Source organism: Streptomyces sp. NPDC102437 (genome assembly GCF_044765565.1).
Lineage (GTDB): Bacteria > Actinomycetota > Actinomycetes > Streptomycetales > Streptomycetaceae > Streptomyces.
In genome coordinates this window covers 1-115,343 of record NZ_JBIWKI010000016.1, presented here as the reverse complement: position 1 = coordinate 115,343, position 115,343 = coordinate 1, and the positions used below count along the sequence as shown (strand labels likewise).

Below are 115,343 nucleotides of genomic sequence, written 5' to 3'. Positions count from 1 at the left end.
GCCCTCGATCACCTCCCTGCCGTCGAGCAGCGACTGGAGCAGGTCGGTCTGCTGCGGGGTGCGGGCCGTCGCCGCGAAGGCGCGCGCCCAGGCCAGCTGGTGGTCGCTGCCCGGCTCCGCCGCGCGCAGGTGCGCGAGGGTGGCCTCGGTCCACTGCGTCAGCCCGGCCTCGCGCCACTCCGGCGCCGCGTACAGGTCCAGCGCCAGCTTCACCTGGCGGTGCAGCGACTGGACGACGCCGATGTCCGACTCCTTGCCGATGCCGGAGAGCACCAGGGCCAGGTAGTCGCGGGTCGCCAGCTCGCCGTCGCGGGTCATGTCCCAGGCGGAGGCCCAGCACAGGGCGCGGGGGAGCGACTCGGTGAAGTCGCCGAGGTGCTCGGTGACGACGCGCAGCGACTCCTCGTCGAGCCGGACCTTCGCGTACGAGAGGTCGTCGTCGTTGAGCAGGATCACGGCGGGGCGGGCGGTACCGGCCGGGAACGGCACGGCCGTGCGCGCGCCGTCGACGTCCAGCTCGATGCGGTCGGTACGGACCAGCTTTCCGGAGCCGTCGAGCTCGTAGCAGCCGATGGCGATGCGGTGCGGCCGCAGCGTCGGCTCGCCCTTCGCGCCGGCGGGCAGGGCCGGGGCCTCCTGGAGCACGGTGAACGAGGTGACGTGGCCGTTCTCGTCCGTGGTGAGCTCGGGGCGCAGGACGTTGATGCCAGCCGTCTCCAGCCATGCCTTCGACCAGGTCTTCAGGTCGCGGCCGGAGGTCTCCTCCAGGGCGCCCAGCAGGTCGGGGAGCCGGGTGTTGCCGAACGCGTGCGCCTTGAAGTACGCCTGGACGCCCTTGAAGAACTCGTCCATGCCGACGTACGCCACCAGCTGCTTCAGGACCGAGGCGCCCTTGGCGTAGGTGATCCCGTCGAAGTTGACCAGGACGTCGTCCAGGTCACGGATGTCCGCCATGATCGGGTGCGTGGAGGGCAGCTGGTCCTGGCGGTAGGCCCAGGTCTTCTCGGTGTTGGCGAACGTGGTCCAGGAGTTCGGCCACTTCGAGCCCTCGGCGTACGCCTGGCAGGCGACCGAGGTGTACGTGGCGAACGACTCGTTCAGCCACAGGTCGTTCCACCACTCCATGGTGACGAGGTCGCCGAACCACATGTGCGCCAGCTCGTGCAGGATGGTCTCCGCACGCCGCTCGTACGCCGCGTCCGTCACCTTCGACCGGAACACGTACTGGTCGCGGATGGTGACCGCGCCCGCGTTCTCCATCGCACCGGCGTTGAACTCCGGGACGAACAGCTGGTCGTACTTGGCGAACGGGTAGTCGTAGTCGAACTTCTCCTGGAACCAGTCGAAGCCCTGCCGCGTGACGTCGAAGATCTCGTCCGCGTCGAGGTACTCGGCCAGCGACGGACGGCAGTAGATGCCGAGCGGGACGGACTGGCCGTCCTTCTCGTAGCTGCTGTGCACCGAGTGGTACGGGCCGGCGATCAGCGCGGTGATGTACGACGAGATGCGCGGCGTCGGCTCGAAGGACCAGACGTCGTCCTTCGGCTCGGGCGTCGGCGAGTTAGAGATGACCGTCCAGCCCTGCGGCGCCTTCACGGTGAACCGGAACGTCGCCTTCAGGTCCGGCTGCTCGAAGCTCGCGAAGACACGACGGGCGTCCGGCACCTCGAACTGGGTGTAGAGGTACGCCTGCTGGTCGACCGGGTCGACGAAGCGGTGCAGGCCCTCGCCCGTGTTGGTGTACGCGCAGTCGGCGACGACCTTCAGCTCGTTGGAGCCCGCGACCAGGTGCGGCAGTGCGATGCGCGAGTCGCGGAACACGGCCGCGACGTCCAGCGACTTGCCGTTCAGCTCGACCTCGTGCACGGCCGGGGCGACCAGGTCGATGAAGGTCTCCGCACCGGCTTCGGCGGAGTCGAAGCGCACGGTGGTAACGGACCGGTAGGTGCCGCCCTCCTGCGCTCCGGAGAGGTCGAGATCGATCTCGTACGCGTCCACGGTCAGCAGGCGCGCCCGCTCCTGTGCCTCTTCGCGGGTCAGATTGGTGCCAGGCACGCGGTCATCTCCTTGGTGTGTGACGTTTCCGGACATCCTTCCACGTCGCGCGCCGGAACGGAGTAGCTATGCGAATGCTACTGCGGTAGCATCAATGGTATGAAGATCAGCGTGAGCCTGCCGCAGGAGGACGTCGCCTTCCTCGACGAGTACGCCACGAAGACCGAGGCGGACTCCCGGTCCGCGGTGATCCACGCCGCGATCGAGCTGCTGCGTGCCTCGAATCTGGAGGCCGACTACGAGGCGGCGTTCGCGGAATGGGACGCGAGCGAGGACGCCGCGTTCTGGGACCAGTTCTCGGGCGATGGGCTGACCGATGAGGCGCGGTGACATCTACCTGGTCGACTACGAGCCGGTGCGCGGCAGCAAGGCCAACAAGGCCCGCCCGTCGGTGGTCATCTCGAACGACGGCGCCAACGCAGTGGTGACACGGACGGGGCGCGGCGTGATCACCGTGGTGCCGCTGACGTCGAACACCTCCCGGGTCTATCCCTTCCAGGTGCTGCTCCAGGCGGCGGAGTGCGGCCTGCCGAAGGACTCCAAGGTGCAGTGCGAGCAGGTACGAGCGATGGCTCATGAGCGGTTCCTGAAACGGGTCGGCACCGTCCCCCGCCCGCGCATGGCCGAGATCGACGCAGCCCTGCGACGCCACCTCGCCCTCTGAGCACACCCGGACGAACGCATGCGAAAGGGCGGCCACCGGGTGCGGTGGCCGCCCTTTCGTACGTGTCCGTCCGGCGTCAGCCGTTCAGCTCCGCCGCGACCAGCTCCGCGATCTGTACCGCGTTCAGCGCCGCGCCCTTGCGCAGGTTGTCGTTGGAGACGAAGAGCGCGAGGCCGTTCTCCACGGTCTCGTCGACCCGGATCCGGCCGACGAACGAGGCGTCCTTGCCGGCCGCCTGGAGCGGGGTGGGGATCTCGGAGATCTCGACGCCCGGCGCGTCCTTGAGCAGCTCGTACGCGCGCTCCACGCTGATCGGGCGGGCGAAGCGGGCGTTGACCTGGAGCGAGTGACCGGAGAAGACCGGGACCCGGACGCAGGTGCCGGAGACCTTCAGCTCCGGGATCTCCAGGATCTTGCGGGACTCGTTGCGGAGCTTCTGCTCCTCGTCGGTCTCGAACGAGCCGTCGTCCACGATCGAACCGGCCAGCGGCAGCACGTTGAAGGCGATCGGGCGCTTGTAGACGTCCGGCTCGGGGAACTCGACGGCCGCGCCGTCGTGGGTGAGCTTGTCGGCCTCGGCGACGACCTTGGACGCCTGGCCGTGCAGCTCGGCGACACCGGCCAGACCGGAGCCGGACACCGCCTGGTAGGTGGCGACGGTCAGCGTCTGGAGACCGGCCGCGTCGTGCAGCGGGCGCAGCACGGGCATGGCGGCCATCGTGGTGCAGTTCGGATTGGCGATGATGCCCTTGGGCCGGTCGGCGATCGCGTGCGCGTTGACCTCGGAGACGACCAGCGGGACCTCGGGGTCCTTGCGCCAGGCGGAGGAGTTGTCGATCACGACGGCGCCCTGCGAGGCGACCTTCTCGGCGAGCGCCTTCGAGGTCGCGCCACCGGCCGAGAACAGCACGATGTCCAGCCCGGTGTAGTCGGCCGTCGAGGCGTCCTCGACGGTGATCTCCCGGCCCTGCCACTCGATCGTCGAGCCCGCGGAGCGCGCGGAGGCGAACAGCCGCAGTTCGTCGGCCGGGAACTTCCGCTCGGCCAGGATGCTGCGCATGACAGTGCCGACCTGACCGGTGGCGCCGACGATTCCGACCTTCACGGGGACTCCTTCGAACGTACGAACTGGCACGGTTGCCGCTCCATGATGCGTATGTCCACGGCTTCCTTGTCCAATCCATTGTCCGAGGGACGGACAGTGCCCGCCCGGCGGGCACACGGCAGTGGGGCGGGAGCTCCATCGAGCGCCCGCCCCACTGCCGTACATGTCGTACGGATCACACGGTGACCGTTACGGCGTGACCTTCTCGATCACGACGCTGCCGGTGCCCGCGGCGGTGCCGCGGCTGTTCACCAGGTGGACCTCGCCGAAGAACTGCCGGCCCTCGGGGGCCGCGCCGGCGACCGAGACCTCGGCACCGATCTGCGCCGAGGCGCCGTTGGCCAGGTTCACGGCCTTCGACTCGTCGACCTTGATCGTGCCGAGCGACGGTGCGTAGTACACGTCGCGGTAGTCGTACGTGGTGGTCCCGGCCGGGACGTCGTAGCCGTCGATCACGACGGTGTACGTACCGGCGGCCGGCTTCGCCAGGCTGACGGCCTCCTCGGAGCCCGCCGTGGTGGACTTGCCGACCACGGTGCTGCCCTTGTAGACGTACAGGTCCAGGTCGGCATTGGCGTCCGCCGTGCCGCCGATGGCGACGTCCAGCTTCTCGACGCCCTCACCGATGGTGACCGTGTATTTCTGCTTGTCGCCCGTCTTGATCGACGGCTTGTCGACCTTGGCCGAGCCGAGCGAGCCGCCCTTGAGCTTGCCCTGAAGATCGCCCGCGTTGTTGGTGACCTTCCAGTCCACCGCGGCGGGCGTGCCGACCTTCGCCTCGGCGATGGTCTGCACCGCCGGGTCGAAGGTGGCACCGAGCAGCGAGACATCCAGCTTGTACGGGTTGTCCAGCAGCGGCGACGTACGCCGTGCCTCGACCTCGATCTCCCAGACGCCCGGCTGCGGGTCCTTGTACGAGCGCACGTCGGGGCGGCAGGTGTTGGCCGGGTTCTCGTAGTTCGGGTAGCAGAAGATCGTGGAGCTGTCCTCCATCTGCACCCCGTACGGGTGGAGCGAGATGAAGCGGGTCTGGCTGCCCGAGCGCAGCGCGCTCATCGCGACCTCAAGGGTCTTGGCGCCCTCCGGCACGGTCAGGAAGTACGACGTGGTGCTGTTGCGCTGCACCGAGCCGGACGCCTTGAACGCGTAGGAAGGCTTCACGAGCTTCGTGGAGACGACCACCGTGGTGAGGATCTGCTGGTCCACACCGACGGTCTTGGCGTCGTCCACCTTCAGGATCGCGCTGTGCACGCCCGCGTTGCCCGGCTTCGCCTGGACCTTGACGGTGACCGGCTCGCCCAGCGGCAGCGAGACGGTGCTCGGACCGGTCAGCTTGAAGGTGCCGTCGTTGTTCTTCCACGACAGCTTGTGCTTGACGGCCTTGTCCGGGCCCGTGGTGCGGGTGACCGTGACGTCGTACGACTTGGTCTGGCCGGCCTTCAGGCCGCTCTCGCGGTCGTACAGGCCGGTGCCGAAGCCCGGGGTCTTCAGCGCGAAGTCGATCGCGGTGTCGACCGGGGCCTTCACCGAGTACTCGTGCGCCGGGGCGCCCTGCTTCTCGATCTGCTTCCAGGCGCCGACGATGTCGATCAGACCGGAGCCCTGGGCGTGCGCGGGCACGTCCTTGATGTGGGTGGCGGTGCTGGTCAGCGCGGTGCGCAGGTCGGCCGGAGGCAGCTCGATGTGCTTCTGCTTCGCGGCGGACAGCAGCAGCGCGGTCGCGCCCGCGGCCTGCGGCGAGGCCATCGAGGTGCCCTGGAGCATGGAGTAGCCCGCGGGGAGCGAGTAGCCCGACTCCTTGACCGGGCCGCCGGGCAGCCAGGTCTGGGTGGTGTTGATGGACGCACCCGGGGCGGTCAGGATCGGTGCGAAGCCGCCGTCCTCGCGCGGACCGCGCGAGGAGAAGGGCAGCATGTCGTACTTCTTGGTGACGTTGGAGCCGTAGTTGGCGGCCCAGGTCTCCTTGGAGATCGACGCACCGACGGAGATCACGTGGTCGGCGAGGCCGGGGTCACCGATGGTGTTGACGCCCGGACCGTCGTTGCCGGCCGAGATGACCAGCTGGACGCCGTAGATGTCGATGAGCCGCTTGTAGAGCTCGGCGCGGGCGTTGTTGCCGTCGTTGAGCGGCGGCAGGCCACCGATCGACATGTTGACGACATCGACACCGCGGTTCACGACGAGGTCGATCATGCCCTCGGTGAGCGCGATGTTGGTGCAGCCGCCGTCCCAGGTGCAGGCACGCGAGGAGACGATCTTCGCGCCCGGCGCGGCACCGTTCATCCTGCCGCCGAACAGGCCGTTCGCGGCGGTGATGCCCGCGACATGGGTGCCGTGCTCGCTCTCGATGACACCGATGTTCACGAAGTCGGAGGTGTCACCGGCGGCGTTGTAGACGACGTTCTTGCGGGTCTCGACGACGAACGGGATGCGCTCGGCGACGTCGGTCCGCGGGTCGTCCTCGCCGAAGTAGGAGACCTGGTGCTTCTCCTTGTACGGCTTGAGAACGGCGTCGTCGGAGAAGTCCGCGTTGCTGTTCAGGTCGACACGGGTGGTGCCGGTGACCGGGTCGTAGAGCACGGCCCAGACATCGGTGGTGTCGCCGTCGCGGTTCAGGTCGCCCGCCATGTCGCCGCCCTTGGTGGCGGACTCGGCGAACAGCCTGATCCGGTAGTCACCCGCGGGCGCGTTGTAGGTGCGGCCCTCGTACGTGAACGTCGGGCCGGACACGGCGTCCGTCATCGGCAGCCAGGTGCCGTCATCGTCGCTGACCGGGTCGGTAGCGGTCACCCAGTCGACGATCTTGCGGGCGCCGGTGGTGGTCTTCTGCAGCGCCGGGTGGCCGAGGTCGACACCCGAGTCGAGGATGCCGATGGTCACTCCGCGGCCGTCGGCCTTCGGGTGCTGCTGGACGAAGTCGACCGCGCCCGTCTCGAAGGACGGGTTGTACGGGTTCTTCGCCGGGGTCTTCTTGCCGGGCGCCGGGTAGGAGCCGGTGGCCTTCGCCTTCACCCCGGCGCCGGTGGCACGGTCGCCCGCAGGCGTCGGGTCGTCCAGCTTGATCTCCTGCTTGAGATCGATGCCCTGGACGGACGACAGCTGGGACGCCGCCTTGATGGTGGCATCGGCGGTCGCGGTGGGCACGGTGGCCCGTACGTAGCCGAGCTTGTCGTACGCACGTCCCAGCACGGAGCCCTTGACGGCGTCCAGCTGCTTGGCGACCTGCTCGGTCGCACCGGGAGCGGTGGCGACCATCATCGTGATGTTCTTCTGGCCCTTGGCCTTCGCCGTGGCCAGAAGCTGCTCGTCATGGGTGCCGAGCTTGTTCGCCGCGGCGCCCTCGGCGGCCGACTTGACGGGAGCGGTGTCGGGCGCGTCGGCGGCGAAGACGGGGGCGACGCCGGTGGCGGCCAGTGCGGCCACCAGACCGGCAGCGGCCGCGACTCGGGCCACGCGTCTCGCCCCGGGTATGGAACTGGGGGATTCGGAGGTCATCAGCATCCCTGGATATGAAAGAGAGAGTCCGGAATTCGGTACCGGATGACCGCTCACCCTTTCGTAAATGACAGGGGTTTGTGGAGAGTTGGCGGCCGTGAGATGTGGACATGGCAGAATCCCGCCACTGGTACTGATGTGCCATCATGGATGAAACGGTCGATAAGTGGCACCTGTGACACGCCTGTGACCCGCTTCGTCTTTCTCAACGGGGCAGGACCACCACCTGCGCGGCCGGTTCGCGGTCGGCCGCCGCCATCAGCGCCGTACGGACCACGACCGCCTGCTGCTCGCTCGCGTCGCGGAGCTTCTTCGGCGTGAGGTGGACGACGGTGATGCCCAGCCCCTCCAGGTGCTCCCGCCGGGCGGCGTACGCGGACCACTGCACCCCGCGCTCCTCCCGATGCCGGCCGTCGCCGGCCCCGCCGAGCCGCGGCGCCCGGGTGTCCAGCTCCACGGCGACCGCCTGCTCGGGCCAGTAGGCGTCCACGCCGCCGAGCCGGGGGCCGCCGGGCAGGCGCAGCTCCACGTTCCACAGCGGTTCCGGCAGTTCGTACATCCGCACCAGGTCGTAGAGGCGGCCCTCCGCCACTGCCCGCCCCTCGGCGAGGAACGAGTCGACGGCCGCCACCACCTGGGGCCGGCCCAGCAGCTTGGCGCGGCTCAGCTCGCGTGCCACGACAGCCGGTTCGCAGTGCCCGCCGCGAACCGCCTCGATGAGCAGCCCGCGTACGGCCAAGGGGTCCTGGAGTCCGGCGATCGCGTCCGCGAGCGCCCGCTCCACAGGAGCCACGGGCAGGCCGCGCACCTGCTCGGCGCGGGCCGTTCCGGCGGAGCGCACCAGCCGCACGTACCCGACCGAGCGCAGCCGCCGGGTGCGCGGCACCAGTACGTCGATGGCGGCCGCCGGCCCGGGCGCCGGGGCGGCGGCGAACCCGTGCAGCGCGAGCGCGGCGAGCCCGGTGACCATGGCCTCCCCGTACCCGGGATCCGGCTGCGCCGGTGCGTCCCGCCCGGCCTCCGGCTGCGCCGGTACGCCCCGACGGCCGGAGGCCGGCGGCCGGCCGGCGTACAGCAGTGCGGAGACCAGTCGTTCCTCGCCGGTGGGCGGTTCCGGGTGCAGTACGTACACGCCGGGCAGCGGCTGCTGCCACGGCCCGCCGTCCCCGCAACGCGCGGCGGCCATGGACGCGGACACCCCCCGCGCCCTCAACTGTGCTGCGGACAGCACGCGTTGGCGGACGTCGCCACAGGTGCGGGGGTGACAGGGGGAGAGCGGCGTGTTCTGGGTCATGTTCCGGGGTATCCCGCAAGCCGTCGCGGCGCTAACCCCTGTTACACGCTCGTCGACAATTCAGGACAACGCCGTCCTAAAGTACGCGCGTTCGACGACCGGAAAGGCCCGGCGATTCCGTTCGGCAGCCGGACGGGCAGGGACGGGATGGGGCCGGACGCACCGGCCCCACCCCGACCCCGCCCCCGTCAGATCGCGGCCCTGGCTTCGGCCTCCGCCGCGCCCGCGTCGCACGCCTGCGCCCGCAGTGCCCGCGCCAGGTCGTCCCGCGCCTCCAGCACCAGCCTGCGCAGAGCCGGCGCCGCGTCCTCGTGGGCGGACAGCCAGGCGTCCGTCGCGGCCAGCGTCGACGGGTCGTCCTGGAGCGCCGGGAACAGGCCCTTGACCACGATCACCCCGATCTGGATCGACCGCTCGGCCCAGACCCGCTCGATCGCGTCGAAGTACTTGTCCGTGTACGGCGCCAGCAGCTCCCGCTGCGACGACGGGGCGAAGCCCGCGATCGTCGCCTCGACCAGCGCGTTGGACAGCGCGTCCGACTCCACCACGCCCGCCCACGCCTGCGCCTTCACCGCGGCGGAGGGCCGCGACGCCAGGCACCGCACTTGGTGCCGCTTGCCGGACGCCGTGTCGTCGCGGGCCAGTTCGGCATCGATGACCGACTCGTCGGCCACCCCGTGCGAGGCGAGCGGGGACAGCAGCGCCCACCGCAGCTCCTGGTCGACGTCGAGCCCGTCGATCCGGGCCGAGCCCTCCAGCAGCCCCGACAGCAGCCGGAAGTCCGCCTCCGAGTCGGCGACCGACGCGAAGAACCGCGCCCACGCCAACTGGTGCTCGCTGCCCGGATCGGCGACCCGCAGCTCCCGCAGCGCGCCCTCGGCCAGCGCCCGGCCGCCCTCCTCGCGCCACTCGTGCGTCGCGTACTGCGTGAGCGCGGTCCGGGTCCAGGCGTGCAGCATCTGGAGCACGCCGATCTCGGATTCCCGGCCGGCGAAGGCCATCACCAGGGAGACGAAGTCGCGGGCCGGCATCAGCCCGTCCCGGGTCATGCTCCACAGCGCGGACCAGCACAGCGCCCGTGCCAGGGGGTCGGTCATGTCGCCGAGGTGCGCCCTCAGCGTGGCCAGGGAAACCTCGTCGAAGCGGACCTTGCAGTACGTGAGGTCGTCGTCGTTGACCAGGATCAGCTCGGGCCGCTCGGCCCCAGCCAGCTCCCCGACCACCGTGCGCGGCCCGGCCACGTCCACCTCGGCGCGGGCGTACCGCACCAGGTCGCCGTCGGCGGCGCGCCGGTACAGGCCGACAGCGACCCGGTGCGGCCGCAGCTCCGGGTGGGACTCGGCCGCCTCCTGGAGGACCGCCAGCTCCGTGACCCGGCCCGCCGCGTCGTACGTGGCCACCGGGGTCAGCGAGTTGACGCCCGCGGTCTGCAGCCAGGAGCGCGACCAGGTGGTCATGTCGCGCCCGGACGTCTCGGCCAGCACGGACAGCAGATCGCCCAGCTGCGTGTTGCCGTAGGCGTGCTTCTTGAAGTAGCGCCGGGCGCCCTCCAGGAACGCGTCCCGCCCCACGTACGCCACCAGCTGCTTCAGCACCGAGGCGCCCTTGGCGTACGTGATGCCGTCGAAGTTCAGCTTGGCGTCCTCCAGGTCACGGATGTCGGCCGTGATCGGGTGCGTGGAGGGCAGCTGGTCGGCGCGGTACGCCCAGGACTTGCGGTTGTTGGCGAAGGTGATCCAGCCGTTCTCGAAGCGGGTCGACTCCACCATGGAGAACGCGCCCATGAAGTCGGCGAACGACTCCTTCAGCCACAGGTCGTCCCACCACTGCATGGTGACGAGGTCGCCGAACCACATGTGCGCCATCTCGTGCAGGATGACGTTGGCCCGGCTCTCGTACGAGGCCTGCGTCACCTTGCCGCGGAAGATGTACTCCTCGCGGAACGTGACACAGCCCGGGTTCTCCATCGCGCCGAGGTTGTACTCCGGCACGAACGCCTGGTCGTACTTCCCGAACGGGTACGGGTAGTCGAAGTTGTCGTGGAAGAAGTCCAGGCCCTGCTTGGTGATCAGGAAGATGTCGTCCGCGTCGAAGTGCCGGGCGAGTCCCTTGCGGCACATTGCGCCGAGCGGGATCTCCAGCGTCGTGCCGTCCTCGAAGGTGCGGCTGTAGGAGTCCGTCACGTAGTGGTACGGACCGGCGACGATCGCCGTGATGTACGTGGAGATCGGCTTCGTCCCGGCGAACCGCCAGACCCCGCCGTCCCGCGACTCCTGTGCCCCGTTGCTCCAGACCGTCCAGCTCTCGGGCGCCGTCACCTGGAAGCGGAAGGGGGCCTTCAGGTCGGGCTGCTCGAAGTTCGCGAAGACTCGCCGCGAGTCGGCCGGCTCGTACTGCGTGTAGAGGTAGACCTCGCCGTCCTCCGGGTCCACGAACCGGTGCATGCCCTCGCCGGTCCGGCTGTACGCGCACTGCGCGTCGACCACCAGGACGTTCTCGCCCTCCGGCAGCTCGTCCAGCGCCACCCGGGTGCCGTCGAAGACGGTGGCGGGGTCGAGCTGCCGCCCGTTGAGCGTCACCGTGTTCACGGCGGGCGCCACGAGGTCCGCGAAGGTCGACGCCCCCGCCCGCGCGTTGCGGAACCGGATCGTGGTCACCGAGCGGAAGGTCCGCGGGCCGGAGGCGGCGTCCCCGTCCCCGTCGGGCCCGTCGACGGCGGAACGCAGATCGAGATCGACCTCGTAGCCGTCGACGCTGAGCAGCTCGGCCCGCTCGCGGGCCTCGTCGCGGGACAGGTTCTCACCGGGCACGGGTGCACTCCTTTGTGTCACGTTCGAATACTTTGATCCTCCCATGCCGTCACTCGGCCCGGCAGGTGGGAATGAGCGGTGCGTCCGTGAACGTTCTGCGCCACAGGTGCGAACGCCCTCATGAGGAGAGACATGTCTGACAACAGCACGGCGACGACCGGAAAGACCCCCGTCGACTTCTGGTTCGACCCGCTCTGCCCCTGGGCCTGGATGACCTCCCGCTGGATGCTGGAGGTGGAGAAGGTCCGCGACGTCGAGGTCCGCTGGCACGTGATGAGCCTGTCCGTACTCAACGAGGACCGGATCGACGAGCTGCCGGAGGAGTACCGCGAGCTGCTGGAGAAGGGCTGGGGTCCGGTCCGCGTAGTCGTCGCCGCCCAGCAGAAGCACGGCGACGAGATCGTCGGCCCGCTGTACACCGCGCTCGGCACCCGCTTCCACAACCAGGACGAGGGCCCCACCCGGGAGGCGATCGAGGGCGCGCTCCAGGACGTCGGCCTGCCGGTCGAGCTGGCGGACTTCGTGGACTCGGACGCGTACGACACCGAGCTGCGCGCCTCCCACAAGGAGGGCATCGACAAGGTCGGCCAGGACGTCGGCACCCCGGTCATCGCCGTCCCCGGCGCGGACGGCGAGCAGATCGCCTTCTTCGGCCCGGTCGTCACCCCCGCCCCGAAGGGCGAGGACGCGGCGAAGCTGTGGGACGGCACGCTGCTGGTGGCGTCGATCCCCGGTTTCTACGAGATCAAGCGGACCCGTACGCAGGGCCCGATCTTCGACTGACCGCGCACCGTGCACCGCGCGGTGCGGGACCCGGCGGCGGCCGCCCGTCCCCGCATCGCCCCGCGGGGCCGGCGGATCACTCGCCGAGCAGCGCGGCCGCCGGTGACATGGGCTCCCACGCGGGGTCCAGCCCGGTCAGCCGCTCGGCGACGCGGGCCCAGGCCGTCTCGTCCGTGCCGAGCCGGGAGCGTACGAGTTCGGCGAGGCCGGTCCGGGCGGCGGCGGCCTCGGGCGGTGCGTCGGTGCGGCGGGCGGTCCCGCTCAGGTAGGCGAGGATGCGCGCGGCAGGGGCCGCCGACCGCAGCAGGTCCGCGCCGGTCAGCAGGCCCGCCGCGAGCAGGCCGTCCAGCTGGGTGGTCGGCGCGCAGTGGTACAGGCCGCCGAGCCCGTGCCGGGCCCGCTCCCGGGTCAGCCGCACGCTCCCGGACAGCCCGTCGGGATCCGGCTCGTGCAACAGCGCCGCGTGCCGCAGCCGGACCTCCTCGGGTACGTCGTCGAGGCGGACCACGTCGGACCAGTACGGGATCGGCTCCTCGGCGTGGGCGGCTTCGAGAGCCGCCCAGTCCACGGCCTCGCCCGGCGGGAGCGACCCGACGATCTCGCGCGCCTGCGCGGCGTGCGGGGCACGCCGCAGCTTCGTGACGAGCTTCCCCGGAGCCAGTTCGCGGTCGAGCCGGGCGCGGAGCACGGCGGCGGGGTCGGCGGCGGCCAGGGCCTTCGCGCACACGGTGGTGGCGGCCCGCCCCAGCAGGTCCGCGCCCGCGACGCGGGCCAGCCGGTCGGCGCCACCGTGCTCGAACAGCCGCAGACAGCCCAGGAGCTGATGGCCGAGGCCGAGCTTCGTTCCTTCCCTGACGAGCAGTTTCTCGACGAGGTCGGGCTCGGCGGAGCAGAGCCATACCGAGCCCCCGGCCGGATAGGCGGAGCCGCGGGCGCGCCAGTCGGCCAGCACCCGGCCGCCCAGCGACGTGTTCCCGGCGACGGGCCGTGAGCGGGCCACGATCCGGTGGACGAGGTGCCGTGGGTTCCAGTGCCGCAGCAGGGCGAGGTCCACGTCGGGGTCGTCGAGGTCGACGAGGCGCTCGACCGCTCCGTTCCTCTTCATCCAGCGGGACTGCGCGGCGAGGACGCGCAGTGCGTCGCGGTCGCGTCGGGCCAGCAGCCGGTCGAGGACCCGGAGCGGCGTGCGGTCGTACCGCAGCAGGTACGCGGCCAGGAGCCAGGGCCCGTCGGGGCCGAGCCGGGGCAGCACGGCGTCGACGACCTCGGCGTCGGCCAGGCAGAGCAGGGTGCCCACCGGCCACGCCCACAAGTGGTTGCCGCGCTCCAGGAGGTTGATCGCCTCGTCGGGTGTGCCCGGTCCGGGCTTCGACACGAGTGGCCCGCCGTCCGCCGCCGGGGCGGCTCCGCCGGACCGCGACTGCGCGCGCCCCAGCAACTCCGCCCAGGTCAGCCCCTCCGCGGCGGCTTCGGACGCCGTCACCGTCGCGGCCAGGCGGAGCCAGGCGTCGGGGTCGGTGCCGAGCTCGGAGCGCAGCCGCCGGGCGAGCGCGGAGGGCCATGCCGCCGCGAACGTTAGCCGCCGCCAGTCGTGGGGGAGCTGGAGCAGTCGGTGCGCGGGCAGCATGGTGAGCAGCTCGTCCGCGGGCAACACGCCCTGGCGGTAGGCGTGTTCGGTGAGGTGTGTGCTCGATCCGTACGACTCCGGGAGCTTCGCGCGTATCTCGGCGAGGCTGGGCGCGGCGTACACATAGCCGTCCTCGGACGCGGGGATGCCTTCGGCGGCGCAGGCGTCGGCGAACCAGTCCGGGGTGGCGAGGCCGGGCGCGTCGTTCCAGTCGTACACGGACAGCGCGCGCAGCACGTCGGGGGCTGTGGGCCGTGGTGCCTCGGCAGGGGCGAGGGAGTACAGCAGGTCGAGGGCGGGCAGGGCGTGGACCCGGTCGACACGGTTCAGGGGCGGCCTGGGCGACGGCGCCGCGGCCGGCATCCCGGGTTCGACGGTCTCCTCGACGGCGGCCGCGCCCGCCTCGGTGATCAACTCCGCGACGGTTCCGTCGTGTTCGGGCAGCAGGGTGTCGAGCGTCGCCCAGGCGTGCGGCCGTTCGCCCAGGTGGGCTGCGGCCAGTGCGCGGAGTTCGGCGGTGGACGCCGCGCCCAGCAGGTTCCGTTCGGCGAGCCGGGCGAGCGCGGCCACGGCGTGGATGGCGGGCCGCGCGGTGCGCACCAGCTCGATGGGGTCGAGGAGGCCCGCGACCGCCATGCCCTGCGCCCAGCGGGTGGCGCTGTCGTCGAGCGCCTCATCGGCCAGGCGCCGCGCGGGCGGGGTGCTGTTGCCCGCACGGCGTCCGCCCGCCCGCCACGGCTCGTTGAGGACGCTCAGCCGGAATGCCAGGCGCTGGGCGTCGTCCGCCGCCTCGTGGCGGGCCAGTTCCTCGCAGGCCTTCGGCATGAACGGGGTCGCGGCGTGGGCGGCGGCCAGGGCGTCGAGATCGTGCGCGTACGGCTCGGCCAGCAGATCGCGCAGGGTGCTGGTGCCCCGCGCGGTGGCCAGCAGCGCGGGCAGCCGGGCCGGGTCCTCGTACGGTTCGCACTCCGCGCGCAGCCGGCGCAGGGCGTCGCCGCCCGTGTCGCCGCCCGCCTCACCGTGCGTATTGCCGTCCGTGTCGCCGTCCGCATCGGACAGGGCGTCGGTCAGCGTGGTCACGACGGCCCGGCTCAGCCAGGCGGCGGCAGGGTCGTCGAGCAGTGCGCGTACGGCCTCCGGGCCGCTCCGCTCCCAGACCCGCAACAGCGCGTACTGCTGCGCGACCTGGCGGAACCCGACCCGCAGCGCGAGGCTCACGAGCTGCGGGTCGCCGGAGCCGAGCAGCGGCGCCAGCCAGGAGAGCGGCACATCGCCGTGCGGTGCCGTCAGCTCGGCGAGCAGCGTGTCGTCGAGGGGGACGGTGTCGGTCCGGTGCGCGATGGCGCGGCGCAGCGACGCGGTGGTGCGGGGGTTGCGGTAGACGGCGGCCGAGACCCGGGCGTCACCGATCGCGGCCAGCCGGGCGAGCACCCGGGCGTCGAGCCGGGGATGTCCGGCCAGCGCGGTACGGGAACGGCTGTCGCCGTGGTCGAGCACGGCGGCCACGAGGGCAGGCGCGGGCGGTGCCCCGCCGGCGAGCAGGTCCGCCGTCAACCGCTCGGGCAGCGCGGCCAGCGCGGCGGCGGCATCGCGGGGCTCGGCGTGCTCCAGGAGCAGCCCGAGTGTGGCGTGGACGCTGCGGGGCGCGGGCGCACGGAGTGTGTCCATGGACCCCAGGGGCGACGGCTGCTCGGCGAGCAGCGCGGTCAGCTCGCCCCGGTACCCGGGAAGCGCGTCGTACAGCCCGCGCCACCGGTCCATGTCGGCCCCGAGCCGACTTGCCGCCAACTCCCGTAGTGTTCTCGCCGCTTTACCATCGACCCCGCCGGCCGCCGAGACCTTCGCCGCCACCGTACGCGCGGGCCGCCCCCGCTCCACCGCCCGCAGAGCGGCGCCCTCTTCAGCCGGGCCCGCCCCGTCCGTACCCCGGGCGGCGTCGAGAACACCGCGCAGCATCCGCTCCGCCGCTCCCGCCTGCGCCTGTGACCTGAACGCCGTGACTGCCATGGCCGCCATGCTAGATCCGACGACTGACATGACCCGCAGCACCTTCGGCCGCGCCGGCGGCGTGGTCACCACGGGGCGAGGTGACCACTGGACAGGAGTATCCCGGGGCTACACGCCGGGGCCGTTGTACGCGCCGCGGTGCGGCTTCGTGGTCGTGGACAGGGGATTCGCCCAGTGGTCGCGGCCTCCGTTGCCACTGATCACGGAGCCGTTGTTCAGGGCGGGGGAGGTGGACCGCAGCTTGTAGCCGTCGACGGAGCCGATCGCGTCGCCCCCAGTACCCGGCTTCACGAAGAGGGGCCGCCGACGATGCCGGGGCGGCTGCGTCAGACGTTCGCGAGGAGGCGTTCCAGAGGTCGGGGTACGTGCGTGAGGTCCAGGTGTGCGATCACGGCCTGCGCGTACTGCGCCTTGCGGCCGCTGTGCGTGCCCATGAACCGGCGCAGCTGGTGTTCCACGGGGCGTTCCCGCTGGGCCGGCTGGCCCTGGAACGTGAGGAAGGGGCGCATCTCGCCCTGGTCCTCGATCACCTGCTGTACGCCATCGGCACCGAGGGCGCGGATCAGCTCGTCCTCCAGGTCGGCGACGCACACCTGGAACCCGAGGGCCTCCAGTCCGGCGCGGGTGAGGCCGGAGCCGAGCCCGACCCGTTCCAGGTGGCGCCGGAAGTGCCGCTCCTCGCCGATGTCGCAGAGCCCCGCCAGCGGGAGGCCGAGCCCCGGCGGGCCGCACACGTTCAGGAAGCGCCCGATGCTCGTCGCGCCGCCGAGCGGTACCACCGCGACGCCTTCCGCGCCGAGGTCGCGGCCGTGGCGGGCGGCCAGGGCCTCGATCGCGACCTGGTCGCTGCTTCCCTCGACGAGCACGACCGTACGCACACCACCGGCCAGTTCCTCCGCCGCCTCGGCTGCCGCGTCAGCACCCGCCCCGCCGGCCGCCCATGCGACCGCCGCCTGACGGAATCGCCTCAACTCGTCCACGAGACCTCGCTTTCCGACGCCATCCTGCACGGCCGGGATCCCGTACGCACACACGTTTTCCCGACCCGTGTCGTGCACCGGCCCGGCCCTGTCGGGCCGTGCCGTCTGCCGTGTACGACGACGTGAACCCTGAGAAGGCGACGATCAGCTCCCCCGAGTTCCCCAACCCACCTCCCGACGGCCCGCAGGGACCGAGGCTCCTGCGGGCCGTCGGCTCCGGTCAACCGCCGGGTACTACCACCGGAACCTGACGAAACACTGCTGGCAGCAGCAGCCCGGCCATCGTCTTTACGGGTTGAGCCACTCCACGACCTCGACCACGTCCCCGACGGTCAGCACGCCCTCGCACACCACCGCGTTCTTCGCGCCGAAGCTGACCCGGTTGCCGTACTCCGGTTCGCGCCGGTACGTCGACAGGGTCCGGATCGGCTCCGGGCCCGCGCGGTGGCCGGTGGCCTGGTCGACCATCGGGACGGCGCACCGGGTCGCCCGTACCGAGTGGGCGAGTTCGACGGAGCCGATGGTCATCCGGCGGACCCGGTCCTCGAAGTGGGGTTCGTCGTCGCCGGTCAGGACGATGTTGGGGCGGAAGCGGTTCATGGGGACGGGCTCGGCGTCGCCCCGGGCGGTGATGCGGGCGTTGAGGTCGTCCAAGGAGGCGGTCGAGGCGACCAGCACCGCGTGCGCGTCCGCGAAGTTGACCTTGCCGGGGGTGTCGCCCCAGCCGTCCCGGTCGAAGCCGGGAACCACCCGTACCAGGCGGGACTTCGCGCCGAGCGCGTCGGAGAACCACTCCGCGACCTCGTCGCCCTGGTCGGCGGCCACGCCGAGCGGCCGGTCGAACATGCTGACGTCACGGCGCGCGCCGTCCCGGTCGATGTCCAGGCGCAACGGCTCGACGCCCCCGGCGGTCAGGGCCAACGCCGCTCCGCCGTCCAGGACTTCCACCCCGATCGCGGCCATCGCGGGGTGCGTGCGCTGGCTGCGGAAGGCGCCGTCGGCGGCGTCCACCACCATGAACGTGCGGTCGTGTTCGAGGCCGGTGCCGAAGACCTGCGCGGAGTCGACCATGGTCCCGGCGCAGCCCTTGACGGGGTAGTACGCCAGCTCGCGGACGGTGATCGTCATGGTGTCCCCTCCGGGGCGGCCGCTTCGAGGTCGTCGACGCTGCCGGACATGATGGTGCGGATGTGGCGGGTGAGGTGGTCGGTGGGCCAGTCCCACCAGGCGACGGCGAGGAGCCGGGCGACGGTCTCCTCGTCGTAGCGGGTGCGGATGAGGCGGGCGGGGTTGCCGCCGACGATGCCGTAGTCGGGTACGTCGGAGGTGACGACGGAGCCGGCGCCGATGATCGCGCCGTGCCCGATCCGTACGCCCGGCATCACCATGGAGCCGTAGCCGAACCAGACGTCGTTGCCGACGACCGTGTCGCCACGGCCCGGCAGTCCGGTCAGCAGATCGAAGTGGTCGGTCCAGGAACCGCCCATGGAGGGGAACGGGAACGTGGACGGGCCGTCCATCCGGTGGTTGGCGCCGTTCATGATGAACCGCGTACCGGTCCCGAGCGCGCAGAACTTGCCGATGACGAGCTTCTCCGGGCCGTAGTGGTACAGCACGTTGCGGGTCTCGAACCCGGTCGCGTCGTCCGGGTCGTCGTAGTACGAGAAGTCCCCGACCTCGATCAGTTCGGACTTCACCAGGGGCTTCAGCAGTACGACGCGGGGCTGGCCGGGCATCGGGTGCAGGACGGTGGGGTCGGCAGGGACTGGGGTCATGGGGCTCATCATCGCATCCACCTCGCATGATGTAAGTTTCTTTTAGGAACTGACAAGAGTGGAGAGGGGTACGCCGTGACGCCGGCACAATGGACCGAGGTCGACGACTACTTCAACGGTCTGCTGGTGGGCCCGGACGAAGCCCTGGACGCGGCCGTGGAAGCCAGTGACGGGGCCGGGCTCCCGGCGATCCAGGTCGCCGCCAACCAGGGCAAGCTGCTGAACCTGCTGGCCAGGCTCCAGGGGGCGCGCACCGTGCTGGAGATCGGCACCCTGGGCGGCTACAGCACCATCTGGCTGGCCCGCGCGTTGCCGGAGGGCGGCAAGGTCGTGACGCTGGAGGCCGATCCGGCGTACGCGGAGGTCGCGCGGGCCAACATCGAGCGGGCCGGGCTCACGGACGTCGTCGAGATCCGGATCGGCCGCGCCCTCGACACGCTGCCGGAGCTCGCGGCGCAGGGGTACGGGCCGTTCGACGTCGTGTTCATCGACGCCGACAAGCCGAGCAACCCCGACTACCTGGCCTGGTCCCTGAAGCTGACCCGGCCCGGCAGCCTGATCGTCGCCGACAACGTCGTACGCGACGGAGACGTTGTGGACGGCGAGAGCGAAGACCCGAAGGTGCAGGGCGTGCGCCGGTTCACCGAACTCGTGGCGGCCGAGCCGACGTTGACAGCGACCGCGCTGCAGACCGTCGGGAGCAAGGGGTACGACGGGCTGATGATGGTGCTGGTCACCGGGTAGGCCCCGGGGTCGCGTTGATACGATCGCGCGTTCGACGCGCGTCGATGGTGCGAAGGCTCCCGACCCCGGCAAGGCGGTCCCCGTGCCGGAGGTCGGCGGCCCGCTGCCCGGCTGACCTGCCCCTCGTGCAACCCGGCAGAGGGTGGCGTCGGCGGGAAAAGCGTTCGACCGGTGCGGTGGGGGCGGCCATGATCGGGTGTATGAGTTTGCGTGTGAGTGACCCGGTTCGTATTGGTACCGAGCGGCTTCCGGGAGGGCGGCTGCTGGGCTGGGCCGAGTGGGGACCGGAGGACGGGGTGCCGGTGCTGTTCTCGCCCGGGGCGGCCACCAGCAGGCATCTCGGCTTCGGCGCCGATGTGCTGGACGGACTCGGGGTACGGCTGATCTCCGTCGACCGCCCCGGTCTGGGAGTCTCCTCGCCCGCGTCGGGGCGTACGTTCGGTGACTTCGTCGACGACATCCGGGCGTTCGCCGGTCTGCGCGGCCTGGGGCGGCCCCTGATGGTCGGCAATTCGCAGGGGGCGCCCTTCGCCCTGGCGTGCGCCGCCGCCGGGGCGGTCCGGGCGCTCGCGGTGGTCTCCGGTGCGGACGAGGTCGCGGAGCCGGGCTTCGCCGATGCGCTTGCGGAGGAGCTGCGGGGGCTGGTCGGCCTGGCCGTGTCCGATCCGGCCGCCGCCGAGCAGGTCTTCGCCGGGTTCACCCCGCAGGGCATGTGGGACATGGTCATGTCCGGCAGCCCGGAGTGCGACCTCGATGTGTACCGGCAGCCCGCGTTCGCCGCGGCGTACCGGCGTGCACTCGACGAAGCCTTCGCGCAGGGGGCGGCCGGATATGCCCGGGACACCGTCCTCGCCATGGGGCGCTGGGGGATCGGGCTGTCGGACATCTCCGTACCCGTCGACCTCTGGTACGGGGAGAAGGACACCGGTCACTCGCCGGACCAGGGGGTCCGGCTGGCCTCGCGCATCCCGGGCGCGGTCCGGCACCTGGTCCCGGAGGTGGGTGGGGCGGTGCTCTGGACCCACGCCGAGCAGGTGCTGAGCATGCTGCTGGAGCGCGGTGCGACCCCCTGAGTTTTTGGACGTGCCGGTAGGGTCCCCATCTGTCACGTCGGGACGAGCCCCCTGTGACCCCCTGAGTCCTCGGACATGACAGAAGGGCCCTCGCCTGTCACGTCCAGGCGAGGGCCCTCCCTTCATCCGCCTGCCCGGTGAAGGTTGAGAAGACGATCACGAGGCAGGGCGTACTTGTGGCCCCCGGTCAGGGGGCGAGCAGCAGTACGTCGGCGCGCTCCTTGGCAGCCGCGTAACGCTTCGCCACGTCCTGCCAGTTGACGACGGCCCACATCGCCTCGATGAAGTCGACCTTCTGGTTCTTGTACTGGAGGTAGAAGGCGTGCTCCCAGGCGTCGAAGACCAGGACCGGGACGGATCCCTGGCCGACATTGCCCTGGTGGTCGTAGACCTGCTCGACGATCAGCTTGTCGCTGACCGGCTCGTACGCCAGGACGCCCCAGCCGGAGCCCTGCGTGGTGGCCGCGGCCTTCGTCAGCTGGGCCTTGAAACCGGCGAACGAGCCGAACGACTCGGTGATCGCGTCCGCCAGGTCACCGACACCGTCCGCCGCGAGCGGCTCGCCGCCGCCGTCGCCGGTCATGTTGTGCCAGTAGATCGAGTGCAGGATGTGGCCGGAGAGGTGGAACGCGAGGTTCTTCTGGAGCCCGTTGATCGCTCCCCAGGCCTCCTTTTCGCGCGCCTCCGCCAGCTGCTCCAGGGTGTCGTTCGCGCCCTTCACGTACGCGGCGTGGTGTTTGTCATGGTGGAGCTCGATGATCTGCGGATTGATGACCGGTTCGAGCGCCGCGTAGTCGTACGGGAGTTCCGGAAGCGTGTACGTGGCCATGTGGTCGAACCCTCCAGCTGCTGCATTGTTGTTATTGCAACCTATGTGCAAGAGCAGGCTAACAGCAGGAGGTGGGGCGAAGTGATCAGCCTTTGGGCCTAGTACCGTCCTCGTGACAGTGGCCGGGCAGGCCCTGCCGGAGGCGCGGCCTCGTCGTTCGCGGGGGCTGGTGCGGGCCTGGGCGCCGTCCCCGGCGCCGGGTGGACCGGCGCCGGGCGGCAAGACCTCCGGGGTCGCGCGTGAGTCGTCAGGCCGAACGGAGAGCGTCCGTCGGGGACGCCTTGGCGGCGCGCAGCGCCGGGTGGATTCCGGCCAGGGCGGCCACCAGAACCGACACCAGCGGTCCGGCGACGACTGTGTAGAGCGGGATCGATGCCGGCCAGCCCTGGGCGAACGCGTAGCCGTACACGGTGAGGCCGCCCATGATCAGGCCGCCGACGCCGCCGATGAAGCCCATCAGGACGGCCTCCAGCAGGAATTGCACGGCGATCTGGCCACCTCGGGCGCCCAGCGCGCGACGCAGTCCGATCTCGCCTCGGCGTTCCATCACGCCCACCACCATGGTGTTGGCAATGCCGACGCCGCCTACGAGCAGGGCGACTCCGGCGAGGGCGAGGACCAGCCCGGTGAGGGCGTTCTTCGCCTCCGCGCGTGCCGTGTACAGGTCGGACGGGCGGCTGACCGCGACGATGCTCGGGTTGGCGGGGTCCGCGGTGGCCCCGGCCACCGCCTGCACGTCGGGGACGCGTTCCGGGTACGTCCTGAGATAGATGGTGACGGCGGTGCCGTCCGCGCCCAGGTGGGCGGTGGCTTGGGGCCAGCCGACGAGGGCGGCGGTGGCGAGCTCGGGGGAGAGTTCGTTCGGCGCCAGGATTCCGCCGACGACGAACCACCGCCCGCCCAGCCACACCCGCTCGCCCGGCCCGCTCACGCCGAGCCGTTGCGCGGCCTGCTCGCCCAGTACGGTCACCGGGAGGTTCTCGCTCGCCGGGTCCAGCCAGTGCCCGCTCTTCATGTGCATGCGCAGGGCGCTGAGCAGGTTGAGCCGAGCGGCCAACACGGTGATGCTGCCGGTCCGTTCCGCCGGAATGAGGTCGTTGCGGTAGACATGGGCCGTGGTGGCCCCGGTCGCGGTGACCTGCTGGACAGGGGCGATGTTGGCGAGCATCTTCTCGGCGGTGAGCGGCAGCGGCACCGTCTTCTGGTCGGGCCCCTTGCCGGGGGCGACGGTGAGCAGGTTGGAACCGAGCTGGTCGAGCCGTTCGAGCAGGTGGGCCTGGTTGGAGTGCGAGATGCCGGTCACCGCGATGACGGCCGCGATGCCGAGCGAGATGCCGAGCGCGGACAACGCGGAGCGCATCTTCCGGGTGCGCGGACCGATCATGCCAAGGCGCAGCAGGTCCGTCGGACGCAGCCGGGTGCGGCGCAGGGGGGACGTCACAGGGCCGCTCCCGCCGGGTGCGCGCCGCGTTCGTCGAAGCCGATGCGGCCGTCGTGGATGCCGATGCGCCGGGGGAAGGACGCGGCAAGGTCGCGGTCGTGGGTGATGACGACGACCGTGGTGCCGTCGGCGTTCAGGGTGCGCAGCAGGTCGACGACGGACGCTCCGGAGACGCTGTCGAGGGCACCGGTGGGCTCGTCGGCCAGCAGCAGTGCGGGGCGTCCGACGAGCGCGCGGGCGATGGCGACCCGCTGCTTCTCGCCGCCGGAGAGTTGGTCGGGACGGTGGCCGAGCCGGTGGCCGAGGCCCACTTCGCGGAGCGCTTCGGCGGCGCGGGCACGACGCACGGAGACGGGCGCGCCGCTGTAGAGGAGACCGGTGGCGACGTTCTCGACCGTGCTGAGCCCGGACAGCAGGAAGAACTGCTGGAAGACGAAGCCGATCCGGTGCGCGCGCAAGGCGGCCAGCTCGGGGTCCAAGAGGCTGGACAAGTCGCGCCCTTCGAATCGGAGCCGGCCGCCGGTGGGCCGGTCGAGCGAGCCGAGCAGCGCGAGAAGGGTGGACTTGCCGGAGCCGGACGGGCCGACGACGGCGAGGAGTTCGCCCGCCTCGACGGTCAGGTCGATGCCGTGCAGGATGCGCAGCGGCGGCGAGCCCGGGTACTCCTTGACGACGCCGGTGAGCTCCAGGACCGGTGCTTCGCCCGAAGGCTGAGAGGCCGTCACTTCGGGACCACCACCTGGTCGCCGGCCCGGATGCCGCCGGATATCTGCGCCTTGGCGTCGGCGACGAGCCCCAGCTGCACCTTGACCAGCCGGGCGGTGGTGGCGTCGGCTCCGTCTGCCACCTTCACGCCGTAGCCACCGCCTTCCAGTGCGAGCAGCGCGGTGACCGGCACGATGAGTGCATCACTGACGCTGTCTCCGACGACGCTGACGACCACCGAGGAGGGACCGGACTTTCTGGCCAGGCGCTGGCCGTCCAGGGCGATGGTGACCGTGGTCTTGTCCGAGCCGTCACCGCTGCCGCCGCCCGACCCGCCTTCCTCGCCCCCCGCGCCGCCACGGACCAGGGAGCGGATGCGGCCGTCGATCGTGCCGCCCTCCGTGAGCTTCACGGTCACCTTGCCGTTGGGCTTGAAACGGGAGAGCTGGTTCTCGGCGGGCTGCACCGTCGCCACCAGATCTGTGCTGGTCACGGTCAGGACCGAACCGGTCCCGACCGCCGCGCCGAGCTGCGCGCCGACTCGCTGTACGCGTGCGGTGGCCTGCGGCAGCATGACCACGCTGCCGAGCGTGACCGTGCCGGTCTGCGGCATACCGAGCGCCTTCTGCCAGCGTTTGACCGCGGTGGCGGTGCCCGGGGTGAACCTCTGGTCGGCCGCCAGGCCGAGCCCCTCGGCATGGCCGAGCTCGATCAGATTGCGCTTGAGCTGTTCGACATCGGGGCCGTCGGTCGTCCCCGGGCCGAGGTCGCGCCACATCGGCCGCTCGCCCTTGAGGAGCACCACGGGCCGGCCGTCGACCTCGTAGAGCCTGCCGCCGGTCCTGATGACGGTGCCGACGGCGGGCAGCGCGGTGAGCGTGCCCCGGCCCGTGGCGACGACGGGCGTGGGGTTGTCGAAGCCGAGTGCGCCGCCGGCCTGGATGCCGGTGGACAGCGAACCCTTCTCGACCGCGACGACGTCGTAGGCGACGGGCGCCTGCCCGGTAGTGGATTCTCCGCGTTCCCAGGGGCGGATCACAGCGAATGCTGCCGAACCGCCGAGCACGGCGATCAGGAGCAGTGGGACGACGACGTTGCGGCGGCTCCTCGGTGCCCGGGCCGGCGTGCTGTCGGCGGGGGCAGCGGTCTTGTCGGTGCGGCTCATGTCATTCGCCGATCGTGTAGCCGGGCATCGGGAGCTTGCCGCAGGCCGGCTGGATGGCTTCCCACTTGGCCGCGTCGAACGTCGCCCTGGTGAAGGTGACGACGGCCGTCCGGGGGTCGGGGTCGGGGATGTCCGGGTAACCGTTCTTGCGTGCGCATGCGACGAAGGCGCGCGCCTGCTTGGCGAGCTTTTCCTCGGTCTTCCCGGTGACCTGCTGGACACCGGGGACCTTGGCGTCGCAGACCTTGGCGGCCTTCTCGTACCCCTCGGCCGACTTGCCGTCGGCGCTGGACGCCGGGAAGGTGATGTTGCCGTCCTTGTCCTGTTCGACTTGCGTCTGCCCCTGCTTGTGCATGCAATCGACCCAGGCCTGCCGGAGTGCGGCACCGTCCTGCTGTTCGGTCTTCTTCGCGCCGTTGTCCCCGGCCACCCTGGGCGCCGAGTCGTCCGAGGAACAGGCGCTCAGCAGCAGTGCCGCCGCCATGACGGCTGACGCCAGGAGGGTCCGTCGGGTTAGACCGTGCATTTTTTGAGCTCCTTGCCGGATGTCGACGATGACGTCCGACAGTTCTATGGACCCGCGCGTTAGCCACTTGTCAGCGCCGGACTAACCGCCGGCTAACCCCCGTGGGGGCAGACTGGCGGCCACACCGCTCAGCGGGGCGAGGTGCGGCAGAACGGAGCAGAGCGGAATGCGGGTGCTGATCGTCGAGGACGAGGCCGATCTGGCCGCGATGCTGGCCGAGGGCCTGAGCGACGAGGGCATGGTCTGCGATGTCGCGCACGACGGCGCCCGCGCGCTGGAGCTGACGGCCGCGACCGACTACGACGTCCTGATCCTGGACCGGGACCTGCCCAAGCGGAGCGGTGACGCGGTCTGCCGGGCGTTGAACACGGTCGGCTACCCGGCCCGCATCCTCATGCTGACCGCCGCCGGCACCCTCTCCGACCTGGTCGACGGGCTCGGCCAGGGCGCCGACGACTACCTGGCCAAGCCGTTCTCGTACCTGGAGCTGGTGGCCCGGCTGCGCGCGCTGGGGCGGCGAGCCCCGGGCGGCAGCTCCAGCACGGTGCTGAGCAGGAACGGGGTGAGTCTGGACACCGTGCGCAGAGTCGCCGAACGAGACGGCCGGCCGCTGAAGCTCACGCCCCGGGAGCTCGGTGTCCTGGAACTGCTGCTCGCCGCGGACGGCGCCCCGGTAGCCACCGGACAGTTGCGGGATGCGCTGTGGGACACCGCGCTGGATCCGGCGACCACCGCGGTCCGGGTAACCGTGCACGCACTGCGCCGCAAGATCGGCGAACCCGCGCTGATCGTCCACGACCCCGGCTACGGGTACCGGCTGTGAAGCGCGCGGGGCTCGTCCGTCTGTCGCCGCACCGGCTGCCGCTGCGCGGCCGGCTGACGCTGGTGACGACGGCTGTCTTCGCGGTCCTCGGCTGCGGGCTGCTCCTGTTGAACTGGCTGAGCTCCCGGCAACTCCTTGAGGCGTACCGCGATCTGGTCGTGCCGGCCGCTGTCACGTCCGAGGCCGGCACGGGGGAGGCCGGCACGCCGGCGCAAGGCTCCGGCGCCGCGCGGGCCGAGGGCGCCGGGCCGCCCGAGGCGCCGGGATCGACCGACGCCGCAGCAGTCGACGCCGCGCACAACTTCGACGACTTCCAGAACAGTGTCCTCGACGGCCTCCTGCTGCGGTCCCTGCTGATGCTCGTGGCCTTCACCGTGCTCGCCGCCGTACTCGCCTGGTGGGCCGGCCGCCGCTCTCTGCGCCGGCTCAGCCAGGTCACCGCGGCGGCCCAGCGCATCAGCACCGGCAACACGCTGGACGAACGGCTCGGCCTGACCGGCCCGCACGACGAGGTCCGCGAACTCGGCGACACCTTCGACGCGATGCTCGACCGTTTGGACCGCAGCTTCACCGCGCAGCGCCGCTTCACCGCGCACGCCTCGCACGAACTGCGTACGCCGCTCACCCTCCAGCGCACCGCGTTGGAGATCCCGCTGGCGCAGGGCCGGGTTCCCGCCGACCTGAAGCCCGCTGTGCAGCGCGCGCTGGACGCCAACGCCCGTACCGAACGGCTGATCGCGGCACTGCTGACGCTCGCGCGCGGTGGGACCGAGACCTCGGTCCCACAGCCGGCCGACCTCGCGGACGCCGCCCGGGACGCCTTGGCGGACCTGGCCGAGGAGGCCCGCGCGGCCGGTATCCGGGTCACCGGCACACCGGAGCCCGCGCCGGTCGCGGGCGACCCGGCGCTGATCCGGCAGATCGCGCTGAACCTGCTGGCCAACGCGGTACGGCACAACCACCGTGACGGCACGGCGTCGGTGGTCACCGGCACCACGGACGCCGCGGCCTACATAGAGGTCGCCAACACCGGTCCCGTGCTGGCCCCGGACGAGATTCCGGCCCTGTTCGAGGCGTTCCATCGTGGCCAGGAACACCGCGGCAACGGTGCCGGGCTCGGACTCGCGGTGGTCCGGACGATCACCGTCACGCACCGCGGAAGGGTGGCCGCCGTCCCCAGGGCCGGGGGCGGCCTCACCGTGCGCGTCGAACTTCCTTGTCGCAGCGGTGAGTTCGGCGGATAGCCAGGAGATCCCGGACCAGCCACTACGAACAACGAGGCCACACCGCCACCCCCACTCGCTGCCCGTGCCGGTTCGGCCGTCATCCGAATTCCCGGATGGTGCGCGGAGGCCCGGACCGGGCACCACGGGACGTCGCGGGTGCGGTGCCCCCGGCCCTGGCGACGCTCAATCCGGGCGTTAGCGTTAGTGCCATGACGATCGAGCATGCTGCCTGCCGGTTCTCTGTCACCTCGCTGACCGCGCTTGCCGGGCTGCATGTCGCATGGGGGCTGGGCTCGGCATGGCCGCTGCCGGACCGGGAAACCTTCTCCGACGTGGTGGTCGGCCGCCCGGATCCGCCGGGCCCGGTGGCGTGTTTCGCGGTGGCGGGCGCGTTGGGGACCGCGGCACTGCTGGTCGCGGGCAGACCGCGGCGGCGCCCGGCGTTGTCCCGGCTCGGTGCGGCCGGCGTCGCGGGCGTACTCGCTCTGCGCGGTGCGGCCGGGCTGTCGGGGCGGACGGACCTGCTGGCTGCGGGATCGACCTCCCCCCGCTTCCGGCGCCTCGACCGGCTCGCCTATTCGCCGCTGTGCCTCGCGCTCGCCGCCTCGACCGCGATCGCCACCGCCCGGCGCAGCGGGTAGCCGGCTGACGGGCGGTGACGATGCCGCCGCCACGATGCGGTCCGGAGCACCGGCGTCAAGACCACGCATGAACCCGGAACTCACCGCATCCAAGCCGGGGACCAGCACAGATAAAGAGGTCCGGCCGGAGTGCCAGGGCTCGTCCATCCGGCAGGCCGATGACGGAGCGACGTGGCGCCGCTGTTGGGGCAGAGTCGAGTCGAGAGCGTCGGCGAGCTCGGAGATCGTGGGCCTGGCGGCCGGGTCGGGCCGGAGACAGTCGTCGACGGCCGTGGCCAGGTCACGGGGGAGGCGTCGGCGGGACGCGACCGGCGGCGCGGTCTCCTCCAGTTGCGGGTACCGGTCCGTCGCGTCGGTAGTGGTCTCGGTGTCGTTCGTGCCGGTCGTTCCGCCCGTGGACCGGTCGGGGGCGAACGGCGCGCCTCCGGTGGCGACTTCGTACAGCGTGACGCCGATGCCCCACACATCGGCCGCGGCCGACAGCGGCCCGCCCCGCGCCTGTTCGGGGGACAGATGGCGGAAGGTGCCGATGCCCGCGGGGGCGATGCCGGGCGGCCGGGCCGCGCTCAGGTCGAGCACCTTGGCATGCCCGCATTCGACCACCACGTTGGACGGCTTGAGGTCCAGGTGGAGCAGCCCCTGACCGTGGAGGTAATGGAGCGCGGAACACAACTGCACGCCGAGCAGCGCCAGATCCTGGGCGGACACCCGGCGCCGCAGCCGGCCGACGAGGTGCGACAGCGTCTCGCCGGTCAGCGTCTCCAGCACGACGACCGGCTCGGGCGAGTCGAAGGTCTCGTACGCGCGGACCAGATGCGGATGGGTGAAGGCCAGCAGCCAGTGGCCCTCCCGCCGCAGCCGCTCGCGCAGCCGCTGTTCGTCGCGGCGGTCGGGGCGCAGCACCTTCACCACGCACCGGCAGTCCCGCTCCTCGCTCCACGCGTCGTAGAGGTCGAGCCAGCCGGTCCGGGCCAGATGAGCCAGGACCTCGTACCCCGGCGCGGGACTCGCCTGGGGCATGAGCGGCGGGGCCGGTGGCGGGGTGGTGCGGGGGCTCATGACAGGACCTTCCGCAGTGGCGGTGGCGGGCCGGTCCCCGCACTCAGCCGGTGCAGCCGGGCGTAGGCGCCGTCGCGCAGCAGCAGCTCCTCGTGCGTGCCGCGTTCGACCACCCGGCCGCGGTCCAGCACCACCGTGGACGTGGCGTCGCGGACGGTCAGCAGATTGTGCGAGATGACGACGGTGGTGCGCCCGGCCATCAGCCGGCGCAGCGGTTCCATGATCCGGCGGCCCGACCCGGCGTCCAGCCCGGTGGTCGGCTCGTCCAGGAGCAGCACGGGCGCGTCCCTGATCATCGCGCGGGCGATCGCGAGGCGCTGGGCCTGCCCGCCGGACAGCGTCCGGCCGCGTTGGCCCACCACGGTGTCGTAGCCCTCGGGGAGCAGCCGGATGAAGCCGTCGGCGTCGGCGGCGCGGGCCGCCGCGACGATGTCCGCCTCCGTCGCGTCCGGGCGGCCGTAGGCGATGTTCTCCCGCACCGTGCCGTGCAGGACGAGCGTCTCCTGAAGCACCACCGCGACGTTCTCCCGCAGCTCGGACAGGAGCAGCTCCCTGAGATCCCTGCCGTCCAGCAGGATCGCGCCCCGGTCCGGGTCGTAGAAGCGCAGTTGCAGCTTCCCGGCCGTGGACTTGCCGGCGCCGCTCGCGCCGACCAGCGCCAGCGTCGTGCCGGGTGCCACATGGAACGACACGTCCGCCAGCGCCCACCGGGACGTACCCGGGTAGCGGAAGGAGACGCCGCGGAACTCCACCTCGCCCCGGGCACGCCCGATCCGCCGGGCTCCGGCGGCCTCGGCGACCTGGGGGCGCTGGTCGAGCAGCTCGATGATCCGCTCGGCGGAGGCGGATGCCGCGTAGAACGTACTGGCAAGACGGGACAGATCGCGGACCGGGCCGTAGAGGTTGCCCAGCAGCGCCAGGAAGACCAGCAGCCCGCCCAGGGTGAGCTGCCCCTGCGCCAGCTTCCAGGTGCCCAGGCCCATGACGGCCAGCGCACCGGCCAGCTCGATGACCTCGACGACCGGGCCGTACACGGCACGGATGCGCGCCGAGGCCATCGCCGCGTGGAACTTGCCCACGCTCTCGCGCTCGAACCGGCGCTCCTCCGTCTCCTGCCGGTTGTACGCCTGCACCAGCGCGACATTGCCGAGCGACTCCTCGGCGATCGCGCTGATCGAACCGCTGCGCCGCCGCCGCTCCCGCGACGCGGTCTTGACCAGCCGGGAGAAGTGCCGGGCCGCGTACCAGAAGAGCGGCACGATGACGAGCGCCAGAAGGGTCAGGTCCCAACGCAGGTAGAACAGCAGACCCAGGAAGACGCCCAGCCGAATCACGAAGTAGAGGCCGTCCGCCACCCCGGAGAGAAGGAACGTCTCGACCGCGTCGACATCGCCCGTGATGCGCGACAGCACGTCCCCCAGCCGGCGCCGCTCGAAGAAGCCGAGCGAGAGACCTTGGACGTGCCGGAACACATCCGAACGCAGAGCCAGCAGGAAACGCTCGCTCACCCAGGTGGACAGCACCTCGTCGGCGAACTCCAGTACACCGGAGCAGAGGATGAGCGCCGCGTACGCCGGCGCGATCCAGGCGAAGGGGCGCAGGTCGCGCGGGACGAGGACGTCGTCCACCACGATCTTGAAGAGCCAGATCTCGGCCGCGTCGACCACGGGACCGATCAGGCTGAGGGCGACGATCGGAACGAGCCGGTGCCGGCCGCCGCGCGTGTACGGCCAGAAGCGTCGGAACACCTCGCGCGGGGCGACCGCGGGCGCGGCGGCGACGACCGCGTCGGGATCGTCCGCCACCGACAGCAACCGCCGCACGAAATGGTGCGAGACACGCCTCATCGACGCGTTCCTTGTGGACCGACGGCTGAGCGGACCAGGAACAGAGGCCCGCTCAGCCGTGCCGGGTGGTGGTCACCAGTGGTGACCGTGGTGGGTGTCACGGCGACCACGGTGGCGACGGTGCCCTTCGCCGCGGTCGTCGTGCCCCGAGGTCATGTTCCTCTTTTCGTCACGGTGCTTGGCGGGGATCAGATGCTTGAAGATCGCCATGGGCTTCCCTCCTCAGAGGCTTCTGGACGGAATACGCTCCAAGGCGCTCGTGGGATTGCCGTTCCCGGGGATTTTCCGTTCCGCCGCCCGCGCCGCCGGCCTTCAGCCACGCCAGGAAGGCGAGCACGAAGAGGACTTCGGAGATCAGGCACAGGATGCCGTACGGCGGTTCCCAGCCGGATTCGCGGTAGCCCGGCAGTCCGACGGTCCGCGACAGCAGGAAACCCACGATCATCCCGATGCTGGTGGCGGCCCCGATCAGCCATGCGCCGAGCGGCCGTTGCCGGCCGAGGAGGCCCGCGGCGACGGCGAGCAGCACCACACCGCCGATCAGGAACAGGACGCCGATGTACGGCATCTCCGTCAGGTGCGAGGGAACCAGCAGGAGATGGAGCACCGCGCTCGCCAGGGCGCAGATCGCTCCGGTCGCGAGCAATGCCATGTGTGTCGTGCGGGGCGTCATCACGACTCCAAGGGTCAGAGGCGGCGTGCGCCGCCGTGCGTCGGTAGGGCGCGCCTTCATTTCCTACGGCACCGCTGGGCCGAGGGTTCATGATCGGCCCGGCCTGCCCTGCCCTGCCCGGCCTGTCTGCCCGCCCGCCCCGTCCGAACGAGAGGTCCCGGGGCGCCCGCAGCAGGAAATCCGCGCGGGCGCGTGTTACGTAAGGAGTATGCGCAGGATTGGCATCCCCCTGGAGCGGGTGCCCGACGAAGCGCTGCTGGCCGGGCTCATGACCGGCGATCCCGAGATCGCCGTGGCCTTCGTACGGCGGTTCCAGCGTCGGGTCTTCGGTGTGGCCCTCGCCGTGGTGGGCGATATCCAGCTCGCCGAGGACATCGCCCAGCAGACCTTCGAGCGCGCCTGCCGGCACGCCCAGGTCTACGACCCGCGCCGGGGATCGGTGCCCACCTGGCTGTCCGCCATCGCGCACAACCTCGCGATCGACGCGGTACGTGCCCGCAAGGCCACCCCGGTCGACCCCGCGGATCTGGAGAACATGATGGAAACCATCGCCGACACGCCGGAGCGGCACGCACTCTCCGCCGAAGCCGCGGCGGACCTGCGCCGAGCGGTCGGCCGGTTGCCACGGGAACAGGCACGTGCCCTGGTGATGGCCGGCATCTACGGGATGACGGCCCAGCAGGTCGCCGACTTCGAGCGGATACCGCTCGGTACCGCCAAGACCCGTATCAGGGCGGCCATGGGCAAGGTCCGGGCGTCCCTCGCGGCCGGGCAGGTGGAACCATGACCGGCAACGACGGGCTGAGCTGCGAGCAGCTCCGGGAGATCGGCGCGGAGCTGGCGCTCGGTGTGCTGCCCGCCAGGGAGCGGGCCGGGGCGATGGACCACCTGGAGGACTGCGCCGCCTGCCGCGAGCACGTCCACGAGCTGACCGCCGCCTCGGACGCGCTGCTGGACCTCGTCCCGGGCAGCGAACCGCCGGCCGGGTTCGAGGACCGGGTGATCGAGCGGCTCGGGCTCGCCCCGGCGCGGCGGCCGGCCGTCCGGCACCCGCGGTGGCGGCGGATCGCCCTCGCCGCCGCCGCGGCGGCAGCGGGCCTGGCACTCGGCGGCGGCGGCTGGGTGCTCGGCGCGTACACCGGCACCCCGGCCCCGGTCGCGCCCATCGCCTCCCCGGTGCAGCCGCAGCTTCTCACCGCCCGACTCACCCACGGGAACCACTCGTTCGGGCAGGTCTACCTCTACGCCGGCGCCTCGCCCTGGCTGTACATGGCGGTGGACGCCGACGGGCACTCCGGCACCGTCCACTGCCTGGTCCAGCGGGCCGACGGCACCACCGTCAAGGCCGGATCCTTCACGCTCGACGCCGAGGGCTACGGCTCCTGGGGCGGGCCCTACCCGGCCGGCACGGCGCCGGTCACCGGCGTACGCCTGACCGACGCACACGGCACCGTGCTCGCGACCGCCACCTTCGGCCGGGCCCTGCGCTGATCAGGCGCGGGCACGTGACGCCGGTCGGGCGCGGGCACGGTGACGTCGCTCAGGCGCGGGCGCGCGTACGGGCCTGAGCGAGCCGGTTCAGGTGGTCCTCGTACTCCTTCGCGTAGTACGCCGCGTGCGCCGGGTCCGGCTCGACGACCGCCGTCGGGGCCGTCCACGCGGCCGTGTCCAGCTCCGCGCCGAACCGCCGCGCCGCCGCGAGCACCGCGCCGCGCGCACCGACCTCGCCCTCCACGATCCGGAGCGGCCTGCCCAGCACCTCGGCGAACAGCCGCATCCACGCGGGGGAACGGGTGCCCCCGCCGCACAGGGCGAGGGTGCCGGTGAGCCCCGCGGCCTCCAGACAGTGCCGGGCGGCGAAGCCGATGCCCTCGCAGACGGCACGGATCAGATCGGCGGGGGTCGTCTCCAGGGACACGCCGGTGAACTCGGCACGCAGCCGGGGCTCGACGAACGGGGCGCGTTCGCCGGACGGGGCGAAGTAGGGCAGGACCCGGACCCCGTTCGCGCCGGGCGGAGTGGCGGCGAGCAGCGCGTCGACCTCCGTGTGGCGTACGCCGGTGGTGGTCAGGACCCAGTCCAGGGCCGCCGTGCCGACCATCGCGGGCATGGCGCGCAGCCAGTGGCCCGGACGGTCGGTGGAGATGTGCAGCCCGGCCGGTTCGCCGTCCAGGTCGAGCCGATCCGTGGCCACCAGCGCGGCCAGACAGGTGCCGACGATCAGCAGCCCGTCGCCGGGACGGGTGACGCCCGCGCCGAGGGCGCTGGCCGGCAGGTCGTACGGGCCGTTGGAGATCCGTAACCCGGAGGGGAGTTCGGCGGTGGCCACCGGGTCGCTGACCGGGGCGAGGAGCGGGGCCCGGTGGGTGAGGCCGAGGGCGGCCACGACTTCCGGGGCGTACGCACGGGTCACCGGGTCCAGGAAGGGCATCGACGCGTCGGAGACGTCCGTGGCCCGGACCCCCGTCAGCCGCTGGAACACCATGTCCTTGCAGTACAGGGCGGTCGTCGCGGCGTCGAGCGCGGCCGGCTCGTGCCGGTCGAGCCAGGCCAGCACCGGGCCCGGACAGCCCGGGAACATCGCGCTGCCGGTGCGCCGGTAGACCGTCTCGAAGACGCCGGACGCCAGCCAGGAGTCGACCAGTTCATGGGCCCGGCCGTCCATCCAGGAGATCGCCTTGCGGACCGGCCGGCCCGCCGCGTCGACCAGCCAGACACCGTCGCCCTGGCCGGTGAGTCCGGCGAACGCCACCCCGTCGGAGCCCAGCGCGGCCAGCACCTCGCGGACCGCGCCGTACACCTCGTCCATGTCCTGCTCCACGGACCCGTCGTGGATCGCGAGCCCCACCGGGCGGGACTCGACGGCCAGCGTGCGGCCGCCCGGGTCGAAGGCGGCGGCCTTCACCACGGAAGTGCCGACGTCGATGCCGATGTATCTCGTCGTGCCGGTCATCGTCATGGTTCCCCTCACAGCGCGTGGGCGAGCGGTTCGCCCCGTACGTAGCGCGCCACCTCGGCCGCCGCGATCCGGGCCGCCTTCTGCGCGACGGCCCGGCTGGCACCCGCCACATGCGGGGTCATCAGAAGGTGCGGGGTACGGAAGAGCCGCGAGCCGGGCGGGGGCGGCTCCTGCTCGTACGTGTCGAGCGCCGCCGCCCGCAACCGCCCCGAGTCCAGGGCGTCGCACAGCGCGTCCGTGTCCAGCAGCCCGCCCCGGGCCGCGTTCACCAGCACCGCGCCGCGCGGCAGCAGCGCCAGCTCGCGGGCGCCGATGAGATGCCGGGACTCCGGGGTGAGCCGGGCGTGCAGGGTCAGCACGCGCGAGCGGGCGAGCAGTGCCTCCAGCGAGCCGGCCCGCATGCCGTGGACGTCGCCGCGCACATACGGGTCGTACACCTCGACCTCGGCGCCGAACGCGGACAGCACCCGCGCCACCCGGCTGCCCACCGCGCCGTAGCCGATCAGGCCGACCGGGGTGTCCTCCAGCTCCAGACCGCAGTTCTCGTACGTGTAGTGGGAAGCGTCCCAGCGGCCGTCGGCGGCGAGGGAGCGGTGCGCCTCGGGGATACGGCGCAGGGCGGAGAGGATCAGCCCGACGGTGAACTCGGCGGTCGCCGCCGCGTTGCGCCCCGGCGCGAAGCACACCCGCACGCCCCGGGCACGCGCCGCGGCCGCGTTCACATTGACCGGCCCGCCCCGGCAGACCACGATCAGCCGGAGATCGGGGGCGGCGGCCAGCACCCGCTCGGTGAACGGGCCCATCTGGGTGACGCACACCTCCACCCCGTCCAGGGCGGCGATCAGCGCGTCCTCGGCGTCGCTCGCCTCGTCGACCTCGGCGACCTTGCCGAAGGGCTCCAGCGGCCAGGGCAGGGTGAGCTCGCCGAGCTGCGGCTCCGTACCGATCGCCCCGAGCGCGTGGTTCAGGGCCTCGGCGAGCAGCGAGTTGCGGACGAAGTGGTCACCGGCGAGCAGAATCCTCGTGGCGGGACGGACTGTCTCGGGGCGGACGGTCCCGGGGCGGGGCATCGCAGACTCGGGGAGGGTCATCGCAGAGCGTCTCCTGTCTGGGCGTCGAAGACATGGACGTGCCGGGGATCGGCGGTGATGCGTACGGTGTCGTCCCGGTCGAGCCGTACCTCCGGACCGGTCACGGCGACCAGTGGCTCCGCCACCCCGTCGAGCGAGAGCGTGGCGATGCCGGATTCCAGCAGGGGCTCATGGGCGGCGACCCGGGCCCGTGCACCAGTGTCGTCCAGGCGCACATCCTCCGGGCGGATGCCGAGCACCACCGCGCGTCCCGCCGGGATCCGGTGCGGTACGGGGACGCGCACGGAGTCCGAGAGACGCACCCCGCCCGATCCGTCGGCCGTGCCCGGCAGCAGATTGACGGCCGGTTCCCCGACGAAGTCGGCGACGAACACGTTCGCCGGGGCGTCGTAGATCTCCTCCGGGGTGCCGAGCTGCTGGATCTCGCCGTCCCGCATCACCGCGATCCGGTCGGCGAGCGACAGCGCCTCCTCCTGGTCGTGCGTGACCAGGATCGCGGTGTGGCCGCTGTCGCGCTGGATGCGTTTCAACTCCCGCCGGGTGGTGTCGCGTTGGGCGGCGTCGAGATGGGAGAGCGGCTCGTCCAGGAGGAGGACGTCGGGGACCCGGATCAGCGCGCGGGCCAGCGCGACCCGCTGCTTCTGGCCGCTGGAGAGACCGGCCGGACGGGCGTCCAGGAGCTCGGTGATCCCGATGCGTCCGGCCATTTCGGCGACCCGGCGGCGGATCTCGGCCCGCCCGCACCCGCCCCGGGCGGCAAGCCCGAAACCGAGGTTCTCCGCGACCGTCAGCGGCGGGTAGAGCGCGTAGTTCTCGAACGCCACCCCGATGTTGCGCTGCCGGGCCGGGAGCGCGACCACCGACGAGCCGCCGATCAGGATGTCGCCGCCGGTGACCGTCTCCAGGCCGGCGATCATCCGCAGGGTCGTGGACTTGCCGCAGCCGGACGGGCCGAGCAGCCCCAGCAGCTCGCCGGAGCGCAGCTCGACGTCGATGGACCGGACGGCCTCGACGGCCACCCGGCCCCGCCCGGTGTAGGTCTTGCGCAGTGCGCGCAGGGCCAGTTCAGTCATCCGTCACCGCCGCCTCGCCCTCATCCGTCATCGCCTTCCGCCGCCCCGGAGTCCCGGCCGGTGGAGCAGACCTCGTAGGGCACCTTGTGCTCGTCCAGCTCCCGCAGCGCCTGCGGGGACGCCCCGTCGTCGACCAGCAGCAGATCGAAACGGGAGAGCGGGGCGAGCCGGTGCAGGGCGGCCCGGCCCAGCTTCGAGTGGTCGAGCAGCAGCACATTGCGGCTCGCCGAGTCGAGCATGGCCCGCTTCACGGAGATGATGTGCTGCTCCTGGTGGTAGGCGAAGCCGCCGGACACGGCGGAGGTGGAGGTGAAGCAGATGTCGACCTGGAGCGACTGCACCGCCTCCACGCAGGAGACACCGAGGAACGAGGAGTGCAGCGGGTCGAAGTCCCCGCCCAGGCCCATCAGATGGATGCCGCGCTCCTGCGACAGCAGATTGATCGCCTCCAGGAAGTTGGTGACGACGGTCAGCGGGGTGATCGAGCGCAGCCGGCGCGCTATCTCCAGCGTGGACGTCGAGTCGTCGAGCATCACGGCCATGCCCGGCTCTATGAGCTTCAGGGCCCGTTCGGCGACGGCGGCCTTCTCGGCCCGCATCGTCTTCAGCCGGTAGGAGACGTTCGACTCGAAGACACCGGACGGCTGGGCGGTGACGCCGCCGCGGAACTTGCGGACGATGCCCTGCCGTTCCAGCTCGTCCAGATCGCGGTGGATGGTCATCAGACTGACATCGAAACGCTCCGCCAGTTCGGCGGCGCTCACCTCGCCCTGTGCGAGGACGTACTCGGCTATGGATGCCTGACGCGGGGCGGGACCCCGCTGCGGAACGTTGCTCACGTGCTGATCCTTCGTCCTGGACGTGCCGGCCGGTCGGCCTCGAACAGCAGCAGACTCTCAGGCGGTACGGAGAGCCGGACCGGCTGGTCGGGGCTCAGGCCAACCGCCTCGGCGCGTGGGACGACGAGGGACAGCCGCTGCCCGCCGATCCGTACGGTGACCTCGGTGGCCCGGCCCAGCAGCTCGGTGACATGGACGGCGCCGGTCAGCTCCGGAACCGGGGGCCCGCCGCCGCTCTCCGCCGGGCCCGCCGGACCAGCCAGGCCGATGTCCCGTGGCCGTACGCCCAGTTGGACGGCGGTCCCGGGCGGCGCGGGCACCGCCAGCGGCAGCTCGTACGCCCCGTCCGGCGACCGGAAGTGCCCTTCGGACGTCACCGTCCCGGGCAGCAGATTGATCCGCGGCCGGCCGAAGGACCGGGCGACGAAGGTGTCGTACGGGCGGTGCCACAGCTCCTCGCGGGTGCCGGTCTGCACCATCCGGCCGTCCCTGATCACCCCGATCCGGTCGCCGAGCGCCAGCGCCTCCACCGAGTCGTGGGTGACGTACAGCGTGGTGGTGCGCCGCACCGCGCCGATCGCCCGCAGCTCCGCCCGCATCGCCTGCCGCAGCTTCGCGTCCAGGTGCGACAGCGGCTCGTCCAGCAGGAACGCCCTGGCCGGCCGCACCAGCACCCGGCCGAGCGCCACCCGCTGCCGCTGGCCGTTGGAGAGCCGGCCCACCTGACGGTCCAGCAGGGTGCCGATGCCCAGGAGTTCGGCGATCTCCCCGATCCGCTCGCGCGCCTCGTGCGCGGGGAGGCGGTGGCGCGGCGAGCGGAGCGGGGAGGCGAGGTTGTCGTACGCGGTGCGGTGCGGGTAGAGCGCGTACGACTCGAAACACATGGCCACGCCCCGGTCGTAGGGCTCCACACCAGCCATGTCCGCCCCGCCCAGCTCGACCGTCCCGGCCTGCGGCTGCTCCAGGCCCGCGATCGTCTTGAGCGCGGTCGTCTTCCCGGCGCCGGACGGGCCGAGCAGACAGAAGAACTCGCCCTCGGCCACCTCCAGGTCCAGGCCGTCGAGCGCGGTGTGCTTCCCGTAGCGCTTGCTGACCCCGCGCAGCGCGATGGCCGCCGGGCCGGTCATGACTTCACCGCCCCGAACGACAGCCCGCGCACCAGATACCGCTGGATGGTGAGCGCCAGCAGCAGCGGCGGGACGACCGAGACCAGGGCCGCCGCGGCGGTCAGGTTGTACTTGGGCCGGTCGCCGCCGAGGAAGGACAGCGCGCCGACCGTCACCGTCTGCGCGTTCGACGAGGTGAGGATCAGCGGGAAGACGAAGTTGTTCCACGCGAAGATGAACGCCAGCAGCGAGACGGCCGCGATCCCCGGCTTCACCAGCGGCAGCGCCACCTCGAAGAACGCCTGCTTGCGGGTGTAGCCGTCCAGCAGCGCCGCCTGCTCCAGCTCGGGTGAGAGATCGGAGAAGTACGACCGCATGATCCAGACGATCAGCGGGAGCGTCACCAGTTGCAGCACCCACACCATGCCGACGTAGGTGTCGAAGAGCCCGAGCTGCTGGTAGAGCACGAACAGCGGGATGATCACGGTGAGTTCGGGCGCGAAGCGGAACGAGAGCAGGGTGAACATCAGGTTCTCCGAGCCGCGGAACCGCCACCGCGCCGCGGCGTACGCGGCGGGCAGCCCGATCACCAGCGACAGCGCGACCGCGCCCAGCGACACGACGAGGCTGTTCACGAAGAACCGGAGGAACGGCACTCCCTGGTCGTTCCCGGCGCCCAGCACCGTGCGGTACGAGTCGAGGGTCGGGGTGAACGAGAAGTACGTGCTGAACAGCTCGTTCGTCGGCTTCAGCGACAGGACCACCATCCAGACGACGGGGAACAGCGCGAAGACGAAGTAGGCGATCAGCGCCAGGTCGGCGGCGACGGAGAGCAGTCTGCGCCTCACCGCTCCACCTCCGTGCCGACGACCGGAGTGCGGCCGAGCAGTCTGCGCCTCACCGCTCCACCTCCGCGGCCCGGTTCTGGATCCGGCCCAGATAGCGCACCAGCACCATCGTGACCAGGTAGACCACGGCCCACAGCACGATCATGTAGCTGATCCCGAACGAGTAGCGCTGGAAGCGGATCGCCTCCAGATAGGCCCGGATCTGGAGCACCATCGTCGAGTCCCCGGGACCGCCCTCGGTCAGCGCGTAGATGATGTCGAAGACCTTCAGCGAGTCCATGAACCGGAAGATCACGGCGACCAGGACGTACGGCCAGAGCATCGGCAGGGTCAGGCGCCGGAAGGTGAACCACCAGCCCGCCCCGTCGACCGCCGCCGCCTCAAACGGGGAGGCGGGCAGCGAGCGCAGACCGGCCAGCGCGAGGATCGCGACGAACGGGGTGTAGACCCACACGTCCACCGTGATCGACGAGAGCAGCGCGCCCGTCGGGGTGTCCGTCCACTGCACACCGCCGAGCCCGAACGGCTCCAGCAGGTGGTTGATGACGCCGACCGAGGGCTGGAGCATCAGCTTCCACATGATCGCGGCGACCACCGGAGCGATCATCAGCGGCAGGATCAGGATCTTCTCCAGCACCCGCCCGACCAGGCTCGACCGGTGCAGCAGCAGTGCCACGGCCACCCCGAGCACCGTCTCGGCGGCCGCCGCGCCGACCGCGTACGCCACCGTCACCCGCGCCGAGTCCCAGAACGCGGGCTGGGTGAGGATCCGCCGGTAGTTCCCGATCCCCACCAGGTCTGGCTGCGGCTTGCTCGCCGCGAAGTCGAACACCGTGTAGTAGAGACCGAGTCCGAACGGGTAGAGGATGCCGCCGGTCAGCAGCAGCGCGGGCACGATCAGCAGATACGGCCGCAGCGAGCGGCGCCACGCGGGCACGGCCCGCACCGCCGGCTTCTCGCCACCCTCCGGGCCAGCGGCCGCCCCGTGGCCGGCCTCCGGCGCGGTGGCCGTGCGTCCGGGCACCGGTCAGCCGACCTTCGACGCCAGATCGCCGGCCAGACCGTTCAGCACCGACGAGGCGTTCTTCCCGCCGTAGATCTCCTGGAGTGCGGCGGCCCAGCTGGTCGTCGCGTCGAAGAACTGCTCCTGCGGGGTGAACTGGATCCTCGTCTCGTCGACGACCGTCTCGAAGGTCTCGATGAACCCCGGGACGGCCCGCATCTTGTCCTTGTACGCGGCGTCCTGGCCGACCGACTTCCGTACCGGGTCGATGTGGTTGTGCTCGATCGCGCCCTTGCGCAGATGCTCCTTGCCGGTCGCCCACTGGAGGAACAGCCAGGCGGCGGACTTGTTGCGGCTGCGGGCGTTCATGCCGAGCGACCAGATCCACATGTTGGTGGCGAGCGAGCCGCTGGGGCCCTTCGGGCCGGGGTGGAAGGCGATCTTCCCGGAGGCGGGCGAGGCCCCCTTCACCGCCTGGAAGTAGGCGGCGGTGTCCGCGTCGAAGAGCATCCCCGCCTTCTTCGCCCCGAGGTCGCTGGAGCACTGGTACCAGGTGTACGAGGTCCAGGACGGCGGCCCGCCCTTCTTGACCATCTCCGCCCAGTCCCGGGTGAACGCGATCGCCTCCGGGGAGTTCATCGCGGGCTTCACCTTCCCGCCCTCGACGGTGAAGTCCTTCAGGCCGTTGCGGGCGTACATCGTCATGAAACCGGGGTGGATCGTCGCCCAGCTGCGCGAGCCGCGCACCGCGACCCCGTACATCCCGTCGAAGCCCGCGCCGGGCGCCCGGCGGGTGATCGCCCCGGAGACCTCGCGCAGCTCGTCGAAGGTCTCGGCCGGCTTCAGGCCGAGCTTCTTGAACACCTCGGTGTTGTACGCGACGACATTGGTCTCCCAGCCCCACGGCAGCGCGTACTGCCCGCCCTTCCCGAGCGGCGCGCCCGCCTTCAGCGACCACTGGTCGGCCGCGAGGAGGTTGGGGAAGAAGTCCTCCTGGTCCCACTCGGCCCCGGTGGCCGAGGAATTGCGCATCCAGGGGCCGAGGTCCTCCAGCCAGCCCGGCGGCCCGTACTGCCACACCATGTACGCGCCGAGCATGAACACGTCGTAGGAGGCGCGTCCGCTGGACAGGTCGACGGTGAGCTTGTCGAAGTAGTTGTCCTCCGGGAAGACGTCGTACTCGACCTTGATCCCGGTCTTCTCGGTGAACGCCTTCAGATCGGCGATCAGCGCGTCGGTGTACGGGTGCTTGTTGAGCAGCGCCTTGACCGTCTTTCCCTCGGCCCGCTTCCAGTCGAAGGGGCCGGTGACCTCGTCGGCCGCGGAGCCGTCGCCCGTGGCCCGGTCGCCGCCGAAGCCCGCGCCGCAGGCGGTCAGCAGCGGGGTGGCGGCCGCGGCCGCGCCGAGGGCGAGGAACCGTCGCCGGTCGTGGGCGTGCATGTCCATCCGTGACCTCCACGGTCCGGCCGGAGATGGGTGGGGGGCCGTTCACACGTTGAGCCGACTGGTTAACAGAGCTTGGAACAACGCAAGTTGGCCGTCAATCCCTCGCGCAACGGAAATTCTCGGTGCAGAGTGAGAACTTCACAGAGGGGACCGATATGTGGATGGGAATCGATCTCGGCACGCAGAGCGTCCGCGCGGTGGTGGCAGGAGACAGCGGCGAGATCCTCGGCAGCGGCTCGGCCCCGCTCACGGGCAGACGTGACGGCGTACGGCATGAGCAGCAACCCCTCGACTGGTGGACCGCCCTGTGCGCGGCCAGCCGTCAGGCGCTGCGCGACTGCCCCGCCCCCCGCGCGCTGGCCGTCTGCGCCACCTCCGGCACCGTGCTGCTCGGCGACCGGGAGGGCCGGCCGCTGACGCCCGGGGTGATGTACGACGACGGGCGGGCCGTGGCGGAGGCTGCCAGGGCGGGGACCGCGCCGAGCTGGGCCCTGCCCAAGGCGATGTGGCTGCTGGGGGAGTACGGGGCAGGGGCGGACGGCGCGGTACGGGTGATGCACCAGGCCGATCTGGTGCTGGCGCGGCTCGCCGGGACGCCGCTGCCCACCGATTCCAGCCATGCCCTGAAGACCGGCTACGACCTGGAGCGGGACGAGTGGCCGCGGCGGCGGTTCGGGAAGCTGGGCCTGCCCGACGGGCTGTTCCCGGACGTGGTGCGGCCGGGGACGCGCATCGGCGAGGTGGGGCGGGCTGCGGCCGAGGAGAGCGGGATTCCGGCGGGCACCGCCCTCGTGGCGGGGATGACGGACGGGTGCGCGGCGCAGATCGCCTCCGGTTCGCTCACCGTCGGCTCCTGGAATTCGGTGCTGGGCACCACGCTGGTGCTGAAGGGAGTCACCTCGTCGCCGGTGCAGGACCGGGCCGGAGTGGTCTACAACCACCGCGCGCCGGACGGGAGCTGGCTGCCCGGCGGCGCCTCGGGCGTCGGCGGCGGCGCGCTGACCGCCGCCTTCCCGGCGGTGGACCCGATCCGCATGGACGCGCTGGCCCGCGACCACGAACCGGCGCGGGTGGTGGCGTACCCGCTGGTGGCGACGGGGGAGCGGTTCCCCTTCGTCGCGCCGGAGGCCACCGGGTTCCTGCTCGGCGAGCCCGCCTCCGACGCCGGGCACTGGCTGGCCCTGCTCACCGGCGTGGGCCTGGTCGAACGGCTCTGCTTCGACTACCTCCATCTGCTCGGCGCCCAGGCGTACGGCCGGCTCACCTTCACCGGGGGCGCGGCCCGCAGTGGTTACTGGAGCCGGCTGCGCGCCGACATCCTGGGCCGGTCCGTGTGCGTCCCGCAGTACAGCGAGCCCGCCCTCGGCATGGCGATCCTCGCCGCGTACGGGGCGGGGGCCGGGACCAGTCTGATCGGGACAGCGGGTGCGATGGTGCGGCTGCGGCACGTGCTGCACCCGGACCCGGCGCGTACGGCGTGGTACACCGAGCCGTACCTCACGCTGGTGGACGAACTGGAGCGACGCGGCTGGCTCCCCGGCCCGGTCGCCGCCCACGCCCGCACCCGGGCAGAGCAGTCGTGACCGTCCGCGACCACCCGCACCCGAACGGACGAACCATGAGAACGGAGAAGTCATGACCGGGAGCCCGGCCACCCTGCTGCTCGCCCGCCACGGCCAGACCGTCTGGCACGCGGAGAACCGCTACGCCGGGGTCAGCGACATCGCCCTCACCGACGAGGGCCGCCGCCAGGCCCGGCGGCTGGCCGAGTGGGCGGCCCGGAGCGAGGTCGACGCGGTCTGGACCTCCACGGTCAGCCGTGCGATCGAGACCGCGCGTCCCGCGTGCGAGGCGCTCGGCATCACGCCCCGGCGCGAACACGAGCTGCGCGAATGCGACTTCGGTGAGGTGGAGGGGCGGACCCTGGCGGAATTCGCGGCCGAGCACCCGCGGCGGGCCCGGGAGTACCGCGCCGACCCGGTGGCCCACCCCTTTCCGGGGGCCGAGGACCCCCGGGCCGCGGCGGCCCGGGGGTCCTCGGCGCTGCGCCGGATCGCCGACGCGCACCCGGCGCAGCGGGTGCTCGTCGTCGCGCACAACACCCTGCTGCGGCTGGTGCTGTGCGAACTGCTGTCGGTTCCGCTGGGCTCCTACCGCCGGGTCTTTCCGCAGCTGCGGAACGCGGCGGTGAGCGAGGTGCGGATCGGGGAAACGGGCGGTGCGCTGCTCTCCCTCAACGTGCCCTGCGCACCGGAGGTCAGCCGTTGACGGCCGCTGCCGCCGCCCGCCGCTGCCGTACGAGACCGATGGCGATGAGCACGACGGTCAGGACGCCGGTCGCCAGCAGCTGGTCACGAGTGTCCGGCTGGCGCAGCATCAGGAAGAAGATGCCACCCATAGCCAGGAGCGCCAGCACCGGCAGGACGGGGAAGAACCACATCCGCACGACGAGCAGCTCCGGGGCGGTACGCTCCAGCCGGACGCGCAGGATCAGCTGGGAGACGCCGATGAAGATCCAGACGACCAGGATCACCGCGCCGATCATGTTGAGCAGCCACGGGAAGACGTCGTCGGGACGCCAGTAGCTGAGCAGCACGCACAGGAAACCGAAGAAGGACGAGACCAGGACCGCGGGACGCGGGACCCCCGAGGAGATCTTGCCGAGCCGCTTCGGGCCCTGGCCGCGGGCGACCAGCGAGCAGGCCATGCGCGAGGCGCCGTAGATGTTGGCGTTCATCGCGGAGAGCAGGGCGACCAGGATGACCACGTTCATGATCTCGGCCGCGCCGCTGATGCCGAGGTGGTCCAGGGCCGCGTAGAACGGGCCGACCGTCGCGACCTTCGGGTCGTCCCACGGGACCAGCGTCACGACGACCGCCATCGAGCCGACGTAGAAGAGCGCGATCCGCCACATCGCCGTCCGCACGGCCTTGGCGACACCCTGCACCGGGTTCTCGGACTCGGCCGCTGCGATGGTGACGGTCTCCAGACCGCCGTACGCGAAGACGGAGGCGAGCAGCCCGATCACCAGGCCCTCGGTGCCGCTCGGCATGAAGCCGCCCTCACCGCTGAGGTTGGCGGTGCCGGGGGCGTCCGTACCGGGCAGCACGCCCAGGATCGCCAGCACGCCGAGGACCAGGAAGAGCGAGATCGCGACGACCTTGAGGGCGGCGAACCAGAACTCGAACTCGCCGAACTTCGTCACCGAGGCCAGATTGGTGCCCAGGAAGACCACCATGAACAGGGCGACCCAGGCCCACTCCGGCGTGCCGGGCAGCCAGCCGGTGACGATCTTCGCCGCGCCGATGCCCTCCAGGCCGACGGCCACACAGAGCAGTACCCAGAACGCCCAGCCGGCGGTGAAACCCGCCCATGGCCCGATCGCCCGCTCCGCGTGGACGGAGAAGGAACCGGAGGCCGGGTTCGCGGCCGACATCTCGCCGAGCATGCGCATCACGAGCATGACCAGCAGCCCGGAGACGGCGTACGCGACGATGATCGACGGTCCCGCGGCGGCGATGCCCGCGCCCGAGCCGACGAAGAGTCCGGCGCCGATGACGCCGCCGAGGGCGATCATCGACAGGTGGCGCTGCTTGAGCCCGTGAGTGAGGGCCGAATCGGCCCCGGCGTGGGAGACGGCGGCCGGGGAATCGGTGGGGGGAGACACGGAATTCCGAGACATGGACAAGCTCTGTTCGATAGGTGAGACGAGAGAGGTGGGGCGAGGAGGGCCGAGCGGTATGTGGGGGGCGTGCGCGCACAGTCTGAGCACGCACCCCGCCCACGGGGAACCACTGTCCGCTATACGGGCACGATGCTCACACAAGGTGCACACCCGGACACGGGCGGAGTTCGGCCGGGTCGGCGCCCGCTCGGCCATCGGTCGGCCCCGGCTCGAAGCCGACGCTCCATCCCGGACGGAAGCCGCCGGCCCACCCCCGGTGGAACCGGATGGAATTGGCGGGAACCTACAGTCCCTCCCGGTGGCCCCACCCGACCCGATCGGAGGCATTCCGCCCCCACCTCAGTGACGAGCATCACGCCGTCGTGCGATTGCGTACCGCCCATTGTGTAAACCCCACCAACGCCCCGGTCGACGCTTTGTGGGCCACTGATGGTGATCGAGCGTTAACCCGTGGGCTAACGTCGGGCTCAGTCTGTCCCCACCTGCCCTCACCTCGCGGAGTCCCGATGAGCACTGCTGCCGCCGCCCCTGCCCGCACCGGAGCGGTCCTCGCCGACCTGCTGCCCGCCGCCAGGCACCGTTACGCCGTCGACACGGCCCTGGTCCTCGGTGGCGCCGCGCTCACCGGCATCGCCGCCCAGATCGCCGTACCGGTCCCCGGCTCCCCGGTACCGGTCACCGGCCAGACCTTCGCCGCGCTCCTCGTCGGCACCGCCCTCGGCGCCCGTCGCGGCTTCCTCTCCCTCGCGGTGTACGCGCTGGTGGGCATGGCCGGCATGCCGTGGTTCTCCGAGGGCACCTCCGGAATGGGCTTCCCCTCGTTCGGCTACGTCCTCGGCATGCTGCTCGCCGCCGCCGTGGTCGGCGGCCTCGCCCGCCGCGGCGGCGACCGCTCCATGCTGCGCACCGCGGGCACGATGGTGCTGGGATCCGCGATCATCTACGCGGTCGGCGTCCCGTACCTGGCGCTGGCCACCGGCATGTCGGCGAGCGCCGCGATCGCGGCCGGCCTGGTGCCGTTCCTGATCGGTGACGCGGTGAAGGCCGCGCTGGCCATGGGCGCGCTGCCCGCGGCCTGGAAGCTCATCGGCCGCCGGGGCTGATTCCGTAACTCCCCCCGAAGAGGCTCGCCGGGTCGTGGTGCGACACCAGACCGGCGAGCCTCCGCTGTGTCCGGGCGTCGTGAAAACCCTCGGTCCGGTCCCCGCCGCCGAAGGAGAAGCCGAGCGAGCGGCCCAGGGCGTGAGGGGTGAGCAGCTCGGCCACCTCCGCGTACAGGGCCCGTACCGAGGCCACGTCCGTGCCGTCGAGCGGTGAGAGCAGCCGCAGCAGGAACCCGGCCTCGCGGTAGGGCACCGCGTTGTCGACGGCGGGCCGGGCGGCGAGCGCGCCGCCCAGGTGGTTGAGCTGGACCACGGTCATCATCGGCGCCTTCGGCCCGGTCAGCTCCAGCACGCGTCCGGCACGGTCGGCGTCCAGCCCGTCGAGCACCACGCTGTCGCCGTAGTACGCGTGCGGGAACGGCGGGTCGCTGTGAATGGTGTGGCTGTCGGCGTACGGCATCTCCCGCAGCGAATCCGCCGCCGCGGGCCCGATCGCCCGCAGTGGCGCGACCAGCCGCTCGCCCTCGGCCGCGCTGCCGGTGTACGCGGCCCTTACCGAGAGCACGTAGTGCCCGCGCAGCGGTTTTGGCAGCTGCGGGGAGTCGGGGTACCGGATCGCCGCCAGCGAGGACGTCAGGGCGTCGGGCACGGTCCGGGTCCACTCCAGATAGCCGCCGATCACCTCTTCCGCCGCGACGCCCGCCCCGTCCCCGTAGAAGGCGATCGAGCCGCCGTACAGCCGCTCGGCCCCGACCAGGCCGATCTCCATGGCGGTCACCACGCCGAGCCGGTGGCCGCCACCGCGCAGCGCCCAGAAGAGGTCGGGCTCGCTGTCCGGGTGGACATGGCGCAGTGTCCCGTCGGCCGTCACCACGTCGAGGGAGCGCACGTGGTCGGCGGCGTACCCGAACTCCCTGGCCAGGACGGAGAGCCCGCCGCCGAGGGTGTAGGAGACCGCGCCGACCGACGGGGACGATCCGTTCAGCGGGGCGAGGCCGTGCGGTGCGGCGGCCTCGATCACCTGCCCCCAGGTGACGCCCGCGCCGATCCGGGCGGTGCGGCGGACCGGGTCGATCTCCACGAAGTCCATCCGGCGGGTGCTGATCAGGACCCCGCCCTCGATGGCGCCGGGCAGCCCGTGGCCGGTGGCGTGGACGCGGACCGGCAGGCCGCGCGCGGCGGCGTCGGCCACGGCGGCGCGTACGTCCTCGGCATGGGCGGCCTCGACGACGAGGTCGGGGCGGATCGCGAAACCGGTCTGGAAACCGGACAGGGCGGTGGTGGTGGTCATGGAAAGGCTCTCCGATCGCTGGTGCGGTGACGCAAGCGAGGGAGAGCCTTTCCGGTAAACCTGACAACGGCCGTCAGGTATTGGCGGGTGTCCTGGAATCCGTGCCGTTGCGGCGGTTCCTGACCTCACGGACCAGCGAGACGGCCACCACCAGCGCCGCGACGAGCAGCGAGAGCAGCACCTGCTCACGTCCGCTGTCGTCGGTCAGCATGTAGACCAGCACGAACGAGATCATCGCGATGGTCGCCCAGGTCAGGTACGGGAAGAGCCACATCCGTACGACCAGCTTCTCGGGCGACTCGCGCAGGATCATGCCGCGCATCCGCAGCTGGGTGAAGCAGATGACCAGCCAGACGAAGAGGGCGACCGCACCGGAGGAGTTAAGCAGGAACTGGAAGACGGTGTCGGGCCACTTGTAGTTGAAGAACACGGCGACGAAGCCGAAGACGACCGAGGACAGGATGGCGGCCTGCGGCACGCCCCGCTTGTTCGTCCGGGCGAACGCCTTCGGCGCGTCCCCGCGTCCGCCGAGCGAGAAGGCCATCCGCGAGGCGGTGTAGAGGCCGGAGTTCAGGCACGACAGCACGGCGGTGAGGACGATGACGTTCATGACCTGTCCGGCGTGGGGGATGCCGATGGAGTTGAGGGCGGCGACATAGCTGCCGTCCTTCACGATCGACGCGTCGTTCCACGGCAGCAGGGTGAGCACGATGAAGATCGAGCCCAGGTAGAAAACGGCGATCCGCCAGATCACGCTGTTGGTGGCCTTCTGGACGGCGCGCTGCGGGTTCTCCGACTCACCGGCGGCCAGGGTGACGATCTCGCTGCCCATGAAGGAGAAGACGACCATCAGCACACCGGTGAGGATGGCGCCAGGCCCGTTGGGGAAGAACCCGCCGGTGTCGGTGAGATGCGCCAGCCCCGCGCCGGGGTTGTCCGAGCCGGGCAGCAGTCCGAAGACGGCGAGCAGTCCGACGACGACGAACGCGCCGATCGCCACGACCTTGATCCCGGCGAACCAGAACTCGAACTCGCCGTACGACCCGACCGAGACCAGGTTGGTCGCGGTCAGCACGAGCATCACGATCAGTGCCCACGCCCACTGCGGGACGCCCGGCACCCAGCCCTCCAGGATCTTGGCACCCGCCGTGGCCTCGACGGCGAGCACCACGACCCAGAAGAACCAGTACAGCCAGCCGATCGAGAAACCGGCCCAGCGGCCCAGCGCCTGGTCGGCGTAGGCGGAGAAGGAGCCCGAGCTGGGGCGGGCCGAGGCCATCTCGCCGAGCATCCGCATCACGAAGACGACCATCAGGCCGACCAGGGCGTACGACAGCAGGATGGCGGGTCCGGCGGCGGCTATACCGGCGCCGGAGCCCACGAAGAGGCCCGCGCCGATCACGCCCCCGATGGCGATCATCGAGAGATGGCGGTTCTTCAGTCCCGGCTGGAGACCGTCCGGGGAGGGGGAGGCGGAGGGGTCGTGCGGGGAGTCCGGCCCGCCGGGCCGTTCGACCGGCCCGGCCGTGGTGGTCTGCGACGTCATGGAATCGAATCCTTACGTTCTCGGATCACGCGATGCGTGCCCGGCCGCCGCAGTGGGGCGCGACAGCAAGTGATGCATTGAAGCCCGGCGAACCGCAAAAACGGAACCCCTTCTTCCGGATCATTTGCCCGATCGTTGCCCAAGTGGCCCGGCTCACACGCGATCCGCGCCCCGCGGTCACGCGGTGTGCGCCGCGGATCCCCGGGCGCGACGGCCGGAGCGTTCCGACCCCGATGGCCGCTACCCCGTGTCGCACGTGCCACACTCGGAACATGCGCGTGTACCTCGGCTCGGACCATGCCGGCTATGAACTCAAGAACCACCTCGTCGAGTGGCTCACGTCCCAGGGCCACGAGGCCGTCGACTGCGGCCCCCACATCTACGACGCCCAGGACGACTACCCGCCGTTCTGCCTGCGTGCCGCCGAGCGGACGGCCGCGGACCCGGACAGCCTCGGCATCGTGATCGGCGGCTCCGGCAACGGCGAGCAGATCGCCGCCAACAAGGTCAAGGGCGTCCGTGCCGCACTGGCCTGGAGCGAGCAGACCGCCGCCCTGGGCCGCGAGCACAACAACGCCAACGTGATCGCCATCGGCGGCCGGATGCACTCGGTGGAGGAGTCCACCAAGTTCGTCGAGATCTTCCTCGCCACCCCGTACTCCAACGAGGAGCGTCACACCCGTCGCATCGAGATGCTGACGGCGTACGAGACGACCGGCGAGCTCCCCCCGATCCCGGCCCACCACCCGCAGCACGGCTGACCGGCCTCCACCCCTGTGCCGCCGGCGCGCCCGGCGGCACAGCCATGTCCGCCCCGCATCCCACTGAGCCCCACTGAGTCCCACCGAGTCTCACCGAGGAGAGCCGCCACCGTGCCCGAGGGACACACGATCCACCGCCTGGCCGCGGACCACCGGGACAGGTTCGCCGGGCGTCCGGTGCGGGTGAGCAGCCCGCAGGGCAAGTTCTCCGCCGGCGCCGCGCTGCTCGACGGCCGGCCCCTCACCGACGTGGACGCCCACGGCAAGCACCTCTTCCTCGGCTTCGAAGGCACCGGCTGGGTCCACATCCACCTGGGCCTGTTCGGCAAGCTCGGATTCGGTACGGTCCCGGCCCCGCCGCCCACCGACACGGTCCGGCTGAGGCTGCTGAACGACGAGCACCACGCGGATCTGCGCGGCCCGACGACCTGCGCACTGATCACCGACCCGGAGAAGCGCGCGATACACGACCGCCTCGGGCCCGACCCGCTGCGCACCGACGAGGACGGCGAGCGGGCCTGGCTGCGGATCTCCCGCAGCCGGATCACCGTCGCGGCCCTGCTGATGGACCAGAAGGTCATCGCGGGGGTCGGCAACGTCTACCGCGCGGAGGTGCTGTTCCGGCACGGGATCGACCCGTACCGCCTCGGCAGGGACCTCACGCGCGCGGAGTGGGACGCGATCTGGGCGGACCTGGTGGCGCTGATGCGCGAGGGCGTGCGGAACAACCGGATCGACACGGTCCGCCCCGAGCACATGCCGGAGGCGATGGGGCGCCCGCCGCGCGTCGACGACCACGGCGGCGAGGTGTACGTCTACCGCCGGGCCCGCCAGTCCTGCCACATCTGTGGCGGCGAGATCCGCACCGCCGATCTCGCCGCCCGCAATCTCTTCTGGTGCCCGGGGTGCCAGAAGGCCTAGAAGGCCCCCCGGGCCTGCCCTAGAACCCCCGCGGCAGCCACGGCGCCGTGTCCGACAGGAACGCGGCCGACGCCTCCGCCAGCGCGCCCGCCCGCAGCTCCCTTACCCGCCCGGCCAGCCCCAGCGAGCTCAGCGACTCGCCGCCCAGATACGCCGAGCCCAACTCCCGTACCGAGAGCGCCAGATCGGCCGCGTCCTCGGTCCGCCGGCACGTCGCGGCGCCCTTCGCGTCGGCCGTGAGCCGCCAACGCCCCGCGTTCCACGGGCAGAACGCGTCCTCCACCTCGAACACCACGTCCAGCGGGCCCCGGTACGACCGGGCCTCCAGCGCCGCCCCCAGCTCCACAATGCGCACGTGGAGCGAATCGCGGACCCGGACGTTGCACCGCCGCACGTCCGACACCAGGTGGAGCACCGCGTCGTCGACCGGCCGGTTGCGGGCCACGATCGTCGTCATCAGGTCGATGTCGAAGACGAACCGCCACAGCGCCGCGTACGCCGCCGGGTCCAGGGCGGCCAGGTCGTTGACCACGACGGTGCCCTTGGGGCCGGCCGGCTCCCACTCCGGCTTCATGTGGTACGTCACATTGCCGACGATCTCTCCGTCCCGCTCGGCCAGCACGCACTGCTGCGCCGAGGAGCCCTGCCGGCTGGAGACCGGGTCGACCATCGGCTTGCGCTCCCAGCCGGGCCCGTGGACCGGGACGCCGGGACGGCCGGAGACCAGCCGCTCGTACACGCTCTCGCACGCCGCCATCGCCTCGTCCGGCTTCGCGTGGCGCAGCCGCACCTCGTCCGTGCCCGGCGGCACGTCCAGCCGGATCCGGTCCTTCTCGATCGTCAGCGACATCTGCCGCGAGGCGGCGCCATAGCCGAAGCGGCCGTAGATCACCGGCTCCGAGGCCGTCAGGACGGCGATCGGCTCGCCCAGCGCGCGGATGTCGTCCAGTTGCCGGCGCATCATCGAGGTCAGCAGCCCGCGACGGCGGTGCGTGGCGGCGACGCTCACCATCGTGATCGCGGCGGCGGGCACCAGCGCCCCGCCCGGCACCGCGACCCGGAAGCTGAACGCACCCGCCGTGCCGACCACGTCGTCACCGTCCCAGATGCCGAGCGACCGCTCGTGCTCGGTCAGCTGCTCGAACAGCTCGCGCTCCTCGGGAGCCTCCCCGTCCCCGCCGAACGCCAGCTCCAGACACCCGAACCATTGGTTCCATTCGGACGGACGCAGTACGCGAAGCTCAGTAGTCATGGGCCATGCCTACCAGGGGGCAGGGGCGCGGGGCGACCCGATTTCGAACGCATTGTCACGGGGTCCCCCTGCACCTCGGGCGGCCGGGTAGATAGGGTCCCCGCAATGGCCCGTCGCGCAGGAGCAGACACGTACCCGGCCCGATTGCGGAAATCGGCGCACCGGGCACGCATCGCGCTGCGCAAGTCCGGGGTCGACTACTTCCGCGGCGACGGCTCGGACTGGATCGCGCTGGCCGGTCTGCTGCTCACCATTCCGGCCATCACCTGCGCCACCCTGTTCAACGCCGTGTGGTGCTCACCGGCCGCACTCGTCCTGCCGATCGTCGCGGGTGGCCTGCTGCTGCGCCCGGCCAGCCTGCTCGGCCTGTACGCGACCGCCGCCACGGCCCTGATCGTGGAGTCGCTCGCACTGGGGCCGTACGGCGACGGCCCGGCCCGGGTGACCCCCGGCATCGTCCTGGTGGTCGCGGCCTGCGGCTTCTTCGGGCTGGTCCTCGCCCAGTTCCGGGCCAGGGTCGGGGTGCCGTGGCGGCGCGGCGGCACCATGCTCTTCGACCTGCGCGAACGCATCCGGGTACAGAGCGCGCTGCCCCGGCTGCCGCAGGGCTGGCACCGGGAGATGGCGCTGCGCCCGGCGGGCGGGCAGTCCTTCTCCGGGGACTTCGTGGTCGCCGCCCGGACCAACGGCGGACGGACCCTGGAGGCCGTGCTCACCGATGTCTCCGGCAAGGGCATGGACGCGGGCTCCCGCGCCCTCCTGCTGTCCGGGGCCTTCGGCGGGCTGCTCGGCTCGCTGCCCCCGCACGGCTTCCTGCCGGCGGCCAACGGCTATCTGCTGCGCCAGGACTGGGACGAGGGGTTCGCCACCTCGATCCATCTGGTCCTGGACCTCGAATCGGGCGACTACGAACTCCTGTCGGCCGGTCACCCGCCCGCTCTCCAACTCCACTCGGGCAGCGGCCAGTGGGAGGAAATGGCGGCCGAGGGGCCGCTGCTGGGGGTGTACGACGGGGCGCAGTTCGACGCCGTGAAGGGCTCGCTGGCCCCCGGCGACGTACTGATGCTGTTCACGGACGGCCTGGTCGAGGCGTCCGACCGCGATCTCGCGGAGGGCATCGACCGGCTGACCGGCGAGGCCGACCGCTATGTCGCCACCGGGTTCGAGGGCGCGGCCTGGCACCTGATCGAGGCGTGCGCCAAGGACGTCAACGACGACCGGGCGCTGCTGCTGCTGTCGCGCAGGTCCTGAACAGCTGGTCCTGGCCGCGCAGGCCCTTTGCGTGCAGGTCCTGAGCCGCGCGGCACCGGCGCCTCCGGGCACGGGGGCCGACGAGCTTCGTCTCCCCGTACCCGGACGCCGATGAGGCCCGGCTCAGGCCGGGACCGAGAGCTTCCCGGCCTCGCTGTCACCGCTGTTTCCGTCCTGGCCCCGCCCGCCCGGCAGGATGCGGGCCAGCCAGTGCGAGCGCCCGGCCGCCAGCGGGGAGAGGACCGCGAGGACGAGCACGTACCCGGCGATGAACGGCGGGAGCCGCTCGTCCAACCCGGCGCCGGCCGCCATCGTGGCGAGGATCAGCGCGAATTCGCCGCGGGCCGTCAGGGTGGTGGAGATGTTCGCCGCGGCCTGCGGGCCGAAGCCGTAGACCCGTGCGGAGACCATGCCGGAGAGGATGTTCATCGCCACGGTCAGCACGACGGCGGCAAGCACCGGCCACATCACTCCCGGCAGATCGCCGGGGTTGATGGAGAGTCCGAAGGCGAAGAAGAAGATCGCCCCGAAGGCGTCGCGCAGCGGGTGGACCAGCTTGAGGATGCGCCCGCCCGACGTCGTGCTGCCGAGCATCAGACCCACCATGAAGGCGCCGATCGCGTCCGCGACCCCGAACCACTCGGAGACCCCCGCCACGAACACGGCGGCGCCGAGGAAGGAGATGACGAGCAGTTCGTCGTCCGAGGTGTGGATCAGCTTGCTGACGAGCTTCGTGCCGAACCGGGCGGTGAGCGCGAGCAGCAGCAGGAAGCCGAAAGCCTTGCCCCCGTCGAGCACCGCGGCGGCGAGGCTGTCCGAGCGCGACAGGATCGGTTGCAGGGCGGCGAGATAGAGGGCGAGGAAGATGTCGTCGACGACGATGATGCCGAGGATCGTCTTGGTCTCCGGGCTGGCCAGGCGCTTCGTGTCGACCAGGATCTTGGTCACGATGGCGGACGACGAGATCCCGATGACCCCGGCCAGGACGAGGGCCTCCGAGGTGCCCCATCCCAGCACGAAACCGAAGGCGAGCCCGGCGCCGACGTTCAGCGCCAGATAGACGGAGCCCGCGATGAGCATCTTGCGGCCGCCGGTCTTGAGGTCGTCGAGGTGGAATTCGAGACCGAGGTAGAAGAGCAGCAGCACCAGGCCGAGCGCGGAGAGCATCTCCAGCTCGTGCGGGTCGGCGACGAGCACGATCCCGGGGGTGTGCGGGCCGAGCAGGATTCCGGCGAGGATGAACAGGGGGATGGTCGGCAGTCCGATGCGGCTGCCGACGCGGGCGAGAACGGCGGCGGCCAGGAAGGCGCCGCCCATGGCGATGAGCGTGTCTGCGTGTCCGATGAGCCCAGTCCTTCGTCAGGTCAAGAGAACGTCAAGGAATCGTCAGTAATTAGTTTACCGAATGATTAACCTTGCAACTGTGCTCCCTCCGGGCACACCGGCCCCGGGGCCCTGTCGTGACCTGCCCGGATCCGCCCCCCCCGGAGCGGACCTGGGGTTTTCCCCACCTCCGATCCGCCAGCAGCCGCCATGTTCCCGGCCCACCCCTGTTCCGTAGCTTCGAATCACGGTCGAAGAAGCGGCCGTCGAGCAACGGAAGGCGGACATCATGGGGCTGCGACGCACCCGGCAGCGCGCGCAGGACAGTCAGTACCCGGCGGGCTTCCACCAGGGGCCCGTCCCCGCGGACCTCGCCGTCGAACTGCGCGGTGTCCGCAGGCAGTACGGCAGGGGCGGATCCGTCGTCCACGCGCTGCGGGGCATCGACCTGGCCCTCCCACGCGCCACGTTCACCGCCGTCATGGGGCCCTCCGGCTCCGGCAAGTCGACCTTCCTCCAGTGCGCGGCCGGGCTCGACCGCCCCACCGAGGGCTCCGTACGCCTCGGCGGCACCGAGATCACCGGCATGAGCGAGAACCGGCTCACCGAACTGCGCCGCACCCGCCTCGGCTTCGTCTTCCAGGCCTTCAACCTGCTGCCGTCCCTCACGGTCGAGCAGAACGTCGTCCTGCCCATGCGCCTGGCCGGACAGCGCACCGGCTCCGCCCGCAGCCGCCGCGAAGCCACCGAGATGCTCGACAGGGTCGGCCTCGGCGACAAGGGCCACCGCCGCCCCAGCGAGCTCTCCGGCGGCCAGCAGCAGCGCGTCGCCGTCGCCCGCGCCCTGGTCGCCCGGCCCGATGTGATCTTCGCCGACGAGCCGACCGGAGCCCTCGACACCACCACCGCCGCCGAGATCCTCGCCCTGCTGCGCAACGCGGTGGACGGCCTCGGCGCCACCGTCGTCATGGTCACCCACGACCCGACGGCCGCCTCCTACGCCGACCAGGTGCTCTTCCTCGCCGACGGCGAGATCGTGGACCGCCTGCCGCGCGCCGACGCCGGCCGGATCGCCGCCCGGATGGCCGCACTGACCGCACGGACCGTCCCCGCCCACTCCGGAGCAGCAGCCTGATGTTCATCCCGCACGTCCCGAACGGCCTCGCCCGCGCGGCCGTTCGCTTCAAGCCCTCGTCGTTCGTCGGGACCTTCGTCGCGCTCCTGCTGGCCGCGGCGATCGTCTCCGCCTGCGGCATCCTGCTGGAGACCGGCCTGCGCGCCTCGGTACCCGCGGACCGCTACGCGAAGGCACCCGTGGTGGTCTCCGCCGACCAGCAGGTCCACATGACGGTCGGCAGCGGCGAGGGCGCGTACGACGCCGCCACCCCCGTACCGGACACCGCGCGGCTCCCCGAATCCCTGGTGGGCAAGGCCGCCTCGGCCCCCGGCGCGGCCACCGCGATCGGGGACGTCAGCTACTCCGTACGGCAGGACGACACGCTCCTCACCGCTCACGGCTGGGGCTCCACCGCCCTCACCGGCGCGCGACTGCTCACCGGCGAGGCGCCCGGGACCGGCGAAGTCGTCGTCCCCACCGGCACCGATGCCCGGGTCGGCGAGGAGATCATCCTCGACACCCCCGCGGGCGTACGGGAGTTCCGTGTCGCGGGCACCACCGCCACCGAGGCCACCGTCTGGTTCGCCGACCGGCAGGCCGTACAGCTCTCCGGGCACCCTGGCAGGGTCGACGCCATCGCCGTGCTCGCTGCCCGCTCCACCCCCACCGGCACCCTCGCCGACCAGGTACGCGAGGCCGTCGGCCACACCGCCGGGGCCCAGGTCCACACCGGTGACGGCCGGGGCGCCGCCGAGGACGCGGAACTCGCGGGCGCCAAGGAAGGCCTCGTCGGCCTCGGCGGCTCCTTCGGCGGCGTCGCCACCATGGTCGCCGTTTTCACCGCCGCCGGTACGGTCGCCCTCTCCGTCGGCCAGCGCAGCCGCGAGTTCGCCCTGCTGCGCGCCATCGGCGCCACCCCGCGCCAGTTGCGCCGCACCATCGCCACCGAGTCCCTGCTCGTCGCCCCGCTCGCCGGAGCGCTCGGCTGTCTGCCCGGCATCGCCCTGGCCCACTGGTGGTTCGGGCAGCTCCAGAACATGGGCGCCATTCCCGAAGCCGTCGCGCTGCGGGTGTCCTGGCTGCCGCTGACCGTCACCGTGGCAGCCACGATGCTCACCGCGCTGGGCGCCGGATACTTCGCCGCCCGCCGGCCGTCGAAGACCAAGCCGGGGCTGGCTCTCGCCCAGTCCGCGGTGGAACGCCCCCCGTTCGGCTGGATCCGCACCCCGCTCGGTATCGCCGCCCTCGCCGGCGGCGTGGCTTTCGCAGGGGTCGCCGCGTCCACGAGCGGCGAGGACGCGGCGAACGCCGCACTCGGCGTTGTCATGTTCTTCATGCTCGCGGTCGGCCTGCTCGGCCCGCTGATCGCGCGGATCTGCGCCGCCGTCATCGGTTTCCCGCTGCGCGCCACCGGCGCGTCGGGCTCGCTGGCCGCCGCCAACTCCCGGACGAACTCGCGCCGCCTGGCCTCCGCGATCACCCCGATTGTGCTGGCCATGGCCTTCTCCTGCACGCTCGTGTTCATGCACACCAGCGAGGAACGGGTGATCGCACACCAGCAGCGCGACGCCATCACCGCCGACCACATCGTCTCCGCCCCGGCCGGACTCGCCTCCGACGCGACCGAGCGGGCCGCCGCCACACCCGGCGTCAAGACCGCCGTCGGGCTGCTCCGCAGTTCCGTTCTGGTGCCCACCGGGGACGGGCCGCTCCAGAGCACTTCAGCCCAGGGGATCACCGGCTCCGGCCACGACCTCGCCAAGGTCCAGGACCTCGACGTCCGGACCGGATCGCTGACCGGCCTGCGCCCTGGCACCGTCGCCATCGACACCACCCTCGCCGGATCCACGAAGCTCGGCACGGGCGACCTGCTGGCCCTGCGTCTCCCGGACGGCACCAAGGCGACTCCGAAGATCGTCGCCGTCTACGGCCGCGGCCTGGGCACCGGTCTGGTCACACTGCCCGCCGCAGACCTCAGCACCCATGTCACCTCGCCGTACGTCTCCGAACTGCTGGTACGGGCCACACCCGCCGCAGCACAGAAGCTCGCCGCGCTCGGCACCGTCACCGACCGGACCGGCTACGCCGCCGCTCAGGACCAGAGCCGTGAGATCAACGCCTGGGCCAACACCACCATGGCCGCGGTCCTCGGCGGATTCGCCGCCGTCGCCGCGGTCAACACCCTGGTGATGACCGTCCTGGACCGCCGCCGCGAACTGACCATGCTCCGCCTCGTCGGTTCCACCCGGCGCCAGGTCATGGGCATGATCCGCTGGGAGGCGCTGCTCGTCACGGTCGCCGGCGCCGCGATCGGTACCGGCATCGCACTGGCCACACTGGTCCCGATGGTGAAGGGACTCACGGGCGAATCGCCTTACATCCCGCCGACGTTGTACGGGTCCTTCCTCGCCGCGACCATCGGACTCGGCCTGGCCGCGATGACGGTCCCGGCCCGGGCCGCCCTGCGTGGGAGAACCGAGCGTCCGTAGAGTCGGGCCATGCCCACCCCACGCGCACAGCTGACCCTGGCCGAAGTCGAGGCGATCGCCCGAGAGGCCCACGCCGAACAGCGGGACAAGGCGGGACGCCCGTACACCGAACATCTCGCCGCGGTCGCCGAGGGCGTACGGATCAGAGGCGGCAGTGACGGACAGATCGCCGCGGCCTGGCTGCACGACGCCGTCGAGGACGACGCACTGTCGGGGGAATGGCTGGCCGCCGCCGCGCTGCCACAGGAGGTCAAGGACATGGTCCTCGCCGTCACCAAACGTGACGGCGAGGACCTTCGTTCGTACACCCGGCGCATCCTGGACACCCCGGGCGCCCTGCTGATCAAGGAGTCCGACCTGGCGCACAACGCGGACCCGGCCCGCCTCGCCGTGCTGGAACCGGCGACCCGTACCCGGCTGGCCGAGAAGTATGCGCAGGTACGGGCGCTGCTGGGGCTCACGCCGGGCGAACCGCCCGCCGAGCAACCGGTTCAAGCCAACACGGCGGAGGACTGATCAACTTCCCGGCCGGGCCCGGACCGGAGACCGGATCGGCCTCCAGACCGGATCGGCCTCCAGACCGGATCGGCCTCCAGACCGGATCGGCCCGGAGAGCGGCCGGGCTCAGAGCCGGGCCGAGGCCCGGCGGAAGGCCCAGTCCATGTCCGGCTCCGTCACCGGGCGCAGCACCCGGCGCACCGGTGGCGTGCACATCAGCGTGACCGCGGCGGCCGCGACCACCGAGACGAGCACCAGCCCGGCGGGGGCCGAGAGCCAGTCGTAGACGTCGAACACCCCGGCGTACCCGGCCCCCTTGACCAGGAAGCCGTGCAGCAGATAGCCGCAGATCGTGCCGGTGCCGAGCACCGTGAACCACATGCGGCGGCGCGGCACCCAGGCCAGGAACCCGATGGTGAGCAGCAGCGCGCAGCCGAACATGGCCAGCGTCATCACGGCACCGGACCACCACGGGGCGCCCATCTCCTGCGCGCTGTTGCTGCGGTAGAACCAGCCCAGCTGCATCCGGGGCGCCGCCCAGTACGCGAACAGCAGGGCCCCTGCGAACAGCGGTAGCGCGAGCATCCGCACCTCGCGCCGGCGCACCAGCTCGAAGTGCTCGGGCTTCAGCCGCAGTCCCAGCACGAAGAACGGAAGGAACTGCAGAACACGCTGGAGATCGAGGTCGTCGCCGATCGTCGGGGAGAAGGAGGCGAGCACGGCGATGACGAGCGCGACCGGCAGCGGATGGCGCAGCGCCTGCCAGAGCGGCGTGGTGATCCGCCAGATGAACAGCGCGATCAGGAACCACGTCAGGTACCAGGGGTCCATCAGGCTGATCGACTGATCAGCCGCGTCGTCCGCGTACCGCTTGAACAGCGAATACGCCGTCTCGAACACCACATAGGGCACGGCGACACCGGTGACCAGGCGCTTCACCTTCGCGGCCGACATGTCGAAGGAGCGGGAGAAGTAGCCGGAGACGATGATGAACGCCGGCATGTGGAAGGTGTACGCCACCATGTACAGCGCCCGTGCGGTCCGGCTGCCGTCCATCACCGGTTCCCATGAGTGCGCCACCGCGACGAGCACGATGGCCAGATATTTGACGTTGTCGAAGTAGGCGTCACGCCGCTTCGCCGGTGCGGAGGCCGGAGGCTTGTTCGCCACCGGTGCGGGGGGTGCAGCGGTGGCGGTCGTCCCTCGGTGTCTGGGCTCCGGCTCCCGGGTCGCCGATGGGAGCGGGGCCCTCTGAAATACGTTCGGAGCGTGGAACATCTCATGCACCTTAGACGGCCCGATTGCAATTCGTAAAACCGCTCGGGGATATCGCTCGGTCCTGCCTTGTGTTCCTGTCCAATCGAAAGTGAAACCACCGGCAACCGCCCGCTATGCACCGATTCATCCACCTTAAATGGTGCATATCGGCAGCCTGTTGGGCGGCGTGAATTTAATCGCACCCGAGCCTGAGAATTGCATGTGAATGAAGTGTGCGGATATGGAAACCGTCACATTCGCAAGCCATTGTGAATGTGTGATTCACAGCTCGCGCACAGGGTTGCGGAACACCGCTCGCGGACTTGCGGGGCATGGACGGAGCCCTGTGCGACCCCTCGTGCGGTCGTGCGCCCCGGATGCGCGCGGGGGCGCAAGGATGGCGAGATCCCGCCACTTCGATCCGTCACCCGGCAGCGACCACAGGGGAGTTGGTGGCACGATGGACGGGACGGAGGGTGCTCGGCCGCACACCTCCGGGCCGGCAAGGCGGACCGACCAAGGGTGTGATCAGTCGTGGCCATTTCACTGTCTGTGGTGCTGATGTTGGCGATCATCCTGGTGGTCCTGATCCGGGGCGGCTCGATCAAGCCCGGGCCGGCGATCGTCGCGGCGCTCTTCGGCTTCTTCCTGGCATCGACCGGCATGGCGCCGTCGATCACCAGGTTCATGAACTCGATAGCGGAGACCATCAACCAGATCTCCTTCTGAATCCGGTCCGCCGCCCGCGCTCCGGCACGGGCGGCGGACCGGCGCAGTCCATACGGAACGCAAAAGGCCCGGTCCGGCGAAGAATTCGCCGGACCGGGCCCAAGCATGGAGCGGGCGACGGGAATCGAACCCGCGTAGCTAGTTTGGAAGACTAGGGCTCTACCATTGAGCTACGCCCGCAAAGCCGCACCGCAGATCCGGGGACCGGCGGCACGTGAAGCATCGTAGCGGGTCGCGGAGGCTGCCCGCACACCCGATTGCGGCCACCCGGTGTCGCGTCCGGTGCCACCCGCGAAAAGTGGCCGATGCACGGCCTGACTGCATGTACCCTACGTGTCGCACCGACGGGGTGTGGCGCAGCTTGGTAGCGCGTCCGCTTTGGGAGCGGAAGGTCGTCGGTTCGAATCCGGCCACCCCGACCACCAGCAAGATCTCAGGACCACACGAGCAACATCCAGGGACCACCCGCAAGATCGCAGACCACGGGCAAGATCGCATTGTGGGAGTCCGACTCCTTGCCGTTACTATGCAAAATGCGTGCCCGTGTGTCTGATGTACCGGGCTCGGTCCGCGAAGCCGCCTCCAGTGCGGTGGAGCAGAACCCCAAGAAGTCAGCCACAAGGAGACCGAACCGTGAAGAGCGCCGTGGAGACCCTGAACCCGACCCGGGTTCGGCTCACTGTCGAGGTGCCCTTCGAGGAGCTCAAGGACAGCCTCGACGCGGCGTACAAGAAGATCAACCAGCAGGTCACGGTGAAGGGCTTCCGCAAGGGCAAGATCCCTGCCCGGGTCATCGACCAGCGCTTCGGCCGCGGTGCGGTGCTGGAGGAGGCCGTCAACGACGCCCTCCCGAAGTTCTACACCGAGGCCGTCAACGAGGGTGAGCTCAACGTCCTCGGTCAGCCCGAGGTCGACATCACCGAGCTGAAGGACGGCGAGCTGCTGGCCTTCACCGCCGAGGTTGACGTACGCCCCGAGATCGAGATCCCGGACTACTCCGGCATCGAGGTCACCGTCGACGCCCTCGAGGTCAGCGACGAGGACGTCGAGAAGGCCGTGGAGCAGCTCCGCGAGCGCTTCGCCTCCACCAACCCGGTCGAGCGCGCCGCCGCCGAGGGCGACGTCGTGACGATCGACCTGCAGGCCAAGGTCGACGGCGAGGTCCTGGAGGACGGCGTGGCCGAGGGTGTCTCGTACACCATCGGTTCCGGAGAGCTCCTCGACGGCATCGACGCCGCCGTCACCGGCCTGGAGGCGGGTGGCGAGGCCACCTTCACCTCCGAGCTGAAGGGTGGCTCCGCCGAGGGCAAGGAGGCCGAGGTCACCGTCAAGGTCGCCACTGTCGCCGCCCGTGAGCTCCCCGAGCTGGACGACGAGTTCGCCCAGATGGCGAGCGAGTTCGACACCATGGACGAGCTGAAGGCGGACAGCCGCAAGCGCCTGGAGAACACCAAGCAGTACGACCAGGCCACCCAGGCCCAGGAGCGTGTCCTGGACGAGCTGCTCAAGCTCGCCGAGGTCCCGATCCCGGAGAAGCTGCTCGCGGACGAGGTCCAGACCCGCAAGCACAACCTGGAGCACCACCAGCTGGGTCAGATGGGTCTGACCCTCGACAAGTACCTGGAGATCCAGGGCAAGACGGTCGAGGAGTTCGACGCCGAGACCTCCGAGCAGGCGATCAAGGGCATCAAGACCCAGTTCATCCTGGACGAGATCGTCAACAAGGAGAAGCTGAACGTCAACCAGGAGGAGCTCACCGAGCACCTCATGCGGCGTGCTGCTTCCTCCGGCATGAGCCCCGACCAGTTCGCCCAGGCCGTCGTCGAGGGCGGCCAGGTGCCGATGCTCGTCGGCGAGGTCGCCCGCGGCAAGGCGCTGGCCGTGGTCGTCGAGGCCGCCAAGGTCGTCGACACCAACGGTGAGGTCGTCGAGCTGGAGGACGACGAGGACGTGGCGGAGGAGGCCATCGAGATCGTCGAGGCCGCCGAGGGCACCACCGAGGCCGCCGAGGAGAAGAACGAGGCCTGAGCCTCGCGCTGAACCCGAATGACGGGCTCCGGACGCATGCGCGTCCGGAGCCCGTCGCCGTATGGCGTACGGTGCCCCACAACCCTTGTGCGGACTGCGCAGCTTGCGCTCCCAGCGAACAGTTGCGGAAGCGGGATGGCGTTGTCCTACCTGCGCGTTAGGGTCCATGAATAGGAAGGGCAGGGGAGTCCCCGCCCACCCGGTACGAAGACGCTGAGACGGCCGGAGCCGTCAGAGACGAGCAGGTGGATACGTGACGAATCTGATGCCCTACGCCGCCGGAGAGCCGTCCCTCGGTGGAGGCCTCGGTGACCAGGTCTACAGCCGGCTGCTCGGCGAGCGCATCATCTTCCTCGGTCAGCAGGTCGACGATGAGATCGCCAACAAGATCACCGCGCAGCTGCTTCTTCTCGCCGCGGAGCCCGAGAAGGACATCTACCTCTACATCAACAGCCCCGGCGGTTCGGTGACGGCCGGCATGGCGGTCTACGACACCATGCAGTACATCCCGAACGACGTCGTCACCATCGGAATGGGCATGGCGGCCTCGATGGGCCAGTTCCTGCTCACCGGCGGCACCGCGGGCAAGCGCTTCGCGCTCCCGAACACCGACATCCTCATGCACCAGGGTTCGGCCGGCATCGGCGGCACGGCCTCGGACATCAAGATCCAGGCCCAGTACCTGCTGCGCACCAAGCAGCGGATGGCGGAGATCACCGCCCGTCACTCCGGCCAGACCGTCGAGACGATCATCCGCGACGGCGACCGCGACCGCTGGTACACCGCGGAGGAGGCCAAGGAGTACGGCCTCATCGACGAGATCATCACGATCGCATCGGGCGTTCCGGGCGGCGGCGGCACCGGCGCCTGATCCGGTCACCGGATCCGGCTCCACCGCCCCGCGCACCTCTCGTACGCCGAGACACCCAGCCACAGAACGCCACCAGGATGGTGAACACCCACATGAACAACTTCCCCGGCGCCTCCGCGAGCGGCCTCTACACCGGCCCGCAGGTGGACAACCGCTACATCGTGCCGCGCTTCGTGGAGCGCACCTCGCAGGGCGTGCGTGAGTACGACCCGTACGCGAAGCTCTTCGAGGAGCGCGTGATCTTCCTCGGCGTGCAGATCGACGACGCCTCCGCCAACGACGTCATGGCGCAGCTGCTGTGCCTGGAGTCGATGGACCCGGACCGGGACATCTCGATCTACATCAACAGCCCCGGCGGCTCGTTCACCGCGCTCACCGCGATCTACGACACGATGCAGTTCGTGAAGCCGGACATCCAGACGGTCTGCATGGGCCAGGCGGCCTCCGCCGCGGCCGTGCTGCTCGCCGCTGGTACGCCCGGCAAGCGGATGGCGTTGCCCAACGCCCGTGTGCTGATCCACCAGCCGTCCTCGCAGACCGGCCGTGAGCAGCTCTCCGACCTGGAGATCGCGGCCAACGAGATCCTGAGGATGCGCACCCAGCTGGAGGAGATGCTGGCCAAGCACTCCACCACCCCGCTGGAGAAGATCCGCGACGACATCGAGCGCGACAAGATCCTGACCGCCGAGGACGCCCTCGCCTACGGTCTCGTCGACCAGATCGTGTCGACCCGCAAGCAGGCGGCCATGTCCGCCTGACGTCCGCCTTCACCCCTTGGCACACCATGTTCGCCCGGTCTCCGCCGTGTGAACCGTGCCAAGGGGGGCCCGAACGGGGGTCAAGGCAAGGTACCGTCGGATAGAGGCACCAGGAGCCGCTGAACCAAGCTGCTCCCAGGCGAAGGGGAAGCACCTCGTGGCACGCATCGGTGATGGCGGCGATCTGCTCAAGTGCTCGTTCTGCGGAAAGAGCCAGAAGCAGGTGAAGAAGCTCATCGCGGGACCCGGTGTGTACATCTGCGACGAGTGCATCGATCTCTGTAACGAGATCATCGAGGAGGAGCTCGCAGAGACCTCCGAGGTGCGGTGGGAGGAACTCCCCAAGCCGCGCGAGATCTACGAGTTCCTCGAGGGGTACGTCGTCGGGCAGGAGCCCGCGAAGAAGGCCCTCTCGGTCGCTGTGTACAACCACTACAAGCGGGTCCAGGCGGGCGAGAACGGCGGCGCGCAGGGCCGCGACGACGCCATCGAGCTGGCCAAGTCCAACATCCTGCTGCTGGGCCCCACGGGCTCCGGCAAGACGCTGCTCGCGCAGACGCTGGCCCGCATGCTCAACGTCCCGTTCGCCATCGCCGACGCGACGGCGCTGACGGAGGCCGGCTATGTCGGCGAGGACGTCGAGAACATCCTGCTGAAGCTGATCCAGGCCGCGGACTACGACGTCAAGAAGGCCGAGACCGGGATCATCTACATCGACGAGATCGACAAGGTCGCCCGCAAGAGCGAGAACCCGTCGATCACCCGCGATGTCTCGGGCGAGGGCGTCCAGCAGGCCCTGCTGAAGATCCTGGAGGGCACCACCGCCTCCGTACCGCCGCAGGGCGGCCGGAAGCACCCGCACCAGGAGTTCATCCAGATCGACACGACGAACGTGCTGTTCATCGTGGGCGGCGCCTTCTCCGGCCTGGAGCGGATCATCGAGTCCCGGGCGGGTGCCAAGGGCATCGGCTTCGGCGCGACGATCCGTTCGAAGCGGGAGATCGAGGCGAGCGACCAGTTCCAGGAGGTCATGCCGGAGGATCTGGTGAAGTTCGGGATGATCCCGGAGTTCATCGGCCGGCTGCCCGTCCTGACCTCGGTCCACAACCTGGACCGCGAGGCGCTGCTGCAGATCCTCGTCGAGCCGCGCAACGCGCTGGTGAAGCAGTACCAGCGGCTCTTCGAACTCGACGGCGTCGAGCTGGACTTCGACCGCCCGGCCCTGGAGGCCATCGCCGACCAGGCGATCCTGCGCGGCACCGGAGCGCGTGGCCTGCGGGCCATCATGGAGGAGGTCCTCCAGTCGGTGATGTACGAGGTGCCGTCCCGCAAGGACGTCGCCCGCGTCGTCATCACGGCCGACGTCGTCCGCAACAACGTGAACCCGACGCTGGTCCCGCGCGAGCCGCGGACGATCGGCAAGGGCGACGGCGGGCGGCACGAGAAGTCCGCGTAGCGGTACGAACGCATACGGAAAAGGGGCGCCCGGCCGGGCGCCCCTTTTCCGTATGCGCGGTCCGATCAGACCTTGGTGCGGGACGTGTTGTAGAGCTTGGCGGTCAGGGCGGCCAGGTCGTCCTGGGACATGCCCTTGCCGGCCATGGAGAGCGCCACGTCGACCCCGCTCACCACACCGACCGTGCTGTAGTCGGCCCAGACGCAGGTGGGAATGGTGAACTCCTTCGGCCCGTTCTTCGCGGTTCCGTCACCCTTGCTGTTCGTCACCTTCATGTCCTGGCACTTCATCAGCGCCCCCTTGAAACCGGACGGGGTCTTGGCCTGGGCGCTTCCGACGAGGGAGTACTGCAAGTCCTTGTTCTTCTTCTGCATGTCGTTCTCGGTGTTCGTGAACGAGTTGTCGATGACCTTCGCGGGGTCGGTGACGTCGCCCCAGATGCCCTGGAGCGTGAGGCCCTTGATGCTGAGCTCGTTCTCCTTGGTGCCCGCGCTGTACTGAGCCACCGTCTGCTGGGGGTTCTTGATCCCCATCCCTTCGGCCTTCGTCTTGCTCTCGCCGGTCATCGGCGACGACGCACCCCCCGACGAGTCGTTCTTGTAATCGTCCACCGACGCGGCGGGCGTCAGCTTGTACCCCTTGGTGGAGTCCGCGACGTCGCTGTTGCTCGCGCCGCCCCCCGACGTCAGGAAGTACACGCCGCCGCCGATGACCGCCAGCGCCACGACCACGCCACCGATGATCAGGCCGGTCTTCTTCTTCGGCTGGGCCGGGGGCATCGGCATCGTGCCGTACGCCTGCTGGCCGCCGTAAGGAGGCGTGGGGGGCTGCTGGCCGTACGGGCCGGGCTGCTGGGCGTGGGGGTAGCCGTAGCCCTGCTGCTGCGGCGGGACACCCTGGGGGGCCTGCTGGGGGTAGCCGTAACCGGGCTGGCCCTGCGGGGGCTGCTGGCCGTACGGGCCCGGCTGCTGGCCGTACGGGCCGGGCTGGCCCTGCGGCGGGCCACCGTAGGGTCCGGGCTGGCCCTGGGGCTGCTGGCCGCCGTACGGGCCCGGCTGGTTGTAGCTCATCTGCGGTGTCCCCTGTTCGTGATGCTTACGCGTTCCGAACATCCTGGCGGAAGGGTCGCCCGGATGGAGCACCGGGAGTCACACCGTTACTGAACAAACCGGTTTCAACGCATGACTGTGACGGCCCTAAACTGTCCCCCGTGACCGAGAACACTCAGCAGACGCCAGCCAGCAACCCCGAACTGCCGACCCAGTACGCACCGGCCGAGGTAGAGGGGAAGCTGTATGAGCGCTGGGTAGAACGGGGTTACTTCACCGCCGACGCGACGAGCGACAAGCCCCCGTACACGATCGTCATCCCGCCGCCGAACGTCACCGGTGCGCTCCACCTGGGCCATGCCTTCCAGGTCACGCTCATGGATGCCCTCACGCGGCGCAAGCGCATGCAGGGCTTCGAGACGCTGTGGCTGCCGGGCATGGACCACGCGGGCATCGCCACCCAGAACAAGGTCGAACAGCAGCTCGCCGAGGAAGGCAAGTCGCGGCAGGATCTGGGCCGAGAGGCGTTCACCGAGCGTGTCTGGCAGTGGAAGGACGAGTACGGCGGCCGGATCCTGGGCCAGCTGAAGCGCCTCGGTGCGGGACTCGACTGGTCGCGCGAGCGGTTCACCATGGACGAGGGGCTCTCCGAAGCCGTCCAGACGATCTTCAAGAAGCTCTATGACGACGAGCTGATCTATCGCGCCGAGCGCATCATCAACTGGTGCCCGCGCTGTCTGACCGCGATCTCCGACATCGAGGTCGACTACCAGGACGACGACGGCGAACTCGTCTCGCTGAAGTACGGCGAGGGCGACGAGACCGTCGTCGTGGCAACCACCCGCGTCGAGACCATGCTCGGTGACACGGCCGTCGCGGTTCACCCCGACGACGCGCGGTACGCGCATCTCGTCGGCAAGCGGATCAAGCTGCCGCTGACCGACCGGACGATCCCGGTCGTCGCCGACACTCATGTCGACCCCGAGTTCGGCACGGGTGCTGTCAAGGTGACACCCGCTCACGACCCGAACGACTTCGCGATCGGCCAGCGCCATGACCTGGAGCTCATGACGATCATGGACGAGCGCGGTGTCATCACCGTGCACGGCCCCTTCCAGGGACTCGACCGCTTCGAGGCGCGCTCCGCGATCGTTGCCGCCATGCGTGAGCAGGGCCGCGTCGTCGCCGAGAAGCGCCCGTACGTCCACTCCGTCGGGCACTGCTCGCGCTGCAAGACGACCGTCGAGCCCCGCCTCTCCCTCCAGTGGTGGGTCAAGGTCGAGACGCTCGCCAAGGCCGCGGGCGACGCGGTCCGCGACGGCCGGGTCGCGCTCCACCCGCAGGAAATGGAGAAGCGGTACTTCGACTGGGTCGACAACCTCAACGACTGGTGCATCTCGCGGCAGCTGTGGTGGGGTCACCGGATTCCCGTCTGGTACGGGCCGAACGGCGAAACGGTCTGCGTCGGCCCCGACGAGGAGGCGCCCACCGGCGAGGGCTGGGTCCAGGACGAGGACGTCCTCGACACCTGGTTCTCGTCCGGTCTCTGGCCGTTCTCGACGCTCGGCTGGCCGGAACAGACCCCGGACCTCGAGAAGTTCTACTCGACCGATGTCCTGGTCACCGGCCACGACATCATCTTCTTCTGGGTCGTCCGGATGATGATGTTCGGTCTGTACGCGATGGACGGTGAGGTCCCCTTCAAGACCGTCGCGCTCACCGGTCTGGTCCGGGACGAGTTCGGCAAGAAGATGTCGAAGTCCAACCCGAACGCGGTGGACCCGATCGACTGGATGGACGCGTACGGCTCGGACGCCGTGAGGTTCACGCTCGCCACGGGTGCCAACCCGGGTGCGGACGTGCCGATCGGAGAGGACTGGGTCAAGGCCTCCCGCAACTTCGCCAACAAGATCTGGAACGCCACCCGCTTCGCGCTGATGAACGGCGCGACGGTGGAGGGCGAGCTGCCGCCCGTCGAGCAGCTGTCGGCGACCGACCGGTGGATCCTGTCGCGGCTGAACAAGACGGTCGCCGAAGTCGACGCGTTCTACGACGACTTCCAGTTCGCGAAGCTCTCCGACGCCCTCTACCACTTCGCGTGGGACGAGGTCTTCGACTGGTACGTCGAGCTGTCGAAGACGACCTTCTTCGCGGGCGGCGAGGGCGCCAAGGTCTCAGGCCGGGTTCTCGGCGAGGTCCTGGACGTGATGCTGCGCGTGCTGCACCCGATCGTCCCGTTCGTCACCGAGACGCTGTGGACCACGCTCACCGGCAAGGAGACCCTGGTCATCGCCGACTGGCCGAAGGACTCCGGCTTCCGCGACGACGCGGCCGAGCAGGAGATCGCGCTCGTCCAGCAGGTCGTCACCGAGGTCCGCCGGTTCCGCTCCGACCAGGGCCTGCAGCCCGGCCAGAAGGTCCCGGCCGAGCTCACCCTGACGGGTACGCCGCTCGCTCCGCACGAGGCGGCCATCCGCCAGCTGCTGCGGCTCCAGCCCGCCGAGGAGGGCTTCCACGTCACCGCGTCGCTGCCCGTCGCGGGGGCCACGGTCGCGCTCGACCTCTCCGGCACCATCGACGTCGAAGCCGAGCGCAAGCGCCTGACGAAGGACCTGGGCGCCGCCGAGAAGGAGAAGGCCCAGGCGGTCGGCAAGCTCTCCAACGAGGCGTTCCTCGGCAAGGCCCCGGACAACGTGGTCGACAAGATCCGCGGCCGGCTCGCCAAGGCCGAGGCCGACATCGAACGGATCTCCGGCCAGCTGGCGAACCTGCCGCAGAGCTGATCCCCTGAGCACGGAGCCCCCGTCCCCCTGACCGACCAGGGGGACGGGGGCTTCGCTCTTTCCGCCGGTGTCCGGCTGCCGGTATTCGTCCCCGCCACCGGGCGCTGCGCGCGATGTCCGTGCCCATCCGTAGACTGGCCCCGTGAGTGAGCCCCGCCCTTCCGACCGGCACGACGACTCCGATCCCGACGAGACCTTCGCGGAGATCGTCGACGAAGAGACCCAGCGCGACCCCGACCTGGCGGTGATCGAGGCCGGGAGCCGCACGCTGCGCACCCGCTCCGGACCGCCGCAGGGCGACGAGGTCCCCGCCCGCCCCGCCGACCCCGAGGTGGACAAGGCGCTGCGCGCCGTGGAGCAGGAGCTCGCGGGACGCTGGGGCGAGACCAAGCTGGAGCCCTCCGTCACGCGCATCGCCGCGCTGATGGACGTGCTCGGCGAGCCGCAGCGCGCGTACCCCTCGATCCACATCACCGGGACCAACGGCAAGACGAGCACGGCCCGCATGATCGAGGCGCTGCTCGGCGCCTTCGACCTGCGTACCGGCCGCTACACCTCGCCGCACGTCCAGTCGATCACCGAGCGGATCAGCCTGGACGGCTCCCCGATCGACCCCGAGCGGTTCATCGAGGCGTACCAGGACATCAAGCCGTACGTGGAGATGGTCGACGCCCAGCAGCCGTACCGGCTCTCCTTCTTCGAGGTGCTGACGGGCATGGCCTACGCGGCGTTCGCCGACGCGCCGGTCGACGTCGCGGTCGTCGAGGTCGGCATGGGCGGCAGCTGGGACGCGACCAACGTCATCGAATCCTCGGTCGCCGTCGTCACCCCCATCTCGCTGGACCACACCGACCGGCTGGGCACCACGCCCGCCGAGATCGCCGGCGAGAAGGCCGGGATCATCAAGCAGGGCGCCACGGTCATCCTGGCCCAGCAGCCGGTCGACGCCGCGCAGGTCATGCTGAAGAAGGCCGTCGAGGTCGATGCCACGGTGGCCCGCGAGGGCATGGAGTTCGGCGTCGTCTCGCGCGAGATCGCGGTCGGCGGGCAGCTGCTGACGCTGCGCGGCCTGGGCGGCGAGTATGAGGAGATCTTCCTCCCGCTCTACGGCGCCCACCAGGCGCACAACGCGGCGGTGGCGCTCGCCGCGGTGGAGGCGTTCTTCGGGATCGGCGCCGAGCAGCCCGGCTCGCTCGACCCCGACACGGTCCGCCGGGCGTTCGCCTCGGTGGTCTCCCCGGGCCGCCTCGAAGTCGTCCGCTCCAGCCCCACCGTCGTCCTGGACGCGGCGCACAACCCGGCGGGCGCCCGCGCCACCGCCGACGGGCTCTCCGAGGCGTTCGGCTTCTCCCGGCTGATCGGTGTCGTCGGCACCAGCTCCGACAAGGACGTCAAGGGGCTCCTCGAAGCCTTCGAGCCGATCTTCGCCGAGGTCGTCATCACACAGAACTCCAGCGGCCGCGCGATGGACGTCGACGAACTGGCCGCCGTCGCGGTCGAGGTCTTCGGCGAGGAGCGCGTCCAGGTGGAGCCTCGCCTGGACGATGCGCTGGAGGCGGCGATCACCCTCGCCGAGGAAGAGGACGAGTACGCGGGCGCCGGGGTGCTGGTGACCGGTTCGGTGATCACGGTCGGCGAGGCCCGGCTGCTTCTGGGAAGGCGCTGACCGATGCGTACGCTCTGTGCATCCACGCTGATCGGCGAGTTCTTCGTGATCGGCTTCGCCGGACTCGTCGCGATGAAGTCCGACGACCTGACCAATGCCACGGTCTGGACGGTCTGCGGCATCGGCATGCTGCTCTCCGTGCTGCTCTGCGGGATGATCACCCGCCCCGGTGGCATACAGCTCGGCTGGGTGCTGCAGATCGCCCTGGTGCTGAGCGGCTTCGTCGTCCCGATGATGTTCATCCTCGGCGTGGTCTTCGCAGGTCTGTGGTGGGCCTCGGTGTACTACGGCCGCAAGATCGACGAGGCGAAGGCCCGCTGGGCGGCGGCGCAGGAAGCCGCCGAGGCCCCGGCCGGCGGCTGATGCGGTGCCCGGTGGCCAAACCCGGCCGCCGGGCCGTCCCCGTACCCCTGTAGCCTCGGGTTCACCGCACCCGCATGCCTGCAAGGAGCCGCACACCATGACCCAGCGCACCCTCGTTCTCCTCAAGCCCGACGCGGTCCGGCGCGGACTGGTCGGCGAGATCGTCGGGCGGATCGAGCGCAAGGCCGGCTGGCGGATCACCGCGCTGGAGCTGCGTACCCTCGACCGCGCCACGCTGGAGCAGCACTACGCCGAGCACGTCGGCCGCCCGTTCTACGAGCCACTCGTCGAGTTCATGCAGTCCGGCCCGATCGTGGCGCTGGTCGCCGAGGGCGAGCGGGTCATCGAGGGCGTCCGTACGCTGGCCGGCCCCACCGACCCGATCGCCGCCGCGCCCGGATCCATCCGCGGTGACTTCGGCACCATCACCCGGGAGAACCTCATCCACGCCTCGGACTCCGAGGAGTCCGCGGAGCGGGAACTGAAGCTCTTCTTCCCCGGACTCGTCTGATCCACGATCAGCCGAACAGAGCTCATCACCTGGGGCGACCGAATTAATTCGGTCGCCCTTCGGTATAGGGTCCCAGATCGCGGGAACGCATCCCTCCGACGTAACGTCACCATGAGTGGAACGGCCACCCGTTCCGCCCACAATGGCGAAGGACCCTCGCGCGGTGTCCGTCAATACGGCACTACGATGGAATCTTCCACGCCCGCAGCGCTCAGCTCGCCGTCCAGAACAAGCCATATATCGCTTTCTCGGAAGGCCCGACGCATCCTCAATGGGGAACAAGGGGAAATCAATGTCGTTCATCGGCCGTGACATGGCTATCGACCTCGGGACTGCCAACACGCTGGTGTACGTCAGGGGGCGCGGCATCGTCCTGAACGAGCCGTCCGTCGTGGCCATCAACACCAACACCGGCGGCATCCTGGCAGTCGGCTCCGAGGCCAAGAAGATGATCGGGCGCACGCCGGGCAACATCGTTGCCGTGCGGCCCCTGAAGGACGGCGTGATCGCCGACTTCGAGATCACCGAGCGGATGCTCCGCTACTTCATCCTGAAGATCCACAAGCGCCGCTACCTGGCCCGCCCCCGGGTCGTCGTCTGCGTGCCCTCCGGCATCACCGGGGTCGAGCGACGCGCCGTCATCGAGGCGTCGACGCAGGCCGGTGCCCGCCAGGTGCACATCATCGAGGAGCCCATGGCCGCGGCCATCGGTTCCGGGCTGCCGGTCCACGAGGCCACCGGCAACATGGTCGTCGACATCGGTGGCGGCACCACCGAGGTCGCGGTCATCTCGCTGGGCGGAATCGTCACTGCCCAGTCGATCCGTGTCGCCGGTGACGAACTGGACAACGCGATCATCCAGCACGTCAAGAAGGAGTACTCGCTCCTCCTCGGCGAGCGCACCGCCGAACAGATCAAGATCACGATCGGTTCGGCGTACGACATGGACAAGGAGGAGCACACCGAGATCCGCGGCCGCGACCTGGTCTCCGGGCTGCCCAAGACCGTGGTCATCTCGGCCGCCGAGGTCCGCAAGGCCATCGAGGAGCCGGTCAACGCGATCGTCGACGCGGTGAAGACCACGCTCGACAAGTGCCCGCCCGAGCTCTCCGGTGACGTCATGGACCGCGGCATCGTCCTCACCGGCGGCGGCGCGCTGCTGCGCGGACTGGACGAGCGGCTGCGCCGTGAGACCGGCATGCCGATCCACATCGCGGAGGACCCGCTGGACTCGGTGGCGCTCGGATCCGGCAAGTGCGTCGAGGAGTTCGAGGCGCTCCAGCAGGTCCTGGACGCCCAGCCCCGCAGGTGAACAAGCCCGCAGGTGAACAAGCCCGCAGGTGAACAACCCGTGGGCGAACCGCCCCGCGGGTGAACCACCCGGCGGGTGGACAACACAGCGGTCCGCTGAACGGAACACTGCCGTTCCCTGCAGCCGATCGTTGATATACAGGCACGAACATTCCGACGAGGAAGGCACGGCCGCCGCACGTGAGGGACACACGAGAGAGCCGGCTGCTCCTGGTGCTGCTGATCGCCATCGCGTTCGCATTGATCACGGTGGACATCCGCGGGGGCGAGGAGTCGCCGGTGGACGGCGCCCGGCGGGCCGCCGCAGCGGCCTTCGGGCCGGTGGAGAACGGCGTCGCGGCCGCTGTCGACCCGGTGGGCAACGCCATAGGGGCGGTACGCGACTCCGGCGAACGGCACAACCGGATCGCCCAGCTGGAACAGCAGAACGCCGCGCTCAAGACGAAGCTCGGCAGCGACGACCGCAACCGCAGCCGGGTCCGTGAACTGGACCGGCTGCTGAAGAATTCGGCCGCCGGCCAGTACGGCATCAAGGGCGCCGAGGTCATCGCCATAGGAGCGGCCCAGGGCTTCTCCTGGACGGTCACCATCGACGCGGGTTCCGACGACGGAATCAAGCGCGACATGACGGTCATCAACGGCGACGGGCTGGTCGGCCGGGTCACCACCGTCGGCCCGGACACCGCCACGGTGCTCCTCGCCAACGACCCCGACTTCACCGTCGGCACCCGCATGGAGAAGACCGACGAACTCGGCTTCGCCACCGGCCAGGGCTCCCAGCCGCTGTCCGTCCAGTTCCTCAACGGCAAGGCCAAGGTGAAGAAGGGCGACCGGCTCGTCACCTTCGGCTCCAGCAAGGACAAGCCCTTCGTGCCCGGCGTCCCGGTCGGCGAGGTCGTCCGGGTCGACCCGTCCGGCGGCGGCCTGACCCGTACCGTCTACGTCCGCCCGTACGTCGGCTTCAGCAAGCTCGACATCGTCGGCGTCGTGGTCCAGGCCCCGCGCGAGGACCCTCGTGACATGGTCCTGCCGAAGCAGCCGGCCAAGCCCGCCAAGCCGAAGCCCACTCCCACCGTGACCGTCACCATCTCGCCCAACGGCGACATCGTCGACACCGAGGGGAACGTGGTCGGCAACATCCACGAGAGCCCGGATCCCGGCAACAGCCCGGACCCGAACGGCACTCCGGGCGCCACACCGAACGCTGATAACGCGGTAGACGAGCAGAGGTAGAGCTGATTCCCATGCGCCTGAACCGGATTCTGCTCTCCACCGTCCTGGTCGTCGTCGCTCTCGTCGTCCAGGTCTCCGTGCTCGCCCGGCTCCAGCTCCCCGGCGCCGTGCCGGACCTGCTGCTCCTGGTCGTCCTCGCTCTCGCCTTCGTGTACGGGCACGTCAGCGGCGCCCTCATCGGCTTCGGCGCGGGACTCCTCGCCGACCTGGCACCGCCCGCCGACCACGCCGCCGGACGCTACGCACTGGTCCTCTGCGTCATCGGCTACCTCGCCGGGCTGGCGAAGCCGGAGAACGGGCAGCTGAAGTCGGCGATGGTCCCGATGATCGGGGTCGTCGCCGCGGCGATCGGCTCGACCCTGCTGTACGCGATGGTCGGCGCGCTCGTCGGGGACACGGCGGCCCGTCATGTCGGCCTCGGCAGCCTGCTGTTCACGGCGGCCGTCTACGACCTGCTCCTCGCCCCCTTCGTCGTACCGCTGGTCATGGCGATCGCCAGACGCACGGTGAACGACCCGCTCTCGGACGCCTCCGGCGGCGGCGACGTGGCCGCGGGCTGGCTCGCCTCCGGCACCGGACTGCGGATCGGCAGCCAGCGTGGCGGACTGCGCGTCAAGGCCGCCCGCAGCCGCGCGGCCCGCGCCGGACGGATCAAGGGGGTCAAGCGCCTGTGAGACCGCACCGCAGGCGGAACACCGCGCGTACCTCCGGCCCGACCATCACCGGGGGCACCCCGTGACCAACATCCCCGAGACCGGCCGGACCCAGCGGGTCCAGATCCGTCTCATCGTCATCCAGGTCCTCGTCTTCTCCCTGCTGCTCACCCTCGGCGGACGCCTCTGGTACCTCCAGATCCGCAACGGCCAGGAGTACAGCGACGAGGCGAAGAACAACCACGTCCAGCAGGTAGTCCAGCCCGCCGTCCGCGGCTCCATCCTCGACGCGCGCGGTGTGCCGCTGGCCGACAACGAGACCCGTCTCGTCGTCTCCGCGAGCCGCACCGAGCTGATGAAGACGGACGACGACGGCAAGAGCGTCCTGACCCGGCTCGCCGGCGTCCTCGACATGAAGCCCAAGGAAGTCCTCGACAAGGTCCGGCTCTGCGACTCCAAGACGCCGCAGCCCTGCTGGAACGGCTCGCCGTACCAGCCGATCCCGGTCACCGACGAGGCCACCACCCAGCAGGCCCTCACGATCCGCGAACGAGCCGAGGACTTCCCCGGCATCACCGCCGAGCCCACCGCCGTACGCCGGTACGGAGAGCCCGGCAAGGCCAACACCGCCCAGGTCCTCGGCTACCTCTCGCCGGTCACCGACGAGGAGATCACCAAGGCCCAGGACACCGACTCGCCGTACCTCCGCTCCGACCAGGTCGGCCGCTCCGGCCTGGAGCGCACCTACGACAAGGAGCTGCGCGGAAAGGCCGGGGTCACCCGCTACGAGGTCGACAACCTCGGCCGGGTCATCGGCCAGGCGAAGAACGACAAGGCGGAACCCGGTTCCAGCGTCGTCACCTCCATCGACGCCCGGGTCCAGGCCGTCGCCGAGTACGAGCTCAACGAGGCCATGAAGACGGCCCGTAAGTCCTTCGACAAGAACACCGGCGAGAACTACAAGGCCGACTCCGGCGCCGTCGTCGTCATGGAGGCCAAGACCGGCCGCGTCGTCGCGATGGCCTCGCTGCCGAACTACGACCCCAACTCCTGGGTCGGCGGCATCTCCGCCAAGGACTACGCCAAGCTCACCGGCAAGAACTCCAACTTTCCGCTGCTGAACCGGGCGATCCAGGGCCAGGCCGCCCCCGGCTCGATCTTCAAGGTCATCTCCTCGACCGCCGCGGTCAACGCGGGTTACCCCTTCGACGGCCACTACCCATGCCCCAGCTCGTACAACGTCGGCGGGCAGACCTTCAAGAACTTCGAGTCCCAGGGCTACGGCGACATCACCATCGGCCGGGCCCTCGAAGTCTCCTGCGACACCGTGTACTACGGCATCGCGCACAAGGAGTGGCTGAAGGACGGAGGGATGAGCCCGAAGAAGAACACCAAGGACTGGTTCTACAAGACCGCCCATCAGTTCGGCCTCGGCAAGGAGACCGGCATCGACCTCCCCAACGAGGTCAGCGGCCGGGTCCCCGACCGCAAGTGGAAGCAGGACTTCTACAAGGCGAACAAGGACGCCTGGTGCAAGCAGGGCAAGAAGGGCGGCACGTACGTCGAGCAGATCGCGTACGAGAACTGCCTCGAAGGCGACAAGATGCGCGCCGGTGACTCCGTCAACTACTCGATCGGCCAGGGCGACACGCTCGTCACGCCGATCCAGATGGCCACCATCTACGCCGCGATCTCCAACGGCGGCACCCTGTACGACCCCACCGTCGGCAAGGCGGTCGTCAGCGGCGACGGCAAGAGCGTCGAGGTGATCAAGCCCAAGTCGCACGGCAAGCTGCCCTTCTCGCGCAAGACCCGCAACGAGATAGACGGTGCCCTCGCGGGAGTCGCGACCCGTGGTTCGGCCGCCTGGCGATTCGGCGGCTGGCCGCAGGACAAGATCCCGATGCACGCCAAGACGGGTACCGCCGAGGTCTACGGCAAGCAGACGACCTCCTGGTTCGCCACGTACACCAAGGACTACTCGATCGTCATGACGATCTCCCAGGGCGGTACGGGCTCCGGTGCGTCCGGGCCCGCCGTGCGCAACATCTACGACGCCCTCTACGGTCTCGACGACTCCGGCCAGCAGGACCTGAAGAAGGCGCTGCTGCCCAGCCCGCAGAAGTCCCTGCCGAAGATCCAGCAGGACGGCTCGATCGACGCCCCGCAGATCAAGCCCTACAACCCGGACTCGCAGAAGACCCCGGAGGAACAGACCCTCGCCGCGGTGCTGGGGAGGCGTGACTGATGGCCGGCTTCTCCGTCCAGCGGTACGCCCCCGAGCGGTCCGCCTGGGGCAAACTCACCGCCCGCGACTCCGTCGTACGCAAACTCGACTGGCCGCTGCTCGGCTCCGCGATCGCGCTCTCCTTCATCGGCTCGCTGCTGGTCTACTCGGCGACCCGGGGACGTGACTCGCTCACCCACGGCGACCCGTACTACTTCCTCTTCCGGCACGTCCTCAACACCGGCATCGGCTTCGCCCTGATGGTCGGCACGATCTGGCTCGGCCACCGCACCCTGCGCGGCGCCGTCCCGATCCTCTACGGCCTCTCGGTGCTCCTGGTGCTCGCGGTGCTCACCCCGCTAGGCGCCACCGTCAACGGCGCCCACGCCTGGATCATCATCGGCGGCGGCTTCTCGCTCCAGCCGTCCGAGTTCACCAAGATCACGATCATCCTGATCATGGCGATGCTGCTCGCCGAGCGCGTCGACGCGGGCGACCAGCTCCATCCCGACCACCGGACCGTCGCCAAGGCCCTCGGCCTGGCGGCCGTCCCGATGGCCGTCGTCATGGGAATGCCGGACCTCGGCTCCGTGATGGTCATGGTCGTCATCGTGCTCGGCGTGCTTCTCGCCTCCGGCGCCTCCAACCGCTGGATCGCCGGGCTGCTCGGCGCAGGTCTGGCCGGCGCGATCGCGATCTGGCAGCTCGGCCTGCTCGACGAGTACCAGATCGCCCGCTTCGCCGCCTTCGCCAACCCCGCGCTCGACCCGGCGGGCGTCGGCTACAACACCAACCAGGCCCGCATCGCGATCGGCTCCGGCGGCCTCTCCGGGACGGGCCTCTTCCACGGCACCCAGACCACCGGCCAGTTCGTCCCCGAGCAGCAGACCGACTTCGTCTTCACCGTCGCGGGCGAGGAGCTCGGCTTCCTCGGCGCCGGGCTGATCCTCGTCCTGCTCGGCGTCGTCCTGTGGCGCGCCTGCCGGATCGCCCGCGAGACGACCGAGCTCTACGGCACGATCGTCGCCGCCGGAATCATCGCCTGGTTCGCCTTCCAGTCCTTCGAGAACATCGGGATGACGCTGGGCATCATGCCGGTCGCCGGGCTGCCGCTGCCGTTCGTGTCGTACGGAGGGTCCTCGATGTTCGCCGTCTGGGTGGCCGTCGGGCTGCTCCAGTCGATCAGGGTGCAACGGCCGATAAGCGCCTGAGCCGGTACCGGAGCACTGCACATTCGCGCACAAGGCGGCTAGATTCGGGTCATGGCGGACTCGAAGCGCGAGATCGAGCGGAAGTACGAAGCCACTGCGGACACCCGGCTCCCGGACCTGAGCCGGGTGGCCGGGGTCTTCACGGTCGCCCACCGGGGCGTCACCGAACTGGACGCCGTCTACTACGACACCGAGGACCTCCGGCTCGCGGCGGACTCCCTCACCCTGCGCCGCCGCACCGGCGGGAGCGACGCCGGCTGGCACCTCAAGTTCCCGGTCGCCTCCGGCATCCGGGACGAGCTGCGAGAACCCCTCTCCGACACCCTGCCGGACTCCTTCGCGGGGCTGCTGCGCTCCCGGGTCCGCGGCCGCGGCCTCGTCCCCGTCGTCCGGCTGGTCTCCGCCCGCGACGTCCACCACCTGCTCGACGCCGAGGGCGCCCTGCTCGCCGAGGTCAGCGTCGACCGGGTGCGGGCCGAACGGCTGGCGGCGGGCGCCGGTACGGCCGCCTGGACCGAGATCGAGGCGGAACTCGCGGACGACGGCGACCCCGCCTTCCTCGACGCCGTGGAGCGCCGGCTGCGCAAGGCCGGGATCCGCCCGTCCGCGTCCCCGTCCAAGCTGTCCAGGGCACTCGCCGAGACCGCGCCGAAGCAGCAGAAGAGCCCGGCGGGGCGGGGGAAGAGCCCCGCGGGCAAGTCCCGGCAGAAGCCCACCTCGGGCGATCACGTCCTCGCGTACATCCGCCACCAGACCGAGGCGATCGTCGCCCTGGACCCCGCCGTGCGCCGCGACCTCCCCGACTCCGTGCACCGGATGCGGGTCGCCACCCGCAGGCTGCGCAGCGCGCTGCGGACGTACCGGAAGATCCTCGACCGCGACGTCACCGGCCCGGTCGGCGCCGAGCTGAAATGGCTGGCCGCCGAGCTCGGCATCGAGCGCGACCAGGAAGTGCTCGACGCCCGGCTGCGCGCCCGTCTCGCGGAACTGCCCGGCACCCTGGTCCTCGGCCCGGTCCACAGCCGGCTCCGGATCTGGTCGGTGGCCACCCGGGGCGGCTCCCACCGCCGCACCGTCGCCGTGCTCGACGGGAAGCGGTACCTGGCCCTCCTGGAGAGCCTCGACGCCCTGCTCGCCGCCCCGCCCCTGCTGCCCGCCGCCGCACGCGCCCCCGGGCGGGAGCTGCCCCGCGCCGTGCTGAAGGAGTACGGGCGCCTCGCGGACCGGACCGGCCGCGCCCTGGAACTCCCGCCGGGCCACGACCGGGATCTGGCCGTGCACGAGGCCCGCAAGGCGGCCAAACGCGTCCGGTACGCGGCGGAGGCGGCCCGGCCCGCGCTGGGGAAACCCGCCAAGCGGTTCGCCAAACGGATGAAGGCGGTCCAGAGCCTCCTCGGCGACCACCAGGACAGCGTGGTGGCCCGCGAGACCCTGCGCACCCTGGCCGTCCAGGCGCACGCGGCGGGGGAGACGGCCTTCACCTGGGGACTGCTGTACGGGCGGGAGGAGGCGATCGCCGCCGCCCGGGAACGGGAGCTGCCCGAGGTGTGGCGGCGGGCGTCACGGCCCCGGTTGCGGGCGGCTCTGGAAGGCTGAGCATCGGGGTACGCTTGATGGTCACCCTTGCCGGCTCTCGAAAGTTCGCGATGTCTGTCGATTCGGTCTTCCCACAGCTCGAAGCTCTGCTCCCGCATGTGCAGAAGCCCATCCAGTACGTCGGCGGTGAGCTGAACTCCACCGTCAAGCCGTGGGACGAATGCGACGTCCGCTGGGCCCTGATGTACCCGGACGCGTACGAGGTCGGGCTTCCCAACCAGGGCGTCATGATCCTTTACGAGGTACTCAACGAGCGCCAGGGCGTGCTCGCCGAGCGCACCTACAGCGTGTGGCCGGATCTCGAAGAGCTGATGCGCGAGCACCGGGTCCCGCAGTTCACCGTGGACAGCCACCGCCCGGTCAAGGCGTTCGACGTCTTCGGGCTGAGCTTCTCCACCGAGCTCGGCTACACCAACATGCTCACCGCCCTGGACCTCGCCGGCATCCCGCTGGAGGCCCGGAACCGCACCATCGAGGACCCGATCGTCCTCGCGGGCGGCCACGCCGCGTTCAACCCCGAGCCGATCGCCGAGTTCATCGACTGCGCGGTCATCGGCGACGGCGAGCAGGCCGTCCTGGAGATCACCGAGATCATCCGTGCCTGGAAGGCCGAGGGCCGCCCCGGCGGCCGCGAGGAGGTGCTCTTCCGCCTCGCGAGGACCGGCGGTGTCTACGTCCCGGGCTTCTACGACGTCGAGTACCTCCCGGACGGCCGGATCGGCCGCGTCGTACCGAACAAGTCGGGCGTGCCGTGGCGGGTCTCCAAGCACACCGTCATGGACCTCGACGAGTGGCCGTACCCGAAGCAGCCCCTCGTGCCGCTCGCCGAGACCGTCCACGAGCGGATGTCCGTCGAGATCTTCCGCGGCTGCACCCGCGGCTGCCGTTTCTGCCAGGCCGGCATGATCACGCGCCCCGTGCGGGAGCGAAGCATCACCGGCATCGGCGAGATGGTCGAGAAGGGTCTCAAGGCGACCGGCTTCGAGGAGGTCGGCCTGCTCTCGCTCTCCTCCGCCGACCACACCGAGATCGGTGAGATCGCCAAGGGCCTCGCCGACCGCTACACCGAGGACAAGATCGGCCTCTCGCTGCCGTCCACCCGCGTCGACGCGTTCAACGTGGACCTGGCCAACGAGCTGACCCGCAACGGCCGCCGCTCCGGTCTCACCTTCGCCCCCGAGGGCGGCTCCGAGCGGATGCGCAAGGTCATCAACAAGATGGTCTCCGAAGAGGACCTCATCCGTACCGTCGCCACCGCGTACGGCAACGGCTGGCGCCAGGTGAAGCTGTACTTCATGTGCGGCCTGCCCACCGAGACCGACGAGGACGTCCTCCAGATCGGCGACATGGCGGTCAACGTGATCGCCAAGGGCCGCGAGGTCTCCGGCCAGAACGACATCCGCTGCACCGTCTCCATCGGCGGCTTCGTGCCCAAGCCGCACACCCCGTTCCAGTGGGCCCCGCAGCTGAGCGCCGAGGAGACCGACGCCCGGCTCACCAAGCTCCGCGACAAGATCCGCGGCGACAAGAAGTACGGCCGCTCCATCGGCTTCCGCTACCACGACGGCAAGCCCGGCATCGTCGAGGGCCTGCTCTCGCGCGGTGACCGCCGCGTCGGCTCCGTCATCCGCGCGGTCTACGAGTCCGGCGGCCGCTTCGACGGCTGGCGCGAGCACTTCAGCTACGACCGCTGGATGACCGCCGCCGAGAAGACGCTGCCCGAGTACGGCGTGGACGTCGACTGGTACACCACCCGCGAGCGGAGCTACGAGGAGGTCCTGCCCTGGGACCACCTGGACTCCGGCCTCGACAAGGACTGGCTCTGGGAGGACTGGCAGGACTCGCTCGACGAGACCGAGGTCGAGGACTGCCGCTGGACCCCGTGCTTCGACTGCGGCGTCTGCCCGCAGATGGACACCAGCATCCAGATCGGCCCGACCGGCAAGAAGCTGCTGCCGCTCACGGTCGTGAAGTAGCCGGTCGCCGCGGGCGCGTCCCCGCAGGTGACAGCTGAGTGACGAAGGCCCGGCCGGGAAACCCCCGGCCGGGCCTTCGCGTCGTTCACGGCATGGACCACGGCAGACACCAGGCCCCGGCGGAGTACCGAGCGACGAGGGCTGCCTGAGATCTCAAGCCCGGTGCCGCCTGGCCGGTCGAGCACCTGGTCGTACGGCCGCTTCACTGGCTGTACCGGGAAGTGCTCACCCCGCTCGGCCATGGCGCTGTCCGGCTGCTCGACAAGCTGGCGCGCGGAATCGCGGCCATCGGGACCGGGCTGTGGCCGGCGGCGGTGTGGCTGGTCGGGACGCTGCTGGTCGCGCCGCTTCACGCGCTGCACCGGCGCCTCCTTTTCCCGCTGGGCCGGGAGATCGCCGCCGCGTTCGGTATCGCCTGGCCCCCGGCATCTGGTCGGCGCGCCCGTGGCCTGGGCCTACCGCACGGTCTGCACACCGGTGGGCCATTTCCTGCGCGATCGGATCTGGGGGCCGGCCGGGCGGGCCGCCGCCGAGGCGGGACGCGCGGCCCGGTCGGCGCTGCGCTCGGCGGGCGAGACCGTACGCCAGGTACGCCGAGATGCGTGGCGTGCCCTGGTCGGCGGTGCCCGGGAGCCCGAGCCCCGGGAACCGGGGACGCGTGTTACGCGTAGGCTGGGTGCTACGCAACAAATAACGACTGTGCCCAGCGCGGCGCCCGAACCAGAGATCTCCTCGCCCGGAGAGAAAGAAGCCGAGCGGGGGTGAGCCGGACCGGACACCCCGGGCCACCCGCATTTCGAGGGCGGCGCGCCACCGCGTCCGCCCCGCACCGAGGAGAAGAACCACTGGGCAAGCGACAGCCCGAAGGCCCGCCGCCCGCACCGGCAGTGCAGCGCATCCGACTGCGCTACACCAAGCGCGGCCGCCTCCGGTTCACCAGTCACCGTGACTTCCAGCGAGCCTTCGAGCGGGCACTGCGCCGCTCCGAGGTGCCCATGGCCTACTCGGCAGGGTTCACCCCGCACCCGAAGGTGTCGTACGCCAACGCCGCTCCGACCGGCACGGGCAGTGAGGCCGAGTTCCTGGAGATCGCCCTCACCGAGGCCCGCGATCCGGCCGTCCTGCGGGACCTGCTCAACGACTCGCTGCCGGACGGTCTCGACATCACCGACGCCGTGGAGGCCCGTACCCCGGGTCTCGCCGACCGGCTGACCGCCTCCGTCTGGGAGCTCCGTCTCGACGGTGTCGCCGTGGCGGACGCGGCCGAGGCCGTGGCCGCGTTCAACGAGGCGGAGACCGTCGAGGTCCAGCGCCGTGCCAAGAACGGTATGCGCACCTTCGACGCCCGCGCCGCCGTGGTCGACCTGCAGGCCCTTGATCCACAGGCTGATAGGCCCGAGGACAGGCCCTGTGCGATACTGCGGCTGGTTGTTCGGCACGTGACACCTGCCGTGCGACCTGACGACGTCCTGTCCGGTCTCCGCGTTGTGGCCGACCTGGCGCCGCCGGTCCCCGCAGCGGTGACCAGGCTGGCGCAGGGGCTCTTCGACGAGGAGTCCGGCACGGTGACCGACCCGCTCGCGCCCGACCGCGAGGCAGCCCCGGCCGCTCCATCAGCGGCCACCGGGACCGCCGTCGCGACGGCGCCGGAAGGTGCAGGTTCCGCGTAAGGCGGTCGTTGCAGCGCAGCCTCCGACTCGGGAGCCTTCCGGTTCGGGCCGCGCGATGACCCATAAGACTTTCGCCAGGCCGTGCGCACCACGCGTTCGGAACCGGCGAGCCAGACATTGAGTTCCCGTGCGGCGCCCGCGCCCCGGACGGCGGAGCCGCGTACATCACGCGGACCGTGCCGGACCGGAACCAGGCGCGGCGCCCGGGAGCCTGACGGGAGAACCGCCCGCATGCCCCAGTCCAACGAACCCGGCGCGACCGGGAACGCCGAAGAGAACAACGCACCCGGAGACAAGCTGCCGCCGCGCCGCAGGCGCCGCGCAGCGTCCCGCCCGGCCGGTCCGCCGGTGGCGGAAGCCCAGGCTTCGGCCACGCCCGCCATACCGGCCGTTGACGCCGCAGTGTCCGAAATGCCCGCCGACGCCGAGAGCGCCGCGACGGCGGAAGCCGCGCCGCCCGCCCGCACGCGCCGTCGTGCGGTCCGCAAGGCGACCGCCCCTGCGGGTGCGCCGCAGGCCGCCGAGGTGACCGAGGCCGCCGCGCCGGCTGCCGAGGTCGAAGAGGCCGCTGAGGTCGTGGAGGCCGCGCCCGCGCGTCCGCGTCGTCGTGCGGTCCGCAAGGCGACTTCCCCGGCGGGTGCGCCGAAGGCCGCCGAGCCGGTTGCCGAGCCCGAGGTTGTCGAGCCCGAGGCCGAGGTCGTGGAGGCCGCGCCCGCGCGTCCGCGTCGCCGTGCGGTCCGTAAGGCGACCGCTCCGGCGGGTGCGCCGCAGGCCGCCGAAGCCGTGGAGATCGTCGAGGAGGCACCGGCCGCCGTCGAGCCCGAGCCGGCCGCCGAGATCGCCGAGCCCGAGCCCGCCGCACCGCGTGGTCGCACCCGGCGCAGGGCATCGGCCCCGGCCGGCGCCCCGCAGCACGTCGAGCCGGTCATGGAGAGCGCCGCGCCCGCGGTCGCCGAGGCGGAAGAGGTCACCGAGCCCGCCGCCGAGGCCGTCGAGGCCCCGCGCGGCCGTCGCCGTGCGGTCCGCAAGGCGACCTCCCCGGCAGGCGCGCCGAAGGCCGCCGAAAAGACCGAGGAGACCGGCGAGAAGCCCGCCGCCGAGAAGCCTGCGGCTGAGCCCGCCGAGCCCGCCGAGCCCGCTGAGCCCGCCGAGGCGGAGGAGGCCGCGCCGCGCGGCCGTCAGCGCCGCCGGGCCACCGCCCCCGCCGGCCGGCCGGAGTTCACGGCCAAGGCCGAGGAGCCCGTACGCAAGAGCCGTCGCGCCGCGCGCCCCGCCGTGGCCGTGTTCCAGGCGCCGGTCTTCGCCGAGCCGATGTTCCAGACCCCGGAGACCGCGGCCGCCGCTGCGGCGGCGTCGCGCTACGAAGAGGTCGAGGCCGAAGAGGAGGCCGAGACGGTCGAGGAGCCGACGGCCACCGTCGAGGCTCCGGCCGCCGAGGCCGCGCCGCAGGGCGTTTCGCGCCGCCGTCGCCGCCGTCGCGGTGAGGCCGCCGAGCCCGAGCAGGCCGTGGCTCCCGTGGAGGAGCCGGCCGAGGAGGAGCTGGAGGCCGAGGTCGAGGCCGAGGGTGAGCACGAGGCCGAGGGCGAGGAGACGGACGAGTACGGGGACCGGCCCTCGCGCCGTCGCCGTCGTGGTGGCCGTCGCCGTCGTCGCGGCGAGGCCGCCGAGGGTGACGAGGCCGCCGAGCAGCACGGCGACGAGGCCGCCGCCGACCACGCCGAGGACGAGCAGGAGCGAGCCCAGGAGCCCGAGGAGGAGGACGAGGACCACGAGGCCGCCGCCGGTTCGAGCAGCAGCCGTCGCCGTCGCCGTCGTCGTCGTCGCAGTGGGGATGTCTCCGCCGACGCCGACAGCGGCACGGACGACCCGGAGCGCACGGTCGTCAAGGTCCGCGAGCCCCGAAAGAAGGAGGAGCGGGAGCCCGGCACCGGCTTCGACGAGGTCCAGTCCATCAAGGGCTCGACCCGTATGGAGGCCAAGAAGCAGCGCCGCCGCGAGGGCCGCGAGCAGGGCCGCCGTCGCGTCCCGATCATCACCGAGGCCGAGTTCCTGGCCCGCCGCGAGGCCGTGGAGCGGGTCATGGTCGTCCGCCAGAACGGCGAGCGCACCCAGATCGGTGTCCTGGAGGACAACGTGCTCGTCGAGCACTACGTCAACAAGGAGCAGGCCACCAGCTACGTCGGCAACGTCTACCTGGGCAAGGTGCAGAACGTCCTGCCGTCCATGGAGGCTGCCTTCGTCGACATCGGCAAGGGCCGCAACGCCGTCCTGTACGCCGGTGAGGTCAACTTCGAGGCGCTCGGCATGGCTCACGGGCCGCGCCGTATCGAGACCGCGCTCAAGTCCGGCCAGTCCGTCCTCGTCCAGGTGACCAAGGACCCGATCGGCCACAAGGGCGCCCGCCTGACCAGCCAGGTCTCGCTGCCCGGCCGCTACCTGGTCTACGTGCCCGAGGGCTCGATGACCGGCATCAGCCGCAAGCTGCCCGACACCGAGCGGGCCCGGCTGAAGACCATCCTCAAGAAGATCGTCCCCGAGGACGCGGGCGTCATCGTCCGTACCGCCGCGGAGGGCGCGAGCGAGGACGAGCTGCGCCGCGATGTCGAGCGGCTCCAGCAGCAGTGGGAGGACATCCAGAAGAAGTCGAAGAGCACCGGCAGCTCCAACGCGCCGACCCTGCTCTACGGCGAGCCGGACATGACCGTCCGGGTCGTCCGCGACATCTTCAACGAGGACTTCTCCAAGGTCATCGTCAGCGGCGACGACGCGTGGGAGACCATCCACGGATACGTCTCGCAGGTGGCGCCCGACCTGACGGACCGCCTGTCGCGGTGGACCTCCGAGGTCGACATCTTCGCGACGTACCGGATCGACGAGCAGCTGATGAAGGCGCTGGACCGCAAGGTCTACCTGCCGAGCGGCGGCTCGCTGGTGATCGACAAGACCGAGGCGATGGTCGTCGTCGACGTCAACACCGGCAAGTTCACCGGTCAGGGCGGCAACCTCGAGGAGACCGTCACCAAGAACAACCTGGAGGCGGCCGAGGAGATCGTGCGCCAGCTGCGGCTGCGCGACCTCGGTGGCATCGTCGTCGTCGACTTCATCGACATGGTGCTGGAGTCCAACCGGGACCTGGTGCTGCGGCGCCTGCTGGAGTGCCTGGGACGCGACCGTACGAAGCACCAGGTCGCCGAGGTCACGTCGCTGGGCCTGGTCCAGATGACCCGCAAGCGGGTGGGCCAGGGCCTGCTGGAGTCCTTCTCCGAGACGTGCGTCCACTGCAACGGCCGCGGTGTCATCGTGCACATGGAGCAGCCGACCACGGTCGGTGGCGGCGGCAAGCGTTCCAAGAAGCGCGGCCGGGGCGTCGACCACGAGCACGTGGCCGAGGCCGAAACCGTGGCGGAGGTCGAGACCGAGGCCGAGGTGGCTGCCGAGGTGGCCGCCCCCGTGGCGCTGCCCGAGCCGGAGTTCGTGCCGGACGAGGAGCTGTACAGCAGCCCGGCCGAGGCCGAGGCGGCCGCCACACGCGGCCGTGGCCGTCGCCGCGCGACCCGCAAGGCAACGGCCCCGGCCGGCGCCCCGAAGGCCGCTGCCGCCGCTGCCCCGGCCGTCGTCGAGCCGGAACCGGTCGTGATCGCGGAGCCCGAGCCGGTCGTGGAGCCGGAGCCGGTCGCCGAGGCACCGGCCCCGGTGGTCGAGGAAGCCCCCGCGGCCGAGGCCCCCCAGGGCCGTACGCGCCGTCGGGCGACCCGGAAGGCGACCGCCCCGGCGGGCGCGCCCGCCCCGGTCGAGCCGGTCGCCGAGGCGCCGGCCGCCGAGCCGGCCGAGCAGCCGGAACCGGTCGTCGAGGCCGCGCAGCCGGAGGCCGCACCCGAGGAGGTGGCCCCCGAGGCCGCCCCGCCGCGTGCGCGTCGCCGGGTGACCCGCAAGGTCACCGCCCCCGCAGGCTCGCCCGCCGGTGCGGACGGGGCGGAGGTCGTCGTGGTGACCGCCACGGCCGAGCCGACGCCCGAAGCCGAGCCGACGCCCGAAGCCGAGCCGACGCTCGACTCCGAGACCGCCGTAGCGGCGGCTCCGGCCAAGAAGGCGGCCCGCAAGACCGCCAAGAAGGCCACCGCCAAGAAGGCGGCCACCAAGAAGACGGCTGCCAAGAAGACCGCCGCGAAGAAGACGACGGCCAAGAAGGCAGCAGCCAAGAAGACGGTTGCCGCCGAGAAGTCGCCGAAGTCCGCCGTCTCGGCCGACGCCGAGAGCTGACCGGCGGCAGGATCACATAGGCAGTAGGTGCGGGTCCCCAGGGGACCCGCACCTACTTCGTGTGCGGGGGGTGGGTGCGGAGTATGCGGGCCAACACCTGGTGCCGTTAACCCCCATGAAACCGCCTGTGAAAAGCCTGATAATGTGACGCGGCTGCCGCCTGACAGGCTGATTCCCGAAGGCCGATCGGCGCGTCGGCCCACTTCAGGCAGAATCAGAAAGCCTCATTGCCTTGGGCGCACTCCCGGGGCATATGAGCGATTTGTGCACAATGTTTCGGTACAGAATCGGCCATGCGCCGGGGCGGCGGTGCCTCATCCGACATTCGCAGGCCCTTGGAGTCATCGCCTCTCAAAGCTCTTGCGGTGTTCAAGGAGGGTGTCCATGTCGAGCGACAACAGGGAAATGATTCCTGCTGCCCGGCCGGTGATCGGCGAGGAAGAGATCGAGGCCGTGGTACGCGTGCTGCGCAGCGGCCGTGTCGTGCAGGGCCCGGAGGTCGCGGCCTTCGAGGAGGGCTTCTCCGAACTGGTCGACGGACGCCACTGCGTGGCGGTCAACTCGGGTACCTCCGCGCTGCACCTCCTGCTGCTCGCCCTCGGGATCGGCCCCGGCGACGAGGTGATCGTCCCGTCGTTCTCCTTCGCGGCCTCCGCGAACGCGGTTCGTCTCGCCGGTGCCGACGTGGTCTTCGCGGACATCGAGCCGGACAGCTTCGGTCTGGACCCGGCTGCCGTCGAGGCCGCCATCACGCCGCGCACGGCCGCGATCATGCCTGTCCACCTGTACGGTCACCCGGCCGCGATGGACGCGCTGATGCCGATCGCGCGGAAGCACGGGGTCGCGGTCGTCGAGGACGCCTGCCAGGCGCACACCGCGGCGATCGGCGGGACGCCGGTCGGTGCCTTCGGCTCCGGTGGCACCTTCAGCTTCTACCCCACCAAGAACATGCACTCCCTCGAAGGCGGCATGGTCACCACCGCCGATGCCGAGGTGGCGCGCACCCTCAGGCTGCTGCGCAATCAGGGCATGGAGCAGCGGTACGCCAATGAGATCGTCGGCGCCAACATGCGCATGACCGATGTCTCCGCCGCCGTCGGGCGCGTACAGCTCGGGAAGGTGCTCGGCTGGACCGAGCAGCGGCGCGCCAACGCCGCGTACCTCGACCGGCACATCAGTGCGCCCAACGTCACCGTCCCGCCCGTTGCCGACGGTGCACGCCACGTTTACCACCAGTACACCATCCGGGTGCAGGGTGACCGTGACGCCGCCATGGCCAGGCTGAGCGAGGCGGGCATCGGCAACGCCGTGTACTACCCGACTCCGATCCACCGGCTGAAGCCGTACTGGGAGCCGGACCAGAAGGCGGGCCGGAACTGGGATCTGCCGCAGACCGAGCGTGCCGCCGCCGAGGTCGTCTCGCTGCCCGTGCACCCCTCGCTGACGACGCAGGACCTCGAGCGCATCGTCGACGCCGTGAACTCGCTGGGAGAGATGCAGTGACCGCAGGACTGAGAGCGGGCCTGATCGGCCTCGGCTCGATGGGCCGCCACCACGCCCGTGTGCTGGCCGGCCTGGAGGACGTGCAGTTGGTCGGCGTCGTCGACCCGATGGGGGACAAGAACGGCTGGGCGCAGGGCGCCCCCGTGCTGGCCACGGTCGACGAGCTCATCTCGCTCGGTATCGACTACGCGGTCGTGGCGTGCCCCACCGCCCTGCACGAGGAAGTCGGGCTCCAGCTGGCCGAGGCCGGCGTCTGCGCGCTGATCGAGAAGCCGGTCGCGGACACCGTCGAAGGCGCCCGGCGACTGGTGGAGGCCTTCGAGGCGCGCGGCCTCGTCGCGGGCGTCGGCCACATCGAGCGCTGCAACCCGGCGCTGCGGTCCATGCGTTCCCGCCTGGAGGCGGGCGAGCTGGGCGAGGTCTTCCAGGTCGTCACCCGTCGGCAGGGACCGTTCCCGCACCGCATCGCCGATGTAGGCGTGGTCAAGGACCTCGCCACCCACGACATCGACCTGACCGGCTGGGTGACGGGTCAGACCTACACCTCGATCTCCGCCCACACCGTGTCGAAGTCCGGCCGCCCGCACGAGGACATGGTCTCCGCGGTGGGCCGGCTCTCCGACGGGACCATGGTCAACCACCTGGTCAACTGGCTGAGCCCGTTCAAGGAGCGGTTCACCTCCGTCACCGGCGAGCGCGGCACGTTCATCGCCGACACCCTCACCGCCGACCTCACCTTCCACTCGAACGCCGCCGTGACCACCGAGTGGGAGGCGCTCCAGGCCTTCCGGGGTGTCTCCGAAGGGGACATGATCCGCTACGCCATCCCCAAGCGCGAGCCGCTGCTGGTCGAGCACGAGCTCTTCAGGGACGCGGTGCGCGGCGACTCGAAGGACATCTGCACCCTGCGGGAGGGGCTCCGCACGGTCGAGGTGGCCGCAGCGGTACTGGAATCGGCGAGGAGCGGACGCACCGTCACGACCTCTGTGGGAGAGCTGGCCACACATGGAACCTGAGAACATCGTCACGTCACGTCCCGGCAGCCGGGGCCGGATCGTCATGCTCGTCGACAACGGGGTGAACGGGGACTCCCGGGTCCAGAAGGAAGCGCGCTCCGCAGCCGACGCGGGCTGGGACGTCATCCTGCTCGGCAAGTCCCCCGGCAAGTCCGAGCAGCACTGGCTGCTCGGCGAGGCTCAGGTCCGGCTGCTGAAGGTGCCCGGACCGATGCAACGCCGGCGGCACGAGTACCGGCGCGCTCCGCTGCGTTCCCCGCTGGCCTATCGCCCGGGGCCGCTCGCCGCCTACCGCAAGCAGAAGATGAAGGCGTGGCGGGCCGACCTCAACGTCCGTCTCATCGAGGCGGGCATGAAGAGGTCCGCGCTGTCGAAGGCCAGGCTGCTCCCGGAGCGGGTCGGCGCGAAGGTGGCCGGCCGCTGGGTCGGTCTGCGTCTGCGGCGTACCCACGCCCTGGAGCAGCGGCGCAAGCGGATGGACTCCCTGCTGGACCGGTTCACCACGGCGTTCTGGAAGCGCGTGATGGGCAAGCGGGCCTGGCGGAAGCTCGACCCCTACCTGCTCGACCTCGACCTCGCATACGGCAAGGTGATCGACGAGCTGAAGCCCGACCTGATCCACGCCAACGACTTCCGCATGCTGGGCATCGGCGCACGGGCCACTCTGCGTGCGCGCGCCGCGAAGCGGGACGTCAAGCTGGTCTGGGACGCGCACGAGTTCCTGCCCGGCATCAAGCCGTGGGACCCGCACCCCCGCTGGCACATCGCGCAGTGCCTCCACGAGCTGTCCTACTCCAAGTACGCCGACGCGGTGACCACCGTCTCGGCGACCCTCGCGGACATGCTGGTCGAGCGGCACGGACTGGCCGAGACGCCCGGGATCGTGCTGAACGCCCCCGACGCGGAGATCTCTCCCGAGCAGGCCGCGGAACCGGTGCCCGATCTGCGCGAGCTGTGCGGGATCGGCCCCGACGTCCCGCTCTCCGTCTACAGCGGTGCGGCGGCCCCGCAACGCGGCCTGGACATCATGGTCGAGTCGCTGCCGCAGCTGCCGGACCTGCACGTGGCGTTCATCGTGCTGCGGCCGAAGTCGCCGTACATGACGGGACTGGCGCAGCGCGCGGAGGAGCTCGGCGTCGCCGACCGGGTGCACATCCTCCCGTACGTACCGCACTACCAGGTCGTGCCCTTCCTGGCGACGGCGGACCTCGGCGTCATCCCGATCCACCACTGGCCGAACCACGAGATCGCCCTCATCACCAAGTTCTTCGAGTACTCGCACGCCCGGCTGCCGTTCGTGGTGAGCGATGTGAAGACGATGGGCGACATGGTCGCGCAGACCGGCCAGGGAGAGGTCTTCAAGGCCGAGGACGTGGCCGACTACGTCCGTGCGGTGAAGAAGGTCCTGGCGGACCCGAAGAAGTACCGGGAGGTCTACGACAGGCCCGGACTGCTCGACCAGTGGACCTGGGAAGCCCAGGCGGCGGCGCTCGACGAGGTGTACACGAGGCTGCTGCCCGGTAGTAAGCGCGCATCCGTCGAGAGACCCACCGAGGTGACCGTGTGACCGGCAGAGCCGATGCCCTCGCTGTTCCTGACGTTACGGTCGTCGTGGCCGTGTACAACACCATGCCCTACCTCACCGAGTGCCTGAACTCGCTCGTGGGGCAGTCCATCGGGCTGGACCGGCTGGAGGTCGTCGCGGTCGACGACGGTTCGACGGACGACAGCGGTGCCGAGCTCGACCGGTTCGCCGAGCGTTTCCCCGGCACGGTCAAGGTCGTCCACCAGGCCAACTCCGGGGGCCCCGCGACGCCGAGCAACCGGGCGCTGGAACTCGCCACCGGCAGATACGTCTACTTCATCGGTTCCGACGACTATCTCGGCGAGGAAGCGCTGGAGCGGATGGTGGCCTGCGCGGACACCAACGGTTCCGATGTCGTCATCGGCAAGATGGTCGGTACCAACGGGCGGTACGTGCGGCAGTCGCTCTACAAGGCCAACGACCCGGACATCAGCCTCTACGGGCCCGAGCTGCCGTTCGCGCTGGCCAACACCAAGCTCTTCCGCCGCGACCTCGTGGAGCAGCACAAGCTGCGCTTCCCCGAGGACATGCCGGTCGGCAGCGACCAGCCCTTCACCATCGAGGCGTGCGTCCGCGCCCGCAAGATATCCGTGGTTGCCGACTACACCTGCTACTACGCGGTGAAGCGCGGCGACGCGAGCAACATCACCTACCGGGCCAACCATCTGGCACGGCTGCGCTGCGCCGCCGCGATCATGGACCGGGCGGCAGAGCTGATCGAGGCCGGACCGAAGCGGGACGCCGTCTTCAAGCGCCACTTCACCTGGGAGCTCTCCAAGCTCATCCAGGCCGACTTCGTCGAGCTCGACGACGAGACGAAGCGGAGCATCTGCGCCGGTATCACTCATCTGGCCGACACCTACCTGACGGACCCGCTGAGCGATTCGCTCCCCGTCAAACTGCGCGCGCGGCTCCGGCTCGCGCAGCGCGGCGCCGTCGACGAACTGTGCCGCGCGATCACCGAGGAAGCCGCGCACGGCGCGCCGCCCTTCCACCTGGAGGACGGCAGGGCCTTCGCCCGCTACCCCGGTTTCCGCGACGCGGGCCTGGAACTCCCCGACCGCTGCTTCGAACTGGTCGGGGAGATCGTTCCCGGCCGACTCGCCAACAAGACCCAACTGGTCGAGTCGGGGTGGGTGCAGACCGGCGAGGAACTGGCGCTGGCACTGACGGTCCGGATCGGCGTCGTCGGCGACACCGGCTCCGCGGTCGTCCGCCTCGCAGAGGGGGCCATGCCCAGCAGCGCCGACAAGGCGCGCGCCCGCCGCCTGCCGGACGGGCACGATCTGCCCCCGGCACAGGGCGAGTTCACCCGCGAGCTCACGGCCGACGGCAACGCCACCCTGCTGCACGCCCGGATCCCGCTCGCTCCACGCAAGGCCAAGCGCGGGGTACGCGTCTACGTCGACGTGGCCGGAGCAACGTATGAGATCCCGGTACGCGGAGACGCGCAGCCCATGCCGCTGGCCCGCAGGTGGCGCGGCGAGGCGGACCCGTACCGTGTCGCGGCACGGCTCAACTCCAAGGGGCGCGTGGTGATCAGCACCGGCCCGCTCCACCCGCCCAAGACATCGCTGGGCTCGCGGCTGCGATCCCGACTGCTCGGCGCCAAGCGTTCCAAGAGGAAGTAATCCATGAACATCTGTGTAGTCGCCCTGGGCAAGATCGGCCTGCCGCTCGCCGTGCAGTTCGCCGCCAAGGGCCACCGGGTGATCGGCGCCGACGTCAACGAGAAGGTCGTCGAGCTGGTCAACTCCGGCGTAGAGCCGTTCCCCGGTGAACACGATCTCGACGTGAAGCTCAAGGAAACGGTCGAGGCGGGCCTGCTCACCGCGACGACGGACACCGCGTCCGCGGTCGCGCAGTCCGAGGCCGTCGTGGTCGTCGTCCCGCTCTTCGTGGACGCGGAGGGCACCCCGGACTTCGGCTGGATGGACTCCGCCACCAAGGCGATCGCCGCCGGTCTCAAGCCCGGCACCCTCGTCAGCTACGAGACCACGCTGCCGGTCGGCACCACCCGTACCCGCTGGGCGCCGATGCTCGAAGAGGGCTCCGGGCTCAAGGCCGGCGAGGACTTCCACCTGGTGTTCTCCCCGGAACGGGTGCTCACCGGCCGGGTCTTCGCCGACCTGCGCCGCTACCCGAAGCTGGTCGGCGGGATCGACGAGGCCTCGGCCGAGCACGGCGTCGCGTTCTACGAGTCGGTCCTGGACTTCGACGACCGTACCGACCTGCCGCGCCCCAACGGCGTCTGGGACCTGGGCACCGCCGAGGCGTCCGAGCTGGCCAAGCTCGCCGAGACGACCTACCGGGACGTCAACATCGGCCTGGCGAACCAGTTCGCCCGCTTCGCCGACCAGCAGAACATCGATGTCCTCAAGGTCATCGAGGCCTGCAACTCCCAGCCGTACAGCCACATCCACCAGCCGGGCATCGCCGTCGGCGGCCACTGCATCCCGATCTACCCGCGGATGTACCTCTGGAACGACCCGTCGGCGACCGTGGTGCGTTCGGCGCGCGAGGCCAACGCGGCCATGCCCGAGTACGCGGTCGATCTGCTGGCCGCCGCCTACGGCGACCTGGACGGGGTGGGCGTGCTGGTGCTGGGCGCGGCCTACCGCGGCGGCGTGAAGGAGACGGCCTTCTCCGGCGTCTTCCCGACCGTCGAGGCGCTCAAGGCGCGTGGCGCGGTGCCGTTCGTCTCCGATCCGATGTACACGGCCGAGGAACTGACCGCGCACGGCCTCGTCCCGCACGAGGGCCAGACCGTCACCGCCGCGATCCTCCAGGCCGACCACGCCGAGTACCGCGAGCTGGCCGCCGCCGACCTCCCGGACGTCCGCGTCCTGGTCGACGGCCGTCGCACGACGGACCCGGCCCGCTGGGAGGGTGTCCGCCGCGTCGTCATCGGCGGCTGATCACCGTACGCACGCGAGGGGCCCCGGCCGACCTGGTGGTCGGTCGAGGCCCCTCGTACGTTCGTTTCCGGTCCGCCTACGAGGCCGCGGGGCCTGCCTCGACGAGCGTGGACTCATCGGTGACGCGGTAGCGCGTGCCGGTCTGCGGGCACTCCCAGAGGTCCGGCTCGCCCTCGCGCTCCACGAGCTTCACGCCCGCGTGGCCGACCCAGCCGATCTGTCGGGCCGGGACGCCGACGACGAGGGCGAAGTCGGGGACGTCCTTGGTGACCACGGCGCCGGCGGCGATCATGGCCCAGCGGCCGATCCGGACCGGGGCGACGGCGACGGAGCGGGCGCCCAGGGAGGCGCCTTCGGCGATCTTCACGCCCACGGCCTCCCAGTCGCCGCCGCGCTTCTGCTTGCCGTCGGGGTCGACGGAGCGTGGGTTGTGGTCGTTGGTGAGGACCACCGACGGGCCGATGAAGACTCCGTCGGCGAGCTCGGCGGGTTCGTACACGAGCGCGTAGTTCTGGATCTTGACGTTGTCGCCGATCCGGACGCCCGTGCCGACGTAGGCGCCGCGTCCGACCACACAGCCCTCGCCGAGCCGGGCCTGCTCGCGGATCTGGGCGAGCTCCCAGACGCTGCTGCCGGCGCCGATCTCGGCGGTCTCGTCGACCTGGGCGGTGGGCTGGACTCTGTAGTTCACTGCGCATCTGCCTTTCGGAGTCGGTCCTCGACCGGCGAGCCCACGTCGTGGCCCGTGCTCAGCAGGAGGCGGTCGTAGTCGTCCCGGACGGTCTCCCAGTCCCAGGTCGCAAGGGCGTACCCGGACGCCTCACGCCCGGCGGCGGCCCGGATCTGCTCGGACGCGGTCGCGGCGAGGATGCGGTCGGCGGCCTGCTGCGGGGTGGTGACGACCCAGTCCTCGGGGAAAAGGGTGCGCGTGCTGTGCGGGCGTCCGGCCACGAACGGCCAGTCCCGGACGACCGGCACGGCACCGGAGGCCGCTCCCTCCATCAGCCCGACATGGCAGCCCTCGCGGACGGAGCTGCTGAGGATCACTCCCACTCCGGCGAGCACACCGGGCACGTCGTCGCTCGGCCCGAGCCTGCGTACGGCGCCCGAAGGCTCCAGCTCGGCGAGTTCCCTCTCCAGGGCCGAGTGATAGGCGGCGGCCGCGGCGCTCGGCGCCGGATTGATGCCGCCGCCGACCATCAGCAGGCGGTAACGCTCGTCCCGGGCCCGGAGCAGCCGCAGCACCTCCAGGGCCCAGCGCGGGTCCTTGGCGATCTGCCCGATCCCCACCAGGCCCACGGTGAACCGTACGTCATCGCTCTTGGGACGGTCGAAGCGCCGCAGGTCCAGCGCGTTGTGCAGGAAGTGGAGGTGCGGCGCGTCGGTGGCGAGCAGCCGGGGGACGGCCGCGGTGGTCATCTCCCGCATGTGCTCCGCGATGAAGACGATGTCGTCGATCCGGGAGAAGTCCATGATGTGCGGCCAGTGGGTGAACGACTCGTACTTGTGGAGCCGGACCACGACCCGGGTGCTGCCGGGGTCGACCAGGGTCATGAACGCGGCAGCCGTGGAACACCATTCGACGAAGACCGTGTCCGCCCAGTCCAGGTGGGGGCGGAGTGCCGCTTCCACCGCGGCTCCGTACGCGGCCTGGCCCCCGAGCGGCAGCTCGATCATCCGTTGCAGCCCTTTGGCCAGCGGAGCGGTCACGGGGTCGGCCGCCAGGTCCAGGGTGCGCAGCTCGACATCGGGGTGGTTCGCGTAACGCTCGGTGAGCAGACCCAGGAAGTTGGCGTTGGCGAGGTTCACCACCAGCAGCCGCAGCGGCCGGTCGGCCGGGGGCGCGGCAGGGGGCGTTTTCCGGCCGCGGGGTGCGGCCACCGCGCGGGCGGTGGCGCTGGCCCGCAGCCGGGCGGTGAAGCCGGCCGGGTCGTCGGAGAGGGGGGAGTGGAGCCGGTCGATGTGCGGGACCCGGTGGAAGGCCAGCTGCAGGGCCCGGGTGAGAGCCGCCGCGGCCTCCTTCCTACGGCCTGCCTTCAGCTGCGCGTCCGCGCAGGCCAGCTCGGCGGAGTACGCCTGGACGAGATGGCGGGGGACGAGGCCCCGGCCGAGCTGGGCGTCGGCTGCCTCGCCCAGCAGATCCGCCTTGAGCCGACGGTTCCCGACGCGTTGCGCGCAGACACCCAGGACCCGCTCGGCGACGAATGGCCGGTCGGTGCGGGACAGCCGGGCGACCGCGCGGCGGGCAACCTTGGCCAGAAGTTCATCGGGGATCTGTGGTCTTGGCACGGTTCGACTCCACTGTCTCGGTAGAACTCGGACCGTACGGTCAAATGACAGTGAGGGAAAGTCGCGAACTGGTTCTGTAATCAAGGGGCTTCACAGGGTCACCAATGCCTGCGGGAGGTGCCTGCGGAGGACTGTGGTCCGGCTCGCGGGGGTCCGGTTCGACCGTCCGGGGTGGCCCCGTGATCTTGGCCATCGGCATGCTTCCATGCGCGTCGAGACGCTTCCTGTAGGCGTGAACCCGCGATGCCGTGTGCCAGTGACGGATGCGGATGAGATTTCGGTTTCGTTCCGCAATCTGGCACCTGGCCTGAAATCGTCGGTGCGGGCTCGTGCTCTGCCGACAGTGCATGCGCTGGGCACATCTGCAAATCACCCTGGCTGTGAAGTCGCCCGGTCGTGACAGCCTGGAGTCGCACCTGAAGCGGCCTGGCCCGCCGTCGGGCTTCGGCTTGCCAGGAAACACGGTGCCGGGATGAGAGCCGTTGTTGTCGAGTGGACGCCGCGTGGTCTCTTTTGTCGGTCGCCTCCCTGATTCAGGTTGAGAATCTCGCGATCTGTGGGTGACCGGCTGACTGTGCCAGATATCCCGATTGGGCGAATCCGGCGCCGTCGACAGCAGCTGGGCTGCCGTGACAGTGGCTGGTCCCGCTGTATGCGGCATGTGCGCGCGATGGGGGCTACTCCTTCCCCTTGTGTAGTTTTAGTGATCTTTTGAAGTGTTGGACATGTGCATCCGACCTACCCCCCATAAGACTTTAATGTCGCCTTTTTGAAACTTGTTACTGCTCGATTTCGGCTTAACGGCATGTATCGGACATGTTCTTGACAGGCCCATGTGGTCGTTATTGCATTCGCTTTGCTGTGCGCTACCAAAAATTCGTGAATCGGGGGGATGGGTGGTGTGCGGCTTTCTCTCAAGGGGTGGGATGTGAATACGAAATCCGGCATGTCCGGAATCATTGCCGCGATCGGCCTGCTTGTCGCGACCGGGGGTGCGACGGCCGCGGGGGCCGTCCCCGCCGCCGCGGCGGCCTCCTGCGCGGGCGTGAGCACGGACTTCAACGGTGACGGCCTCGTCGACAACGTGGTCACGGACCCGCAGGCGACCGTGGACGGAGTCCCGCAGGCCGGTCTGGTCCGGGTGCTCTACGGCGGAGACAAGGGCGTCAGCGAAATCTCGCAGGCAACCCCCGGGATGGGGGTCTCTCCGGAGCGGGGGGACCAGTTCGGGTCTGCGGTCGCCTCGACGGACTTCAACGGCGACGGCTGTTCCGACCTTGTGATCGGGACCCCGTACGAGGACACCGGTGGCTCCGGCGCGGACGTCAAGGACACGGGCTGTCTGCACATCGTCTACGGCTCGCCCACCGGGATCGGTGTGGGCTCGACCATCGAGGGCTACACCCAATCGGCGTTCACTCCGGGGGCCAACAACGAGGCGGGGGACCGCTTCGGCTACGCACTCCAGGCAGGTACGGCCGACACGGGCCAGCCGTATCTCGTTGTCGGTGTACCGGGCGAGGGGGTGGTCGTGAATGGTGTGGACCAGGCCGATGCCGGTGCCATCGTCTATCAGCAGGGCGCCAAGCGGACCACGGTCACGCAGGACAGCCCGGGCGTGCTCGGCGTGGTCGAGGCCGGCGATCAGTTCGGGGCTGCGCTGACCGGTACCAATCGCTATTTCGCCGTCGGGGTACCGGGCGAGACCATCGGCGCCGACGCGGTTGCCGCGGGAGCCGTGGCCGTGTTCAACCACACGCTCACCGACGGGATGCCGACCGCGATCGCCGGTATGGACCAGGCGGGCGAAGGCGAAGCTCTCACGGGCATCGCCGAGGCCGGTGACAGGTTCGGTGCCGCGCTGTCGATGACCGGCTACCGTCCGGCGAATCAGACGTACAACTCCGACGCCCTCCTCGCCATCGGCACGCCGGGCGAGGGCATAGGCAATGTGCCCGACGCGGGCGGCGTGGCCGTGGTGAGGATCGAGCCCTCGGGCCGGGTCACGGAGATCAAGGCATTCGATGCCGGGACCGCGAACGTCGAAGGCGATCCAGGAGCGGGCGACTTCTTCGGGCAGCGCGTGGCCATCACGAACACGAACACCGGTGTCGTCACCGGCACCGCCACCGTCCGGCTGGCCGTGGGTATTCCCGGCCGGGATGTCGGCGGAGTGAAGGACGCCGGGGTGATCCAGGTGTTCAAGCCGCTGGACAGTGACATCGGAGCCGCCGACAGGATCATCGAGCGCGGCTCGCCCGTCCTGCCCGGCAAACCGAACGCCCGTGACTTCACCGGTATCTCACTGCGATCCGGCGCCGTGACCCTCTACGTCGGTATCCCTTACAGCAAGGACCCCGCCACTTCCAAGGGCGTCCTCCACACGATGCCGTGGTCCGACATCGACGGCACCACGACCGGGGGAACCAAGACCTTCCAGCCCGGTAGCGGCGGGCTCTCGGACATCGGAACTTCCTTCGGGGCAGTCGGATGACCGGCGTGGGACGCCAGGAACTGGACAACGATGAGAGCGACAGAGAGCAGACCGCGATCGTGAACGGGCGTGTTGCATACGGGCGTCTGTGGAGTCGCAGACCCCTGGTAGCCGTGACACTTACGGCCCTGCTGGCCACGGGGCTGGGTTTCCCGGCCCTGTCCGGCGAGCTTGCGGAGGCTGCTGCGGCACCCGCCGAGGGCAGCACCGCCGCCGGAACCGAGGAGGCTCAGCAGGCCGCCTCCAAGAGCGGTGACCCGGTCGAGGTGCTGAGCCTGCGCGACGAGCGCAGCACGACGGTGGCCAACCCGGACGGCACCTTCACCACCACCACGGCCGTCCAGCCCGTACGGACCCGTAAAGACGGACGATGGGTGGACATCGACACCACCCTCGTCCGACAGGCGGACGGTTCGTACGCGCCGAAGGCGGCCGTATCGGCGGTGTCCTTCTCCGGGGGCGGAGCCACGACGTTCGCCACGATCGAGAAGGACGGGCGCGCGCTCTCCCTGGACTGGACCGGCAAGCTGCCCGCACCTGCGGTCGACGGACCGACCGCGACCTACCAGGACGTGCTGCCCGGGGTCGACCTGAAGGTGACCGCCAACGCGGAGGGCTTCTCGCACCTGATCGTCGTGAAGGACGCCGAGGCGGCCGCCAATCCGGAGCTGGCCGAACTGCAGTTGCCGGTTGACGCGACCGCGGTCGATCTCAAGAAGTCCGACGACGGCGGCCTCACCGCGACCGACGCGGCCGGCGGCACCGTCTTCGAGGCTCCCGCACCGTTGATGTGGGACAGCAGTCAGGGTGTGGGGGAGGTCGGGACGGGTCCGGCTCCCACGCCGTCGGAGCCGTCCGGTGACGATGTCGCCGTGACGCCCCCGGACGGAACCCGTGTCGCCGATGTCGACATGCGGGTCGGTACCGATGAGATGACGCTGACTCCGGACAGGACACTGCTCCGGGGTGAGGACACGGTGTATCCGGTCTACATCGACCCGGTGGTCAAAACCGCCAGCCGCACAGGCTGGACGATGGTGTCGTCGTACTACTCGTCGGCCTCGTTCTGGAAGTTCAACGACCACGAGGGTGTCGGAAAGTGCCCTGCCGATGTGTCGTACCAGTGCGCCGGTTCCAACGACAAGAAGCGCCAGTTCTTCGCCGTACCTACCGCGTCCTTCGAGGGCAAGGACATCATCTCGGCCGAGTTCGCCGTGACGATGGTCCACACGTACAGCACCTCCGCCAAGGCCGTACAGCTGGGACGGGTCAACTCCACCGGTGCGAGCGCGATCAACTCCACCACCAACTGGGGCAACCAGCCCACGCTGAAGGAGACGCTCGCCAGCAAGTCCCCCACCAACCCGGCGGGGTCGTGCACGTCGACCAACCAGAACGTGCGGTTCGACGTGAAGAGCACCGTCCAGAAGGCCGCCGACAGTGGCTGGGACACCACGACGTTCCGGCTGCGTGCGGACAATGAGGACGACTACTCGTACTGGAAGCGGTTCTGCGGAAACGCTCATCTCGAAGTGACGTACAACCGGCCGCCGCTGGCGCCCGCCATGAGCGACCTCAGCATGTCGCCCGGCGGTTCGTGCCAGTACGGGCGCGCGGACGAGCACTACGTGTCCGAGGCCCCGGTCCTCAACGCGGTCATCAAGGACTACGACCACAACGACACCGCCGGCAAGTCCGAAAGCCTGAAGGCACGCTTCCACGTCTTCTGGACCAAGAACGGTGTGCAGGTCGACCACTACGCCACCACCGGAGCCCGCACGACGACCGGAACGGGCCAGACGGGCTCGGCATCGTTCAAATACACCGTCGGTTCCGACCTCAGTACGGACTCGGACGCCGGATTCACCATCCCTTCCAACGTCACGATCGGCTGGGAGGTGCAGGGGACGGACGGAACCGCCTGGGGCCCGTGGAGCAGCGCGGGCACTGCCACCCGCTGCGAGTTCATCTACGACGCCACCACGCCCGCCGCGCCCGTGATCAGCTCTGTCCAGTACCCCGACGACGGCGCCTGGCACGCGGGCGTCGGTGATTACGGGGCCTTCACCTTCGACTCGCCTTCCACCGACGTGGCCCACTACCAGTACCGGTTCAAGGGCACCAGCGGCTGGTCGACGGTCGACCCCGCGACACCGGGCGGACCCGCGACGGTGAAGTTCATGCCGACTTCCGAAGGCGACTGGTCCGTGGAGGCCAAGGCCGTCGACGCGGCCGGGAACGCCCAGAAGACGACCATGGGGTACATGTTCCTCGTCGCCGACGGGCGGGCCCCTGTCGGGGGCTGGACCCTCGGTGACGTCAAGGGATCAGGTTCCGCGGCCGGTACGGGGACTTCGCCCGCCGCCGCACCCGGCACGGGCGTCACCTTCGGCGCCAAGCCCGGGCCGCTCGGTGCGGCTGACACGTACGCGGCACTGGACGGCACCGAGAACGCCTATCTGGACGCGGGGCGGCACATCGTCGACACCGACACCGGGTTCTCGGTCAGTGCCTGGGTCAATCTTCCCGAGGAACCGAAGCAGGACCAGACCGTGGTCAGCCAGGACGGCACGGGCCTGCCCGGCTTCGACCTGGGTTACGACGTCGACAGCCGCAGCTGGGTCTTCCGGGCCCCGTTCAACGACCTTGAGTCCGTGGGCGACTGGAAGGTCACCGGCGGCAAGGTGGTGCCCGGTGCCTGGACACACCTCGTCGGCTCCTACGACGGCGTCACCGGTGTGATGGCGCTGTACGTGGACGGCACAGCGGTCACCGCCACCGCGAAGCGGCAGGCCCCGTGGAACGCGGCCGGAGCCCTGCAGATCGGCCGCAGACTCGCACTGGAGGGATATACCGCCCACCTCAAGGGCGGTGTCGCCGACGTCCAGGTCTACGACCGGGTCGTGACCGGCCCCGAGAGCGCCGACCTGGGCGGCATCGTGGCCCAGCAGCTCGCCTACTGGGACGTGGACTCCGCACCCGGCGGTGTGGCACCGGAGGCGGGCGGCGGAACCGGGCTCACGCTCGGAGGCGGCGCGTCCATCTACGTACCGGCACCGGGCAGTTGCGATCCGGAGGTCGATCCGGAGTGCGTCGAGACGCCGTCCGAGGACCCCATGTGGGGTGACGGGCACCTGCTGCTGAACGGCACCGACGCCTACGCCACCCGGGCGGCCGGGCTGCTCACGAAGCGGGACAGCTTCACCCTGACCGGGCGGGCCCGGCTCTCCTCGGTGTCGCCCACCAAGGATCAGACGGTCATGGCGCTGTCCGGCACCAAGGGCAGTGCGGTCACCGTGGGCTACTCGGCCGCAGACAACCGCTGGACCCTCACCGTCACCGACGGGGACTCGGCCACCGCCACGAGCACGACCGCGAAGGCAACGGGCTTCCTGCCCAGCACCGGTATCAAGGGGGACCACCTGGCCCTCGTCTACTCGGCGGTCTTCGGTGACGTGGTGCTCTACGTCAACGGTGTCGAGAGCGCCCGGTTGCCCTGGGACAACACCTGGGACTTCACCACCACCGCGTTCCAGGTCGGCCGCACCCTCACGGGCAGTACCTCCGGGGCCTTCCTCTCGGGGGCGGCCGACGAACTGCGCCTGTTCCAGGGCGCACTGGACGCGAGTCTCGTGAACCTGGTCAGCGGTCTCGCGGATGACACGAGCATCGAGGCGACCGTGACCTGATCGACCACCGCGGCCGGGGGCGGGACGCCGATGTCCCGTCCCCGGCCGCCTGCTTTGCCGCACGTTCCTGACCGATATCTCCTGACGGAGCTTTCATGCGCTCATCACCTTTTGGAAGATCGCGCTTCCATGTGCCAATACGCATGGTCCGCAATTGCGTACTCACCGTGGCGTTCGCCCTTTCTGTCGGCCTGCTTCCGCAGTACGCCCCGGAGGCCGGCGCCGCACCTGACACAGCGGCCTTGCCCGAAATCCAGACCAAGAACGACGATCCGGTCTCCGGCAAGAACGGCAGGGCCCGGAAGTTCACCGGGACCGACGAGGCCGCCCGCGCCGAGGTCACCGAGGCGGCCGTCACCCGCTGGCCCAAGGCCACCTCCGACGAGGTCGCGGTCGGGGCCAAGGGGTCCAGGGGAACGCAGGCCGACGGCCTCCCCCTGAAGGTCGCGGCCACCGGCACCAGCAGCCCGGACCGTGTCCGGCTCGAGGTACTGGGCCGGAAGAAGGCCGAGGCGGCGGGCGCCGACGGCCCGCTGATGACGGTGTCGCGGGCCGACGGCAAGACGAAGCGCGGGCCGGTCGAGGTCGCACTCGACTACCGGGACTTCGCGGGTGCCTACGGTGGCGGCTACGGTTCGCGACTGCGTCTGGTGACCTATCCGGAGTGTGTGCTCACCACACCGGACCGGCCGGGATGCTCCACGGCGACCCCGCTGCCGACCACCAACGACACCCGGCGCTCCACGCTGACCGCGAAGGTGCCCGCCGCACCGGACTCGACGACGGACAAGCCGGGCACGACGACGGACACACCGGACTCGAAGGCCCTGGTGGCAACGGCCTCCCCGGTCACCGTCCTGGCCGTCACCGCCGGCTCCGGCGGTGACCAGGGCAACTTCGGCGCCACCTCGCTCAAGCCCTCGTCGCAGTGGAGCGTCTCCAACTCCTCCGGCGTCTTCAACTGGTCCTATCCGATCAGCGCCCCGCCCGTGCCGGGCGGACAGTCTCCGGGGATCTCCCTCACCTACAGTTCGCAGTCGGTCGACGGACAGACCGCCGCCACGAACAACCAGGGCTCCTGGATCGGTGAGGGATTCGGCTACGAGCCCGGCTACATCGAGCGCCGCTACAAGCCGTGTGCCGACGACGGTCACGACGACACCAACGGCGACCAGTGCTGGGGCTACGACAACGCCACCATCTCCCTGGCCGGCGGCACGTCGGGCGAGCTGATCAAGGACGACACCACCGGCGAGTGGCACGTCAGCTCCGACGACTTCTCCAAGATCGAGAAGCTCACCGGCACCACCAACGGCGACGACGACGGCGAGTACTGGAAGCTCACCGCCACGGACGGGACCCAGTACTTCTTCGGCCGCAACCGGCTGCCCGGCTTTGCGACCGGCAACGAGACCACCAACTCCGCCTGGACCGTTCCCGTCTACGGTGACGACAGCGGCGAGCCCTGCTACAAGGCCGCCCTCGCGGACGCCTACTGCGACCAGGCGTGGCGCTGGAACCTCGACCACGTCATCGACCCGCACGGCAACACCATGTCGTACTTCTACGGCACGGAGACGAACTACTACACCCAGGGCCTGAAGACCGGCGAGAACGGCAAGCCGTACATCCGGGGCGGCTACCTGAAGCGCATCGACTACGGGCAGCGGGAGAACAAGGCCTACTCCACCAAGCCCGCCGCACGCGTCGTGTTCACCACCGAGGAGCGGTGCCTGGGCAAGCTCACGGACTGCTCGGAATCGGCGCTGAAGGACACCACGGCCGCCGACTGGCCGGATGTGCCGTGGGACCGCAACTGCAAGGTCGACACCAAGTGTCCGGGGCAGAACTCGCCCACCTTCTGGACCCGCAAGATGCTCAGCGGGATCACCACGCAGATCCGCAACGGCGACACCACCTACGAGGACGTCGACGTCTGGAAACTGGGGCACAAGTTCACCGACAACGGTGACGGCTCCCGGTCGCTCTGGCTCGACACCATCGACCACACGGGCCGGGTGGGCACCGACAAGTCCGTCCCCACGGTGCTTCTGCACGGCATCCAGCTCGCCAACCGCATCGACGTTCCCGACGACAACATCCAGCCGTTCCACCGCTTCCGCCTCAGCGGGGTGGAGAGCGAGTCGGGCAGCGCCCTGTCGGTCAACTACTCGAAGCCGGAGTGCACCCCCACCACGCTGCCCAAGCCCGGTGAATCGACGGTGCGCTGCTACCCGGTCAAGTGGAACCCGCCGGGTGTGAAGGACCCCGTCACCGACTGGTTCAACAAGTACGTCGTCACCGACATCGCTGAGCAGGACCTGGTCGGCGGAGCCCCGGACCAGGTCACCACGTACACGTACCTGGGTGACGCCGGCTGGCGCAAGGCCAAGCCCGACGGCCTGTCCAAGACCGACTACCTGACGTGGAGCGACTGGCGCGGCTACGGCAAGGTCCGGGTCGAGACCTCGGACGGCAGCGTCAAGCCCTCCAACACCAAGACCGAGCACGTCTTCTTCCGCGGCCTGGACGGGGACACCGATCCCGGCGGCGGTACCCGCTCCGTCAAACTGACCGCCTCCAACGGCAACGTGTACGACGACTCCGACTGGAAGTCCGGCACCGAGCTGGAGACCACGACCTACAACGGCGACAAGATCGTCTCCAAGTCGGTCAACGTCCCCTGGACCAAGGTCACCGGAACCCGCGTCAAGGACTGGGGAACCTCCACCTCCCGCTTCGTCAGGTCCGGTCGCACCGACAACTACGAGGCACTGGACGCCGGTGGCTGGCGGCGGACCGCCTCCACCACGTCGTACGACGACAAGGGCCGTGCCGTCCAGGTCGCGGACGTCGGGGACGTGGACGTCGCCGACAACCAGTGCACCCGCACCGAGTACGCCGACAACCCCGACAAGCACATGTACGGCTACGTGTCGCGGGTCGAGACCGTCTCGGTGGACTGCGGTGTGACACCAGACCGTTCCAAGAAGGTCATCTCCGACGACCTGACCTTCTACGACAACGCGACCACACTCGATGCCGCACCGACCAAGGGTGAACCGACCCTGGTGAAGCGGCTGGCTTCGCACGACGGCACGACCGCGACGTACCAGGAGGTCTCCACTTCCACGTACGACAGCTACGGGCGCCCGCTGACCGTGACTGACGCGGCGAAGACGCCGACCACGGCCACCTACAAGGAGAACGCGTACGGGCTGGCCGTGTCCAAGACCGAGACGAACGTCTTCGGCTGGGCCTCGACCACCGAGTACGCACCCCAGTGGGGCACGGTCTCGGCGCAGACCGACATGAACGGCAAGCGCACGGACCTGGCGTACGACGGGCTCGGCCGCATCGTCTCGGTATGGATGCCCGACCGGGAGAAGGCGAAGTTCACCCCGTCCATCACCTATGAGTACGGCATTCGGACCGACGGCGCGAACTACCTGCACACGCAGAAGATCAAGAAGGACGGAGCCTCCTACCGCCACGAGTACACCCTCTACGACGGCCTGCTGAGACCGCGTCAGATCCAGTCCGAGGCCCAGGGCGGCGGACGCCTCCTGGCGGACACGTACTACGACGGCTCCGGCCGCGTGGTGAAGATCAACGACACCTACTACGCCAACGGCGGACCGTCGTCGACGCTGTTCATCCCGGTCAACAAGGACATCGACGCGCAGACGGTGACCGAGTTCGACGGAGCCGGGCGCACCACGGCGACGATCCTGAACGTCGCGGGCGTGGAGAAGAACCGCACCACCTTCACCTACGGTGGCGACCGGGTCCACGTGGACCCGCCGAACGGTCAGATCCCGACCACGACGATCACGGACGCCCAGGACCGCACGGTCGAACTGCGCCAGTACAAGGGCGACAAGCCCCTTCCGACGGGAACCGCGGCCGACTACGTCGCCACCAAGTACGCGTACACGCCGTCCGGTCAGCTGGCCAAGGTGACCGACGACAAGCAGAACACCTGGACGTACACGTACGACCAGCGGGGCCGCAAGCACAGTGCGACCGACCCCGACACCGGAGCCAGCACGTTCGAGTACGACGACCTGGACCGGCTGCTGTCGACCACGGACTCGCGGAACAACACCGTCACATCGGTCTACGACAAGATCGGCCGCGTCGCCGAGACCTGGCAGGGGCCGGCGGCCACCGGCACCAAGCTGTCCGTCTCGCGGTACGACACGGTGGCCAAGGGCGAGCTGTACAGCACGTCCACCTACAGGGACGGCGCGCTGCTGTCGACGGTGACCAACACGGCACTCTCCGACGACCTCGAACCGACCACGACCAAGTACTACCTGTCGAAGACGGCCGAGCCCGAACTGGGCGGCACGTACCAGGTCGACACCGAGTACAACCAGGACGGCACGGTCAGGACGCAGACGGTCCCGGCCGGGGGCGGCCTGGCCGCGGAGACGCTCTCGTACATGTACGACGACCTGCAGCGCCCGGTCGCTCTCGACACCTCGCTCGGCGAATCGAGCTACGTGTCCAAGGTCGCGTACTCGCCGACGAACGAGCTGACGAACCTGGAGCTGAGCACGGGCCGGGCCGGGGACAAGAAGACGTTCCTGTCCTACGCCTACGAGCAGGGCACCGCGCGGCTCGTCAACGCCCGGGTCGCCGTCGAGGGCACTCCGACGTCCTACGACGCCCGGTACACCTACGACGCGGGCGGCAACGTCCAGTCAGTCGTGGACACTCCGGCCAGCGGTACCTCCGACGCCCAGTGCTTCCGGTACGACGGCCTGCGCCAGATGACCGAGGCCTGGACGTCGAAGGTGACCTCCGACGGAGCCGCGGGCACCGGTCCGACGGACGCCGCCTGCACCCCTGCGGCGTCCGCCGCAACGGTCGGCGGTACAGCCCCGTACTGGTCTTCCTACGCGTTCGACACGCTCGGCAACCGGACGTCGGAGACCACCCACGGCGTCAACGGCTCCGCCACCTCCACCAAGACGTACACCTATGGGGAGAACGGCGAGGGCCCGCACCAGCTCACCACCGAGACGGTGGACACCACCGCCACATCGTCCACCCCCGCCGTCAAGTCGGCCAACACCTACACTTACGACAACACGGGCAACACCGAGAGCCGTGTGCTCAACGGCGACACCCAGAAGCTCGACTGGAACAAGCAGGGCAAGCTCGCCAAGGTAACCAATGCCGACGCCACCACCACGGACTACGTCTACGACGCGTCCGGCGGCCGTCTGCTGAGGAAGACCGCGGACGAGTCCACGTTCTACCTGCCGGGCATGGAACTGCACCTCAAGAAGTCCACCGGTGCGGTGACTGCCACCCGTTACTACGGCCTGGCCGGCCAGACCGTCGCGGTCCGGGACAACAACGGCGTGACGTTCCTGGCCTCCGACCACCACGGCACGGCGCAGTTCGCCGTGGACGCGGCCACGGGCACCGTCCAGCGGCGCCGGATGGACCCCTTCGGCGCCGAGCGCGAGCGCACGTCGTCGGACTGGGTGGACGACAAGGGATTCGTCGGCGGCACGGTGCAGGATTCCACCGGACTCACCACGCTCGGAGCACGTGAGTACGACGCCGGGACCGGTCGGTTCATCTCCGCCGACCCGATCATCGACTACACCGATCCACAGCAGATCAACGGCTACGCGTACGGCCTGAACAACCCGGTCACCTTCTCCGACCCGGACGGCCTCAAGCCCGACGACTGCACCATGGTCGGGATCACCTGCGCCCCGACCGGCAACGGCGGTTGGAAGGTCCAGGCCACACAGCAGTACTACAGCTACTACCAGGTCCAGGCTCCGAAGGAGACGCCGGCACAGCACAAGGCCCGCAAGGCGCAGAACGACGCCGACGTGGCCAAGCAGCGTGCGATCGCCGCGGCCAAGGAACTCGCCAAGATCGCCGCCGACGAACTCGGCATCACCGACGCCCTCGACTGCTTCACCACGGGCGCCCTGGGCGCCTGCGGTGCCACCATCGTCAACGTCGTCACCAGCGCGGCCGGCGGCATCGTCGGCAAGATGCTCAGCAAGTACGGAATTCCCTGGAAATGGAAGAAGGGCATCGAACTTGTCGCTCGCGTTGGGCGCCTGGCCGACAAACTGATCAGCGGGGTCAAGGACTGGTACAGCAAGTCGAAGCTGGCCCGGAAGCTGGGATCCTGCCTCGTCGGAAAAAATAGTTTCGCGCCAGGCACTCGGGTGCTGATGGCCGACGGCACGTCGAAACCGATCGAGAAGGTCAAGATCGGTGACGAAGTCCTCGCCACGGACCCTGATACCGGCGAGACCAGACCCCAGAAGGTCACAGCCGAGATCAAGGGTCGAGGACTGAAGAACCTCGTCAAGGTCACCCTCGACATCGACGGCCCCAAGGGCGACAAGACCGCCTCGGTCACCGCCACGGACGGCCACCCGTTCTGGGTGCCGGAACTGGGTGCTTGGCTCGACGCCACTGACCTGGAACCGGGCGAACGGGTCCGTACGGACTCGGGCACGCAGGTGGCGATCCGCGCAGTCGAACGCTGGACAGTCGTGTCGGCCACTGTCTTCAACCTGACAGTCGGAGAACTGCACACGTACTACGTGTTGGCCGGCTCCTTGCCTGTTCTGGTGCACAATGCCGGCGGGGCGGATCAACCGAGAATTGTCATCAATGCGATCCAGCAACTTCTGGCGGGAAATCTCTCGCAGCGCAGAAATCCGGACGGATCTCTGGACTTTTTCAAGGGGAGTGACCTCCCGAACAAGCGGTCCAAGGATTACTGGAAAGATGACGAGGATAACGGAAGAAGGACGAGGATTTATTCGGTGCCGGGTGGAGGAGACGACTATCGACTGGTTGTACGAGAGACGGCAGGCATCCCGGATGCGTACGCATGGGTTGGTCCCAAGGGGATGCAGAAAAATGCCGGACACTTCTACGGCAAGCTGAACCAGTTCACTCCAGGCTGCCCGTAAGGAGACATCATGAGGATGGAAACACTCGCTGGGGAGTTGGCCGCATCGGGGCTGACCCTTCTCGGTGGTGAGCCGGTGCTGGCGACCTGTCCCCCCGAGGCTGCGACGTTGGCAAGTGCCTGCGGCCCGGAGCACGGACGGATCGATGAGGTCGTTGATCTCAAGCGGCCTAACGCCCTCCAGGATGTCAACGCCGCATGGCACAGGTTGGCCACGCGCTTCGGGCTGTTCGGTGAGCAAGGAGAGTTTCTGCTCTTCGTCAATCTGGGCGGTGACGGTGACAGCGACTTCAGTTGGGTCCGGGTGAAGCTGCGGGGGGGCTGGAATATGGCCGGGGCCACCGAAGGCACCATCAACGGTCCTGCGAGCGACGGGCTGCTTACCATGTCGCCGCGTGGCGGGGTCATTATCGAAGGGACGACTTATGAAGATGGCATGGCATCGGTACTGGCCGTCCCGAACCCTCATCGCGCCCTCCCTATTCGCCGCTTCTCGGAAAGCATCATGAGGAGTGGAGAAGTTGAACCTGGTGAGGCGGCGAGCATCGGCAGATGGCTCGACCAGAGCTAGGATGGGTCGCTGGCACGCAAACGCTCAGCTGGGTTTTCCTGGCCAAGTATCTTGCGTGAACTGATTCGTGACTCGGGCGATCGGCCGAAGCTTCGTCACGAATTTCTGGCCATGTAATTTTGCAAAAATGCCACCCGGCCGCATTTTAGTGGCCGGGTGGCAGGTATTCCCGCTGTCGTGGGTATGCGCACTTTGGCGGCAACGCCAGCGGATGACGACTGCGGCAGGCGTATCGTCGGGGTCGGCTTCGGTGCCCTTGGTGGCGCGCCCAGCAACCTTGCCTTTGGCGATGGTGGTTCCAATCTGGGAGGCCGTGGACCGGATGGCCCTGGCGCCGATCTGCCTGCCGAAGGCCACGAAACGGATGCCGCCGTGACGCGTCACCAGTGCGTGGGGCCGCACGAGAGCGAGGCGGGAGTGGCGAAGGCGCGGGGCGTGTCGTGGCATGTCGCCGAGGTGGGATGCGCGCCAACCTCTCTTCAGCGCCGTCGGCCCCGGTGCGTCACCGCGCCGGGGCCGATTCGCGAGGCTTTCGCGGGCTACGCGGTGTGCTCTGTCAGGGTCCCGTCCTTCTCCGCGTACAGGGTGCCGGTCTGCGGGCACTCCCAGAGGCCCGGCTCGCTCTCGCGCTCCACGAGCTTCACGCCCGCGTGGCCGACCCAGCCGGCCTGGCGGGCCGGGACGCCGACGACCAGTGCGAAGTCGGGGACGTCCTTGGTGACCACCGCGCCGGCGGCGATCATGGCCCAGCGGCCGATCCGGACCGGGGCGACGGCGACCGAGCGGGCGCCCAGGGACGCGCCCTCGGCGATCTTCACGCCCACGGCCTCCCAGTCGCCGCCGCGCTTCTGCTTGCCGTCGGGGTCGACGGAGCGTGGGTTGTGGTCGTTGGTGAGGACCACCGACGGGCCGATGAAGACTCCGTCGGCGAGCTCGGCGGGTTCGTACACGAGCGCGTAGTTCTGGATCTTGACGTTGTCGCCGATCCGGACGCCCGTGCCGACGTAGGCGCCGCGTCCGACCACGCACCCCTCGCCGAGCCGGGCCTGCTCGCGGATCTGGGCGAGCTCCCAGACGCTGCTGCCGGCGCCGATCTCGGCGGTCTCGTCGACCTGGGCGGTGGGCTGGACTCTGTAGTTCACTGAACGTCTGCCTTTCGGAGTAGGTCCTCGCGCGGCGAGCCTACGACCTGGCACGACGCGGGCCCGCCCGAGGTCTTCGGCGGCGGCCCGGTTTGACCGGCCGAAGACAGGCCCGTAACCTTGTCCATCGGCGTGTTTTCCATGCGCGCCTTCCCCTGAGCACATTCCTCCCGGCGGATCCGTCCGTCAGGAGAGGCCGCTCATCCTTCCGGATCGTCGCGGGCCCCGGCCTGCGCGGGCGGCTGGCATCAGGGGCTCCGTTCCGAGCGAGAGAGAGATCCGCGTGTACGCCATCGTGCGCAGCGGTGGCCGCCAGCACAAGGTTGCTGTCGGTGACATCGTTGAGGTTGACAAGATTTCCACTGCCCAGGTTGGCGACACGGTCGAGCTCTCGACCCTGCTCGTGGTCGACGGCGACGCCGTGACCAGCGACCCGTGGGTGCTGGCCGGGATCAAGGTCCAGGCCGAGGTCGTGGACCACCACAAGGGCGCGAAGATCGACATCCTTCGCTACAAGAACAAGACCGGCTACCGCCGTCGCCAGGGTCACCGCCAGCAGTACACGGCGATCAAGGTCACCGGTATCCCCGCGGCTGCGAAGTAAGGGACTGAGGAGACATGGCACACAAGAAGGGCGCATCGTCCACCCGGAACGGGCGCGATTCCAATGCTCAGCGGCTCGGCGTGAAGCGCTTCGGCGGTCAGGCCGTCAACGCCGGTGAGATCCTGGTCCGCCAGCGCGGCACCCACTTCCACCCGGGCACGGGCGTCGGCCGTGGCGGCGACGACACGCTGTTCGCTCTCGCCGCCGGTGCGGTCGAGTTCGGCACGCACCGTGGCCGCAAGGTCGTGAACATCGTTCCGATCGCCGGCTGATTTTCGGCGCTCGTCGAGCGGTTTCTGCGGAGGCGGACCTCACTTCCCGTACGGGAAGCGGGTCCGCCTTTCGCGTGTTTCTCCCATGAGAGACGGCTTTCTCCGCCATGGGGACAGCACGAGTGAGACATTTCTGCATGTATGTAACTGGAGGTTTCAACCATGACCACCTTCGTGGACCGCGTCGAGCTGCATGTCGCCGCGGGTAACGGGGGCCACGGCTGTGCCTCCGTACACCGTGAGAAGTTCAAGCCGCTCGGCGGTCCGGACGGCGGCAACGGCGGCCGCGGCGGCGATGTGACCCTGGTCGTCGACCAGGCGATCACCACACTTCTCGACTATCACCACCACCCCCACCGCAAGGCCACCAACGGCCAGCCCGGCGCGGGCGACAACCGTTCCGGCAAGGACGGCCAGGACCTGGTCCTGCCGGTACCGGACGGCACGGTCGTGCTCGACCGGAACGGCAATGTGCTCGCCGACCTGGTCGGCCAGGGCACCACGTTCGTCGCCGGCCAGGGCGGCCGCGGCGGCCTCGGCAACGCCGCGCTGGCCTCCGCCCGGCGCAAGGCCCCCGGCTTCGCGCTGCTCGGCGAGCCCGGTGAGGCCCGGGACATCGTCCTGGAGCTCAAGACCGTCGCCGACGTCGCGCTGGTCGGCTACCCGAGCGCCGGCAAGTCCTCGCTGATCTCCGTCCTCTCGGCGGCCAAGCCGAAGATCGCCGACTACCCCTTCACGACCCTCGTCCCGAACCTCGGCGTGGTCACCGCGGGCAGCACCGTCTACACCGTCGCCGACGTCCCCGGCCTGATCCCGGGCGCCAGCCAGGGCCGCGGCCTCGGCCTGGAGTTCCTGCGGCACGTGGAGCGCTGCTGGGTGCTGGTGCACGTGCTGGACACCGCGACGCTGGAGTCCGACCGGGACCCGGTCTCCGACCTCGACATCATCGAGGAGGAGCTCAAGCAGTACGGCGGCCTGGAGGACCGGCCCCGCATCGTCGTCCTCAACAAGGTCGACATCCCGGACGGCCAGGACCTCGCCGACATGATCCGCCCGGACCTGGAGGAGCGCGGCTACCGCGTCTTCGAGGTGTCCGCCGTCGCCCACACCGGCCTGAAGGAGCTCTCCTTCGCGCTCGCGGGCATCGTCGCCGAGGCGCGTGCGGCCAAGCCGGTGGAGGTGGCGACCCGGATCGTCATCCGCCCGAAGGCCGTCGACGACGCGGGCTTCACCGTCACCCTGGAGGAGGACGGCATCTACCGGGTGCGCGGCGAGAAGCCGGAGCGCTGGGTGCGCCAGACCGACTTCAACAACGACGAGGCCGTCGGCTACCTGGCCGACCGGCTCAACCGTCTCGGTGTCGAGGACGCACTGGTGAAGGCCGGTGCCCGTGCGGGCGACGGCGTCGCCATCGGCGCCGAGGACAACGCGGTCGTCTTCGACTGGGAGCCGACCCTGGCTGCCGGTGCGGAGATGCTGGGCCGTCGTGGCGAGGACCACCGGCTCGAAGCACCGCGCCCGGCGGCGCAGCGCCGCCGCGAGCGCGAGTCGGAACGCGACGAGGCGCAGCGCGAGTTCGACGAGTTCAACCCCTTCTAGGGCGAGCCGATTCGGCCCCGGGGGGGGGGGGGGGGGGGGGGGGGGGGGGGGGGCGCGGCGGGGGGGGGGGGGGGGGGCCCCCCCCCCCACCCCCCCCCCCCCCCCCCCCCCCGGGCCGCCTAGTTGAGGACTTGGAC

At 70.3% G+C, this 115,343-nt stretch carries 85 protein-coding genes, 2 tRNA genes and 1 pseudogene (1 of these 88 running past the window's edge); 50 read left to right on the top strand and 38 right to left on the bottom strand.

Going from position 1 to position 115,343, the window contains the following annotated elements; all coding sequences use genetic code 11:
* Positions 1–2,055, bottom strand: the 5' portion of a protein-coding gene (gene pepN, locus ACIRJP_RS21800) for an aminopeptidase N (RefSeq protein ID WP_404176535.1). The gene continues 516 nt to the left of window position 1, outside the view; only the first 2,055 of its 2,571 coding nucleotides appear in the window; it begins with the start codon at positions 2,053–2,055; its stop codon lies off the left edge, out of view.
* Between the two features lie 99 nt (positions 2,056–2,154).
* Between pepN (ACIRJP_RS21800) and ACIRJP_RS21795 the strand changes: the two genes are divergently transcribed.
* Positions 2,155–2,385, top strand: coding sequence for a ribbon-helix-helix domain-containing protein (locus ACIRJP_RS21795; protein ID WP_404176532.1), 231 nt, complete (start codon positions 2,155–2,157; stop codon positions 2,383–2,385).
* The gene (locus ACIRJP_RS21790; RefSeq protein WP_404176529.1) at positions 2,372–2,719 is read left to right on the top strand and encodes a type II toxin-antitoxin system PemK/MazF family toxin; all 348 of its coding nucleotides are present in this window, start codon (positions 2,372–2,374) and stop codon (positions 2,717–2,719) included. The genes ACIRJP_RS21795 and ACIRJP_RS21790 overlap by 14 nt, the downstream gene beginning before the upstream one ends.
* 76 nt (positions 2,720–2,795) lie before the next feature.
* On the opposite strand, the gene ACIRJP_RS21785 is transcribed toward ACIRJP_RS21790, so the two are convergent.
* The 4 genes from ACIRJP_RS21785 to pepN (ACIRJP_RS21770) all read right to left on the bottom strand — a co-directional run bounded on the left by ACIRJP_RS21785 (position 2,796) and on the right by pepN (ACIRJP_RS21770) (position 11,423).
* Positions 2,796–3,824: an aspartate-semialdehyde dehydrogenase gene (locus ACIRJP_RS21785; RefSeq protein WP_404176526.1), complete on the bottom strand. Its 1,029-nt coding sequence runs from the start codon at positions 3,822–3,824 to the stop codon at positions 2,796–2,798.
* 189 nt (positions 3,825–4,013) lie between these two features.
* Complete coding sequence (locus tag ACIRJP_RS21780; RefSeq protein WP_404176523.1) at positions 4,014–7,325, bottom strand: S8 family serine peptidase; 3,312 nt, start codon at positions 7,323–7,325, stop codon at positions 4,014–4,016.
* Between the two features lie 199 nt (positions 7,326–7,524).
* Positions 7,525–8,613 (bottom strand): hypothetical protein, encoded by a 1,089-nt coding sequence (locus ACIRJP_RS21775; RefSeq protein ID WP_404176520.1) that lies wholly within the window; start codon positions 8,611–8,613, stop codon positions 7,525–7,527.
* A 188-nt stretch (positions 8,614–8,801) separates the two neighbouring features.
* The gene (pepN, locus tag ACIRJP_RS21770; RefSeq protein ID WP_404176517.1) at positions 8,802–11,423 is read right to left on the bottom strand and encodes an aminopeptidase N; all 2,622 of its coding nucleotides are present in this window, start codon (positions 11,421–11,423) and stop codon (positions 8,802–8,804) included.
* 132 nt (positions 11,424–11,555) lie between these two features.
* Between pepN (ACIRJP_RS21770) and ACIRJP_RS21765 the strand changes: the two genes are divergently transcribed.
* Positions 11,556–12,206: a disulfide bond formation protein DsbA gene (locus ACIRJP_RS21765; protein WP_404176514.1), complete on the top strand. Its 651-nt coding sequence runs from the start codon at positions 11,556–11,558 to the stop codon at positions 12,204–12,206.
* Between the two features lie 76 nt (positions 12,207–12,282).
* On the opposite strand, the gene ACIRJP_RS21760 is transcribed toward ACIRJP_RS21765, so the two are convergent.
* The 5 genes from ACIRJP_RS21760 to ACIRJP_RS21740 form a co-directional block, all read right to left on the bottom strand.
* A complete protein-coding gene (locus ACIRJP_RS21760; RefSeq protein WP_404176511.1) occupies positions 12,283–15,840 on the bottom strand; it encodes a hypothetical protein in 3,558 nt (1,185 codons plus the stop codon).
* Between the two features lie 108 nt (positions 15,841–15,948).
* Positions 15,949–16,131 carry a hypothetical protein gene (locus tag ACIRJP_RS21755; RefSeq protein ID WP_404176508.1) on the bottom strand — a complete coding sequence of 61 codons (183 nt, stop codon included), beginning with the start codon at positions 16,129–16,131 and terminating at the stop codon, positions 15,949–15,951.
* Positions 16,132–16,166: 35 nt separating this feature from the next.
* A complete protein-coding gene (locus tag ACIRJP_RS21750; protein ID WP_404176504.1) occupies positions 16,167–16,820 on the bottom strand; it encodes a TOPRIM nucleotidyl transferase/hydrolase domain-containing protein in 654 nt (217 codons plus the stop codon).
* A gap of 288 nt (positions 16,821–17,108) precedes the next feature.
* The gene (locus ACIRJP_RS21745) at positions 17,109–17,948 is read right to left on the bottom strand and encodes an MOSC domain-containing protein (protein WP_404176501.1); all 840 of its coding nucleotides are present in this window, start codon (positions 17,946–17,948) and stop codon (positions 17,109–17,111) included.
* Positions 17,945–18,595, bottom strand: coding sequence for a CatB-related O-acetyltransferase (locus ACIRJP_RS21740; RefSeq protein ID WP_404176498.1), 651 nt, complete (start codon positions 18,593–18,595; stop codon positions 17,945–17,947). Before ACIRJP_RS21740 ends, ACIRJP_RS21745 begins: the two co-directional genes overlap by 4 nt.
* Before the next feature lie 75 nt (positions 18,596–18,670).
* On the opposite strand from ACIRJP_RS21740, the gene ACIRJP_RS21735 reads away from it, so the two are divergent.
* Together ACIRJP_RS21735 and ACIRJP_RS21730 are read left to right on the top strand one after the other, a co-directional pair.
* Positions 18,671–19,339 (top strand): O-methyltransferase, encoded by a 669-nt coding sequence (locus tag ACIRJP_RS21735; protein WP_404176495.1) that lies wholly within the window; start codon positions 18,671–18,673, stop codon positions 19,337–19,339.
* Positions 19,340–19,539: 200 nt separating this feature from the next.
* Positions 19,540–20,412, top strand: coding sequence for an alpha/beta fold hydrolase (locus ACIRJP_RS21730; protein ID WP_404176492.1), 873 nt, complete (start codon positions 19,540–19,542; stop codon positions 20,410–20,412).
* A gap of 187 nt (positions 20,413–20,599) precedes the next feature.
* Here ACIRJP_RS21730 and ACIRJP_RS21725 read toward each other — a convergent pair whose 3' ends face one another.
* The 5 genes from ACIRJP_RS21725 to ACIRJP_RS21705 all read right to left on the bottom strand — a co-directional run bounded on the left by ACIRJP_RS21725 (position 20,600) and on the right by ACIRJP_RS21705 (position 25,078).
* Positions 20,600–21,241 carry a superoxide dismutase gene (locus ACIRJP_RS21725; RefSeq protein WP_404176489.1) on the bottom strand — a complete coding sequence of 214 codons (642 nt, stop codon included), beginning with the start codon at positions 21,239–21,241 and terminating at the stop codon, positions 20,600–20,602.
* Between the two features lie 247 nt (positions 21,242–21,488).
* Positions 21,489–22,682: an ABC transporter permease gene (locus ACIRJP_RS21720; protein ID WP_404176486.1), complete on the bottom strand. Its 1,194-nt coding sequence runs from the start codon at positions 22,680–22,682 to the stop codon at positions 21,489–21,491.
* On the bottom strand, positions 22,679–23,407 hold the full coding sequence (locus ACIRJP_RS21715; protein ID WP_404176483.1) for an ABC transporter ATP-binding protein: 729 nt from the start codon (positions 23,405–23,407) through the stop codon (positions 22,679–22,681). The genes ACIRJP_RS21720 and ACIRJP_RS21715 overlap by 4 nt, the downstream gene beginning before the upstream one ends.
* A complete protein-coding gene (locus ACIRJP_RS21710) occupies positions 23,404–24,552 on the bottom strand; it encodes a peptidoglycan-binding protein (protein ID WP_404176479.1) in 1,149 nt (382 codons plus the stop codon). Before ACIRJP_RS21710 ends, ACIRJP_RS21715 begins: the two co-directional genes overlap by 4 nt.
* 1 nt (position 24,553) lies before the next feature.
* Complete coding sequence (locus ACIRJP_RS21705; RefSeq protein WP_404176476.1) at positions 24,554–25,078, bottom strand: hypothetical protein; 525 nt, start codon at positions 25,076–25,078, stop codon at positions 24,554–24,556.
* Positions 25,079–25,244: 166 nt separating this feature from the next.
* On the opposite strand from ACIRJP_RS21705, the gene ACIRJP_RS21700 reads away from it, so the two are divergent.
* The 3 genes from ACIRJP_RS21700 (at position 25,245) to ACIRJP_RS21690 (ending at position 27,768) form a co-directional block, all read left to right on the top strand.
* Positions 25,245–25,901 (top strand): response regulator transcription factor, encoded by a 657-nt coding sequence (locus tag ACIRJP_RS21700; protein WP_404176473.1) that lies wholly within the window; start codon positions 25,245–25,247, stop codon positions 25,899–25,901.
* Positions 25,898–27,145, top strand: a complete 1,248-nt coding sequence (locus ACIRJP_RS21695; protein WP_404176470.1) for a sensor histidine kinase — start codon at positions 25,898–25,900, stop codon at positions 27,143–27,145. The genes ACIRJP_RS21700 and ACIRJP_RS21695 overlap by 4 nt, the downstream gene beginning before the upstream one ends.
* 191 nt (positions 27,146–27,336) lie before the next feature.
* Entirely contained in the window at positions 27,337–27,768 is a 432-nt protein-coding gene (locus ACIRJP_RS21690) for a DUF3995 domain-containing protein (RefSeq protein WP_404176467.1), read from the top strand.
* Between the two features lie 216 nt (positions 27,769–27,984).
* Here the strand turns inward: ACIRJP_RS21690 and ACIRJP_RS21685 are convergent.
* From ACIRJP_RS21685 to ACIRJP_RS21675, 3 genes and pseudogenes are all read right to left on the bottom strand, one after another.
* A pseudogene (locus ACIRJP_RS21685) lies at positions 27,985–28,788 on the bottom strand (serine/threonine-protein kinase); the annotation flags it as partial.
* A 35-nt stretch (positions 28,789–28,823) separates the two neighbouring features.
* Positions 28,824–30,674 (bottom strand): ABC transporter ATP-binding protein, encoded by a 1,851-nt coding sequence (locus tag ACIRJP_RS21680; RefSeq protein ID WP_404176464.1) that lies wholly within the window; start codon positions 30,672–30,674, stop codon positions 28,824–28,826.
* A 169-nt stretch (positions 30,675–30,843) separates the two neighbouring features.
* On the bottom strand, positions 30,844–31,350 hold the full coding sequence (locus ACIRJP_RS21675) for a hypothetical protein (RefSeq protein ID WP_404176461.1): 507 nt from the start codon (positions 31,348–31,350) through the stop codon (positions 30,844–30,846).
* A gap of 205 nt (positions 31,351–31,555) precedes the next feature.
* Between ACIRJP_RS21675 and ACIRJP_RS21670 the strand changes: the two genes are divergently transcribed.
* Both ACIRJP_RS21670 and ACIRJP_RS21665 read left to right on the top strand, forming a co-directional pair.
* Positions 31,556–32,134, top strand: coding sequence for an RNA polymerase sigma factor (locus tag ACIRJP_RS21670; RefSeq protein ID WP_404176458.1), 579 nt, complete (start codon positions 31,556–31,558; stop codon positions 32,132–32,134).
* Positions 32,131–32,838, top strand: a complete 708-nt coding sequence (locus tag ACIRJP_RS21665) for a hypothetical protein (RefSeq protein ID WP_404176455.1) — start codon at positions 32,131–32,133, stop codon at positions 32,836–32,838. Before ACIRJP_RS21670 ends, ACIRJP_RS21665 begins: the two co-directional genes overlap by 4 nt.
* Positions 32,839–32,887: 49 nt before the next feature.
* Here ACIRJP_RS21665 and ACIRJP_RS21660 read toward each other — a convergent pair whose 3' ends face one another.
* The 8 genes from ACIRJP_RS21660 to ACIRJP_RS21625 are packed head-to-tail and all read right to left on the bottom strand — an operon-like array spanning position 32,888 to position 41,712.
* Positions 32,888–34,300 (bottom strand): FGGY family carbohydrate kinase, encoded by a 1,413-nt coding sequence (locus tag ACIRJP_RS21660; RefSeq protein ID WP_404176452.1) that lies wholly within the window; start codon positions 34,298–34,300, stop codon positions 32,888–32,890.
* A gap of 14 nt (positions 34,301–34,314) precedes the next feature.
* Positions 34,315–35,376, bottom strand: a complete 1,062-nt coding sequence (locus ACIRJP_RS21655; protein WP_404176685.1) for an NAD(P)-dependent oxidoreductase — start codon at positions 35,374–35,376, stop codon at positions 34,315–34,317.
* Between the two features lie 17 nt (positions 35,377–35,393).
* Positions 35,394–36,470, bottom strand: a complete 1,077-nt coding sequence (locus ACIRJP_RS21650; protein WP_404176449.1) for an ABC transporter ATP-binding protein — start codon at positions 36,468–36,470, stop codon at positions 35,394–35,396.
* Positions 36,471–36,490: 20 nt separating this feature from the next.
* The gene (locus tag ACIRJP_RS21645; RefSeq protein ID WP_404176446.1) at positions 36,491–37,309 is read right to left on the bottom strand and encodes a DeoR/GlpR family DNA-binding transcription regulator; all 819 of its coding nucleotides are present in this window, start codon (positions 37,307–37,309) and stop codon (positions 36,491–36,493) included.
* Positions 37,306–38,436 (bottom strand): ABC transporter ATP-binding protein, encoded by a 1,131-nt coding sequence (locus ACIRJP_RS21640; protein ID WP_404176443.1) that lies wholly within the window; start codon positions 38,434–38,436, stop codon positions 37,306–37,308. The genes ACIRJP_RS21645 and ACIRJP_RS21640 overlap by 4 nt, the downstream gene beginning before the upstream one ends.
* The gene (locus ACIRJP_RS21635) at positions 38,433–39,263 is read right to left on the bottom strand and encodes a carbohydrate ABC transporter permease (protein WP_404176440.1); all 831 of its coding nucleotides are present in this window, start codon (positions 39,261–39,263) and stop codon (positions 38,433–38,435) included. The genes ACIRJP_RS21640 and ACIRJP_RS21635 overlap by 4 nt, the downstream gene beginning before the upstream one ends.
* A gap of 49 nt (positions 39,264–39,312) precedes the next feature.
* Positions 39,313–40,287, bottom strand: coding sequence for a carbohydrate ABC transporter permease (locus ACIRJP_RS21630; protein WP_404176437.1), 975 nt, complete (start codon positions 40,285–40,287; stop codon positions 39,313–39,315).
* A gap of 3 nt (positions 40,288–40,290) precedes the next feature.
* Complete coding sequence (locus ACIRJP_RS21625; RefSeq protein ID WP_404176434.1) at positions 40,291–41,712, bottom strand: ABC transporter substrate-binding protein; 1,422 nt, start codon at positions 41,710–41,712, stop codon at positions 40,291–40,293.
* A gap of 155 nt (positions 41,713–41,867) precedes the next feature.
* Here ACIRJP_RS21625 and ACIRJP_RS21620 point away from each other — a divergent pair, with 155 nt between their 5' ends.
* Entirely contained in the window at positions 41,868–43,295 is a 1,428-nt protein-coding gene (locus ACIRJP_RS21620) for an FGGY-family carbohydrate kinase (RefSeq protein ID WP_404176431.1), read from the top strand.
* Between the two features lie 52 nt (positions 43,296–43,347).
* Positions 43,348–43,980, top strand: coding sequence for a histidine phosphatase family protein (locus tag ACIRJP_RS21615; RefSeq protein ID WP_404176428.1), 633 nt, complete (start codon positions 43,348–43,350; stop codon positions 43,978–43,980).
* Here ACIRJP_RS21615 and ACIRJP_RS21610 read toward each other — a convergent pair.
* On the bottom strand, positions 43,970–45,394 hold the full coding sequence (locus ACIRJP_RS21610) for an amino acid permease (protein ID WP_404176422.1): 1,425 nt from the start codon (positions 45,392–45,394) through the stop codon (positions 43,970–43,972). The two genes, ACIRJP_RS21615 and ACIRJP_RS21610, sit on opposite strands and share 11 nt — an antisense overlap.
* A gap of 509 nt (positions 45,395–45,903) precedes the next feature.
* On the opposite strand from ACIRJP_RS21610, the gene ACIRJP_RS21605 reads away from it, so the two are divergent.
* Positions 45,904–46,500, top strand: coding sequence for a biotin transporter BioY (locus tag ACIRJP_RS21605; protein ID WP_404176419.1), 597 nt, complete (start codon positions 45,904–45,906; stop codon positions 46,498–46,500).
* Here the strand turns inward: ACIRJP_RS21605 and ACIRJP_RS21600 are convergent.
* A complete protein-coding gene (locus ACIRJP_RS21600) occupies positions 46,481–47,791 on the bottom strand; it encodes an FAD-binding oxidoreductase (RefSeq protein WP_404176417.1) in 1,311 nt (436 codons plus the stop codon). The genes ACIRJP_RS21605 and ACIRJP_RS21600 overlap by 20 nt on opposite strands.
* A gap of 73 nt (positions 47,792–47,864) precedes the next feature.
* Positions 47,865–49,337 carry an amino acid permease gene (locus ACIRJP_RS21595; RefSeq protein ID WP_404176415.1) on the bottom strand — a complete coding sequence of 491 codons (1,473 nt, stop codon included), beginning with the start codon at positions 49,335–49,337 and terminating at the stop codon, positions 47,865–47,867.
* Between the two features lie 272 nt (positions 49,338–49,609).
* Between ACIRJP_RS21595 and ACIRJP_RS21590 the strand changes: the two genes are divergently transcribed.
* The gene (locus ACIRJP_RS21590) at positions 49,610–50,098 is read left to right on the top strand and encodes a ribose-5-phosphate isomerase (protein WP_404176413.1); all 489 of its coding nucleotides are present in this window, start codon (positions 49,610–49,612) and stop codon (positions 50,096–50,098) included.
* A 111-nt stretch (positions 50,099–50,209) separates the two neighbouring features.
* Complete coding sequence (locus ACIRJP_RS21585; RefSeq protein ID WP_404176410.1) at positions 50,210–51,019, top strand: Fpg/Nei family DNA glycosylase; 810 nt, start codon at positions 50,210–50,212, stop codon at positions 51,017–51,019.
* Positions 51,020–51,038: 19 nt separating this feature from the next.
* On the opposite strand, the gene ACIRJP_RS21580 is transcribed toward ACIRJP_RS21585, so the two are convergent.
* The gene (locus ACIRJP_RS21580) at positions 51,039–52,271 is read right to left on the bottom strand and encodes a GNAT family N-acetyltransferase (RefSeq protein ID WP_404176407.1); all 1,233 of its coding nucleotides are present in this window, start codon (positions 52,269–52,271) and stop codon (positions 51,039–51,041) included.
* Positions 52,272–52,376: 105 nt separating this feature from the next.
* On the opposite strand from ACIRJP_RS21580, the gene ACIRJP_RS21575 reads away from it, so the two are divergent.
* Positions 52,377–53,522: a PP2C family protein-serine/threonine phosphatase gene (locus ACIRJP_RS21575; protein WP_404176404.1), complete on the top strand. Its 1,146-nt coding sequence runs from the start codon at positions 52,377–52,379 to the stop codon at positions 53,520–53,522.
* Positions 53,523–53,645: 123 nt separating this feature from the next.
* Here ACIRJP_RS21575 and ACIRJP_RS21570 read toward each other — a convergent pair whose 3' ends face one another.
* Positions 53,646–54,839, bottom strand: coding sequence for a cation:proton antiporter (locus tag ACIRJP_RS21570; RefSeq protein WP_404176401.1), 1,194 nt, complete (start codon positions 54,837–54,839; stop codon positions 53,646–53,648).
* A 295-nt stretch (positions 54,840–55,134) separates the two neighbouring features.
* On the opposite strand from ACIRJP_RS21570, the gene ACIRJP_RS21565 reads away from it, so the two are divergent.
* Genes ACIRJP_RS21565 through ACIRJP_RS21555 form a run of 3 tightly spaced genes read left to right on the top strand, consistent with a single transcriptional unit; the run spans position 55,135 to position 58,967 of the window.
* Positions 55,135–55,980, top strand: a complete 846-nt coding sequence (locus tag ACIRJP_RS21565) for an ABC transporter ATP-binding protein (protein ID WP_404176398.1) — start codon at positions 55,135–55,137, stop codon at positions 55,978–55,980.
* Positions 55,980–58,451 (top strand): FtsX-like permease family protein, encoded by a 2,472-nt coding sequence (locus ACIRJP_RS21560; RefSeq protein ID WP_404176395.1) that lies wholly within the window; start codon positions 55,980–55,982, stop codon positions 58,449–58,451. Before ACIRJP_RS21565 ends, ACIRJP_RS21560 begins: the two co-directional genes overlap by 1 nt.
* A gap of 9 nt (positions 58,452–58,460) precedes the next feature.
* The gene (locus ACIRJP_RS21555) at positions 58,461–58,967 is read left to right on the top strand and encodes an HD domain-containing protein (RefSeq protein WP_404176392.1); all 507 of its coding nucleotides are present in this window, start codon (positions 58,461–58,463) and stop codon (positions 58,965–58,967) included.
* A 108-nt stretch (positions 58,968–59,075) separates the two neighbouring features.
* Here the strand turns inward: ACIRJP_RS21555 and ACIRJP_RS21550 are convergent, their stop codons facing one another.
* On the bottom strand, positions 59,076–60,227 hold the full coding sequence (locus ACIRJP_RS21550; protein ID WP_404176389.1) for an acyltransferase family protein: 1,152 nt from the start codon (positions 60,225–60,227) through the stop codon (positions 59,076–59,078).
* A 513-nt stretch (positions 60,228–60,740) separates the two neighbouring features.
* On the opposite strand from ACIRJP_RS21550, the gene ACIRJP_RS21545 reads away from it, so the two are divergent.
* Positions 60,741–60,935 carry a hypothetical protein gene (locus tag ACIRJP_RS21545; protein ID WP_266733056.1) on the top strand — a complete coding sequence of 65 codons (195 nt, stop codon included), beginning with the start codon at positions 60,741–60,743 and terminating at the stop codon, positions 60,933–60,935.
* Positions 60,936–61,041: 106 nt separating this feature from the next.
* Here the strand turns inward: ACIRJP_RS21545 and ACIRJP_RS21540 are convergent.
* Positions 61,042–61,115: transfer RNA gene (locus ACIRJP_RS21540), tRNA-Gly, on the bottom strand.
* A gap of 165 nt (positions 61,116–61,280) precedes the next feature.
* On the opposite strand from ACIRJP_RS21540, the gene ACIRJP_RS21535 reads away from it, so the two are divergent.
* The 5 genes from ACIRJP_RS21535 (at position 61,281) to clpX (ending at position 66,048) form a co-directional block, all read left to right on the top strand.
* Positions 61,281–61,357 (top strand) — tRNA-Pro (locus ACIRJP_RS21535).
* A 211-nt stretch (positions 61,358–61,568) separates the two neighbouring features.
* Complete coding sequence (gene tig / locus ACIRJP_RS21530) at positions 61,569–62,963, top strand: trigger factor (protein ID WP_404176386.1); 1,395 nt, start codon at positions 61,569–61,571, stop codon at positions 62,961–62,963.
* 265 nt (positions 62,964–63,228) lie between these two features.
* Positions 63,229–63,834, top strand: a complete 606-nt coding sequence (locus tag ACIRJP_RS21525; RefSeq protein WP_177328013.1) for an ATP-dependent Clp protease proteolytic subunit — start codon at positions 63,229–63,231, stop codon at positions 63,832–63,834.
* A gap of 77 nt (positions 63,835–63,911) precedes the next feature.
* Positions 63,912–64,592: an ATP-dependent Clp protease proteolytic subunit gene (locus tag ACIRJP_RS21520; RefSeq protein ID WP_404176383.1), complete on the top strand. Its 681-nt coding sequence runs from the start codon at positions 63,912–63,914 to the stop codon at positions 64,590–64,592.
* Between the two features lie 157 nt (positions 64,593–64,749).
* Positions 64,750–66,048: an ATP-dependent Clp protease ATP-binding subunit ClpX gene (clpX, locus tag ACIRJP_RS21515; protein WP_072483632.1), complete on the top strand. Its 1,299-nt coding sequence runs from the start codon at positions 64,750–64,752 to the stop codon at positions 66,046–66,048.
* 65 nt (positions 66,049–66,113) lie between these two features.
* Here clpX and ACIRJP_RS21510 read toward each other — a convergent pair whose 3' ends face one another.
* The gene (locus ACIRJP_RS21510; RefSeq protein ID WP_404176380.1) at positions 66,114–67,118 is read right to left on the bottom strand and encodes a hypothetical protein; all 1,005 of its coding nucleotides are present in this window, start codon (positions 67,116–67,118) and stop codon (positions 66,114–66,116) included.
* Between the two features lie 140 nt (positions 67,119–67,258).
* On the opposite strand from ACIRJP_RS21510, the gene ACIRJP_RS21505 reads away from it, so the two are divergent.
* The 18 genes from ACIRJP_RS21505 to ACIRJP_RS21420 all read left to right on the top strand — a co-directional run bounded on the left by ACIRJP_RS21505 (position 67,259) and on the right by ACIRJP_RS21420 (position 95,579).
* Complete coding sequence (locus ACIRJP_RS21505; RefSeq protein WP_404176377.1) at positions 67,259–69,880, top strand: valine--tRNA ligase; 2,622 nt, start codon at positions 67,259–67,261, stop codon at positions 69,878–69,880.
* 142 nt (positions 69,881–70,022) lie between these two features.
* On the top strand, positions 70,023–71,546 hold the full coding sequence (locus ACIRJP_RS21500; protein WP_404176374.1) for a bifunctional folylpolyglutamate synthase/dihydrofolate synthase: 1,524 nt from the start codon (positions 70,023–70,025) through the stop codon (positions 71,544–71,546).
* 3 nt (positions 71,547–71,549) lie between these two features.
* On the top strand, positions 71,550–71,909 hold the full coding sequence (locus tag ACIRJP_RS21495; protein WP_383710134.1) for a DUF4233 domain-containing protein: 360 nt from the start codon (positions 71,550–71,552) through the stop codon (positions 71,907–71,909).
* A gap of 97 nt (positions 71,910–72,006) precedes the next feature.
* Complete coding sequence (ndk, locus tag ACIRJP_RS21490) at positions 72,007–72,420, top strand: nucleoside-diphosphate kinase (RefSeq protein WP_266733065.1); 414 nt, start codon at positions 72,007–72,009, stop codon at positions 72,418–72,420.
* A 292-nt stretch (positions 72,421–72,712) separates the two neighbouring features.
* On the top strand, positions 72,713–73,732 hold the full coding sequence (locus ACIRJP_RS21485; protein WP_404176370.1) for a rod shape-determining protein: 1,020 nt from the start codon (positions 72,713–72,715) through the stop codon (positions 73,730–73,732).
* Between the two features lie 179 nt (positions 73,733–73,911).
* The gene (gene mreC / locus ACIRJP_RS21480; RefSeq protein ID WP_404176367.1) at positions 73,912–74,964 is read left to right on the top strand and encodes a rod shape-determining protein MreC; all 1,053 of its coding nucleotides are present in this window, start codon (positions 73,912–73,914) and stop codon (positions 74,962–74,964) included.
* Positions 74,965–74,975: 11 nt separating this feature from the next.
* The gene (mreD, locus tag ACIRJP_RS21475; protein ID WP_404176364.1) at positions 74,976–75,638 is read left to right on the top strand and encodes a rod shape-determining protein MreD; all 663 of its coding nucleotides are present in this window, start codon (positions 74,976–74,978) and stop codon (positions 75,636–75,638) included.
* A 61-nt stretch (positions 75,639–75,699) separates the two neighbouring features.
* On the top strand, positions 75,700–77,865 hold the full coding sequence (gene mrdA, locus ACIRJP_RS21470; RefSeq protein WP_404176361.1) for a penicillin-binding protein 2: 2,166 nt from the start codon (positions 75,700–75,702) through the stop codon (positions 77,863–77,865).
* On the top strand, positions 77,865–79,055 hold the full coding sequence (gene rodA, locus ACIRJP_RS21465; RefSeq protein WP_404176358.1) for a rod shape-determining protein RodA: 1,191 nt from the start codon (positions 77,865–77,867) through the stop codon (positions 79,053–79,055). The genes mrdA and rodA overlap by 1 nt, the downstream gene beginning before the upstream one ends.
* 51 nt (positions 79,056–79,106) lie before the next feature.
* Positions 79,107–80,651 carry a CHAD domain-containing protein gene (locus tag ACIRJP_RS21460; RefSeq protein ID WP_404176355.1) on the top strand — a complete coding sequence of 515 codons (1,545 nt, stop codon included), beginning with the start codon at positions 79,107–79,109 and terminating at the stop codon, positions 80,649–80,651.
* Between the two features lie 50 nt (positions 80,652–80,701).
* Positions 80,702–82,627: a TIGR03960 family B12-binding radical SAM protein gene (locus ACIRJP_RS21455; protein WP_404176352.1), complete on the top strand. Its 1,926-nt coding sequence runs from the start codon at positions 80,702–80,704 to the stop codon at positions 82,625–82,627.
* Positions 82,628–83,514: 887 nt separating this feature from the next.
* The gene (locus ACIRJP_RS21450) at positions 83,515–84,297 is read left to right on the top strand and encodes a TIGR03936 family radical SAM-associated protein (protein WP_404176350.1); all 783 of its coding nucleotides are present in this window, start codon (positions 83,515–83,517) and stop codon (positions 84,295–84,297) included.
* A gap of 231 nt (positions 84,298–84,528) precedes the next feature.
* Positions 84,529–88,557, top strand: coding sequence for an Rne/Rng family ribonuclease (locus ACIRJP_RS21445; protein WP_404176347.1), 4,029 nt, complete (start codon positions 84,529–84,531; stop codon positions 88,555–88,557).
* Positions 88,558–88,941: 384 nt separating this feature from the next.
* The gene (locus ACIRJP_RS21440; RefSeq protein ID WP_404176344.1) at positions 88,942–90,060 is read left to right on the top strand and encodes a DegT/DnrJ/EryC1/StrS family aminotransferase; all 1,119 of its coding nucleotides are present in this window, start codon (positions 88,942–88,944) and stop codon (positions 90,058–90,060) included.
* Positions 90,057–91,076: a Gfo/Idh/MocA family protein gene (locus ACIRJP_RS21435; RefSeq protein WP_404176341.1), complete on the top strand. Its 1,020-nt coding sequence runs from the start codon at positions 90,057–90,059 to the stop codon at positions 91,074–91,076. The genes ACIRJP_RS21440 and ACIRJP_RS21435 overlap by 4 nt, the downstream gene beginning before the upstream one ends.
* On the top strand, positions 91,066–92,643 hold the full coding sequence (locus ACIRJP_RS21430; protein ID WP_404176338.1) for a glycosyltransferase family 4 protein: 1,578 nt from the start codon (positions 91,066–91,068) through the stop codon (positions 92,641–92,643). The genes ACIRJP_RS21435 and ACIRJP_RS21430 overlap by 11 nt, the downstream gene beginning before the upstream one ends.
* On the top strand, positions 92,640–94,292 hold the full coding sequence (locus tag ACIRJP_RS21425) for a glycosyltransferase (RefSeq protein WP_404176335.1): 1,653 nt from the start codon (positions 92,640–92,642) through the stop codon (positions 94,290–94,292). Before ACIRJP_RS21430 ends, ACIRJP_RS21425 begins: the two co-directional genes overlap by 4 nt.
* Before the next feature lie 3 nt (positions 94,293–94,295).
* The gene (locus ACIRJP_RS21420) at positions 94,296–95,579 is read left to right on the top strand and encodes a nucleotide sugar dehydrogenase (RefSeq protein ID WP_404176332.1); all 1,284 of its coding nucleotides are present in this window, start codon (positions 94,296–94,298) and stop codon (positions 95,577–95,579) included.
* Positions 95,580–95,655: 76 nt separating this feature from the next.
* Here ACIRJP_RS21420 and ACIRJP_RS21415 read toward each other — a convergent pair whose 3' ends face one another.
* Together ACIRJP_RS21415 and ACIRJP_RS21410 are read right to left on the bottom strand one after the other, a co-directional pair.
* Entirely contained in the window at positions 95,656–96,270 is a 615-nt protein-coding gene (locus ACIRJP_RS21415; protein WP_404176329.1) for an acyltransferase, read from the bottom strand.
* Complete coding sequence (locus tag ACIRJP_RS21410; protein WP_404176326.1) at positions 96,267–97,868, bottom strand: glycosyltransferase; 1,602 nt, start codon at positions 97,866–97,868, stop codon at positions 96,267–96,269. The genes ACIRJP_RS21415 and ACIRJP_RS21410 overlap by 4 nt, the downstream gene beginning before the upstream one ends.
* A 946-nt stretch (positions 97,869–98,814) precedes the next feature.
* On the opposite strand from ACIRJP_RS21410, the gene ACIRJP_RS21405 reads away from it, so the two are divergent.
* The 4 genes from ACIRJP_RS21405 (at position 98,815) to ACIRJP_RS21390 (ending at position 111,589) form a co-directional block, all read left to right on the top strand.
* Positions 98,815–100,362 (top strand): FG-GAP repeat protein, encoded by a 1,548-nt coding sequence (locus ACIRJP_RS21405; protein WP_404176323.1) that lies wholly within the window; start codon positions 98,815–98,817, stop codon positions 100,360–100,362.
* A gap of 113 nt (positions 100,363–100,475) precedes the next feature.
* Positions 100,476–104,051: a LamG-like jellyroll fold domain-containing protein gene (locus tag ACIRJP_RS21400; RefSeq protein WP_404176320.1), complete on the top strand. Its 3,576-nt coding sequence runs from the start codon at positions 100,476–100,478 to the stop codon at positions 104,049–104,051.
* A 242-nt stretch (positions 104,052–104,293) separates the two neighbouring features.
* Positions 104,294–111,019, top strand: coding sequence for an RHS repeat-associated core domain-containing protein (locus ACIRJP_RS21395; RefSeq protein WP_404176317.1), 6,726 nt, complete (start codon positions 104,294–104,296; stop codon positions 111,017–111,019).
* 9 nt (positions 111,020–111,028) lie between these two features.
* The gene (locus tag ACIRJP_RS21390; protein ID WP_404176313.1) at positions 111,029–111,589 is read left to right on the top strand and encodes a hypothetical protein; all 561 of its coding nucleotides are present in this window, start codon (positions 111,029–111,031) and stop codon (positions 111,587–111,589) included.
* A gap of 24 nt (positions 111,590–111,613) precedes the next feature.
* Here ACIRJP_RS21390 and ACIRJP_RS21385 read toward each other — a convergent pair whose 3' ends face one another.
* Both ACIRJP_RS21385 and ACIRJP_RS21380 read right to left on the bottom strand, forming a co-directional pair.
* Complete coding sequence (locus ACIRJP_RS21385; RefSeq protein ID WP_404176310.1) at positions 111,614–111,973, bottom strand: hypothetical protein; 360 nt, start codon at positions 111,971–111,973, stop codon at positions 111,614–111,616.
* A gap of 155 nt (positions 111,974–112,128) precedes the next feature.
* On the bottom strand, positions 112,129–112,731 hold the full coding sequence (locus tag ACIRJP_RS21380) for an acyltransferase (protein WP_404176307.1): 603 nt from the start codon (positions 112,729–112,731) through the stop codon (positions 112,129–112,131).
* A gap of 283 nt (positions 112,732–113,014) precedes the next feature.
* Here ACIRJP_RS21380 and rplU point away from each other — a divergent pair, with 283 nt between their 5' ends.
* From rplU to obgE, 3 genes are all read left to right on the top strand, one after another.
* Entirely contained in the window at positions 113,015–113,335 is a 321-nt protein-coding gene (rplU, locus tag ACIRJP_RS21375; protein WP_030921216.1) for a 50S ribosomal protein L21, read from the top strand.
* Between the two features lie 14 nt (positions 113,336–113,349).
* On the top strand, positions 113,350–113,607 hold the full coding sequence (gene rpmA, locus ACIRJP_RS21370) for a 50S ribosomal protein L27 (protein ID WP_018103204.1): 258 nt from the start codon (positions 113,350–113,352) through the stop codon (positions 113,605–113,607).
* Positions 113,608–113,769: 162 nt separating this feature from the next.
* Positions 113,770–115,206, top strand: a complete 1,437-nt coding sequence (gene obgE / locus ACIRJP_RS21365; protein WP_404176302.1) for a GTPase ObgE — start codon at positions 113,770–113,772, stop codon at positions 115,204–115,206.
* Positions 115,207–115,343 lie beyond the last annotated feature (137 nt).

Coding starts and splice junctions, on each gene's coding strand:
- ACIRJP_RS21795 (WP_404176532.1), top strand. CDS start 2,155: ATGAAGATCAGCGTGAGCCTGCCGCAGGAGGACGTCGCCTTCCTCGAC.
- ACIRJP_RS21790 (WP_404176529.1), top strand. CDS start 2,372: ATGAGGCGCGGTGACATCTACCTGGTCGACTACGAGCCGGTGCGCGGC.
- ACIRJP_RS21780 (WP_404176523.1), bottom strand. CDS start 7,325: ATGCTGATGACCTCCGAATCCCCCAGTTCCATACCCGGGGCGAGACGC.
- ACIRJP_RS21775 (WP_404176520.1), bottom strand. CDS start 8,613: ATGACCCAGAACACGCCGCTCTCCCCCTGTCACCCCCGCACCTGTGGC.
- ACIRJP_RS21765 (WP_404176514.1), top strand. CDS start 11,556: ATGTCTGACAACAGCACGGCGACGACCGGAAAGACCCCCGTCGACTTC.
- ACIRJP_RS21760 (WP_404176511.1), bottom strand. CDS start 15,840: ATGGCAGTCACGGCGTTCAGGTCACAGGCGCAGGCGGGAGCGGCGGAG.
- ACIRJP_RS21745 (WP_404176501.1), bottom strand. CDS start 17,948: ATGACGATCACCGTCCGCGAGCTGGCGTACTACCCCGTCAAGGGCTGC.
- ACIRJP_RS21740 (WP_404176498.1), bottom strand. CDS start 18,595: ATGACCCCAGTCCCTGCCGACCCCACCGTCCTGCACCCGATGCCCGGC.
- ACIRJP_RS21730 (WP_404176492.1), top strand. CDS start 19,540: ATGAGTTTGCGTGTGAGTGACCCGGTTCGTATTGGTACCGAGCGGCTT.
- ACIRJP_RS21725 (WP_404176489.1), bottom strand. CDS start 21,241: ATGGCCACGTACACGCTTCCGGAACTCCCGTACGACTACGCGGCGCTC.
- ACIRJP_RS21710 (WP_404176479.1), bottom strand. CDS start 24,552: ATGAGCCGCACCGACAAGACCGCTGCCCCCGCCGACAGCACGCCGGCC.
- ACIRJP_RS21705 (WP_404176476.1), bottom strand. CDS start 25,078: ATGCACGGTCTAACCCGACGGACCCTCCTGGCGTCAGCCGTCATGGCG.
- ACIRJP_RS21700 (WP_404176473.1), top strand. CDS start 25,245: ATGCGGGTGCTGATCGTCGAGGACGAGGCCGATCTGGCCGCGATGCTG.
- ACIRJP_RS21690 (WP_404176467.1), top strand. CDS start 27,337: ATGACGATCGAGCATGCTGCCTGCCGGTTCTCTGTCACCTCGCTGACC.
- ACIRJP_RS21680 (WP_404176464.1), bottom strand. CDS start 30,674: ATGAGGCGTGTCTCGCACCATTTCGTGCGGCGGTTGCTGTCGGTGGCG.
- ACIRJP_RS21670 (WP_404176458.1), top strand. CDS start 31,556: ATGCGCAGGATTGGCATCCCCCTGGAGCGGGTGCCCGACGAAGCGCTG.
- ACIRJP_RS21665 (WP_404176455.1), top strand. CDS start 32,131: ATGACCGGCAACGACGGGCTGAGCTGCGAGCAGCTCCGGGAGATCGGC.
- ACIRJP_RS21660 (WP_404176452.1), bottom strand. CDS start 34,300: ATGACCGGCACGACGAGATACATCGGCATCGACGTCGGCACTTCCGTG.
- ACIRJP_RS21655 (WP_404176685.1), bottom strand. CDS start 35,376: ATGCCCCGCCCCGGGACCGTCCGCCCCGAGACAGTCCGTCCCGCCACG.
- ACIRJP_RS21650 (WP_404176449.1), bottom strand. CDS start 36,470: ATGACTGAACTGGCCCTGCGCGCACTGCGCAAGACCTACACCGGGCGG.
- ACIRJP_RS21640 (WP_404176443.1), bottom strand. CDS start 38,436: ATGACCGGCCCGGCGGCCATCGCGCTGCGCGGGGTCAGCAAGCGCTAC.
- ACIRJP_RS21625 (WP_404176434.1), bottom strand. CDS start 41,712: ATGGACATGCACGCCCACGACCGGCGACGGTTCCTCGCCCTCGGCGCG.
- ACIRJP_RS21620 (WP_404176431.1), top strand. CDS start 41,868: ATGTGGATGGGAATCGATCTCGGCACGCAGAGCGTCCGCGCGGTGGTG.
- ACIRJP_RS21615 (WP_404176428.1), top strand. CDS start 43,348: ATGACCGGGAGCCCGGCCACCCTGCTGCTCGCCCGCCACGGCCAGACC.
- ACIRJP_RS21610 (WP_404176422.1), bottom strand. CDS start 45,394: ATGTCTCGGAATTCCGTGTCTCCCCCCACCGATTCCCCGGCCGCCGTC.
- ACIRJP_RS21605 (WP_404176419.1), top strand. CDS start 45,904: ATGAGCACTGCTGCCGCCGCCCCTGCCCGCACCGGAGCGGTCCTCGCC.
- ACIRJP_RS21600 (WP_404176417.1), bottom strand. CDS start 47,791: ATGACCACCACCACCGCCCTGTCCGGTTTCCAGACCGGTTTCGCGATC.
- ACIRJP_RS21595 (WP_404176415.1), bottom strand. CDS start 49,337: ATGACGTCGCAGACCACCACGGCCGGGCCGGTCGAACGGCCCGGCGGG.
- ACIRJP_RS21590 (WP_404176413.1), top strand. CDS start 49,610: ATGCGCGTGTACCTCGGCTCGGACCATGCCGGCTATGAACTCAAGAAC.
- ACIRJP_RS21580 (WP_404176407.1), bottom strand. CDS start 52,271: ATGACTACTGAGCTTCGCGTACTGCGTCCGTCCGAATGGAACCAATGG.
- ACIRJP_RS21575 (WP_404176404.1), top strand. CDS start 52,377: ATGGCCCGTCGCGCAGGAGCAGACACGTACCCGGCCCGATTGCGGAAA.
- ACIRJP_RS21570 (WP_404176401.1), bottom strand. CDS start 54,839: ATGGGCGGCGCCTTCCTGGCCGCCGCCGTTCTCGCCCGCGTCGGCAGC.
- ACIRJP_RS21565 (WP_404176398.1), top strand. CDS start 55,135: ATGGGGCTGCGACGCACCCGGCAGCGCGCGCAGGACAGTCAGTACCCG.
- ACIRJP_RS21560 (WP_404176395.1), top strand. CDS start 55,980: ATGTTCATCCCGCACGTCCCGAACGGCCTCGCCCGCGCGGCCGTTCGC.
- ACIRJP_RS21555 (WP_404176392.1), top strand. CDS start 58,461: ATGCCCACCCCACGCGCACAGCTGACCCTGGCCGAAGTCGAGGCGATC.
- ACIRJP_RS21550 (WP_404176389.1), bottom strand. CDS start 60,227: ATGTTCCACGCTCCGAACGTATTTCAGAGGGCCCCGCTCCCATCGGCG.
- ACIRJP_RS21525 (WP_177328013.1), top strand. CDS start 63,229: ATGCCCTACGCCGCCGGAGAGCCGTCCCTCGGTGGAGGCCTCGGTGAC.
- ACIRJP_RS21520 (WP_404176383.1), top strand. CDS start 63,912: ATGGTGAACACCCACATGAACAACTTCCCCGGCGCCTCCGCGAGCGGC.
- ACIRJP_RS21510 (WP_404176380.1), bottom strand. CDS start 67,118: ATGAGCTACAACCAGCCGGGCCCGTACGGCGGCCAGCAGCCCCAGGGC.
- ACIRJP_RS21495 (WP_383710134.1), top strand. CDS start 71,550: ATGCGTACGCTCTGTGCATCCACGCTGATCGGCGAGTTCTTCGTGATC.
- ndk (WP_266733065.1), top strand. CDS start 72,007: ATGACCCAGCGCACCCTCGTTCTCCTCAAGCCCGACGCGGTCCGGCGC.
- ACIRJP_RS21485 (WP_404176370.1), top strand. CDS start 72,713: ATGTCGTTCATCGGCCGTGACATGGCTATCGACCTCGGGACTGCCAAC.
- mreD (WP_404176364.1), top strand. CDS start 74,976: ATGCGCCTGAACCGGATTCTGCTCTCCACCGTCCTGGTCGTCGTCGCT.
- rodA (WP_404176358.1), top strand. CDS start 77,865: ATGGCCGGCTTCTCCGTCCAGCGGTACGCCCCCGAGCGGTCCGCCTGG.
- ACIRJP_RS21460 (WP_404176355.1), top strand. CDS start 79,107: ATGGCGGACTCGAAGCGCGAGATCGAGCGGAAGTACGAAGCCACTGCG.
- ACIRJP_RS21455 (WP_404176352.1), top strand. CDS start 80,702: ATGTCTGTCGATTCGGTCTTCCCACAGCTCGAAGCTCTGCTCCCGCAT.
- ACIRJP_RS21445 (WP_404176347.1), top strand. CDS start 84,529: ATGCCCCAGTCCAACGAACCCGGCGCGACCGGGAACGCCGAAGAGAAC.
- ACIRJP_RS21440 (WP_404176344.1), top strand. CDS start 88,942: ATGTCGAGCGACAACAGGGAAATGATTCCTGCTGCCCGGCCGGTGATC.
- ACIRJP_RS21430 (WP_404176338.1), top strand. CDS start 91,066: ATGGAACCTGAGAACATCGTCACGTCACGTCCCGGCAGCCGGGGCCGG.
- ACIRJP_RS21420 (WP_404176332.1), top strand. CDS start 94,296: ATGAACATCTGTGTAGTCGCCCTGGGCAAGATCGGCCTGCCGCTCGCC.
- ACIRJP_RS21405 (WP_404176323.1), top strand. CDS start 98,815: ATGTCCGGAATCATTGCCGCGATCGGCCTGCTTGTCGCGACCGGGGGT.
- ACIRJP_RS21390 (WP_404176313.1), top strand. CDS start 111,029: ATGAGGATGGAAACACTCGCTGGGGAGTTGGCCGCATCGGGGCTGACC.
- rpmA (WP_018103204.1), top strand. CDS start 113,350: ATGGCACACAAGAAGGGCGCATCGTCCACCCGGAACGGGCGCGATTCC.
- obgE (WP_404176302.1), top strand. CDS start 113,770: ATGACCACCTTCGTGGACCGCGTCGAGCTGCATGTCGCCGCGGGTAAC.